Annotated in this window: 93 protein-coding genes and 12 pseudogenes (1 of these 105 running past the window's edge); 49 read left to right on the forward strand and 56 right to left on the reverse strand. The window is 67.8% G+C overall.

Translation table 11 applies throughout. The features are described 5' to 3' along the window. The first annotated feature begins 381 nt into the window (after positions 1 to 381). From IO36_RS47035 to IO36_RS29000, 7 genes and pseudogenes are all read left to right on the forward strand, one after another. Complete coding sequence (locus tag IO36_RS47035; RefSeq protein WP_158997543.1) at positions 382 to 642, forward strand: hypothetical protein; 261 nt, start codon at positions 382 to 384, stop codon at positions 640 to 642. Between the two features lie 569 nt (positions 643 to 1211). Next, positions 1212 to 2124: pseudogene (locus tag IO36_RS48415) on the forward strand (ISL3 family transposase); the annotation flags it as partial. Between the two features lie 69 nt (positions 2125 to 2193). Further along, complete coding sequence (locus IO36_RS47040; protein WP_158997545.1) at positions 2194 to 3138, forward strand: hypothetical protein; 945 nt, start codon at positions 2194 to 2196, stop codon at positions 3136 to 3138. Between the two features lie 795 nt (positions 3139 to 3933). Beyond that, positions 3934 to 4173 (forward strand): hypothetical protein, encoded by a 240-nt coding sequence (locus IO36_RS28985; protein WP_037624058.1) that lies wholly within the window; start codon positions 3934 to 3936, stop codon positions 4171 to 4173. Further along, positions 4173 to 4550: a hypothetical protein gene (locus tag IO36_RS28990; RefSeq protein ID WP_037624059.1), complete on the forward strand. Its 378-nt coding sequence runs from the start codon at positions 4173 to 4175 to the stop codon at positions 4548 to 4550. Before IO36_RS28985 ends, IO36_RS28990 begins: the two co-directional genes overlap by 1 nt. Positions 4551 to 5242: 692 nt before the next feature. After that, on the forward strand, positions 5243 to 5827 hold the full coding sequence (locus tag IO36_RS28995; protein ID WP_037624152.1) for a sigma-70 family RNA polymerase sigma factor: 585 nt from the start codon (positions 5243 to 5245) through the stop codon (positions 5825 to 5827). After that, a complete protein-coding gene (locus IO36_RS29000; protein WP_037624060.1) occupies positions 5824 to 6573 on the forward strand; it encodes an anti-sigma factor in 750 nt (249 codons plus the stop codon). Before IO36_RS28995 ends, IO36_RS29000 begins: the two co-directional genes overlap by 4 nt. An 859-nt stretch (positions 6574 to 7432) precedes the next feature. Here IO36_RS29000 and IO36_RS29010 read toward each other — a convergent pair. From IO36_RS29010 to IO36_RS29030, 5 genes are all read right to left on the reverse strand, one after another. Beyond that, positions 7433 to 8749, reverse strand: coding sequence for an SAM-dependent methyltransferase (locus tag IO36_RS29010; RefSeq protein ID WP_037624061.1), 1317 nt, complete (start codon positions 8747 to 8749; stop codon positions 7433 to 7435). Then, positions 8746 to 10029, reverse strand: coding sequence for a class I SAM-dependent methyltransferase (locus IO36_RS29015; protein WP_037624062.1), 1284 nt, complete (start codon positions 10027 to 10029; stop codon positions 8746 to 8748). Before IO36_RS29015 ends, IO36_RS29010 begins: the two co-directional genes overlap by 4 nt. A gap of 410 nt (positions 10030 to 10439) precedes the next feature. Beyond that, positions 10440 to 11003 carry a fasciclin domain-containing protein gene (locus IO36_RS29020; protein ID WP_037624063.1) on the reverse strand — a complete coding sequence of 188 codons (564 nt, stop codon included), beginning with the start codon at positions 11001 to 11003 and terminating at the stop codon, positions 10440 to 10442. Positions 11004 to 11107: 104 nt separating this feature from the next. Continuing rightward, positions 11108 to 12739 (reverse strand): sulfite oxidase, encoded by a 1632-nt coding sequence (locus IO36_RS29025; protein ID WP_037624064.1) that lies wholly within the window; start codon positions 12737 to 12739, stop codon positions 11108 to 11110. Positions 12740 to 12957: 218 nt separating this feature from the next. Next, positions 12958 to 13236 carry a chaplin gene (locus IO36_RS29030; protein ID WP_209441287.1) on the reverse strand — a complete coding sequence of 93 codons (279 nt, stop codon included), beginning with the start codon at positions 13234 to 13236 and terminating at the stop codon, positions 12958 to 12960. Between the two features lie 440 nt (positions 13237 to 13676). Between IO36_RS29030 and IO36_RS29035 the strand changes: the two genes are divergently transcribed. The 4 genes from IO36_RS29035 to IO36_RS29050 all read left to right on the forward strand — a co-directional run bounded on the left by IO36_RS29035 (position 13677) and on the right by IO36_RS29050 (position 19715). Next, complete coding sequence (locus IO36_RS29035) at positions 13677 to 14372, forward strand: alpha/beta fold hydrolase (protein ID WP_037624154.1); 696 nt, start codon at positions 13677 to 13679, stop codon at positions 14370 to 14372. A gap of 756 nt (positions 14373 to 15128) precedes the next feature. After that, complete coding sequence (locus tag IO36_RS29040) at positions 15129 to 16691, forward strand: DUF4331 domain-containing protein (RefSeq protein WP_037624066.1); 1563 nt, start codon at positions 15129 to 15131, stop codon at positions 16689 to 16691. Between the two features lie 79 nt (positions 16692 to 16770). After that, the gene (locus tag IO36_RS29045; protein ID WP_037624067.1) at positions 16771 to 18090 is read left to right on the forward strand and encodes a tetratricopeptide repeat protein; all 1320 of its coding nucleotides are present in this window, start codon (positions 16771 to 16773) and stop codon (positions 18088 to 18090) included. Beyond that, positions 18087 to 19715, forward strand: coding sequence for a nickel/cobalt transporter (locus IO36_RS29050; protein ID WP_078943498.1), 1629 nt, complete (start codon positions 18087 to 18089; stop codon positions 19713 to 19715). The genes IO36_RS29045 and IO36_RS29050 overlap by 4 nt, the downstream gene beginning before the upstream one ends. A gap of 778 nt (positions 19716 to 20493) precedes the next feature. Here the strand turns inward: IO36_RS29050 and IO36_RS48420 are convergent. Next, positions 20494 to 20705, reverse strand: a pseudogene (locus IO36_RS48420) (IS5/IS1182 family transposase); the annotation flags it as partial. Positions 20706 to 20747: 42 nt separating this feature from the next. Here IO36_RS48420 and IO36_RS49410 point away from each other — a divergent pair. Next, on the forward strand, positions 20748 to 20972 hold the full coding sequence (locus IO36_RS49410) for a putative quinol monooxygenase (protein ID WP_051901030.1): 225 nt from the start codon (positions 20748 to 20750) through the stop codon (positions 20970 to 20972). On the opposite strand, the gene IO36_RS44960 is transcribed toward IO36_RS49410, so the two are convergent. Continuing rightward, on the reverse strand, positions 20945 to 21409 hold the full coding sequence (locus IO36_RS44960; protein ID WP_245173524.1) for an ATP-binding protein: 465 nt from the start codon (positions 21407 to 21409) through the stop codon (positions 20945 to 20947). The genes IO36_RS49410 and IO36_RS44960 overlap by 28 nt on opposite strands. Before the next feature lie 263 nt (positions 21410 to 21672). On the opposite strand from IO36_RS44960, the gene IO36_RS29060 reads away from it, so the two are divergent. Further along, positions 21673 to 22026, forward strand: coding sequence for a hypothetical protein (locus IO36_RS29060; protein ID WP_037624068.1), 354 nt, complete (start codon positions 21673 to 21675; stop codon positions 22024 to 22026). A gap of 22 nt (positions 22027 to 22048) precedes the next feature. Here IO36_RS29060 and IO36_RS48425 read toward each other — a convergent pair. Beyond that, a pseudogene (locus IO36_RS48425) lies at positions 22049 to 22507 on the reverse strand (helix-turn-helix domain-containing protein); the annotation flags it as partial. Positions 22508 to 22649: 142 nt separating this feature from the next. Between IO36_RS48425 and IO36_RS29070 the strand changes: the two are divergent. Next, entirely contained in the window at positions 22650 to 23333 is a 684-nt protein-coding gene (locus IO36_RS29070; RefSeq protein WP_037624070.1) for a hypothetical protein, read from the forward strand. 253 nt (positions 23334 to 23586) lie between these two features. On the opposite strand, the gene IO36_RS29075 is transcribed toward IO36_RS29070, so the two are convergent. Continuing rightward, entirely contained in the window at positions 23587 to 23985 is a 399-nt protein-coding gene (locus IO36_RS29075) for a PIN domain-containing protein (protein WP_037624071.1), read from the reverse strand. Further along, the gene (locus IO36_RS29080) at positions 23985 to 24260 is read right to left on the reverse strand and encodes a hypothetical protein (RefSeq protein WP_037624073.1); all 276 of its coding nucleotides are present in this window, start codon (positions 24258 to 24260) and stop codon (positions 23985 to 23987) included. Before IO36_RS29080 ends, IO36_RS29075 begins: the two co-directional genes overlap by 1 nt. Positions 24261 to 24374: 114 nt before the next feature. Here IO36_RS29080 and IO36_RS47045 point away from each other — a divergent pair, with 114 nt between their 5' ends. From IO36_RS47045 to IO36_RS49425, 4 genes and pseudogenes are all read left to right on the forward strand, one after another. Then, positions 24375 to 24674 carry a hypothetical protein gene (locus IO36_RS47045; RefSeq protein ID WP_037624157.1) on the forward strand — a complete coding sequence of 100 codons (300 nt, stop codon included), beginning with the start codon at positions 24375 to 24377 and terminating at the stop codon, positions 24672 to 24674. A 463-nt stretch (positions 24675 to 25137) separates the two neighbouring features. Continuing rightward, on the forward strand, positions 25138 to 25563 hold the full coding sequence (locus tag IO36_RS49415; protein WP_425535556.1) for a MerR family transcriptional regulator: 426 nt from the start codon (positions 25138 to 25140) through the stop codon (positions 25561 to 25563). 42 nt (positions 25564 to 25605) lie between these two features. Then, a pseudogene (locus IO36_RS49420) lies at positions 25606 to 25797 on the forward strand (DDE-type integrase/transposase/recombinase); the annotation flags it as partial. Positions 25798 to 26036: 239 nt separating this feature from the next. Then, positions 26037 to 26234: pseudogene (locus IO36_RS49425) on the forward strand (Mu transposase domain-containing protein); the annotation flags it as partial. Between the two features lie 103 nt (positions 26235 to 26337). Here IO36_RS49425 and IO36_RS29095 read toward each other — a convergent pair. Together IO36_RS29095 and IO36_RS29100 are read right to left on the reverse strand one after the other, a co-directional pair. After that, a pseudogene (locus IO36_RS29095) lies at positions 26338 to 26634 on the reverse strand (transposase); the annotation flags it as partial. A 136-nt stretch (positions 26635 to 26770) separates the two neighbouring features. Beyond that, positions 26771 to 27121, reverse strand: coding sequence for a hypothetical protein (locus IO36_RS29100; RefSeq protein WP_037624075.1), 351 nt, complete (start codon positions 27119 to 27121; stop codon positions 26771 to 26773). 851 nt (positions 27122 to 27972) lie between these two features. Between IO36_RS29100 and IO36_RS29105 the strand changes: the two genes are divergently transcribed. Both IO36_RS29105 and IO36_RS43885 read left to right on the forward strand, forming a co-directional pair. Further along, positions 27973 to 28311, forward strand: coding sequence for a MerR family transcriptional regulator (locus IO36_RS29105; protein WP_037624077.1), 339 nt, complete (start codon positions 27973 to 27975; stop codon positions 28309 to 28311). A 207-nt stretch (positions 28312 to 28518) separates the two neighbouring features. After that, on the forward strand, positions 28519 to 29124 hold the full coding sequence (locus tag IO36_RS43885) for a MarR family winged helix-turn-helix transcriptional regulator (protein ID WP_063764912.1): 606 nt from the start codon (positions 28519 to 28521) through the stop codon (positions 29122 to 29124). A gap of 211 nt (positions 29125 to 29335) precedes the next feature. Here the strand turns inward: IO36_RS43885 and IO36_RS29115 are convergent, their stop codons facing one another. After that, positions 29336 to 29965, reverse strand: coding sequence for a hypothetical protein (locus IO36_RS29115; RefSeq protein ID WP_037624078.1), 630 nt, complete (start codon positions 29963 to 29965; stop codon positions 29336 to 29338). A 128-nt stretch (positions 29966 to 30093) separates the two neighbouring features. Between IO36_RS29115 and IO36_RS29120 the strand changes: the two genes are divergently transcribed. The 3 genes from IO36_RS29120 (at position 30094) to IO36_RS29130 (ending at position 31521) form a co-directional block, all read left to right on the forward strand. Continuing rightward, on the forward strand, positions 30094 to 30525 hold the full coding sequence (locus IO36_RS29120; protein WP_037624079.1) for an Hsp20/alpha crystallin family protein: 432 nt from the start codon (positions 30094 to 30096) through the stop codon (positions 30523 to 30525). Between the two features lie 97 nt (positions 30526 to 30622). Beyond that, complete coding sequence (locus tag IO36_RS29125; RefSeq protein ID WP_037624080.1) at positions 30623 to 31018, forward strand: DUF2267 domain-containing protein; 396 nt, start codon at positions 30623 to 30625, stop codon at positions 31016 to 31018. Between the two features lie 59 nt (positions 31019 to 31077). Further along, positions 31078 to 31521, forward strand: coding sequence for a DUF2267 domain-containing protein (locus IO36_RS29130; RefSeq protein WP_037624081.1), 444 nt, complete (start codon positions 31078 to 31080; stop codon positions 31519 to 31521). Between the two features lie 260 nt (positions 31522 to 31781). Here the strand turns inward: IO36_RS29130 and IO36_RS47050 are convergent, their stop codons facing one another. Continuing rightward, on the reverse strand, positions 31782 to 32105 hold the full coding sequence (locus IO36_RS47050) for a hypothetical protein (RefSeq protein ID WP_158997547.1): 324 nt from the start codon (positions 32103 to 32105) through the stop codon (positions 31782 to 31784). Between the two features lie 596 nt (positions 32106 to 32701). Here IO36_RS47050 and IO36_RS29140 point away from each other — a divergent pair. The 3 genes from IO36_RS29140 to IO36_RS29150 all read left to right on the forward strand — a co-directional run bounded on the left by IO36_RS29140 (position 32702) and on the right by IO36_RS29150 (position 37338). Beyond that, on the forward strand, positions 32702 to 35560 hold the full coding sequence (locus IO36_RS29140) for an AfsR/SARP family transcriptional regulator (RefSeq protein WP_037624082.1): 2859 nt from the start codon (positions 32702 to 32704) through the stop codon (positions 35558 to 35560). Between the two features lie 282 nt (positions 35561 to 35842). Beyond that, complete coding sequence (locus tag IO36_RS29145) at positions 35843 to 36274, forward strand: peptidoglycan-binding domain-containing protein (protein ID WP_158997549.1); 432 nt, start codon at positions 35843 to 35845, stop codon at positions 36272 to 36274. A 584-nt stretch (positions 36275 to 36858) separates the two neighbouring features. Then, the gene (locus IO36_RS29150; protein ID WP_037624084.1) at positions 36859 to 37338 is read left to right on the forward strand and encodes a hypothetical protein; all 480 of its coding nucleotides are present in this window, start codon (positions 36859 to 36861) and stop codon (positions 37336 to 37338) included. A 157-nt stretch (positions 37339 to 37495) separates the two neighbouring features. Here IO36_RS29150 and IO36_RS29155 read toward each other — a convergent pair. Together IO36_RS29155 and IO36_RS29160 are read right to left on the reverse strand one after the other, a co-directional pair. After that, positions 37496 to 38872 (reverse strand): annotated as a pseudogene (locus IO36_RS29155) (IS1380 family transposase). Between the two features lie 60 nt (positions 38873 to 38932). Continuing rightward, positions 38933 to 39181, reverse strand: coding sequence for a hypothetical protein (locus IO36_RS29160; RefSeq protein ID WP_037624085.1), 249 nt, complete (start codon positions 39179 to 39181; stop codon positions 38933 to 38935). A 101-nt stretch (positions 39182 to 39282) separates the two neighbouring features. Here IO36_RS29160 and IO36_RS49430 point away from each other — a divergent pair. Continuing rightward, positions 39283 to 39396 (forward strand): annotated as a pseudogene (locus IO36_RS49430) (citrate/2-methylcitrate synthase); the annotation flags it as partial. On the opposite strand, the pseudogene IO36_RS29165 reads toward IO36_RS49430, so the two are convergent. From IO36_RS29165 to lgt, 11 genes and pseudogenes are all read right to left on the reverse strand, one after another. Then, positions 39396 to 39569: pseudogene (locus tag IO36_RS29165) on the reverse strand (SAM-dependent methyltransferase); the annotation flags it as partial. The pseudogenes IO36_RS49430 and IO36_RS29165 overlap by 1 nt on opposite strands. Positions 39570 to 39611: 42 nt before the next feature. Beyond that, positions 39612 to 39852: pseudogene (locus tag IO36_RS44970) on the reverse strand (transposase); the annotation flags it as partial. A 229-nt stretch (positions 39853 to 40081) separates the two neighbouring features. Beyond that, a complete protein-coding gene (locus tag IO36_RS29170) occupies positions 40082 to 40666 on the reverse strand; it encodes a rhodanese-like domain-containing protein (RefSeq protein WP_051901032.1) in 585 nt (194 codons plus the stop codon). Positions 40667 to 40843: 177 nt separating this feature from the next. Continuing rightward, on the reverse strand, positions 40844 to 42232 hold the full coding sequence (locus IO36_RS29175) for an MBL fold metallo-hydrolase (RefSeq protein WP_037624088.1): 1389 nt from the start codon (positions 42230 to 42232) through the stop codon (positions 40844 to 40846). 99 nt (positions 42233 to 42331) lie between these two features. Further along, on the reverse strand, positions 42332 to 42658 hold the full coding sequence (locus tag IO36_RS29180) for a rhodanese-like domain-containing protein (protein ID WP_037624089.1): 327 nt from the start codon (positions 42656 to 42658) through the stop codon (positions 42332 to 42334). An 864-nt stretch (positions 42659 to 43522) separates the two neighbouring features. Next, complete coding sequence (locus tag IO36_RS29185; RefSeq protein WP_037624091.1) at positions 43523 to 44098, reverse strand: rhodanese-like domain-containing protein; 576 nt, start codon at positions 44096 to 44098, stop codon at positions 43523 to 43525. A gap of 100 nt (positions 44099 to 44198) precedes the next feature. After that, a complete protein-coding gene (locus IO36_RS29190) occupies positions 44199 to 44942 on the reverse strand; it encodes a sulfite exporter TauE/SafE family protein (RefSeq protein WP_037624092.1) in 744 nt (247 codons plus the stop codon). Then, the gene (locus IO36_RS29195; RefSeq protein WP_037624093.1) at positions 44939 to 45304 is read right to left on the reverse strand and encodes a rhodanese-like domain-containing protein; all 366 of its coding nucleotides are present in this window, start codon (positions 45302 to 45304) and stop codon (positions 44939 to 44941) included. Before IO36_RS29195 ends, IO36_RS29190 begins: the two co-directional genes overlap by 4 nt. A 101-nt stretch (positions 45305 to 45405) precedes the next feature. Continuing rightward, positions 45406 to 46764 carry an MBL fold metallo-hydrolase gene (locus IO36_RS29200; protein ID WP_037624094.1) on the reverse strand — a complete coding sequence of 453 codons (1359 nt, stop codon included), beginning with the start codon at positions 46762 to 46764 and terminating at the stop codon, positions 45406 to 45408. A gap of 537 nt (positions 46765 to 47301) precedes the next feature. Then, the gene (locus IO36_RS47055) at positions 47302 to 47496 is read right to left on the reverse strand and encodes a hypothetical protein (RefSeq protein ID WP_158997551.1); all 195 of its coding nucleotides are present in this window, start codon (positions 47494 to 47496) and stop codon (positions 47302 to 47304) included. Positions 47497 to 47516: 20 nt separating this feature from the next. Continuing rightward, positions 47517 to 48407, reverse strand: a complete 891-nt coding sequence (gene lgt / locus IO36_RS29205) for a prolipoprotein diacylglyceryl transferase (protein ID WP_037624095.1) — start codon at positions 48405 to 48407, stop codon at positions 47517 to 47519. A gap of 169 nt (positions 48408 to 48576) precedes the next feature. Here lgt and IO36_RS29210 point away from each other — a divergent pair, with 169 nt between their 5' ends. After that, on the forward strand, positions 48577 to 49083 hold the full coding sequence (locus IO36_RS29210; RefSeq protein WP_037624096.1) for a MarR family winged helix-turn-helix transcriptional regulator: 507 nt from the start codon (positions 48577 to 48579) through the stop codon (positions 49081 to 49083). Between the two features lie 334 nt (positions 49084 to 49417). On the opposite strand, the gene IO36_RS29215 is transcribed toward IO36_RS29210, so the two are convergent. The 5 genes from IO36_RS29215 to IO36_RS47760 all read right to left on the reverse strand — a co-directional run bounded on the left by IO36_RS29215 (position 49418) and on the right by IO36_RS47760 (position 52923). Next, positions 49418 to 49822, reverse strand: coding sequence for a DUF302 domain-containing protein (locus tag IO36_RS29215; protein ID WP_037624097.1), 405 nt, complete (start codon positions 49820 to 49822; stop codon positions 49418 to 49420). A gap of 242 nt (positions 49823 to 50064) precedes the next feature. After that, entirely contained in the window at positions 50065 to 50352 is a 288-nt protein-coding gene (locus IO36_RS29220) for a metal-sensitive transcriptional regulator (protein ID WP_037624098.1), read from the reverse strand. Between the two features lie 326 nt (positions 50353 to 50678). Beyond that, positions 50679 to 51050 carry a thioredoxin family protein gene (locus tag IO36_RS29225; RefSeq protein WP_037624100.1) on the reverse strand — a complete coding sequence of 124 codons (372 nt, stop codon included), beginning with the start codon at positions 51048 to 51050 and terminating at the stop codon, positions 50679 to 50681. Positions 51051 to 51367: 317 nt separating this feature from the next. Next, positions 51368 to 52678 carry an MFS transporter gene (locus IO36_RS29230; RefSeq protein ID WP_051901033.1) on the reverse strand — a complete coding sequence of 437 codons (1311 nt, stop codon included), beginning with the start codon at positions 52676 to 52678 and terminating at the stop codon, positions 51368 to 51370. Next, positions 52675 to 52923: a hypothetical protein gene (locus tag IO36_RS47760; protein ID WP_037624101.1), complete on the reverse strand. Its 249-nt coding sequence runs from the start codon at positions 52921 to 52923 to the stop codon at positions 52675 to 52677. Before IO36_RS47760 ends, IO36_RS29230 begins: the two co-directional genes overlap by 4 nt. A gap of 47 nt (positions 52924 to 52970) precedes the next feature. Here IO36_RS47760 and IO36_RS29240 point away from each other — a divergent pair, with 47 nt between their 5' ends. Continuing rightward, positions 52971 to 53636 carry an ArsR/SmtB family transcription factor gene (locus IO36_RS29240; protein ID WP_037624102.1) on the forward strand — a complete coding sequence of 222 codons (666 nt, stop codon included), beginning with the start codon at positions 52971 to 52973 and terminating at the stop codon, positions 53634 to 53636. Positions 53637 to 53982: 346 nt separating this feature from the next. Here the strand turns inward: IO36_RS29240 and IO36_RS29245 are convergent, their stop codons facing one another. Next, positions 53983 to 55677 carry an aminotransferase class V-fold PLP-dependent enzyme gene (locus tag IO36_RS29245; RefSeq protein ID WP_037624104.1) on the reverse strand — a complete coding sequence of 565 codons (1695 nt, stop codon included), beginning with the start codon at positions 55675 to 55677 and terminating at the stop codon, positions 53983 to 53985. Further along, the gene (locus IO36_RS29250; protein ID WP_051901049.1) at positions 55674 to 56126 is read right to left on the reverse strand and encodes an OsmC family protein; all 453 of its coding nucleotides are present in this window, start codon (positions 56124 to 56126) and stop codon (positions 55674 to 55676) included. The genes IO36_RS29245 and IO36_RS29250 overlap by 4 nt, the downstream gene beginning before the upstream one ends. 274 nt (positions 56127 to 56400) lie before the next feature. On the opposite strand from IO36_RS29250, the gene sqr reads away from it, so the two are divergent. From sqr to IO36_RS29265, 3 genes are read left to right on the forward strand one after another with little or no spacing between them, the layout of a single operon-like run. Further along, positions 56401 to 57642 carry a type III sulfide quinone reductase, selenoprotein subtype gene (gene sqr / locus IO36_RS29255; protein WP_037624105.1) on the forward strand — a complete coding sequence of 414 codons (1242 nt, stop codon included), beginning with the start codon at positions 56401 to 56403 and terminating at the stop codon, positions 57640 to 57642. Between the two features lie 34 nt (positions 57643 to 57676). Continuing rightward, positions 57677 to 57994 (forward strand): TusE/DsrC/DsvC family sulfur relay protein, encoded by a 318-nt coding sequence (locus tag IO36_RS29260; RefSeq protein WP_037624106.1) that lies wholly within the window; start codon positions 57677 to 57679, stop codon positions 57992 to 57994. A 40-nt stretch (positions 57995 to 58034) separates the two neighbouring features. Beyond that, the gene (locus IO36_RS29265) at positions 58035 to 58508 is read left to right on the forward strand and encodes a DsrE/DsrF/DrsH-like family protein (protein WP_037624107.1); all 474 of its coding nucleotides are present in this window, start codon (positions 58035 to 58037) and stop codon (positions 58506 to 58508) included. A gap of 98 nt (positions 58509 to 58606) precedes the next feature. Here the strand turns inward: IO36_RS29265 and IO36_RS29270 are convergent, their stop codons facing one another. Next, the gene (locus tag IO36_RS29270) at positions 58607 to 58840 is read right to left on the reverse strand and encodes a hypothetical protein (protein WP_037624108.1); all 234 of its coding nucleotides are present in this window, start codon (positions 58838 to 58840) and stop codon (positions 58607 to 58609) included. 58 nt (positions 58841 to 58898) lie between these two features. Beyond that, the gene (locus tag IO36_RS29275) at positions 58899 to 60128 is read right to left on the reverse strand and encodes an NAD(P)/FAD-dependent oxidoreductase (RefSeq protein ID WP_078943502.1); all 1230 of its coding nucleotides are present in this window, start codon (positions 60126 to 60128) and stop codon (positions 58899 to 58901) included. 1212 nt (positions 60129 to 61340) lie between these two features. Between IO36_RS29275 and IO36_RS29280 the strand changes: the two genes are divergently transcribed. Next, on the forward strand, positions 61341 to 62207 hold the full coding sequence (locus IO36_RS29280) for a potassium channel family protein (RefSeq protein WP_037624167.1): 867 nt from the start codon (positions 61341 to 61343) through the stop codon (positions 62205 to 62207). Between the two features lie 945 nt (positions 62208 to 63152). Then, positions 63153 to 64187 (forward strand): hypothetical protein, encoded by a 1035-nt coding sequence (locus tag IO36_RS29285; RefSeq protein ID WP_158997553.1) that lies wholly within the window; start codon positions 63153 to 63155, stop codon positions 64185 to 64187. A gap of 523 nt (positions 64188 to 64710) precedes the next feature. Here IO36_RS29285 and IO36_RS29290 read toward each other — a convergent pair. From IO36_RS29290 to IO36_RS29305, 4 genes are all read right to left on the reverse strand, one after another. Then, the gene (locus tag IO36_RS29290) at positions 64711 to 68718 is read right to left on the reverse strand and encodes a tetratricopeptide repeat protein (RefSeq protein ID WP_158997555.1); all 4008 of its coding nucleotides are present in this window, start codon (positions 68716 to 68718) and stop codon (positions 64711 to 64713) included. A gap of 5 nt (positions 68719 to 68723) precedes the next feature. Further along, positions 68724 to 69638 carry a hypothetical protein gene (locus IO36_RS47060; RefSeq protein ID WP_158997557.1) on the reverse strand — a complete coding sequence of 305 codons (915 nt, stop codon included), beginning with the start codon at positions 69636 to 69638 and terminating at the stop codon, positions 68724 to 68726. Between the two features lie 98 nt (positions 69639 to 69736). Further along, positions 69737 to 70684 (reverse strand): AAA family ATPase, encoded by a 948-nt coding sequence (locus IO36_RS29300; RefSeq protein ID WP_245173525.1) that lies wholly within the window; start codon positions 70682 to 70684, stop codon positions 69737 to 69739. A gap of 129 nt (positions 70685 to 70813) precedes the next feature. Next, positions 70814 to 72136: a toll/interleukin-1 receptor domain-containing protein gene (locus IO36_RS29305; protein WP_158997559.1), complete on the reverse strand. Its 1323-nt coding sequence runs from the start codon at positions 72134 to 72136 to the stop codon at positions 70814 to 70816. A gap of 177 nt (positions 72137 to 72313) precedes the next feature. Between IO36_RS29305 and IO36_RS29310 the strand changes: the two are divergent. Continuing rightward, positions 72314 to 72565, forward strand: a pseudogene (locus IO36_RS29310) (carbonic anhydrase); the annotation flags it as partial. Positions 72566 to 73332: 767 nt separating this feature from the next. Here IO36_RS29310 and IO36_RS29320 read toward each other — a convergent pair. The 5 genes from IO36_RS29320 to IO36_RS29335 form a co-directional block, all read right to left on the reverse strand. Continuing rightward, positions 73333 to 73698, reverse strand: coding sequence for a hypothetical protein (locus IO36_RS29320; protein ID WP_037624114.1), 366 nt, complete (start codon positions 73696 to 73698; stop codon positions 73333 to 73335). Positions 73699 to 73707: 9 nt separating this feature from the next. Then, complete coding sequence (locus IO36_RS44980; protein WP_209441284.1) at positions 73708 to 74202, reverse strand: hypothetical protein; 495 nt, start codon at positions 74200 to 74202, stop codon at positions 73708 to 73710. A 579-nt stretch (positions 74203 to 74781) separates the two neighbouring features. Beyond that, positions 74782 to 75819 (reverse strand): DUF2637 domain-containing protein, encoded by a 1038-nt coding sequence (locus IO36_RS48445; RefSeq protein WP_051901036.1) that lies wholly within the window; start codon positions 75817 to 75819, stop codon positions 74782 to 74784. 84 nt (positions 75820 to 75903) lie between these two features. After that, a complete protein-coding gene (locus tag IO36_RS29330; RefSeq protein WP_037624115.1) occupies positions 75904 to 76632 on the reverse strand; it encodes an AfsR/SARP family transcriptional regulator in 729 nt (242 codons plus the stop codon). Between the two features lie 259 nt (positions 76633 to 76891). Further along, the gene (locus tag IO36_RS29335; protein ID WP_051901037.1) at positions 76892 to 77977 is read right to left on the reverse strand and encodes a pentapeptide repeat-containing protein; all 1086 of its coding nucleotides are present in this window, start codon (positions 77975 to 77977) and stop codon (positions 76892 to 76894) included. Between the two features lie 279 nt (positions 77978 to 78256). Between IO36_RS29335 and IO36_RS29340 the strand changes: the two genes are divergently transcribed. Beyond that, positions 78257 to 79129, forward strand: coding sequence for an ATP-dependent DNA ligase (locus tag IO36_RS29340; protein WP_051901050.1), 873 nt, complete (start codon positions 78257 to 78259; stop codon positions 79127 to 79129). Positions 79130 to 79251: 122 nt separating this feature from the next. Here the strand turns inward: IO36_RS29340 and IO36_RS29345 are convergent, their stop codons facing one another. The 5 genes from IO36_RS29345 to IO36_RS43400 form a co-directional block, all read right to left on the reverse strand. After that, positions 79252 to 80064, reverse strand: a complete 813-nt coding sequence (locus tag IO36_RS29345; protein ID WP_037624116.1) for a phosphotransferase family protein — start codon at positions 80062 to 80064, stop codon at positions 79252 to 79254. Positions 80065 to 80126: 62 nt separating this feature from the next. Further along, the gene (locus tag IO36_RS47495; protein WP_167347427.1) at positions 80127 to 80270 is read right to left on the reverse strand and encodes a hypothetical protein; all 144 of its coding nucleotides are present in this window, start codon (positions 80268 to 80270) and stop codon (positions 80127 to 80129) included. Beyond that, a complete protein-coding gene (locus IO36_RS29350) occupies positions 80267 to 81370 on the reverse strand; it encodes a radical SAM protein (protein ID WP_037624117.1) in 1104 nt (367 codons plus the stop codon). The genes IO36_RS47495 and IO36_RS29350 overlap by 4 nt, the downstream gene beginning before the upstream one ends. Positions 81371 to 81492: 122 nt before the next feature. Then, positions 81493 to 82077: a hypothetical protein gene (locus IO36_RS29355; protein ID WP_051901038.1), complete on the reverse strand. Its 585-nt coding sequence runs from the start codon at positions 82075 to 82077 to the stop codon at positions 81493 to 81495. Then, positions 82074 to 82619, reverse strand: coding sequence for an ATP-binding protein (locus IO36_RS43400; RefSeq protein ID WP_051901039.1), 546 nt, complete (start codon positions 82617 to 82619; stop codon positions 82074 to 82076). Before IO36_RS43400 ends, IO36_RS29355 begins: the two co-directional genes overlap by 4 nt. 216 nt (positions 82620 to 82835) lie before the next feature. Between IO36_RS43400 and IO36_RS29365 the strand changes: the two genes are divergently transcribed. The 3 genes from IO36_RS29365 (at position 82836) to IO36_RS29375 (ending at position 87320) form a co-directional block, all read left to right on the forward strand. Then, positions 82836 to 84185 carry an NsdA family TPR-like regulatory protein gene (locus IO36_RS29365; protein WP_037624118.1) on the forward strand — a complete coding sequence of 450 codons (1350 nt, stop codon included), beginning with the start codon at positions 82836 to 82838 and terminating at the stop codon, positions 84183 to 84185. A 365-nt stretch (positions 84186 to 84550) separates the two neighbouring features. After that, the gene (locus IO36_RS29370; protein WP_078943511.1) at positions 84551 to 85174 is read left to right on the forward strand and encodes a 2'-5' RNA ligase family protein; all 624 of its coding nucleotides are present in this window, start codon (positions 84551 to 84553) and stop codon (positions 85172 to 85174) included. Between the two features lie 769 nt (positions 85175 to 85943). Continuing rightward, the gene (locus IO36_RS29375; protein ID WP_051901040.1) at positions 85944 to 87320 is read left to right on the forward strand and encodes a replication-relaxation family protein; all 1377 of its coding nucleotides are present in this window, start codon (positions 85944 to 85946) and stop codon (positions 87318 to 87320) included. 1172 nt (positions 87321 to 88492) lie between these two features. Here the strand turns inward: IO36_RS29375 and IO36_RS29380 are convergent. Beyond that, complete coding sequence (locus tag IO36_RS29380; protein ID WP_051901041.1) at positions 88493 to 88708, reverse strand: hypothetical protein; 216 nt, start codon at positions 88706 to 88708, stop codon at positions 88493 to 88495. Between the two features lie 1096 nt (positions 88709 to 89804). Here IO36_RS29380 and IO36_RS29385 point away from each other — a divergent pair. Then, positions 89805 to 91652 (forward strand): polymorphic toxin-type HINT domain-containing protein, encoded by a 1848-nt coding sequence (locus IO36_RS29385; RefSeq protein WP_051901042.1) that lies wholly within the window; start codon positions 89805 to 89807, stop codon positions 91650 to 91652. Next, positions 91649 to 92062: a DUF4279 domain-containing protein gene (locus IO36_RS29390; protein ID WP_037624120.1), complete on the forward strand. Its 414-nt coding sequence runs from the start codon at positions 91649 to 91651 to the stop codon at positions 92060 to 92062. Before IO36_RS29385 ends, IO36_RS29390 begins: the two co-directional genes overlap by 4 nt. 697 nt (positions 92063 to 92759) lie before the next feature. Here the strand turns inward: IO36_RS29390 and IO36_RS47065 are convergent. Both IO36_RS47065 and IO36_RS47070 read right to left on the reverse strand, forming a co-directional pair. Next, positions 92760 to 93026, reverse strand: a complete 267-nt coding sequence (locus IO36_RS47065; RefSeq protein ID WP_158997561.1) for a hypothetical protein — start codon at positions 93024 to 93026, stop codon at positions 92760 to 92762. A 197-nt stretch (positions 93027 to 93223) separates the two neighbouring features. Further along, positions 93224 to 93667 (reverse strand): hypothetical protein, encoded by a 444-nt coding sequence (locus tag IO36_RS47070; protein WP_158997563.1) that lies wholly within the window; start codon positions 93665 to 93667, stop codon positions 93224 to 93226. Positions 93668 to 93848: 181 nt separating this feature from the next. Between IO36_RS47070 and IO36_RS47075 the strand changes: the two genes are divergently transcribed. The 4 genes from IO36_RS47075 to IO36_RS29405 all read left to right on the forward strand — a co-directional run bounded on the left by IO36_RS47075 (position 93849) and on the right by IO36_RS29405 (position 95962). Then, positions 93849 to 94001 (forward strand): hypothetical protein, encoded by a 153-nt coding sequence (locus tag IO36_RS47075; RefSeq protein WP_158997565.1) that lies wholly within the window; start codon positions 93849 to 93851, stop codon positions 93999 to 94001. Between the two features lie 191 nt (positions 94002 to 94192). Continuing rightward, positions 94193 to 94594 (forward strand): SMI1/KNR4 family protein, encoded by a 402-nt coding sequence (locus IO36_RS29395; RefSeq protein WP_037624121.1) that lies wholly within the window; start codon positions 94193 to 94195, stop codon positions 94592 to 94594. 172 nt (positions 94595 to 94766) lie between these two features. After that, positions 94767 to 95378 carry a hypothetical protein gene (locus tag IO36_RS29400; RefSeq protein ID WP_209441285.1) on the forward strand — a complete coding sequence of 204 codons (612 nt, stop codon included), beginning with the start codon at positions 94767 to 94769 and terminating at the stop codon, positions 95376 to 95378. A gap of 305 nt (positions 95379 to 95683) precedes the next feature. Further along, positions 95684 to 95962, forward strand: coding sequence for a hypothetical protein (locus IO36_RS29405; RefSeq protein ID WP_037624123.1), 279 nt, complete (start codon positions 95684 to 95686; stop codon positions 95960 to 95962). A 304-nt stretch (positions 95963 to 96266) separates the two neighbouring features. Here the strand turns inward: IO36_RS29405 and IO36_RS29410 are convergent, their stop codons facing one another. Continuing rightward, positions 96267 to 97199 (reverse strand): hypothetical protein, encoded by a 933-nt coding sequence (locus IO36_RS29410; RefSeq protein ID WP_245173526.1) that lies wholly within the window; start codon positions 97197 to 97199, stop codon positions 96267 to 96269. 2162 nt (positions 97200 to 99361) lie between these two features. Between IO36_RS29410 and IO36_RS29420 the strand changes: the two genes are divergently transcribed. The 3 genes and pseudogenes from IO36_RS29420 to IO36_RS29430 all read left to right on the forward strand — a co-directional run bounded on the left by IO36_RS29420 (position 99362) and on the right by IO36_RS29430 (position 109670). Beyond that, positions 99362 to 102079 (forward strand): laminin G domain-containing protein, encoded by a 2718-nt coding sequence (locus IO36_RS29420; protein ID WP_245173532.1) that lies wholly within the window; start codon positions 99362 to 99364, stop codon positions 102077 to 102079. 98 nt (positions 102080 to 102177) lie between these two features. Beyond that, positions 102178 to 108718: pseudogene (locus IO36_RS49030) on the forward strand (RHS repeat-associated core domain-containing protein). A 571-nt stretch (positions 108719 to 109289) separates the two neighbouring features. Beyond that, positions 109290 to 109670, forward strand: coding sequence for an Imm32 family immunity protein (locus IO36_RS29430; RefSeq protein WP_037624127.1), 381 nt, complete (start codon positions 109290 to 109292; stop codon positions 109668 to 109670). Here the strand turns inward: IO36_RS29430 and IO36_RS29435 are convergent. Next, entirely contained in the window at positions 109660 to 110592 is a 933-nt protein-coding gene (locus IO36_RS29435) for an IS5 family transposase (protein WP_245173534.1), read from the reverse strand. The genes IO36_RS29430 and IO36_RS29435 overlap by 11 nt on opposite strands. An 844-nt stretch (positions 110593 to 111436) precedes the next feature. On the opposite strand from IO36_RS29435, the gene IO36_RS29445 reads away from it, so the two are divergent. After that, the gene (locus IO36_RS29445; RefSeq protein ID WP_037624129.1) at positions 111437 to 114121 is read left to right on the forward strand and encodes a tetratricopeptide repeat protein; all 2685 of its coding nucleotides are present in this window, start codon (positions 111437 to 111439) and stop codon (positions 114119 to 114121) included. Positions 114122 to 114672: 551 nt separating this feature from the next. Here IO36_RS29445 and IO36_RS43405 read toward each other — a convergent pair. Then, positions 114673 to 115343 carry the 3' portion of a helix-turn-helix domain-containing protein gene (locus tag IO36_RS43405; protein ID WP_051901043.1) on the reverse strand. Its footprint extends 181 nt past the window's final position, so only the last 671 of its 852 coding nucleotides appear in the window; its start codon lies beyond the right edge, outside the window; it ends in the stop codon at positions 114673 to 114675.

A 115343-nucleotide genomic window follows, 5' to 3' on the forward strand; every position in this document is an offset into this window, starting at 1 on the left:
ACCCGCTACGAGAAGACAGCGACCATCTACCTGGCCGGACTCCACGTCGCCGGCATCTTCCTCTGGTCCGCACGATGATCCAAACGAAACCGCCTAGGCGTCGAGGCGCGGCTCATTCGCCGGGCGAACCGGCTGTCCGAGGCCGCCGAACGGGCGGCTGAGGACTACCAACAGGCTGTCGTGGCGGTACGAGAAGCGGGCCGCCACGGTGTCTTGTCTCAGGCTTCCGACGCTGGCCCCGACGCCCGGCTGGTCACGGCGCTTTGGCTACTGCGGGAGGCGGGGCCGCAAGCGCGCGAGACAGCGGCCCTTGGCCGGAAGCTCACGAGTCAGCTTCACGGGCTGTTGGACGACGCGGCGCCGGCTGCTGGAGTGCGAAGCATGCTGCAGGCCGGCCCGAGGGCCCGGGGGCACGCCGCCCAGGCAGTTGCAGAGCTGCGGCTCCTGCTGACCGACGCCGAGCGGAACGGCCTGTCCGAGCGTTTCGCACAGACCTCGGTCGACCTGCTTCGTGGGCAGGACGGAGACCTGGCTGCCCTCGCGGCCGCCACGGACTTCGCACAGGACCCCTCCACCTACAGACATCTCTTGGTGCAGTTGACGCTGCCCGAACCTGCGCCCAGGTCGCGGTGGAAGTCGTAGAAGCTGGGCGTGGTTGATCGTCGCCGGGGCGTAGCCGGCTTTGAGGTACCGCTTGCCGGTGCGCGGGTTGACCGAGCCGGCTGCGGCGCATCGGGCCGGGTGCGGCGGCGCCGCGGATTCGGCGCGGTACGAAGCCATCCCACTATCACCGCCACCTCGCCTTCCGCCGCCTTGTCCCAGGACACGTTGAGCAGCCACAGGAACCGGAACCACCTCAGGAGGTCATTGGCATAACTGCGTTTCGTTGATGGGCTGTTGTCGTTCAGAGTGAGATCCTCAGGTACGGCGTCACGGACTCGACAGGCTTCCTGTCAGGGCCGAGCAGGACGTACGGCGGATGCTGGGTCTCCAGCTGAACGACCGAACCGACGCGAGGCAGGACGGCCCGCCCCTCCAAAGCTCATTGCGTTCTCCACCTGCTCCCCGCCCGCGAGGAAAGCTCGTTCGGTGAGACTGCCAAATGAGTGGGTCTGTCCCGTAGTCGGTGGTGACGCCGGGTAGCAGTCCATGATCATGATCTCGGGTCGGATATCAACTCCCTGGTGGGAACAGTGTTTTAGGGGCTCTCGCTGTTGGTCGTCGAGGATGTGGCGGACGGCGGCGACTCGGTCGTGGTCACAGTCCGCACCCAGGAGCCGCGGTGGAGTGCCCGGCGTCGAAGGCGCACGGGTACCACGTGAGGATGGTGAGGGACCTGCCGTCGACGGGCGGTCGTAGTTGTGCATCTGCAGGTCCGGCGGCTGTTCCGTCCCGTTCTTGGCTGTCGGCGGCAGACCTTCCGCGCAAAGATCCCCGCACCTGCTGGCTATTCCGGCCTCCCGCAGCACCGCGCTGCGTTGTCCGAAGTGCTTGCCGCTGCCCGAGCGGGCCGTGCCTAGCGTGAGCGGTGTGGACGATTTCGCCCTGCGGCGACACCACTCCCTGACCGTGAGGTGGCCACCCTTGAGTCCTGGCTGCGGACACACCCAGGTGCCGAGATTGTCTGCCGGAATGGCTCGGCCGGCTACGCCGAGGTATCTGCCGTGCTCTGCCCGACGCGGTGCAGGTCGGTGATCGCTGGCACCTCTGGCGAAACCTCTGCGGCAAAGTCCTGGTCGAGGATCCGCGTGCACGTCGGCTGCTGGGCCACCATCAAACCGCCCCACTCCGGCGGTGTTCGCGAGCAGACCACCCGCGAACGCTGGAACAAGATCCACGGCCTCCGCGGCCAGGGCGTCGGCCCGCTCGACTGCGCCCGTCGCCCGAGTCTGGCACTGAACGCCGTCAAAAGGGACGCCCGTACACCCGAACCCCGGGCCCTGCGCAACGCTCCCGCCTACCGCCCTACCCCCGCCGCCCCCTGCCGAGATCACCTGCGCGAGCGGCGCAAGGCCGACCCGGCAGCGCCAGTCACCCACCTCCTGCAAGAGATAGGAGAGTTGGGCTACAGCGACAGCGCCAACCTAGCTGCTCCGCTACCTCAGCCAGGGCCGCGCCGAGGGCGGTACGACAGGGACGAAGGATGCCAGGGTTGGAGGGGGCTTGTCGGTGTGCTGTGACAGCATCCTGGTTGTGGTTGATCACATCGACGACGTGGAGTGGTCCGCGCTGTTCCATGCCGAGGGCCTCGCCGACGACACACCGCGGCATCTGACAGCGCTCCTCGGCGATGATGCGTGGGCTTTCGTCGACTGGTACTCGCATCTGTGGTCGACGACGCTTCGTCGGGAGGGCAGGGCCTGGCCGGTGACGGCGCCGACTGCGCTGATCGTCGTCGAACTCCTGGATGATCCGTTGTTGGCACCCAAGGACCCTTCTCTGGCGGATGCGATGCTCGTCTACGTGTACGCGGTCGGTGTCGCAGCCGACCTTGGAGACCGGGCCCCGGACATCCGTGCGCTGGTCGAGAAGCGGACGCCGGAGCTGCGGTCCTGGACCGACGCCTACCTGGCGGCCGATACCGACGTGCGGGTCCGGATGTGGCAGGACGGCACGGGCCTGGGGGCACTCGTCCTTGATCAGGCGGCGCTCGCCTGCTTCGACCTGGTGCCCACGCTCTTGCAGCGGACGGTGCCGTACCTCGCCTCGCAGAGGGCCCGGCGCAGGACGTGCGCGGCCGCAGCAGTCGGGTCGCTGGCCCGTCATCCGTCGGCGTTGGCGCAGCGTCCGGTTCTGCTGGAGCAGTTGATGGCGGTGGCCGACGCCGCCCAGTCCGCACACGACCTGGCAACGATCCTGATCGCGATCGGCCATCTCGGCGGCGACACGCGCCCCTGGCTCACGGACCCGAACGCGGGCGTGCGCGGCTGTGCGGCCCTGGCGCCCGACCTCGCCGGCGATGACACGGCGGAACGCGTGCTGCTGGAGCTGGCACGATCGCCGCGCGAGTTCGGCGAGTCCTTTGGTGACATGGCTCCACCGCTGCAGTTCCAGTTCAAGCCGTACCAGGACCTTCTGGCTTCCGGATTCCGGCCGGTTGGCAGCCCGGGGAGGTCTACCCCGGGTGCCCAGTGCTGACTTCCCAGGACGGAGGAGAGATCGGCGACCGGGGGTCAACACGACGCGCGCATCGGGCAATAGGTCGTGACCGAGGGGGACCTGGGAGAAGGAGGGTGTGGCTCGGCCCTGCCAGAGCGCGGACACGGGCCGGGCCACTGCTGAGAGCCCTAGACCGGGCAGCGGCATCCAGAACCCTCAACGTTCGCGCATCAGGTCCACTCCCACGTACGCCACCTCTGGTCTAACGACTTCCTGCCAGCCTGGACACGGTGTTCCACCTGTGGAGATCACCCCAGGAGAGCCGCTGCCAGGAGAAGAGCGGCGAATGCCGCCAGCCCCTCAGCGTTGCGTACCGGCTGTGGACGGGCCAAGGTACCCGGCCGGGTTCGCCAGCGACGAGCTTTGGGGGCGTCCTCCGGGACCGTCTTGCCTACAGCTCGAACCGGGGTGCGGGAGACTGTTGAGTTGCATCTCAAGGCCGTGGGCGCGGCGGCCCTTGTCGTGGAAGCGGATCTGGCCGAGTGCAGCCGCGGTGACCTGGCGCAGGTTGTCCTCGTTAGTGCCGTCCCGCTGGGCCAGCCGCCGTGGTGGGTGGGCAAGGGGCGAATGCGGGCCTGGCCGGTGCAGCCAGCGGCTGTTCAGTTGAACCAGCCCTGGGTATCGATCACGACGCCGTTCAAAGGGACGGCAGCATGCTCGGCCGGGGGCCCTGACCTGCGGCTGCCACCGGGCGGGCGTCTCGCGGTGCGGCCGTCGGCAAGCTGGATCGCAGCTTCTTGCCTCACCTGTGGTAACGGCTGTTACCATGCGGGTATGGCGAAGACACAGCTCGGCGCACGCGTGGACGAGGACGTGGCGGAACTCGCGCGGAAGCGAGCCGCCGACCTGGGCCTGAGCATCGGCGACTATCTCGCCCGTCTGGTGCAGGACGACACCAGCGGCCTGCGCGCCCGCGCGGTGGACGCGGCCGCCCGGTTCCTGGCCGAGCACCAGAGCGTCTTCGACGACGCGGAAGACGCCCAGCAGCCCCCGCGGGGAGCGCACGCGGCCTGATGAACGTGCACATCGACGTCCCCTGGATCCTGCAGGTCGCCGAAGCCGCCGGAGCCGACGACCCGGCCCCCGACGACTACGGCGTCCCCGTCTGCGCGGTCGCCCGCCACCGTGCCGACGTGTTCGAACAGCCCGTCTACGACGGCCCCTACGCCAAAGCCGCCGCCCTCGTCCACACCCTGGGCCGCTGCCGCTGGCTGGAACGCTCCAACATGGCCGTCGCCGCCGCCACCGGCGTCATGTACCTCGAAGCCGCCGGCATCCCCGTCAAACCCGCCCACCAGGACGCCATCGCCCTCAAAGACCTCCTCCTGGACCCCACCTGCACCGCCGCAAAGATCGCCGCACTGCTACGCACCTGGCCCACCACCACCTGACCCCACCCCCCCCGGTCCACCCCGCGGCCGAGAGCGCGCACGCGTGGCTCGCCGGATACCGGAGCGCCGGTGTGTAGTTGGTCGTGCGCCCTGTTGTCTCCCTGCGGCCCTTGCAAGGTGGCGAGGAATCGGTGCGCCGCTGCGCGCAGTGCGAAAGGCTGCTGCCCCGGGATGCGGGGCCGAACAGGCGGTACTGCGACACGACGTTGCCGCAGCCCCACTGGCGGCGCGTGCAGCGCGACGAGGCGATCTAGCAGCCAGCCGTCTACGACGGCCTACAGGTGATCCGTGAGGAGTATCTGTGGGCGCAGGGACTGTGCCCGGTGTGCGGGGTATCCGTCTCGCTGCGCAAGCGGACCGACTCCGTGACTGCTCCTCGAAGTGCCACACCCGGGCCTGGCGGCTGCGCCGGGAAGCTGTCAGTGCGACTGGTGACGGATCTGAACGGCCGTTGCCACAAGCGTCACCCGGTCCCTGACACGTCGGCATGGGACGCCCATACCAGCGCTGTTCGCCGTTCCGCCGATGCCGCAGCCAGCGGTAGCGGAGCCCCGGGCGCTGGTTGCGTACATCCCTCGTATCAGGGGAAATGTCGTATCCTGCACTCCTTTTGTATATGACCAATCCGCAGCACGCGTAGCCCCGGATTACGCAGGGATGATCCGGCCTGTCACGCACACGGGAGACGCATGGTGAAGGAACCAGTACACATCGGCACGCGGCAGCCTGTGAAACCTGACCTGCAGAGTCTGCTGCATGAGGTGGCGCTGGGCGATCAGGAGGCATTCGCCTCCGTCTACGACGCTGTGGCCGGTTCCGTTCTCGGTGTCGCCCGGTCCGTTCTGCGTGATCAGGCTCAGTCGGAGGAGGTGGCGCAGGAGGTGCTGGTGGAGGTGTGGCGTACGGCTCCGCGCTACCGGCCCGAGCGGGGCACGGCCATCAACTGGATCCTCACCCTCGCCCACCGGCGCGCGGTGGACCGGGTCCGCTCGGTGGAGGCGGCGGCGGCCCGTGACACCAAGGCCGCGCTGCTCGAGCATCAGCCGGCCTACGACGAGGTGACCGAGCAGGTCGAAACGCGGCTGGAGCAGGAGCAGGTGAGGCGCTGTCTGCGCACGCTGACCGAACTGCAGCGCCAGTCGGTCACTCTTGCCTACTACCGCGGCCTGACCTACCGGGAGGTCGCCGAGGCGCTGGCACTGCCGCTCGGGACGGTCAAGACGAGGCTGCGCGACGGGCTCATCCGGCTCCGTGACTGCCTGGGGGTGACCGCATGACCACGACCGATCTGCACGCTCTGACCGGCGCCTATGCGCTGCACGCGCTGGACGGCGAGGAACGTGTCGGCTTCGAGCGGCATCTGGCCTCGTGTGATCCATGCGGTCAGGAGGTCGCAGAGTTCGCGGCCACTGCCGGGCGGCTGGCCCTGGCCACCACGGTGCGCGCACGCCCCGTCATGCGTGAGCAGGTCCTGCAGCGGATCACGACCGTGCGGCAGGTGCCTTCCAGTGCCGCGCCGCTGGAGCGGGTGCGTAGAGGTGCGTTGCGGGAAGGGGGCCTGGCCCGGTGGGCGCTGGCCGCCAGCGTGGCCGCCGCGGCCGCGTTCGGAGGAGCGGCCGCATGGCAGTACGAGCGCGCCCAGGCCGCGCAGCACCAGGCCGCGCAGGCTCAGCGGCATGCCGCGGATCTGGCGGGCGTACTAGCCGCGCCCGATGCCAAGTCGCGTTCGGCGAAGGTGGCCGGCGGTGCGGGCACGCTGGTGGTGTCCGCCAGCCGGGGCCGGGCCGTGTTCGTCACCTCGGGGATGGCTGCTCCTCCGCGGGGCAAGGTGTATCAGCTGTGGTTTGCCGACGGCGGGAAGATGCGCTCGGCCGGTCTGATGGACCCCGACCGCGGCAGCCAGGCGGTGCTGATGCAGGGTGCGGTCGACGGCGCCTCCGGAGTCGGCATCACCGTGGAGCCGGCCGGAGGATCGAAGCAGCCGACCTCGACACCGGTCGCACTGCTGGGCGTGCCGACCTGACGGCGCTTGGGGAGCCCGTCCGCCGGACGGGCTCCCCAAGCGGTTATGTCAGGGTTTGGTGCGATGGCGGGGGAGTAGGCGACGGCGGACCACGTATGCGTCCCGGCCGGGACGATTGGCCATGTGCTTCTTCGGCAGCCGTTTTCCGCCTCCGCGCTGATCAGCAGTCCCTCATCACCAGCGGTCAGACAACGGACACCGCGGCAGCCTGCCTTCCGCCGTCGCAGCTGACAAGGAACAACCCCGCCAGAGAGGTCCCCGAAGCAGTCCGGTCCGGACCTCGGCTCAAGCACCACGGACCCTGCGCTTTGGCGGGTCCGCCTTGAAACGGGAGAGGCTAGGCATTGCCGACGGTCTGGAAGAACAAGCCGACAGCTCAGACGGCCGTGTCGGCCCAGGCCAGGGCGGACAGCCCGTTGGGCGTGTGACGGACCGCCCTACACCGACCTGGGACATCAGCCACACCTGCGCTTCATGCGGCAGGTAGATCAGCCGCGGGGCGTGCAGATTTTCGGTTGTTTACGCGCGGCCGGCAGCGCCTCTCACCGCGGGTCCTTGCCGTGGCTGCTGCCCGGCGTGCGGTGCACCGCACGCCTCAGCCTCCACACCACGGCGAGACCGGAGACCAGCAGGCGCCAGGCCGGATCACCTTGGCCCTCCGAGAGGGCCAAGGTCACCACGGCCGCCGCGGCGAAAGCCGGATTCCCCAGGCGCTATCGACACAGGGTGCAGGCCCGTTCGGGGCAAACAGGGGTGATTCGGCCCGGCGCCTGCTCTCGGGTCCAGGTGCCGAGCATGACCGCCAAGGCCGTTGCGCCGCCCACTCCAGGTTGGCAGCGAACGCATCCACCGAAGAAGCTCACAGCTCCGCCAGCTGCCGGTACCAGCCGGCCGCTTCGGCCCCGGTCAGGCCACTGTCCCCCGTGGCCACCGGGCGTACGGCGAGGAACTGGTCCACCCCCATGCGCCGCTCCTCGAAAGCCAGGGCCCCGCCGACCAGGTACAGCCGCCACACCCGGGCCGTCTCCTCGCCCACCAGCCGCACGAAGTCCGGCCAGCGCTCTTCCAGCGTTTGGTGCCAGGCGTTGATGGTGCGCACGTAGTGTTCGCGCAGCGATTCCACCGAGCGGACCTCGAGGCCGGCTGCTTCGAGTAGCCCGACCGTTTCGCCCATCGGCCGCATGTGCATGTCCGGGGCGATGTACGCCTCGATGAACGCGCCGCCGCCGGGCGCGGTCGTACCGCGGGACATCTGCTGGACCAGCACGCGTCCCTGGGGGCGGACCAGCCGGTGCAGGGCGGCGGCGAAGGCCGGGTATTCGTCGTCTCCGACGTGCTCGCCCATCTCGATGGTGGCGACGGCGTCGTAGGCGGAGCCGGTGATGTCCCGGTAGTCCTGGCACACCACCTCCACCCGGTCCGTCAGCCCTCGCTCGCGTACCTGTTCGCGCACATAGGCAGCCTGCTCACGGGCCAGGGTGACGGCGGTCACCTGCACCCTGTGCTGCTGGGCTGCATACAGGGTCAGTGACCCCCAGCCGCAGCCGATGTCCAGCAGCCGGGCTCCGGGCACCAGAGCGAGCTTGCGGCAGATCAGCTCCAGCTTCGCGCGTTGCGCCTCGGCCGGGGCGGCTTCGGTCTTATCGTCCGGCCAGTAGCCGCAGGAGTAGGCCATGGTCTCGTCGAGCAGCAGACGGTAGAAGTCGTTGGACAGGTCGTAGTGGTGGCTGATCGCGGCCCGGTCGCGGGCCTTGCTGTGCAGGCTGCCGCGCAACCGTGCCTGAGTGACGGGAGCGGGCACGGGCGGGCCGACCACGCCGAGCCGCAGCACCTCAGCGATCGCTCGGGTCCAGTCGGCAGGCGAGAGCTTCGGGGCGTGCAGGCCCCGCTCCCTGACAGCGGCCCACATGGCGCGCAGCCCGTGCGCCAGGTCGCCCTCCACGTCGAGTTCGCCGGTGACGTATGCCTGTGCCAGGCCGAGTTCGCCGGGCTGCCACAGCAGCCGGCGCAGCGCGCGCTTGGAGCGCACGACAACCACGGGGGCGTCGGCAGGGCCGGTCTCGCTGCCGTCCCAGGTACGCAGCCGCACCGGCAGCGGACCGCCGAGTGCTCCTTCCAGGAGGACGGCGAGCCGCTGCGCGGCCCCGGAACGGACTGCAGTGCGGGCGGTCGTCATCGGGCCGGGTCCTCCTTGGTGAGCAGGTATTGCTGGACGTCGAGGTAGCCGGATCGAAAGCCGGCCTCGGAGTAGGCAAGGTAGAAGGTCCACAGACGGCGGAAGGTCTCATCGAAACCAAGAGCGTCGACCTCGTCTGCGCGGTCGGTGAACCGCTCGCGCCACAGGCGCAGCGTCTCGGCGTAGTGCGCGCCAAAGGCGTCCCGGGCGGTGACCTCCAGCCCAGTGTGGTCGCGGACCGTTTCCTCGATGGCCGTGGTGGAGGGGATGAGGCCGCCGGGGAAGATGTACTTCTGGATCCAGGTGTGGGTGTCACGGCTGGCCAGCATCCGCTCGTGGGGCATGGTGATGGCCTGTAGCGCGACCCGGCCGCCCGGCGCCAGACGCTCGTCGAGGGTGTGGAAGTAGGCGGGCCAGAACTCGGCGCCGACGGCTTCGATCATCTCCACGCTGACGATCGCGTCGTACCTTCCGCGGATCTCGCGGTAATCGCGCAGGTCGACTGCTACGCGGTCGGCGTACCCGGCCTCGCGTACCCGGTCCAGGGCCAGAGCGCGTTGCTGCCGCGACAGGGTGAGCGATGTGACGTGCGCGCCGCGGGCGGCGGCCCGCAGGGCGAGCTCGCCCCAGCCTGTGCCGATCTCCAGCAGGCGGGTGCCCTCACGGACTCCAGCCAGATCGAGCAAGAGGTCGATCTTGCGGTGCTGGGCGGCCGACAGCAAGGGCCAATCGGCAGGGAAACCCCGGAAGATGGCCGAGGAGTAGGTGAGCGTCTCATCGAGAAACAGCGCGAACAGGTCGTTGGACAGGTCGTAGTGACGGCTGATGTTGGCACGCGACCCGTCCGGAGTGTTGCGCTGCGCTTCCGGTTGCCGCTGCGCCCATACCTTGCGCAACCGCTGCAGCGGAGTGGGAATCAGGTCGGCGGCATGCGCGGCGAGCACGGTGAGTACGCCGACCAGGTCCGGTGCGTCCCATTCGCCGGCCATATATGACTCACCGAAACCGATGAGCCCGCGTGTGCCGATGCGGGCGTGGAACGCCTTTGGATTGCGCACCTCTATGAGCGGGCCGCCCAGGCCGAGAGTGGCGCCATCGGTGAACCGCACGCGCAGAGGCAATCGTCGCAGGGCCGCTTTCACTACGGCCTGGGTAACGACTCGAGCCGGCCAGGGCGCCGTGGGTACGGCGGCGACATCGGGCCAACGCTCGGCGTCGATGGGCAGGGTTCGGTGGCCGCGGGTGCGATGGCAGCCGGGGCGGGGTTCGACTGTGGTCACGATGCTTTCTCCTGTGCGCGTCTGCAGCGGGCAGGTCTCGCTGAAACGGGCGGATGCCGTGGAAGGGGATGACGGCCTACACCGTTGGGGTCGACCAGGGGTGACGTAGGGCCAGGCACGGCAGGACGGGCTCCGTAGCATGGCGACGCTTACCGTGGACCGAGGCTGTGAAGGGTGGGCTGCTCCAGCTCTGTCGACAGTCGCAGTCGCTCGTCGTCGGCCGGGTGGAAAGGTGAGGCCAAGGGCTGGGCGGCAGACCGTGAGGTCTGCCGCCCAGCCCTTGGATGAGGGGCATCCGCCAGGCCCTGCCGGTGGGTGGTTGGCGGATGCCCCGGATGAGGACGGGCGCCGCCCGACTCGCTCCGCTCAAGGCGGCCGGACGGGGCGTGCGTCCTCGGTCTGCGGGGGTGTCAGCTCTTGGGCATCAGGACGGTGTCGATGATGTAGACGTTGGCGTTGGCTGTCTTCACGTTGCCGCAGACGACCTTGGCGGAGTCGTTGACCGTGTACGACTCGCCCGAGCCGGAGGTCGTGAGCTTCGACTTCTCCAGGGTGGTGAAGGAGCCGTTCTCCAGGTCCTTCGGGGTGAGCTTCTGGCCGACGACGTGGTAGGTGAGGATCTTCTTGTTGAGGGTGTCGACCAGGCCCGCCTTCTTCACCGCCGTCACCAGTGTGGACAGTGCGGGGTTGTTGGAGGCGGCGGTGGCGACCGGGTCCTTGGCCATGCCGTCGAAGGAGCCGGCACCGTCCTTCGGCACGGAGGAACAGGCAGGACCGAACGGCTGGTCCATGGTGCTCGAGGAGGCCGTCGAGCCGCCCATGTCGTCGCTGCTCTTCGTGGCCGGAGCCGACGCCTTGTTCGATGCATCGGACTTGCCTGAGTCATTGCTGTCGCTGGAACAGGCACTCAGGGCCAGGGGGAGCACGGCGGCCGCGGCGAAGAGACCGGCGGTGCGGCGGATACGGGTGTTCATCATGTTCTCCTATTTGAACGGTGCAGCAGGGTGCTGCGTATGGGGGTTAGGGGAGGGGTGGCTTGAGAGGGGGGCGCGAGACCCCCATGGAGCGCGGCCGGCGCTCACTCGACGGTGACGACGACGGAATGCCATCCGCTGGCGCCGTCGGGGATCGTGCGGGTGCGCTTGTCGGTCTGCACGGCGCCGGTGCGGTCGGTGGCGCGGACTGTGAGGGTGTGGCCGCCCGTGGTGGCCCGCCAGGGAAGCGACCACTGGCGCCAGGTGTCGCGGGTGTCCTCGGCAGCCAGATCGGCTTCCTGCCAGGGGCCGTCGTCGATGCGGACCTCGACCTTGTCGATGCCCCGGTGCTGGGCCCAGGCAACTCCCGCGATCATCACCGTGCCGGCCTTGGGCCGGGCGAACGGCTTGGGAGTGTCGATCCGCGACTCGGTCTTGATCGGGGCCCGGCGGGCCCAGCCACGCTTGACCCAGTAGGGATCGTAGGAGTCGAAGGTCGTGAGCTCGATGTCCTTGATCCACTTGCAGGCCGAGACGAAGCCGTACAAGCCCGGGACGACCATCCGGACCGGAAAGCCGTGCTCGAAGGGCAGTGGCAGGCCGTTCATGCCGAGGGCGAGCATGGCATCGCGGCCGTCCATGACGTCCTCGACCGGGCTGCCGATCGTCATGCCGTCCACCGACCGGGACACCAGTTGGTCCGCCGGCCCGCCACGGGAGGGAGGCTTGATGCCGCACTCGGCGAGCAGGTCGGCCAGCCGTACGCCGATCCAGCGGGCGTTACCCACATACGGGCCACCAACCTCGTTGGAGACACAGGTCAACGTGATGTCCCGCTCGATCAGCTCCCTGCGCAGCAGGTCGTCGAAGGAATAGGTACGAGGACTCCGTACGCCTTTGCCGTGGATCCGCAGCCGCCAGGAATTCGCGTCCACCTTCGGCACCACCAACGCGGTGTCCACCCGGTAGAAATCGGCGTTGGGGGTGAGGAAAGAACTGATCCCCGGGATGTGGAGCCCGGCCCTCATGGGAATTGGCTGCGCCGGTGACTGGGGAGAAGGCAGCACAAGCTTGTTACGGGAGGTGACCGCGCCCTGGCCGCGCGAGGCGTTCAATGACCGGCCGACCGCGCCGGCCGCGACAGAAGCCGCTGCGGCGGAGCCGGCCGCCAGGACGAATCCCCGCCGGTCCCATCCCTCGGAGACAGGCGGACCACCTGCCCCCTCTTCGCTCAAGGAGCCGGACTCGCCCGCCTTCGATCGGGCCGGCGCAGTGAGGCGCCCCACCAGGACGTAAAGAAGCAGGGCTGCGGCAACGGCTCCTACGACGGAGGGAAGCGCGTCGGTGAGGCTGCTGGAGTCGGGCCGACTGACAGCAGCCGCCGCCCCGATACCCCCGAACAGCAGGACCCCGGCTGCTCCAACCCGCCGAAACCGCACCGCCAGTCCACCCAGAGCCAGAGCCAGCACGGCCAGCACGGCCAGGATGCCGAGCTGCAGCACGAGCTTGTCATTGGTGCCGAAGTGACGGATCGCCCAGTCCTTGACCGCAGCGGGTGTCGCGTCGATGGCCGCCCCGCCCACCGCGATGACCGGACTGGACTGGGGCCGTACCGCCGCGGCAACCAGTTCGGCCACCGCCAGCGACGCGAAGCCGGCCAGCGCCCCGCTCAGCGCACCCAGCGCCACGCGGGGCCAACCCGGCCGAACTCGCTGATCCTTCTCTTCATCCCTCACGAGGGGGAATCCGGTTCTGCCCGCAGGGTGGATTGGTCCCAGACCTGATCAGGTGAAAAAAGATCCCGGACCAATCCGCCCGGCATTCCGCTCCGTATCAACCAGTTAAGCGTCGACAGACATCGCCGGACCTGAGGGGCGTGCGTCGACTTGCTCACGGCTTCTGTGCTGGAGCCCGGGCACCCCTCGGTGCACTCGCTGTGCTGGTGGCTGCCCCATCACATGCCGGTGTGCCAGCCGGTGTTGACGCAGGCGTTGCCGAAGGCAGGGTTCAGCAAGCCGATCACGTTGACGGTGTTGCCACAGGCATTGACCGGGATGTTGATCGGGATCTGCACCACGTTGCCCGACAGCACGCCCGGAGAGCCGACCGCAGCCCCCTGCGCGCCGCTGTCGGCCGCAGCGGCCGCAGCGGCCGCAGCGGCCGCGAGCACCATCGCGCCCGCGACACCCACCAGACCCGCACTCCGCATCACCCGAGACCGCAGACAGATCATGTTCACGCACCTTCCTCCTCCTTGCGGCGGCAGTCGCCGCCGGTCGGCCGCGTGCCGCGACCAGGCACTGGTAATGCGCTGCCACCCTGCGCGCGGACTGCTCACGGCGGTGTGAATCACCCGATCGCACTACGGCACGGATTCCGCGGCGAAGCCCTCCTGCCTTCGTCCTCATCACCGCCAGGCCGTCGTGTCGAACTACCCCCGTCTAGCGTTCGCCGGGAATGACGTCCCTCCGGGGTGACCGCACGTGCAAGGCCGCACAGCCGCGCGGCAGTGGCCACTGATGCACCCACGCTCATCACGTCGCGGAAATCGGGCACGCGGCGCACCCGGTCTCCAGCGCTGACAGGCACCAAGCCTTTCCGCCTGCGGCTGCGGATTCTTTGCGCGATATGTCACTGCGCAACGGCTCCTGGGAGGAAGGCATCGTGTCGACCATGCAAGATCACGAAGGCAAGTCAGCCACATCGGCACTATGGCTGCGCCACCTCCCACAGCGGCCCCGCGCCGCGATCATCACCCTGCACGGAGGACGAGCGGACAGCTACCGGACCTCACAGCCCTGGCACCTGGCCGCACTGAGAATGCGTCCCGTGCTCCGCGCCGCGGCAACCGCCGTTCCCCTCGACGAAACCGTTCTGGCCCACGTGCGCTACCGACACCGCGGCTGGAACCAGGACGATCCTCTGAAGGACACCTACCGGGCCCTCAGCGAACTCCAGCAGACCGCGGGACCAGTACCGACCATCCTCATCGGGCACTCCATGGGAGGCAGGGCAGCCCTGCGGGCCGCCGACCACCCGCAGGTGCACGGCGTCCTCGCACTCGCACCATGGCTGCCGCCAGGCGAACCGGCCAGCCAGCTGAGCGGAAAACGCGCCGTCGTCGTGCACGGCGACCGCGACCGGCTTACCAGCCCCCACAACTCTGCCGTCCACATCGAGCGGGCCCGAGCGGTCGGAGCCCGCGCCGGCATCATCCTCATCCACAATGGTGATCACGCCATGCTCCGCCGCTCCATTCTCTGGCACCGCACCGTCACCACCCTGGTCGCAGACCTGCTGCACCCCGACGAGCGGCCGCTCGGTCTGACCCGTATCAGCTGGACAGCCGACGCCCCCCTCGTGCTGTAGAGGTAGAAGCTCTGGGTCGTGAAGCAACCACAGGCTTTCGGGACACTCCTGTGCGCCGAGGGATCCCCCCCGGGCACTGTTGCCACTCAGCGGAGCATGGGACTTCACCGGGAGTCATCCGCGGCCAGGGCGGCATCGAATCCCTGATGAAGGCGCGTTTCTGCCCATCGTTCAAGGAGCCGGTGTCCGCCGCCGACGCGTCCCGTCCGCACGATCTGCAGGTGTTTCACCCCGGCTTCGGCCCAATGCCCCACCGGACGCACCGAGCTCCGCTCGAAGCCGATCGCGCATGTGCAGATGCTGGGGACCGCTCAGGATTGGCGGTGCGGAATGCGAAAGGTACGGGCTGTCTGCCCACCTAGTTGCAGTTCGCGAAGTAACTGCACACAGGTTGCAGTAGTGATCTGCTTACTCGGATGGGCTAAAGGGCGCGAGCGTGTCGGCATAGGAAAATTACGCCCCTCTGATGCGCCATCACGGCTCCCACCTGTGATTTCGCTGTGTCGGGAGCTTTTGTGACGCCCCCTCAGGCTTGACCGCGTACACCATCGGTTCGCCCGGCGTGCTTTCCTGCGGCTTGCGCAGTTGATGCGTGGTGGTGTGTCCCTGGCCGGCAGTCCCCGTTGCCTTTCCTGCCGTCCTGGACAGTGCGATTTCTCTCGCCGCGGTGCCGACCGTCAATGCCACCCACCCCTCAAGTCTCCGTCCGTGCCGCCCGCAGGGCATCGGCCGGAACCCGCATCCGAAAGGAAATCAGTGAAGGCAACGACATCCGGGCCGCGTTCGCGACGTGTCCTGGACCACTCCCTGCTCGTGCTCGGCACCGGCGCCCTGGCGACCGCGGTGAGCATCCTGAGCCTGGCACCCGGCGTCAGCCAGGCGTCCAGCCACCGCGAGGCGCCGCTCATCGCCGGCGACCCCCGCGCGGACAACACCGACGTCTACGCGTTCACCAGCCGTGACAAGTCCGACAGCGTCACCTTCGTCGCGAACTGGATCCCGTTCGAGGAGCCCAACGGCGGCCCGAACTTCTACGCCTTCGCGGACGACGCCCGCTACAACATCAAGATCGACAACGACGGTGACGGCAAGGCCGACCTCACCTACACCTGGCACTTCCGCAACAAGGTCAGAGACGCCGCCAACCAGTTCCTCTACAACACCGGCCAGGTCACGTCGCTGACCGACCCGGACCTGAACTTCCGCCAGGTCTACGACCTGGTCCTCACCAAAAACGGCCAGAGCAGGACCATCAAGTCCAACGTGCCGGTGGCGCCGTCGCGGGTGGGTCCCGCCTCCATGCCGAACTACGGCGCGCTGCGCGACCAGGCCGTCAGCCCGCTTGCCGGTGGCGGCAAGACGTTCGCCGGTCAGGCGGATGACCCGTTCTTCGCGGATCTGCGGGTCTTCGACCTGCTCTACGGCGGCAACCTGTCCGAGCGGGGCCAGGACACCCTGGCCGGGTACAACGTGAACTCCGTTGCCCTGCAGATCCCCAAAAGGGAGCTCGCCCTGCGGGGCAACAGCTCCCGCAATCCGGTCATCGGTGTCTGGTCCACGACCGACCGCAAGGGTGTCCAGATCTCCGACTCCCGCACCCGTCACGACAAGTGGCGCCAGGTCTCCCGCCTGGGCAACCCGCTGGTCAACGAGGTCGTCGTCCCGCTCAAGTACAAGGACGCCTTCAACACCCTCAACCCGGACCAGGACCGCACCGTCAAGCCGGTGGTGGACAAGGTCTACGACCCGACCCTGCCCAGGCTGATCCAGAAGGTCTACGGGATCCCCGCACCCGCCACGCCGCGCAACGACCTCGCCGAGATCTACCTGACCGGCATCTGCAAGGCCTGCGGCCCCATCAAGGCCGACCTCAACGCCCACCGGCTGAACAAGGATGCAAGCCTTGGGCGGATCGTCCCCGCCGAGGAACTGCGCCTGAACATGGCCGTTCCTCCCACGGCCAACCCCCAGCGATACGGGGTCCTCGCGGGTGACCTGGCCGGCTTCCCCAACGGGCGTCGCCTCACCGACGACGTCATCGACATCTCGCTCCAGGCCGTCGAGGGTGCTGCCCAGACCGGCAAGCTCGTCCCCGCGCTGGCCGACGGGGACAAGGTCAACGCCAACGAAGTACCCTTCGGCACGTCGTTCCCCTACCTGGCCCTGCCGCACACCAAGTCCGTGAACAGCGGCCCCGGTGGCAGCGAGACGCGCCAGTCGTCGCTGAGGACCCCGAGCGCGGCCGGTGCCGGAGTCTTGGGCTCGCTCATGCTCGGCGTCGGCGGCTGGCGACTGCGCCGCCGCACCAGGACCAGCTGACATCTGAAGCTGGCGAGGCACCTTGCCGGTGCCCAGCCCCCTGCGGGCGGGGCACCGGCTCCTCAGCAGGGAGCACCCCATGGACAAAAAGGCCTCATCGCGCTCCGGCCACCGCGTTCGTAATACCGTCATCACGCTGACCCTCGGCGCGGCCCTGTTCACGGCCGGCGCCATCGGGCTGGCCCCGAACGGAAACACCAGCGGAGCGCCCGCCCGGCCCTCGGCACCGGCCAGAGGCTCACTCGACGCCCTGCAGTTCCGCGTGAAACAGATGCCGAAGGACGCGGGCGCGTGGGCCGCGCTGGGCATGGCCTATGTCCAGCAAGCCCGCAGCACCGCAGACCCGGCGACCTACCAACGGGCCGAGCAGGCCCTTCGGCGATCACTCGCCGTACAACACGACGACAACACCAACGCGCAGATCGGTATGGGCGCCCTCGCCGCAGCCCGCCACGACTTCCCCACCGCGCTCGACTGGGCCCGGCAGGCCATCAGGTCAGACCCGTACAGCTCCGTCGCCTACGGAGTTCTCGCCGACGCCTACACCCAGTTGGGCCACTACCCCGCCTCCTACCGGGCCGTGCAGCGCATGAATGACCTGCGTCCCGACGCGCCCGCCCTCGCCCGCGCCTCTTACACCTTCGAGCTGCGCGGTGACACCAAGCAGGCGGCGACTCTCATGCACAGATCGCTGGACGCCGCGTCGACCACCGGTGAACGCTCTTTCGCCCACACCATCTTGTCCACGCTCGCACTCCAGACGGGCGACACCCGCCTGGCTCTGCGGGAAGCGGCGACGGGACTGCGCAGCGCCCCACACGACTCAGCCCTCCTCGAAGCCCGCGCACGAGCCCAGGCCGCTTCGGGCAACACACGACAGGCCATTGCGGACTATGAGGCCGCCATCGACATCGCGCCGCTTCCCCACTATCTCCTCGGACTCGGCGAACTTCAGCAGTCACTGGGCCACAAGCAACAGGCCGAGGCTCAGTACGCCGTCCTACGAGGCCAGGAGACCATCCGCCGGGCCGGCTCCACCCCGGCCGACACAGACGCGATCCTCTTCGAAGCCGACCACGGCAGCCCCGCACGCGCCGTCGCGATGGCCCAGGAAGCCCTGAAAACAAGGCCGTTCATCGCGGTCCACGATGCCTATGCCTGGGCTTTGCACCAAGCCGGCCGCAACCGTGAGGCACTGGGCCAGGCCGACCAGGCCCTCGCGCTCGGCACACGCAGCGCGCTCTACCGGTACCACCGCGGAGTCATCCAGCACGCCCTCGGTAACAACACCGCAGCTCGCTCGGACCTCGAAACGGCGCTGCGTACCGAGCCGCACTTCCATCCTCAGCACGCGGCCACGGCACGTGCCCTGCTCAAGCGGATCGACACAACCTCATGAGTCACGCACTTCGACGCGCCACCCTCGCCGCAGCTCTCATCGCCCTGGCCACCGCGGGCGGACTATCGCCCGCAGCCGCCGCGCCGGCACACCCCTTGGGTAACTTCACTGTCAACTACCACACCGGCCTGGGCCTCCACCCCGACCGCCTCGACGCCACCGTAGTCATCGACCGCGCGGAGATCTCGACCCTCCAAGAACGCACCGTCGTCGACGCCGACCACAACGGCGCCATTTCCTCCGCCGAGGCCCGCACGTATGCCAAGGCCAGCTGCTCCACCCTCGGCCGCGAACTCCACGCGACCGTCCAAGACACCTCCCTCACCTGGGCAGCGGTCTCCTCAGGGCTGACATACGAACGCGGTCAGGCCGGTCTCAAGACCAGCCGCCTCACCTGCGCCTACACGACGGCCGTCGATCTCTCTCGCCCAGCCGACCTGGACATCCGCACCACCTACGACACCCAGCGCATCGGCTGGCGCGAGATGACCGTCCAGGGCCACGGCGTCCGCACCACCGGAACCGATCTGCCCGCCGTCTCCCCCACCGACGAACTACGCCACTACCCCCGCGACCCGGCGGCCAGCCCGCTCGACCAACGCACTGCCCGGATTCACACCACACCCGGCGCAGACACGACGCCAAAGCCCAACAACGCCTCCGTTCCGGGAGCCGACTGGTTCAACCACCTCATCGCGACGACCTCATCCGTCTTCAACTCCCTGGTCGGCAGCCGCGAACTCACCGTCCCCATCGGGCTCCTGGCCATTGTGCTGGCCCTGATCCTCGGCGCGTCGCACGCCGTGCTTCCAGGGCACGGCAAGACGATCATGGCGTCGTACCTCGCCGGCCGACGCGGAACCCGACGAGACGCGATCACCGTCGGTGCCACCGTCACCTTGACCCACACCGCGGGCGTCCTCGTCCTCGGCCTCGCCCTCCCCGCAGCCACACACCTTGCCGGTGAGACCGTGCTGACATGGCTCGGAGAGGCAAGCGGTCTGATCGTCACCAGTATCGGACTGTGGCTCCTCAGCACGGCCCTGCGCAATAGGCCCCTTCACGGTCACCATCACCACCATCACGGCGACGGGCACAGCCACCACCACAGCCGCCACGGCCATCACCCTCACAACGATCACGCACCGCACCAACACACACCACACCCCCACGGTCACCATGCCCAGCATCCAGAGCACCTCGATCCGCAGCCGATGAGCGTCGGCGTGGCCACACTCCAGGCGCCGCGGGACAGCACGGCCGCCGGCCCGGATCACCACCACGACGTCCGCTCTCACCGTGCCGGCCTGATCGGCATGGGCATCGCTGGTGGCCTTGTCCCCAGCCCGTCCGCCCTTGTCGTCCTCCTCGGCGCTGTCGCCCTGGGCCGGACAGCCTTTGGTGTCCTCCTCGTTGCTGCCTACGGTCTCGGCATGGCCGCCACCCTCACCGTCGTCGGTCTCCTCCTCGTGCGGCTGCGCGAACGTCTCGAAAGCCGTCTGGAGTCTGCCTCCGACCGCCGACACCGCATCGTCCGCATTTTCACCAGAATCGGCCCCGCAGCGACCGCTCTGCTGGTCGTGGTCGTTGGACTCGGCCTCACCTTGCGTGCAGCCGCTGCCTGAGCTGCTCGACAGCCGTGGAGCCGATGCTCCTCACACGTGCGGTGCCACCGCGCTTGGAGACCACTGCGGCGCAGCGGCTGGATCGATCGACGAGAGCCCCGGATAGGCCAAGCGCTCTCCGGGCCTCCCAGCGCGCACGGATGCCGAGCAGGCTCTACGCAACTCTCAGGGTTGGATCAACTCGCTGGTAGCTATGCATGGCCTTGGGGGCCAAGCGGAGTACGAGAGCATTCCTGGCGTGTGCGGCGCGTCCCAGTCGCCCGGTTTCCTGTTCAGCTCGTCGGCTCTCCGGAACATCGTTCCGAGAGCTATTTGCGGTCCGTGGCCGACTGCACGGATACCGAAGCAGGCGACACGCAGGGAGAGTGGCTCGGCATGAGACCGGTCCTCACGCCTGAAGCACCCACTGGAACCCAAGCGCCGACCGCATGTGCGGGCTGTAGTTCGGCGCACCGGATCGCCCAATCGGGGGAAGAGCAGCATTCAAGCCAAGCCTTCCGCTCATCAGCACCGGATCTAGATGTGAGGGCACTGCCGGACAACAGCCACCTGTCCGGCAGACCAGCGGAAGGCCCTCGAAGTCGGTCCACATCCGCTAACGGGGCGGCGTGGACCGGGCGGTCTCTTAAGCCAGCAGATGCAACCAGTCGGCAAGGGGCCCAACGGTGGGTGGCGGTCGGCACCGCCACCCACCGTGCTCACAGCCCCGGCCGGGCGAAATCCTGCCGCTGGGCAATCATGGCGGGAACGGGCGGGCCGTCCGGTGTGGCGCGGCGCCCCGCGGCTCTAGGCCGCGCCACTGTTTGAGGCGGTTGGTGCACCGCTCGACGGTGTTGCGTTGCTTGTAGGCATCGGCATCGAACCCGAGCGGACGACCGCCTTGGCGGCCCTGCCCCAGACGATGGCCGATCTGGTCCGACGGCTGCGGGATGAGTACGCACGGTCCGCCAGGACCATGGCGGGGCGGGTTCGAGGCCAGCCGGCCACCAGTTCTGCATCACGACCCAGGCCTGACCAATGATCGGCCGACCGATGACCACGACAGCGCACCCCGGCAAGGGAGCCGAACTCGCCACCGTCATGCTGAGCATCGCGCAGCGGCTGCGCAGATCCCCCGGATGCGAGATCTACCTGATCAGCCAGGACGCGAGCGACTCGGATACGGTCCGCGTCACAGAAGTCTGGAGGGGCGAAGCCAGCGCACAGGCCGCTCTCGCTACCCCGCCGCCTCAACCAGGCGGGGCTGCCTTGCCGTAATCGCGGGGAAAGGTTCCAGGGTTGAGGCAGGCGCGGCTGGCGTGTGCTGCGGGCTGGTTGAGCGATGTGACGTCCAGTGCTGCGTGCACGGTCTTGCCGCCAAGTTCCGGAACAACTTTGATTCTTCCGCCGAGGCCTTGGATGAGGGCGATTCCGTAGCCGCCGTGCTCGCCTCTGGTGGTGGGTGTATCCGGCAGCATTTCGCTGTGGTCGGCGACAGCGATGTCGAGCTCATTCCCCCGAAGGGTGAGGATAAGGGTGCAGGGCTGACGGGTGTGTCGGACGGCATTGGTGACGAGTTCGGAGACGATGAGCACCGCATCGCGCCTGCGGGATGGGACATCGGCTTCATCGGCCAGCCACTGAGCGGCGATATGCCGAGCGATGTGCGGTGCGTACGGTCCGTAGGGCAGAGCGACGGCCAGCTGGCGCTCCACACACCGATCACCCGTCGGAGGGGTCGTGTGGGTGAGCGTCGATGTAGTGACGGTCATGGCCAGTGCCTGCTCTCGAAGGGGTGTGTGGTTGCTCTATCAGTGATCCGGACCTGAAGCCGCCGTGGATTGCATGAAAGCACCCGTTGACCATAAAAATAATATTCTTCTCATGTCGCGCCATACGGGACGGCTGTTGCTTCGAATGCCTTGTGACAGACACGAGGCGGCAGATCGTCGCCTTCCTTTTCGGAGGAGGAGTCTCGATGCGAGCACTCTCTCGCGTTCAGCGTCTGATGGCCGGTGCCGCGGCGACCGGCCTGCTGGCAGGCGGTGCGGCCCTGGGTACGGCGGGTGCGGCGTCGGCGTCGGCGCCGACATCCGCGCCGGCCACTGTGGCCGGCCAGCACGACCATGGCGGGCACCACTGGAACAAGGGCCACTGGGAGAAGAAGTGGGTCAAGGGCCACTGGGAGAAGAAGTGGGACTACCGGTCATGGCACGACGGCTACCGTGACCACTGGGGCCACTGGCACCACGGGTACTGGGAGAACCACTACAAGTGGGTCTACGTTCCCGGCCATTGGGTCTGGTTCTGGAGTGACGGCCACTGGGACTGACTCACCCCAGCCCGCTCCCCTCTCGCCCGCCGGAGGCAGCTGCCGGCGGGCGAGTCGTGTTCAGGCGCGCGGCCGTTCTTTGCCGAGTGTGGGGACGGCATGACCCGATGACATCCGTCAGCGTCCGAAGCCGAAGGCCGGGACGGTCGGGAACCGCGCACCCCCGCTCCGCCAGGAGCGTGCGCACCTCTCCGATCGCCCGGGTGACGGCGGACCGGTCGACACCGAACAGCAGGCCCAGACCGAGTGCGGCAGGTCGTGCCGCAGAGGGATCAGCGTGGCCACCAGCCGGTCGACGAACACCCGCTGATGGTTGGCGCCGGCACCCGCGGCCCGCTTCCTGGCCCCGCCCCGCGCGGCATGACGACGGCCCTCGACCCCGGCCCGCCCACGGCTCGGCCAACTCCTTTACCAGGCAGCCAAGATGAGACCGAGAGAGCCCCGTGAACAGCCGATGCGCCCGCACCGCCCGATTGACCATGATCGCCACAGCGGGATCATGCCATCCACCTGGCACGACGCCTCACCCGCTATCAGCCGAAGACCGACCAGCATCGACGACTCGGCACGCTGGAAATGCGGGTAGTAGGCTCTCTGGCTTGTCGACACCTGGGGAGGGGTCCTTGCACGACTACCGGAACAGGCAGTACGAGCACTGGCCGCGCTTCGAAGACATCACTGAGACGTACTACAGGTCCGGCCGGTTCTTTTACGGCGAGGACGAGGGCGGGCGGCTGCGGGTAGGGCGGGTCGTCGCCTTCTACCGGGCGCTAAACGGGGTCATCACCCCTGCTATCGAGCCGGTCGTACGGTTTTTCGATCATCAGTGGGAGGAAGGCCCGCCCGAGTATGTACCTCTGGGGAGCCGGACTGAGAGGTATTGGATGGGCCGCACGGTCCAGGACGTGGAAGAGGCATGGCGGCAAGCCTCGTCCACGGGATCTTGGCCGCAGCCGCACGGCCGGCAATGGATTCACAGCGCTGATCCGTTTCACGTCGACCCAGCGCATTACCTGCTGTACTACGCCGCCCTGGGTGAGGAGGGGGAGACGTACCTCGGCCGGGTCGTGGGGTGGGACCCTCCCCAGTTCGCTGACGAACTCCCCACGCCGGTAGTCCGCCTCTATCGAGAGGGCGACGATCTCGACGAGGAGGGCAAGTACGTGGGGTCGGACCTGCCGGACATCTACCAGGTGACGGGCTCCCTCGAATCGGCCCGGGAAGGCATCGCAGAGAAAATCACCCAGAGGGCAGCGGAACCAGAAGACCTTCCTGACGATCCCTGGACGCGTGCCGCCGAAGGGTGACCTGAAGCGCTGGATATAGGCGGCCGCGGAACTGCTCAGGTCGCTGACGCGGGCTTGGACTATCTTCCGGAGGACACCTCGGCTGGCTGCCGGGCACATCAGAACAGACACGTAATCGTGCTGCTCGAGGGGCCGCTTCCGGCGAAGCAGCGCCAGGCCTTCACGGGTGCGGCGGGCCAGCCCCCTGAGGCAAAGCCACGGTCGTGTCGGCGCTGCATCTGGTGTGGCTGGCTCTGCTGCCGACGGCCAACGGTTACTGGCCGGGATGGACGGCTTGGACGCCGGTTCCCGCGTACGCCTTGGGCGTCAGAGTGAGCAGGAACCGCCCGGCGGGGTGGGCGGGGGAGGGGCGGGCGGCGTGGATGGCGTGGACGGCGGCCCAGGAGTGCCCGAAGCGCAGCAGTTCGGTCGCGGTGACTGCGGCGTCGGTGTCGAACGCCTCGATCCGGATGAAGCGCAGCCCCTTGATGTAGCCGAGCAGCCCGGGACGTTCGGTGTCGCCGGCTGTCAGGGAGAGCGCCGGCGCGCACAGGTCACCGAGTCCGCCGGAGGCCTGGACGTAGAACGCGGCCACCGCCTCGTTGAATGGATCCTTCGGGTCGTACAAGGCACCCGCGGTCGTGTGGTCCAGGACGACCGCGATCGCCGCCACTACGCGGCCGCCTGCGGGCTGTGCGCAGTCCCGCCCAGGCGCTCCAGCAGAGCCTTGGCCTTCGCCTCGGCCTCCGGGCTCGGCGCGCTGCCGAGGGCGGAAGCGAGCTCGGCGCGGGCCAGTTCGGCCCGCTCGGCGTACTCGGCCTGTGTGGGCGTGCCCTGTGCGAGGTCCTCGACCAGGCTGCGGATGGTGGTGCCGTGCTCGGTCGCCAGCTGGGCGAGCCGGTCGCGCGCCGCCGTGCTCACTTTGATGCTTGTCTCGTCTGCTGCCATACCTCACTCTAGCCCATCCCTCTACCGTGGGTAGAGGAGGTGCTGAGAAGCGAGTGCTTTCGCGTGCTTGGCCGGATCGAGGACTGGTGATCGGTGCGCGCTACCCTCTCGGCCATGTCAGAGACCAGGCGAAGACTGGGGCGGGCCTTTTGGGCCGTGGACCGCCTGCTTGGCGGTGAGCGCCCACCAACACGCACGCAGAAGTTCGCGGCCCGGCATCCGCTCGTCCTGTCGCTTCTGACGGGAGCAGTGTGGGCTGTCTACTTCCTGGTGCTTCCGGACGTGCAGCCGTCCGACTACGTGATCGCGCCGTTCGGCAGCCTTCTGCTCGGCGGGATCTTCGGGTTCACGGCGCTGTATGAGAGGCGTCGGCAGCGTCGTTTGCGACGGCTGGGGCTGTGGAACGGCTCGTGAGAGCAGTACCAGACGGTCCCGCAACCTGGCGCGATCTGCCGCCCCACACGGTGCCGCTGGGCTACGCCGTCTGGTGGTTCGTGGATTTCAGCACGTCAGACGGGCGCGGAGCTGGGAACTGAATTCACGCTGTGAGCAAAACCATCTCTTCCGGAGCGATTCACCCTGGCGCAGTGGCTGACGGACTGGCTGGACGGGAACCGGGCCTTCCCCGAGCCGCCCCCTTTGACAGATTGTCGCGACTGCCGGAACCAAAGCTTGTTCCGCAACCCTCCTGTGGGGGCGTCAGGCTTTTACCGCGGTCCCGTGCGGTGGTGTCGGCGTACACGTGAACGTGCCCAGTCACGTACGGATGAACGTGCCCATTTCGTGACGTACCGGAGCTTGATCGTGGGCAGTCTGCTGCCGGCCTGTGAAGGGTGGCGGAGGGCGGCTGACCGTGGTCTTGGACCCGCAACGATGGATGGAGCTTCGACGCTTCCGCGGGCTGCTCGAGTCCGGGGCGATGAGCCTGTCGGAGATCGCGAAGGAGACCGGGCTCAACCGCCGCACGGTCCGCAAGTACCTGTCCTCTGAAGGCCCGGTTGCCCCGCCTCGTCGGGTTGCGCCCGGACATGGCCGTCGGCGGAAGGTGGATGAGATCGCGCCCCTGATCGACGCGATGCTGCGGTCGGAGATTCTGATCAAAGGTGCCGTGGTTCACGAGCGGCTGGTGGCCGAGTACGGCTTCACCGGCACCTACCAGCGGATCAAGCTCTACATGCAGGAGGCCCGGCCTCGGATCGCGGAGGAACTGGGAATCAGCCCGGGCGAGCTGGCTGGCCTGCACCGCAGATTCGAGGTCGTGCCTGGAGCGCAGGCCCAAGTCGACTGGGGCGACGAAGGGTAGACCCTCGCCCACGTCGGCATCCCGAAGGTCTACTCGTTCCACATGACCTTGTCCTACTCGCGAGATCCGTTCTGCTGCTTTACCACCAGCCAGGACCTGGCCACCTTCTTCGACTGCCACCGGCAGGCGTTCGCCCACTTCGGCGGGGTGCCAATGTCGATCGTCTACGACCGCACCACGACCGTCGTCCGACGTCACGTCGCACCGGGCGAGGCCGTTCCCCTGCACCCGGAAGCGGTCGGGTTCGCCGGGCACTACGACTTCGACATCGATGTGCTGGCGGCCTACCGCCCCACCGGGAAAGGCCGCGTCGAGCGGCAGGTCCTGATCGTCCGCGACCACGTCCTGGCCGGACGGTTCTCCTCCTCCATCGAGGAGCTGGACTCCGCTTTCAACGCCTGGGTTCCGTTGCGCCGAGCGAAGTCCCACGTACCCACGGCGAAGTCATCGGGCACCGCGCGATCCGCGACCACATGGCCCTCAGGCCCCTGCCGGCGACACCCTATGTGGTCACCCAGAGACACCTTCGCTACGTCGGCAAGGACTGCCTGGTCGCCTTCGACGCGAACCTCTACTCGGTGCCGGCCCGCAAGGTCCGCGCACGTCAGCTGGTGGAAGTCAGGGCAACAAAGTCCCAGATCACTCTGCATTCCACCGTTCCCGACGCCAACGGCGACACCCTGCTGGCCATTCACCGCAGGGCTGTCGGCCGAGGAGTCTGTGTCGTCGACGAGAAGCACTGGGACGGTCTTCCCGACGGCAGGAACCGGCGATCGGCAGCGGCGAGGCGAGTGCGCGCAGCACCATCTCCTTGGCCAGCTCTGGTTTGGTGGCGAAGGTCCGTTCATCGGGAATCTTTGCGGCGCGGCAGCGTTCGCGGTCGTCCGTCCAGGACTTGGGCAGATACAGCTCGCGGTCCACCAGGGCGCGTGCCCGGGTGGTGGCGTAGGCGGCGAAGACGCCGATCTGGCAGTCCTCGGTGCGTCCGGCGGTGCCGGAGTACTGGCGCTGCACGCCTGCGGAGGTGGTGTCTTTCTTGACGAAGCCGGTGTCGTCCAGGATGAGCACCCCGCACCTTGGGCTTCGGGCCGTCGCCCTCCCGCCATGGCCGTACCTTCACCGGCTTTGAACTGCGACTTGCCCGGACGACGTCCTGGGCTTGGGCGTGCGTGGGGCGGCTGGCCAGCAGGCGGAAGGCGGTCGGCGGTTAGCTGGAGGTGTCGGCCATCTGTTGTTCGTGGTGGTGTTTGAGTGCGGTACGCGCTGCCAGGACGTCGGCTGAGGTGAATTGGCTCCAGTAGGTGTGCGTGACGATCGTCTGGGCGAGTTCGAGCTCTCGCCCCCGGAGCCGGGCGATCTCCCTCGCATCCTGGGGATCCCAGCCGGGGGAGGCGGGGCGGGAGGTGGGTCGCCAGGCGTTTTCGTGCGTCTTCCACCCGTCCAGTGGCTCGGCCGACCACGGCACCCGCTGGTAGAGGTTTTGCAGTTCAGTGCGGACCTGACGGAGTTCGTCCTGGGCGTCAATCAGGTCCTGGGGGAAGTCGTACGAAGCTGCCACGAGCCAAAGGTACTGCCGCTCGAACCGCGCTCTGGACCGAGTCGGCCGACCCCCCGGACAGGCCTTCGCCGTCCCGCCCGGTACCGACTTGTTGCTCGCGGGCGACACGAAAATCTATGTTGGCCGGAGTAGACATTGGTTGATCGTCTAGCTATGGTTTCTCTCGTAACCGAGGTCGGCAAGGCCTGGCAGACACGAACTGCCAGGGAGCAGTACTGGTAGTTGCAGTTGGCGAAACGGTGCGGTGGTGGAGTTCCGAAGCCAGGGTTGTCGCAGGTCGGCGACGGGGCTGACGACCGGACCGGGCGGCCCGCAGTGATCAGGGGCTGCCGTGAGCAGGACCGCAGTTGAAGTTGCAGTACCTGAAGGTGCAGTTCGCGGTATCCAGCAGTGCAGGTGTGTCAGTTGTACCTCGGTGAAGGCGTCGGCTGCGGGCGCGCGCACCGGGAGGTCCGGCAGTGGGGTTCCAAGCCCAGAGCAGATGCAGGACGGGCGACGGGGCTGGCTGCCGGAGAGTGACGCTTCCTCAGGTCACGACGGAACACGCAGTAGAGCAGTGCCAGCATTACGCAGTCCCCCTTTGGTAATTGTTGGTCAAGAGGGAAAGAACGGAGGAGCGTAGCGCCATCAGGATCGCCCGGGCGTAATGGCTGAGCCCGGGTACCGCAGGACATCGATAGTGAGGTGGTCTCCGGTCGAGCAACCGCGATCCCCGCGCACCCGACAGCACCACGGTCGGACCCGCGGAAACAAGAGGCCGGCGCAGAGCCGGCAGATGGTGTAGCAGTTCCTTCGGGGCCCTGGCACACATGGTGCCAGGGCCCCTCGACGCGTTCCATGAGAGAGGTGCAATGACGGCAGAGGACTCATACGGCCGACTCGACGACGATGACTACCCCGCCTACACGATGGGCCGGGCCGCCGAGATACTCGGCACCACCCAGGGCTTCCTCCGCGCGATCGGCGAAGCCCGCCTGATCACGCCGCTGCGCTCCGTGGGCGGCCATCGCCGCTACTCCCGCTACCAGCTACGCATCGCGGCCCGTGCGCGTGAGCTCGTGGACCAGGGGATGCCGATCGAGGCCGCGTGCCGCATCGTCATCCTCGAGGACCAGCTCGAAGAAGCTCAGCAGCTGAACGCTGCATACCGCCGCAAGGGCGAAGCGGCAGACCCGACGGCCGCGGGGTAAAGGCGCCTCGACCTGACCCCCGTTCCCGAGCCCGTTCATGTCCCAGCCCGATGAGCGGGGTACGGACCGAGCCGAATCAACAGTCACGAGAGAAGGCCGAATTTTGCCGACCACGTGCCCCGAGCTTCACCGGGGTGAGATCGAGCGCGGCCATGCGGCACCGCGCGTGGTGACCCGCTTCAGGCGCCGGGCCCCGATGGGAAACGTATGACGGAGTGGACATACCCCGGCCTCGGCTCGCTCCTTACCGTCACCCGCCAAGTCGGCCGCGCGGCTGAACTCCTCGACGTGTTGTGGGAGCAGGACCGCCATGTCGGCCCGTCTCCGTACCTCTCTGTCGCGCAGTTGCGCGTGATGTACCTCGTCGACCGCGACCAGGGGATCCGCATGCGAGCCCTCACCCGGCTCCTGTCCGCATCGCCGCCCTCGGTCTCCCGCTTGGTCGACCGCCTCCAGGCCCTGGGCTTCGTCGACCGCAGGCCCTGCCACGACTCCCGCCGTGAAGTCATGCTCCACGTGACCTCTGCGGGCCGTGACTATCTGGCCCACATCCGCGAGCGGCGCGACCAGGCTCTCCTCCAGGCCATTGAGGCCATGCCCGGCTCCCAGCGTGCCGCACTCACCGAAGGACTTGCCGGACTTCAGCAAGCACTGACCAGCCACCCCCTGCTCCGCCTCGTCGCCGAAGACACCACGCCCGTGCCCACGCCGACGCGGCAGGATCCAGCGCTGTCCAGCCGGCACTCCGATGCACCACAACCCTCGGGAGTTGTCTCAGAGGGGCGAGGAGCCGCAGGCCACCTGGGCGAGTAGGGAAGCGGAATGAGGAGTCGCGGAGCACCGCAGCCGCGTAGCGGCCGTTCGCGGCGAGCCGGTCCGCGAGCCGCTCCCGCCCGCCGCGGTGTCCGCGCTCCCGACTTCCTGCACTGGGCTTGAGGCGGACATCTGCCCGGCGACGGTCAGTGCGGCCGGTCCGCAACCTGAAGACCACAGGCCCGGCATCGCCGCCGACGGCCAGCGTTGGTCAGGGGGTAGTGAGGGTGTCGAGCCGGACGGCGAGGTCGGGGTGTGCGGCGGCCAGATGGGGGCGGGTGGCGGTCAGTGGGGCGATGAGGTCGGCGGGGTCGTCGTGGGCGAGGGCCGCGTGGAGTTCGCTGAGCGGGCGCCGGGCCGCGGCGGGCAGGTCGGTGAGCGCGGTGATCTGGCCGGCGAGGCGTCGCAGGTCGGCGGCTTTGTGGCGGGCCCAGTTGGCGGTGGCGCGGTCGGCGGCACGGGCCTGGCGGGTGGCGGTGACGCGCTGTTCGCCGGTGGTCCCGGCGGGGCCGGGGCGGCCGCGCAGGTAGCGGCGTTCGGCAGCCTGGCGGCTGGCGACGCCGAGGGGCGGGGCGAGGTCGGCCCAGCTGGCGCCCGCGTCGCGGGCGGTTTCGATCAGGCCGGTCTCCCATCCGGCGAGCTGCTCGCGGACCTGCCGCAACAGCATCAGTGAGGCCAGCGCCTGTTCCGGGCCGGGCCCGGCACCGGAAGTGGTCGGGGTCTGCTGTCGGGCTTCGCGCAGGGCATCGTCTATGGCGGTGAGGGCCGCCGCGGCGGCGAGGAACGACGCCGGATTGTGGGCGTCGTTGCCTGTTGCGGGCGGCTGGTCGGCCGGGGTCACGGACACCTCCCTGGGGTTGTGATCGGGCTGACGACATCATGTTTGTCATCCATTGGATGACATGTTACAACGGTGTCAGTGAGGCGCATTGGCAGTAACTGCCTGAACCTGCTGGAGGTGTTTTCACGATGTTGATGCGCACTGATCCCTTCCGTGAGCTGGACCGGCTGACGCAGCAGCTGATGGGCCCGGGGACCTGGTCGAAGCCGTCGGCGATGCCGATGGACGCCTACCGAGAGGGTGACCAGTTCGTGGTGGCCTTCGACATTCCCGGCGTCAGCGCGGACGCGATCGATATCGACGTCGAACGCAACATGCTCACCGTGAAGGCCGAGCGCCGGCCGGTGGCGAAGGCCGACGACGTGCAGATGGAGCTGTCCGAGCGGCCGCTGGGCGTCTTCTCCCGCCAGATCGTGCTCGCCGACACCCTCGACACCGAGCACATCGAGGCCGACTACGACGCGGGCGTGCTCACCCTGCGCATCCCGATCGCCGAGCGCGCCAAGCCCCGCAAGATCTCCATCGGCGTCGGGTCCGGCCACAAGGAGATCTCCGGCTGACACCGGCCCGACCGGTGCGGAGGACGGGCATCTGATCCCCCTCACCCCGCCCTCCGCACCCCTGGCGGTTTGAAGACCAAGAAGGGGTGGCGTCGAGATGACACTGCGACGCGAAGCGTTCCTCGATCACGTCAAGGAACGAGGCGAGTACGGCACTGTGGAGGAAGCCGAGCGAGCGGCCCGGGTGGTACTCGCCCTGCTCGGCGCACACCTGGTCGGCGAGGTCCGGGCTCTGCTCGCGGCACGCCTGCCGGACGAATTCGCCCTGGTCCTGCTCAACCCGCTGCAGAGCGCCGAGCCGCTGTCGCCGGAGCGGTTCGTGCGGGCGACCGCGGCCTGGATCGATGGCGCCACCGAGCAGACCGCGACCTGGGACGTCAGCGCCGTGCTGTCCACGACCGCGGACGCGGCCGGCGACGACCTGCTGGGGCAGATCCTGCTTCAGCTCCCCGCCGGCTACGACCTTCTCTTTGGCCGCCTCCAACCCACCTGATCACCGGTGCCGCCCATCGGCACCCACCCGACCCCGGCTTGAGAAAGGCATCCACCGCAGTGATCACCGACGTACGTGTACCGCTTGAGGACCGGCAGCAGTACTCGACGGCGTATGAGCAGATGCTGGAGAAGGTCCGCTACGAAGGCGCCTACCCCGACCGCGAGCGAGCCGACGAAGCCGTCCGCCTGGTCCTGGCAGGGCTGGGACGCCAGCTGACCGGCGAGGAACGCGTCGAGCTGGCCGCCTGTCTGCCGCTGGAGGCCGCCCGCGTCCTGACCACGCAGATCCCCGCCCTCCAGCCGCTGGAAGGCTGGGACTTCGTCAAGGACCTCGCCGCCCGCTCCGGCGCATCCCTGGCCACCACCCGCTGGGACACCGGATCCGTCTTCGCCGCCGTCACCGCCCACGCCGGCCGCGACCTGATCACCCGCATCCTCCACCGGCTCCCCACCGGCTGGGCCCTGCTGTTCGGCCAAGCCGAACTCAAACCGACCGCCTGAAACGAACACCCGGCGCCCAGGGCCACAACAGGGTCTACCCGGACCCTCCTGCCCGGCTCACCAGGCGAAGTCCCTCGATCCGTGCGGTCGGGGGACTCCCGCCCTGGCCGCTCGCCCTCCCGCCCGTCGGCCACTCCTGGTCCGGGCCCTCGACGCCTGTCGCGATCGCGTCTTTTGCGCTGTCTTCCGGGCCGCTGAGAAGCTGTTTCACAAACCTGTTTTAGCTGGTCACAGTGTTGTCGAGCTCCGCCTGCTGAGGGCTATCCGATCTTCTTCCAGGGCTTGCAGTCCGTGGTCTGGAAGGCTTTGTCACTTGCTGCGACCTTGACGATTGCCGGACCTTGGACGTTGCCGTTGGCGATGATGGCGTTGAGTTCGCCGGTTGTGTCGCTCAAGCGCGCCCAGTAGCAGCCGTACTGGTTCTTTCCCTCGGTGCGGTAGGTGCCGGCCTTAATGTCGTTGCCCACGAGGAAAGTTCCGTCGCCGGGAATCTCTCCCTTGGGTTTGCTCTCGTTGTGCGGTGCCGCAGTGGCGCTGGGGGTAGCGGCAGCCAGCTCTCGGCCTCGGGTTGCGGTGGCGGTCACGGTCACGGTTGCGGAGGCGATTTCTTGCCGCCTCCTGACCCGCTGACGCCGATCAGGATGCCCACCAGCAGGTCGCCGAGAGCGAAGGCGGTGTGAGTGAGCCAGCGGCGGCGGGACGAGACACGGGCAGCAGGGGACGGCGCGCGATCCGACGTCGGGCCTGGTGGTGGGCCTACGGGTCTGTTTCCGCTCATGTCCACAGAGTGCGCCAGCCTTGTGCGGGGTGCACGACAGCGGTGTCAGAGGAAGGAAGCACCGCACCCGGGCCTGGCGGCTAATAGCCACCGCAGTGACCGTTTTGCCCGAGGAGTCGACAAGCGCGATCGCGTCCCGCTTGAACTCCTCCGTGTACCGCTTCGTGTACTTGCTTCCCACCTGGTGCTACTTCCTCTGAAACCTCAGGTCCCAGTCTCCAGGTGTCCACGATCCAGGGGAAGCTTCACAGCGGCGAGATCCCCCTGGTGACCGGCAGGCAGCGAGTCAGCCTCCACCAGGCACTGGGCGGCCGGATCCACCGTGGATCATTGCCTGTGCCGCGGATCATCGCGGGTGGGGGGGGTGGCGTGCTGCTGCCGGGAACATGCTGAGGAGCGGTAGTGGCGACGAAGTTCGGGGTACTGGGCGAACTGACCCTTCATCTGGAGGGACAACCGCTCACGATCCAGGGGAAGAAGGCCGGAGCGCTGCTGGCTGTGCTGCTCCTTCGTCGTGACCTCCCCTTGACGGCAGATCAGTTGATCGATGTGTTGTGGGGGCGAACTCCGCCCCGGACGGCCAACGCTTCGCTGCACAACCACCTCGCCCGGCTGCGTGCGCTGCTCGGTCCGCAGCGGGAGCGGCTGGTCCACCGTCATGGCGGGTACCGGCTGGAGCTTCGTGCCGGCGAGCTCGACGCCGAGGTCTTCACGGTCCGGCTCGCTCAGGCGCGGGACGCCCATGCGGACGGCCGCTGGGAGGCCGTGCACGCCGCAACCACCGCCGCCCTTGGTCTGTGGCGGGGCCGGCCTCTACCCGAGTTCCCACAACTCCACGATAGTGCGGCCGTCACGCACCTGGCCGAACTCCACCTGAACGCGGTGGAACTGCATGTGGAGGCACGTATCCACCTCGGACGTCATCACGACATCGTCGGGGATCTCACGCAACACACTACGGATCACCCGTTGCGGGAGTCGTTCCACCGGCAACTTATGACGGTGTTGCACCGTGAGGACCGGGCCGCCGAAGCCATCGCCGTCTACCACGACCTGCGCCGGCGGCTCGCCGACGAACTCGGCATCGACCCTTCCCCCGCCATCCAGAAGTGCTTCCAGGAGATCCTCGACTCTCCCCGCCCCGGCTCTCCTGCCGCGACCGTCACCACCCAGACGCCCCGGACAAAAGCGCAGCAGCCGGTGGCGGCGCCGGAGCCCGCGGAATCACCCAGGCCGACATCGGCGGCGCCGTTCCAAACGCCCCGCGACATCGGTGACTTCACCGGGAGAAGAGACGAACTGGCTACTCTGCTCGCCGCGTTGCGCGAGCAGGCGACGGCACTGCCCACCGTCGCGCTCGTCTCCGGGATGGGCGGTGTCGGAAAGACGACCCTCGTGCTGCGCGCGGCGCATCTGTGCCACGAGGACTTCCCTGACGGGCAGTTGTACGCGGACCTTCGCGGCTTCGGGACCGGAACACCACGCGCCGCCCACGACCTGCTGGCCCGCTTCCTCGCCGACCTCGGAGTGTCGCCACGGCTGATCCCCGACGACACCGACGACCGGGCCTCCCTCTACCGGACAACGCTCGCCGGGCGGCGCGTGCTGCTGCTCCTCGACAACGCCCGCCACGTGGAGCAGGTCCTCCCTCTTCTGCCGGGCGCCGGTCCCAGTGCGGTCGTCGTGACCAGCAGGCACGTCCTTGCCGGGCTCCCGGGGACTTCACGCATCACCCTCGCACCGCTCGACAGAGCGGATCAGGAGACCCTGCTGGCGTCCATCTGCGGCACCGAACTGGTAGCTGCGGACCTGTCGGCGACAGAGCGTGTGCTTGACGCCTGTGCCGGACTCCCGCTCGCCCTGCGCATCGTGGGGGTCCGTCTCGCCCAGCACGGCGGCCGCTCGATGGCGGGAACCGCCGACCGGCTCGCGCGCACGGGACAGCGTCTGAACGCGTTCACTGTCGACCACCTGGACATCCGCAATGTCTTCATGCTGAGTTATCGGGCTTTGCCTGGATCGGACGGGCAGGGGCATCGTGATGCTGCCAGGGCCTTTCGTCGTCTGGGATTGTGGCCCTCACACCCCTTCTCGGTCGAGGCCGCCTCCGCCCTGCTGAACCAGCCGCTCGAGCACACCATGGATCTGCTCGACCTGCTGGTAAGCGCGCATCTACTCCAGAACCCCTCCCCGGGCGTCTTCCGGTTCCACGACCTGCTCGGTGAGTTCGCCGCCGAACGCGCCCGCGCGGAGGAGTCCCCCGCGGACGCCGAGGCCGCCCTGCTTCGCCTGCTTAACTGGTACCGCGACGCGACCGAGTATGCGGAACGGGCCAGCGGCATCGGCCGCGCCAGGCTGACCGTCGACACCACCTCGGCCCTGCCCGTGTTGCTGCCGGAGTTCACGGACGGCCAGCAGGCACTCCAGTGGGTGTCCAATGAGCTGCCCGCTGTGACAGCCGCCGTTCAGCTCGCCGCGAGCAGCTCACGGCCCGAACTCGCCTGGCACACCGCGGCCGCCCTCTTCGCATGGATCCAGGGGAACTGGTGGTCCAAGGAGTGGGAGGAGCCCGTCGCCACGGCACTAACCGCCGCGGAGCGCGAGTCCGATCTGAGCGGCCAGGCCGAAATGCACAACCTGTTGGGCATGGCGCACGGTTCGGCGCACCGCAACGACATCAGCCTTCACCACCTGCGCGCGGCGCTCGCGTTCTACGAGCAAACAGGAGCGACCGAACGTCAGGTCGCGGTCCTCGCCAACATCTCCAACGCGTGTTCTCAGGCGGGCCGGCTGGACGAGGCCCGGACTGCGATCGAGGGAGCCATCCGCCTCGCGGACGAGTCCGGGCTGCCCAGCGCGCGGTTCGATCACACACTGGGTACGGTCCTCCTCAAGTTGGGTGACACCGATGGCGCGGCTGTGGTCTACCGGCGCGCGCTGGACTTCTGGCGCAAGGAAGGACGGGTGTTCTTCATCCACATCTGCCTGGTCACTCTAGGTGACACGTTGCGTGCTCTCGGTGAGCGCGAGGAATCCCTCGCCTTGCTCGAAGAAGGGCTTCGAATAGCCCGGAAGGAGAATCATGAATTCTCCACCGCCGACACGTTGGAGGCGCTCGGGCGCGCGCACTTCCACTTCGGTGACCGTCAACAGGCGCGCCTGCACTGGCGGGAGGCCCTGTCCATCGCGGAACGACACCACCTGCAAAGGGTCGTCATCGACTGCCGCAAGGGACTGGAGTCGCTGGAAGGCGGCCGCTGACCCGCCTCGCCCCGCCGGTCGCGGCCGGTCGTCCGTACCAGGTGCCATCCGATGCCCGGGGTACCACCGCATCGGCCAACGGCCCGCCTTGGGATCGTCCTGCCTGCGTTGGCGGCTCGTTGTTCAAACATTGGCCCCACCTGTTGTGATCAGTCCAGGCCTCCCCGGCAGGGACACGCTGACCGGGGCGTACATCTGTCGCTTCGCGACGATGTCGTAGGTCTCGTATGCCGGGCCGCTGAAACCACGGCCCGTAGCCGGCACATTCGGGGAGAGAGACGCGTGAGCGTAAAGAGCAGGATCGCCCAGAGCATGGCGGCCGTCGTCTGCACGGCCCTGGTGGGCCTCGGCGGCACCGCCCAGGCCAGTACAGGCGCACCGACCATCGGCGATGGTTACGCCAACAACACCCACGCCGTGTGGTGCGTCCAGGAGAGCCTGAACTACTTTCAGACGCACTGGAACCAGCAGTACAAGTGGGGTCCGACCATTCCGACGGTGGCTCAGGATGGCGTGTGGGGCGCGAAGACCAAGCAGGCCGTGATGTATTTCCAGCAGGCCATGAACCACGCCGGCCCCAACCTCGATGTCGACGGCTACGTCGGCCAGCAGACCGGTAATTCCATCGTGGCATTCGGTGACCCCTACTACACCGGAGGCGCCACGAACAGCGACGCCTACTGCTTCCAGTACCTGCCCACCCTGTACAACTGAAGATGACGGTCCTCCGGTCCGGCCGCGAGGACCACCTCAGTTATGGGACAACCGCCTCGATTCCCGGCCGAAGAATCCCAGGAGAGTTCTCCCGCTCGCCTTTCTGCCCGACTCCGGATCGTATGCAGCTGTTGCGCCGCGCCCGCCATGCCGGCGCACTGTAGTAGAAGTCGGCGGTGCCAAATTCGTTGTCTCGCCGCCCCCGAATGCTTTGCGTAGCTGTGGTTCAGCGCCGCGACGCAGGTTGGCCATGCGAAAGTGCCCACAGAAATAGAAGCCCGGGGCGGTGATCAACGGCATATGCCGTTACGGACTATGGGTATGTGCTGCTGGATGTTGGCGGCACAGGCGAACATTGTTCCTGCGCAATCTGGGCACCCAACGCGCTCATGGCTGACGAGCCGGAATCCTCAAAGATCGCCCGGTGGGGGCGCGACCTGCATTCTCTATTGGCACGAAGCGCTCAGATGCCTCGATGAAGGCGACACAACGTCCGGTCAGCGGACGAAGTCCCGCTATCCCCGCTCACGTACTACGTCACGCGCCTGCGAGACGCGCGATCGGTTATCCAGAAGGAGACCCGCATGAATAAGAAGCCTGGGCTCATCACGGCCTTGTTGACCACCATGACTGTAGCGGCCACACTGATGACTGCCACCGGTTCGGCGAATGCCAATAGCGGCGACTTGGTCACGTGGAAGAACCACAAAACCAACTACTTCCTGACCTTCGAGAAGGGGGGCATCGTGAAGGGCAACTACGGCACCGGTTCTAACAACCACTGGCAGGAGATCAAGAACAGCGACGGTAGTTGGAACCTCATCACTGACGATGGGTACCGATACTGTCTGACCGGCTACTACCGGCAGGTCTACACCGAGCCTTGCGACGGGGCCCCTAACGGGACGAACACGTGGGAACGCTGGTACGAGATCCCGACTCAGACCGGCTGGGCACTGAAGAACCGTCAGACCGGCTATATTCTGGACGACGACGGCAATGGCAACATCTACGCTAACTCTAACGACGTCGGCAACTCGGATCCGAATCAGCGCTGGTACTAGCCTCGATCTTGCATGAGGGTCCGCCGACGGAGTCGGTGGCCCCTTTCGCTTTCTGTGGCTGATGGCAGGCTGGCGGCCCGGCTGTCGCGTCGGGTGGGCGCCGGGTTCCACTTCCCGGGGCGGGTGATGTTGTCTTCGGGAGGGTTGACGTTGCTGGTCAGCCGGGGTTTGGCAGGAGTGCGAGCCGTTCGAGTGCAGCGGTGATCTCGCTGGTCCAGGGCCAGTGCTGGCTGAGGCGAAGAATCTTGCGCCGACCGGTGGTGACGAGGTGGGCGGCCGTGGAGAACAGGCGGAATCGCAGGCGGCGGGGTTCCCAGAGCCGGGCCTTGCCGGTGAGAGCGAGCATGGGCATCCAGGCCAGCAGTTCGAGGGCGATCTGGACGATCTCGAGCCAGACCTTGTTCTGCGCGGTGTGGTGCAGGGGCAGGTTGCGCAGGCCGGTGGCCCGGGCGGCCCGGATCCGGTCCTCGGCTCGGGCCCGCAGCCGGTGACGGAGTTCGAGTTCGGCGATCGGCCGGTGGGGGGTGTTGGTCGCGAAGCACGTGATCCACATGCCGTCCGCGTCTGTGATCCTCAACTGGGCACCAGGATGGGGCCGTTCCTTTCGGACGATCAGGCACATGCCCTTGGGCTAGCCGTCCAGGAGCTTGCCCGTGAGCTCAGCGACCCAGGCCCCGTCAGGGGCCTCGCCATCGGTCTCGACGGCCGGGGTCCAGGCCGAGGCGGGGACCTTCAGCACGTGTTCGTGGATCGCTTCGGTGACCGTCATGCCGACCGAGTAGGACAGCCATCGTCCTCGCTTCGCGAGCCAGGGCACGAAGTCGTGAGTGCCGCCCGCGGAGTCCGTGCGGATGAGGGGCTGACGCCCTCGCCGGTAGTGCTTGGGCATTTGGGCCAGGGCGAGTTGGGTGGTGGTGATGTGGTCGGCTGCCGTGTTGGAGCCCGCGTTTCCCGGTCTCAGGAGGGCGGCGACGGGCTCACCGGTTCCGCTCGGGCCGTGGTCGCGGAAGGCAGTCAGCGGGTGATGGCCGTAGGTCTTCTTCCAGGTCGCGGCCGTGTCTTCCTTGTCGGAGTGGGCGATCACGAGGACGCCGTCGAGATCGATGGCGACCTGGCCGTCGGTGTCTGGGGCGTTCTCGCCGGCCAACGACCAGGCATGGGTCCGGGCTTCGGACCGTGCGGACCCGATGGCCTGCAGAGATTTCTCGCCGGAGGCGGCGAGGGCGTCGATCAGGCGGGAGATGGTCGGGTCGGAGGCGACCGGGCCGAAGACGGCCGGTTCACATCGCTGCATCGCGACGTCCGCGAGGCAGTCCCCACCGAGTGCGACCGCGAGGGCGACGTCAAGGAGGGCCTTGCCTGGATCGTGGACGGCCCGCGGTTTGCGCCACGGAGCCAGGGCCTGGGACATGGCCTGGTCAAGTCCGGTCTTGCGGACCGTTTCGACGAGCAGGACCGACCCGGCCTGCGAGACGACCTGGCGGCCGTCGTCCCGGACACGGACACGGGGATAGGACCCGATAGACTGCTTCACCTGGGAAGTGCCTCCGGCGGTGGCAGGAACAAGGACCTCGACAATCCTCATTCTTGCTGGTCAGGGGCACTTTCTGCTTTCCTGACCGCCTGTCGGGCAGCCCACCTCGTGAAAGCGCGAGGCTAGGGCTGTCACGATGCGGAACGTACCGTCTGGCGTACGCAGGCTGTCACCCACCCGCAAGGCGGAGACCGGCGTCCAACCGCGGGCCTTGGCGAAGAAGCGGTGGCCTCTCGTACTGGAGATCACCCCGTCGGCCAACGTGATGTCCACCAGCTGTCGGGTGTCGTGCCGCATGGTGTCGGTCACTGGCCCCGAGCAGACGGCCGACCGGTCCGCGGATCCGTGGCACGGACCAGGTCCCTGACGCGGACGTCTGCGATCGATCTGCGCGTCCCGTCGGCCATCAGGACCTGAGTGCCGCCCGGGAGCTGCACACCAATGTGGAGTTTTACGCGGGAGTGGTCATGGAACTCTGCGGGCTGCCCCGCGAGATGTTCACCCCGACCTTGGAGCGCCAACGGTATTCGTCGTCTCCGACGTGCTCGCCCATCTCGATCGTGGCGACAGCGTCGTAGGCGGAGCCGGTGATGTCCCGGTAGTCCTGGCACACCACCTCCACCCGGTGCATCAGCCCTCGCTCGCGCACCTGTTCGCGCACATACGCGGCCTGCTCCCGGGCCAGGGTGCCGGCGGTTGTACTTCACCTCCTCCACGGCCTCGTTATGGCCGCGCATTGAACGATGCACGTTGGGACGACAGTGCGGGGCCAGACCGCCTCGACCGCATCCGGCAGGCCCTTCAGCCCGTCGCAGAAAGAGCATCAGGACATCTTCAACTCCGCGATTCTTCAGCTCGGTGAAGACCTGCAGTCAGTGCTTGGCGCCCTCACCACCGTCACCGGCCCAGATCCCGAGAACGTCCCGGGTGCCCTCGACCGTGACGGCCATCGCCACCTGGATCGGCGGGTTGGCAACCTTGTTGTGTACCGCCTTGGCCACTCGGCACCGCACGGCCACCCTGCGTCGACGTGACGTCCGAGGGCCGTCGGCGCGCAGGATCGGATTTTCCGGGTCGGCAGGCAGTGTCGTCCGGATGGGGCGTGGAGAGCCGGGAAGGTCTGGAGTGCGGTGAAAGGAAGGACGTTTCCGCGCTGGGCTCAAATATCAGGCTGGGACGGCAGCGGGTTCTGCTCCAAGACGAGCGTGATCACGAGCGTTCCCTCAGAGAGGCGAGGACGGTGCGGATGTCGGTGCGAGGGCCGCGGTTGTAGGGCAGTTTGGACAGCAGCATGCCCATGGCGCAGGTGTTGCTGAGCGCGGCGAACGTCAGCCCGGCGCCGATGGCGGTGCCGATCAGGTGCGCTCCCGGCACGAACACGCCGACGAGGCCGGTGACCATTACGACGGATCCCGCGATCAGGCGGACCTGGCGTTCGAGGTCCCACCGTGCTTCGCCTCGGTTGACGGGCGCGCCGGTGGCTTCCCAGGCCATCATGCCGCCGTCCAGCACGCGCAGGTTGGGCAGACCGGCCTCGGCGAGGGCCTGCTCGGCCTGGGCGGCGCGGGCGCCGGAACGGCAGACCAGGACCACGCCCTCGTCGAGGTGGGCGAGGAGTTCGCCACGGTGCTCGCGGAGGGTGTCCAGCGGGACGTTGTAGGAGCCGGGGATGTGGACCGTCCGGAACTCGCCCGGGGTGCGCACGTCCAGCACACGCGGTCCGCGTCCGTCCTTGATCAGCTGCTGAAGGGCGGCGGGGGTGAGACCGGCGGCACGGGAGACGTCGATGGTCATGAAAACTCCGTCGTGGTGAGGTGACCCGCATGGAGGTGCGGGAGGGGTATGTGCGGGTACAGGTGGGGGCTTGCGCACGCGCGCGGAGCCGGTCAGGGCTTGAGGGCTCCGCGCGGGTGCGCCGGCGGCTCTCGCGGCTGGGCGGTGGGCCGGCCGCTTTGGGGACGGGCTGCCGGATCAGACCGCGGCGGGGGTGTTGAGCAGGGCCCAGGCGGCGTAGCCGCCGAGGATGTCGGAGACGTCGGTGAATCCGTGGTGGCGCAGCAGGCTCGCGGCGATCGAGGAGCGGTGGCCGCCCGCGCAGTGCAGGACCAGGGGCTTCTCGCGCGGGATCTCGTCCAGGCGGCGGGGCAGTTCGCCGAGCGCGATGTGAAGGGCTTCGTCGATGAAGCCGTGCTCGCCGCGTTCACCGCAGTTGCGGACGTCGACGACGACCGGCGGGTTGTCGCTCTCCAGGGCTGTACGGACCTGGGCGGCGGTGAGGCGGCTGGCGGGGGTGACCTCCTCGGCCAGTGCGGTCAGCGCGTCGTCCGGGGAGCGCAGGTAGCCGGCCACGCGGTCGAAGCCGATCCGGGCCAGACGGGTGACGATCTCCTCCTCGCGGTTCTGCGGGGCGATGACCAGCAGGTCGGCGTCGGCGGGCAGGACGGTTCCGGCCTGTTCGGCGAACCGGCCGTCGGCAGGCACGTTCACCGACCCACGCAGGTGCCCAGCGGCGAACTCCTGTGGATCGCGGGCGTCGACGACGACGGCGCCGGAGGTGCGGAGGCCGGCGAAGCCCTCGACGGTCAGCGGCCGGGGGGCGGTGGCCGGGTCGAACAGCGGGCGCTCACTGCGGTTGAGAATCGCGTCGTAGACGAAGTAGCCGGGGGCGGCGGTCTGGCCGGCGGTCACGATGGCCACGAACTCGCCCTCACTCATCGGTGCGCACGCGTAGTTGGTGGCGCGCTGCTCGCCGATGGTGGACTGCTTCTCGGTCGAGAGGTTCTTGCCGCAGGCGGACCCGGCGCCGTGCGCGGGGAAGACCCGTACCTCGTCCGGCAGGCCCATCAGTTTGTTCTGGACGCTGTCGTACAGCATGGCGCCGAGTTCGTCGGCGGTGACGCCGATGGAGGCGAGCAGGTCGGGGCGGCCCACGTCGCCGATGAAGAGCGCGTCGCCGGTGAGCACACCGTACGGGACGGTCTGCTCGCTGTGCTCGTAGATCAGCACGCTGATCGACTCCGGGGTGTGCCCCGGAGTCTCCATGATCTGCAGGGTGACGTCACCGAGGCTGATCGTCTCGCCGTCGGCCAGCTTGCGGATCGGATACTCCGTCTCGGCGTGCCGGCCGTAGCCGATCCATGCGCCGGTACGGGCTGCCATCTCCAGGTGTCCGGCGACGAAGTCCGCGTGGAAGTGCGTGTTGATGACACCGACCACGGTGAAACCTCGGGCCTCGGCGTCCGCCAGGTACTCCGAGACATCCCGGCGCGGGTCGACGACCACGGCCTGGCCGGTGGCCTCGTCGGCGATCATGTACGACGCCTGCGACAGGCAGTCGAGGTAGTACTGGGCGAAGAACATGGGAACCTCCGTAAGTGAGACTCAGATACCCGAGGGGGTATATGAGAGGCCGAAAGGTGGCCTGCTCCCCGAAGGGGCAGGCGTGCAAGCGGGGGAAGGTCAGGCCGTCCCCGGGGTGGACCCCGTCGCGAGCGGGCGGCCGGCGCCGGCCCACCCCCGGGTCCCGCCGGCGACGGAAAGGGTGTCCATCCCGGCGGCGGCGAGCCGGTCCGCGGCCCACTGGCTGCGGTTGCCGCTCGCGCCGATCACGTACACCTGACGCCCCCTGGGCAGGTGGGGCGGTGCGGCGGCCGGTGCGGACAGTGGAGCAAGCTGCGCGCCGGGCGCATGTCCCGCCTGATACTCCTCCGGCTCCCGCACGTCAAGGATGACGGCGCCGGCCCTCCAGGCGGCGGTGAAGGACTCCAGGTCGACTTCGCGAGCCATGAGTGCATTCACCTCCAGATACCCCCCTGGGTATTACCTGAACGACGGTAAAGGACTCCCGTCCACCCTGTCAAATACCCCTGGGGGTATCGATTCCGCGATCATGCGACTGCCGTGCGGCCACACGTCGCCAGGCGACATCGTCGGACCCGGCACGCCTCCGACGGTGACGACAGGAGAGGCGATACGCCCTCCCGTGAGACTTGAGGCCCCTCTCGTCGGCGCTTCAGAGGAATCTCAGATCTTTCGTGACTACGTCAGTAAGCCGTTCAGCCCGGAGGAGGCCAGCGCTCGGGTGCGCAGGCCGTTGTGCCGAGCTGGCGTGGCGCAGCAGTCGGTGGAGGGCCCAGGCTGCGGTGGTCGAGCTGAAAGGACTTCTCACCGGACGTTGCGACGAACAGTTCGCCGAGGCAGGCACGCGGTTTCCGGTGAGCCTTCGGCGTGACGGCAGGCTGCCCGGCGGAACGAGGGCGACGAGCGTGGCGACGCGCCGCCAGGCCACGGGCACCACCCAATGACAGAGGAAGGACAGAAGGTCGTGGGCCGACTCACTTCGGGTAGCGGCCGCCGTGTATGCCGCGGACCGGTTCCTGCGCCGCGAATGCCGTCAGCGAGGTCGCTGACTGGATCGTCGGCCTTCGGCTCCTCGAACGCCGGTGTATGCCGTGGCGCATGGGCATGGCGAAGCCGGCGTACGGGCCTTCGCTTGGGGTTGCTGAACTTATGCCGGGTGAAGGCCGGTTGAGAGGCTCTCGCTTCCCGTGCCCGGTGGCCGCGATCACCGTGATGGCCGCCTGGTCTGGGCGGCTGCGGTCCGTACCGGGTCGGCACGGCCCCATTCGGGAGTGTCGCAGCCTGGGTGCGTCAGCTGTTGCGCAGGCGGGCCAGCGTCGCGTCGAGGTCGGCCTTGCGGGGCCGGTTGTGGGGAAGCTTGGCGAGCATGGCGGCCATTTTGCAGGTGTTGGTCGCGGCGGAGAAGACCAGGCCGCTGGCGATGCCGGCTGACAGGAGCCGGAAGGCCGGGTGGACGAACTCGCCCAGGGCCAGGCCGAGCAGAACCATCGAGCCGGCGGTGAGGCGGACCTGGCGCTCCATGCCCCAGGTCGCCTTTTGGGTGCCCTCGGGTCGGTGCAGGTCGTGTCCCTGGGCGGTCCAGGCGCCGGTGCCGCCGGTGAGGGTGGCGGTGTGGATGCCGTTCTCCGCGAGGATCCGGCAGGCGTTCTCGGAGCGGGCGCCGGAGGCGCAGACGACGAGGACGTCACCGGTCTGGGCGGCGGTGCGGAGATCGGGCAGTGCTCGGTCGAGCTGGTCCAGGGGGATGTTCAGGGCGCCGGAGATGTGGCCGCCGGCGTACTCGCCGGGGGTGCGGACGTCGATGACGGTGAGTTCGTGCAGGCGGGCGTGGGTCTGGTGGGGGTCGAGGGCGGTGGGGGTGGTCATGGTTGTTGTCATCCTTGTGCATCGGGGTGTCTCGGACGGAGGAGCTCGCGTGCCGATGGGGTGTGGGTGAGGACGTGGAGCTTGGTCACCCGGTGGGGAGTCAGACGAGGACGTCGACCAGCATGAAGACGGCGACCGCGAGAAGTACGTAGGCGAAGACCCGCTGAAGTGTCTGGCCCTTGAGCCTTTTCGAGAGGCGCTTGCCGTCCCAGGCGCCCAGGATCGCTGCGGCGGTGAACGGTGCGATGACGGCCCACTCCAGCTGCGTGCCGGAGCCGGCCCGTGCGGTGAGGGCTGCCATCGAGTTGATCGTGATGACCAGGAGGCTGGTGCCGACCGCCCGGCGCATGGTCAGTCCGAGCACGCCGACCAGGGCCGGTACTGCGAGGAAGCCGCCGCCCACGCCCAGGAATCCGGTGACCGCGCCGAGTCCGGCGCCGGCTGCCCCGGCCTTGCGGGGGTTGACCGGGCCGGGCGGTTCGGTATGTGCCGGGCGCAGCATGCGCAGGGCGGCGAGTGCCGCGATGACGGCGAAGGCGATGGTCAGCACGGCGTTGGGCAGGTGGCTGGCGACGGCTCCGGCGATCATCGCGGGCACGATGCCCGCGGCGGCGAAGAGCAGCCCGGTGCGCCAGGCCACGTTGCCGTCCCGGGCGTGGCCGGCCAGTGCCGTGACGGAGGTGAGGGTGACGATGATGAGGCTGGCCGTCGTCGCCTGCGCCGGGGTGAAGTGGAGCAGGTAGATCAGGGCGGGGACGGCAAGGACGCTGCCGCCTCCGCCGAGGCCGCCCAGGGCCAGGCCGATGACGCCACCGGCGACGAGTGCGAGGATCAGGGCGGTCATGCTATCGAGCCGTCGTTCCCGTGCCTGTCGACGACGGGGTGTCCGGCGGCAGCCCACGCCTGCATACCGCCCTTGACGTCGACGGCGTCGGAGCCGCGCTCTGTCAGCAGTTCTGCTGCCTGCTGCGAGCGGCGCCCGCTGCGGCAGATCACCACCAGCGGCCTTGCCTGGACCCTGCTCGGCAGGGCCGCCCCCGCGGCCAGCCGGGACAGCGGCGCGTGGATGGCGCCGGGTGCGTGTCCGGCGTTCCACTCGGTCTGCTCGCGCACGTCCAGCAGGACGGCCGGGGCGTCCGCGCCCTGGGTGCGGCGGTGGGCCTCGTCCACGGTGACGCGGTTCGCGCCGCGACGGAAAAGGAACATCTCACAACCTCTCGAAAAGTTCTCGGGTACGGGCCGCCTCGTCGAGCCGGCCGCGGGCGGCCGACGCGTTGGCAGGGCCGTTTCGTGCCAGGGGGCTACGGTCAGCTGGTGACGACGGTGAGTCCGGCGGCCTCGGCGGTGTCGAAGTCGTCGTCGACCGCCACCACGGCGCGGCCGGACGCGTCCAGCAGGGAGGCGGCGATACCGGCGCGCATGCCGCCGGCGCAGTGCACCCAGACGGTGCCGGCCGGCACCTTGCCGAGCCTCTTGTGCAGCTGGTGGATTGGAATGTGTACGGAGTTCTTGATGTGTCCGGCGGCCCGTTCGGAGTCGCGCCGCACGTCCAGGACGACGATGCCGTCCGTGCCCCGCCCGGCCAGACCGGCGAAGGTGGAGCGCGGGAAGGATGCGAGCGTGTCGCCCTGGGCCGTCCACTCCTGGGGCGTGCCGGTGGCGGCGGCCGCGGGGCGGTCGATGCCGACCCGGACCAGTTCCCGCTGCGCGGCGGCCAGTTGTTCCGCAGACTCGGCCAGGAGCGTTACCGGCTTGCCCCACGGGATCATCCAGGCCAGATACGTGGCGATCTTGCCGTCCGCCTCGAAGTTGAACGACCCGGCGACGTGGCCCTCGGCGAACGCGACCCGGTTGCGCAGGTCGACGACCCATTCACCGGCCGCGAGGCGCGCGGCGATCTCGTCGGCGTCCGCGAGGGCCGGGGGAGTCAGGTCCACGGGTGCGGGACCGGCGGCGTTGGCCGGCCCCATGCGCGTGTAGTAGGCGGGGATGGCGTCGAGGTCCGCGAGGAGCTGCGCGACGAAGGAGTCCACGTCCGTCGTCAGGGCCGCGTTGACCGCCTTCTCCTTGCCGATCGTGGTGGCGTCTCCCTCGGCCTGCGCGGAGGAGCAGAAGCTGCCGAAGCCGTGCGTGGGCAGCACAGGGGTCTCGTCGGGTAGTTCGGCCGCCAGGCGGTGCGCGGAGGCGTGCTGGGCGCGGGCCAGGTCTTCGGTCAGACGCGGCTCGACGAGGTCGGGACGGCCCACCGTGCCGATGAGCAGGGAGCCGCCGGTGAAGGCGGCCACCGGCTGCCCCTGGTCCAGCAGCACGTAGGAGGTGTGGTGCGGGGTGTGTCCCGGGGTGGCGACCGCCCGCAGCTCTAGCTCGGCGTCGACGGTGACGGTGTCTCTGTCGGTTACCGGGACGCGGGTGAACGACACGTGCGCGCCGACGGGCACCAGGTAGGAGGCGCCCGTGATCCGGGCCAGCTCCAGGCCGCCGGTGACGTAGTCGTTGTGGATGTGCGTCTCCACCACGTGAGAGATCCGTACCCCCCGGCGCGCGGCGGCCGCCAGAACCTGGTCGATGTCGCGCGGCGGGTCCACCGCCACGGCTGCCCGTGCGCCGCCGGCCAGGTAGCTGCGGTTGCCCAGGCCCTCGAGCTCGATGGTGTCGATGAAGAACACGGAGACGCTTCCTTCCCGTCGAATGTACCCCCCGGGGTATATGCATCCTAACAGTGGTACCCCGGGGGGTATTCCGGTCGGGGTTTCGACCTCAGTCCGGCCATCGGTTGCAGGCCGCTGCCTGCGTGGTTCGAATTGCGGTTCCAGCCGTGCCCTCTGCCGGCTTCTTGAGACCGGGACCGGCTGCCGTCGCGCTCCCTGGCCGACCGCAGGCCCTCCGCAGCAGGCGGACAGATGTGCCATCCCGGTCACGCCGCTGTTCGCGGCCCCCCGGCGATTGCCTTGTCGGTACCGGTGGCGACCTTGGCCGGCCCGGGGCCGGGACGCCTCCGACCCGGCCGGCAACACCACCCTCACGGGACGAACGTCGCCTGCGGTTCCCGGTGACAGGCCGCAGCCTGGCGACATGACCTGCGAGGCCCAGGCGCTGCAGTGGCTCTGGTGACCTCCGGTCCGCATCTGGGGGCGGGATGCCATGTCGCTGCATCTCGGCCGGCCGACAGCCGCGCCCGGAATACGGCCCATGGCGATGCTGGGTCAGGGCTTGGCTGACCGTCCGGGCATGCCGGAACAGTGCAGAACAGGCGGGGTATCGGCGAGCAGCGCCTGAATGAAGAAGCCGACGGCCAGGCTGCCAACCGCCGCGACCGCCCCAGCAACGAACTGGGAACCGTGCGGGCAGCGGGCCGAGTTGCCGGTTTCGAGAAGAGTTGTCGGCTCAAGCTTGGACACGGCGGTGTCCGGAGCCGCGGTCAGACCCCCGCGCGGCCGGAAACGCCGGTCGCGACCGGCGGCACGGCTTCGTCGCCACCCTTTGCGCCGGGGTACGGAGCGTTGTCGCTCGCACGCGGGCTGCGGGTGGCGATCAGGTACACCAGCGCCCCGGCGAACAGCACGAGGGATACGTAGTCGTTCAGGCGCAGACCCAGGAACTGGTTGGCATGGTCGATGCGCAGTGCCTCGATCCAGGCCCTGCCGGCGGTGTAGGCCAGTACATAGCAGGCGAAAAGCCGCCCCCTGCGGAGCCGACGGTGGTATCGGCCGTCCAGCCAGAGCAGGAGTGCCACGATGCCGAGGTCCCACAGCGACTCGTACAGGAAGGTCGGGTGATAGAGCGCGACCGAGGCGCTGTCGGCGGGGCGGTGTGCCGAGTCGATGTACAGCGCCCAGGGCAGGTCGGTGGGACGGCCGAAGAGTTCCTGGTTGAAGTAGTTGCCCCAGCGGCCGATCGCCTGCGCCAGCACCAGTCCTGGCGCGGCAGCATCCGCGAAGTCGGACAGCCTGATACCCCGGCGTCGGCAGCCGAGAAAGGCGCCGACTGCGCCGAGCGCCACCGCACCGGGAATGCCCAGACCGCCGTCCCAGATATACAGGGCGTGCAGCGGCTGCCGGCCCGCGGCGAAGTACAGCTCCGGATCGGTGACGACGTGATACAGGCGGCCGCCGAGTATGCCGAACGGCACGGCCCAGATCGCGATGTCGGCGATGTCCTCCCGGCGCCCGCCCCTCGCTGCCCAGCGGCGTCCGGTCAGCCACACGGCGGTGAAGATGCCGGCCAGGATGCACAGCGCGTAGGCGCGAAGCGGCAACGGCCCGAGGTGCCACACCCCCTGCGAGGGGCTCGGCAGGTACGCCAGGTTCATCGACTCGACCGTTCTTCACGTGCACGGGGACCGGCCGGTGGGCCGCGACAGCCCGCCCGACAATACATCGGACACCGAACTATCCGGAATCGGCTGCGGCCTTGCCGCTGCTCTTCCCCTTCGACGCACGAGCGGCGGTACCCGCGTGGGCCCCGGCTACCCTTGCCGCATGTCCGCGCAGCCCCACTCCGAGGCCTCCCTGCCCCGGCCCACCGGTGGCGTACCAGATGCCCGCCCGCTCACCGAGGCTGTCACCCGCCTGCGCCGCGCACTGCGCGTCTCCATCCGCACCGACTACCCGTGGGAAACCCTTCCCATGGCCCAGGTCGAACTGCTGCAGGTGCTCGGCGAGCACTCACCTGCCCGGATCAGCGACCTCGCCGGGCGCCGGCGGCTGGCGCCCAGCACGGTCAGCGGCCTGATCGGGCAGATGATCACGGCGGGGCTGGTGACCCGTGATGTCGATCCCGCCGACCGCCGCGCGTCCGTCGTCGCGCTCACCACCGCCGGACGCGACCGGCTCGCCGCCTGGACCACCGCCCACGAACACCGCATGGACGCGGCACTCGCCGCCCTCGACGACGCCGACCGGGCGGCGATCGCAAACGCGCTGCCGGCTCTCTTCCAATTGGCCGAGCGCCTGAGTGAGCCGGCGGACGCTGCGACTGAACGGTGATCAAGACGAGGAATTCTGCGGCCTTCCGCCTCTGAGGAGAGTCGCCCCCGTCGTGTACCGGCCGCCGGCACCCAGGGCCGAGCACTGAAGCGTGATCCGGGCGGTGAGGGGCGCTTCTGAGGCTGCCGGGCACCGCCGCCGCGTCGGCGTCTTCTTCAGCCGGTGTTTCCCCGGCCGTCGTGCCCAACACACCCGGTGCTGCTCGCAGGCGTCGCGCGGCACCAGGTCACCGGCGATGTGAAGGGGGCCGGGACCCGAAGTGCGTCAGGTCCGTCGCCGGTTCGCCGGTAGCCAAACCGGCGTCGGACCGAGGGGGCTCCTGGGCCCGGGGATCTCAGCTGCCGGTATCGGCTGCAGAGAGTGAGGCGAGGGCGGCATCGAGGCGACGGGCGGCCTCCTCGGCGACGGGGCGCAGAGCCTCGAGTTCGCTGAGGGTGACCATGGTGTTCGGGTCGATGGCCTGGACGGCCGTGCGGTCGCCGTCCCTGCGGACGACCACGTTGCACGGGAGCAGCAGACCGATCGAACGGTCGGCCTCCAGGGCACGATGTGCGAGGGGTGGGTTGCAGGCACCGAGGATGACGTAGTCCTCCATGCCCTGGTCGAGCTTCGCCTTGAGGGTCGCGGTGACGTCGATCTCGGTGAGGATTCCGAACCCCTGTTCCGCGAGGGCGTCGCGGGTGCGGGCGACAGTGGTGGCGAAGTCGGTGTCGAGGTGCACTGTGCGGTCGTAGCGCATGGCGTCGGTCCTCCTCTTCGGCCGCTCGCAGGGCGCGGGACGAACAGCCCTTCATCAGCGGTGCTGGCCCGGTGTTTTCAGATCTTTCCCACCCCTGTGGAGATCTCCTGGGGTACCTGGATCGGCGTCACGGCCGTATGTCCACAGGCGTGCTTCAGCTGATCTTCCCGCTGAGGCTGTTGACCGTCGCCGGGTGCATGCTGAGCGACGCTGTTCTGTGACGGCCGCAGCGGCATGAGCCCTTAAGCCAGTGACAGGAACAGTTTCTCCAGCCGGGCACGCATGACGTCCGTGTTCTCACCGTTGTGCCGACCGGAGTCGAGGTCTGCCACACACTGCTGCAGGCCGGTAGCGATGATCGCGAATCCCGCCCGGTCCAGCGCGCGCGAGGCGGCGGCGAGCTGTGTGACGACGTCCTCGCAGTCGCGCCCCTCTTCGATCATCCGGATCACACCGGAGATCTGCCCCTGCGCGCGGCGCAGCCGGTTCAGTACCGCCTTCAGGTCCGCACCCGCGAGTTCTAGTTCCACGATCACTCCTCGAAAAATACCCCTAGGGGTATTGTACGTCCCGTTTCGAGACGGCGTCGACCATTAAGAATCACACGTGCTTCGGCTGGCTCTGTCGCCTGTCGCCTGCCGCCCTGCCTGGCGGGCACGCACCCGCTCCGCGAACTCGGCGTCATGGACGCAGGCACTCCTGCCGCGCCCGGTCCGAGTCGCGACAGACTTGTCAGTTCGCCGCGTTCTCGTCACCGGCGAGACCCGTGTCTGGGGTGCCGCGGTTCGCCGCTCTGCGCACCGGCTGAACTCCACGCTTCGGGAGCCCCGCGGAGGTGGCGAGGGTGTCCCGGGCCTCAGTTCGCTATCGCCGAGTCCGAGGCCTGTCGGCGGCGCACGTCCTGCATGTCCACGGTCCGAATCCCGCCGATGAGCTCCTCGAGTGCCTGCGGCGGTAGCGCGCCCGGCTGGGAGTACAGCACGGTCCGCTCGCGGACGGCCATCAGCGTGGGGATGGAAGTGATCTGGAAAGCCTCTGCCAGTTCGGGCTGCGCCTCGGTGTCGATCTTGCCGAACACGATGTCCGGGTGGCGCTCGGCCGCCTTCTCGTAGATGGGGCCGAACCTCCGGCACGGGCCGCACCATGCCGCCCAGAAGTCGATCAACACGATCTCTGAACCGGTGACGGTCTCCTCGAAGTTGTCCTTGGTCAGTTCAACGGTGGCCATGGGACCCGATCTCCTCTCATATACCCGGTGGGGTATTTGACTCAACAGGTGCTCGTACGGGTTTGTTCCAGTCAGGCTCCAGGGAGGATCGGACCGTATGCTTCCGGCGAGAAGCCCCCTTGTTCACGTGGGGGAGGAGTCACCATGCAGCCCACGGCGCCGCCGCCGAGCAGCAAGATCTAGATCTCGGCGTCAATTCTCCCGGTACGGCTGTTCCGACCCAGGGGGTTCCGTCGTGGCCATGCAAGGCTCGGCGCTCAGCGCCGACGGCGGACCGGCGCAGGGTCCGGCTCGCCGTCGACTGCCTGTTCTCCGGGTTATCCGGTGCGGGTGCGGGTGCGGGTGCGGGTGCGGGTGCGGGTGTGGGTCTCGTCCATGCGTACCGCGATGACAAGTCCGGCGGCGGCGGTGAGGGCGGCGCCGGCCCAGATGGCAAGGGTGAGGCTGAAGGCATCGGCGAGGACGCCGGCCAGGACGGCGCCGACGGCGAAGCCGCCGTCGCGCCAGAGCCGGTAGACGCCTACCGCGCGGGCCCGCCAGGCGGGGTGGGCGACGTCGCCGACGACGGCCAGCAGGGTCGGGTAGACCATCGCGGTGCCGGCGCCGAGCAGGACCTGGGCGACGGCCCAGACCGGGAACGCGGTGCCGACGGCGACCAGGCCGATGGCGGCAGCCTGCAGCAACATCCCGGCGGTGATGAGGTGCTTGCGGCCGATCCGGTCGGACCACCAGCCGGTGAGGATCTGGCCCAGGCCCCACACGGCGGGGTAGAGGGCGGCGAGGAGGCCGATCTGTGCGATAGACAAGCCGTGGGCGACGTACAGGAGCGGGAAGATTCCCCAGGCGAGAGAGTCGTTGAGGTTGTTGACCATGCCCGCCCAGCTGGCGGAGGACAGCGACTTGTCCTGGAGGCTGGTGAGCCGCGCGATCTGTCCCGTGGTCAGTTTGCCGTGGTGGTCGGGGTTTGCTGGTACAGGATGGCGAGCTGCCTCGGCGCGGGCGTGCTCGCGGGTCTCCTTCACTGTGAGCACGGACAGGCCCAGTCCGAGGGCGGCGTAGGCGATGCCGAGGGAGAACGGCTGGGGCCGCAGGCCCCAGTGAGCGGCGATGGCGCCGGTGGCCATGGCGGTGGCGGCCAGCGCCCCGTAGCCGGCGGCCTCGTTGAGGCCCATCGCGAGGCCGCGCCGGTCGGGGCCGACCAGGTCGATCTTCATGATGACGGTGGTGGACCACGTCAGGCCCTGGTTGACGCCGAGCAGGACGTTGGCGAAGACGACCCAGCCCCAGGACGGCGCCCAGATCAGCAGCAGCGGTACCGGCAGCGCGATCAGCCAGCCCGCGACCAGGACCGGTTTGCGGCCGTAGCGGTCGGACCACGTTCCGGCGAAGAAGTTCGTGACGGCCTTGGTCGCGCCGAACGCCACGATGTATGTCAGGGCAGCGCTGTACGCGGACAGGTGGAAGGTTTGGTCGGCGAGCAGGGGCAGCACCGTGCGCTCCTGGCCGAGCATGCCGCCGACCAGGGCGTTGATCGCGACGAGCAGGGTGAACTGGGCGAGGTTGGCGCGCAGTCCGAGGCCTATGCCGCCCGGGGCTGCCGGGGTGGTGGCAGGAGCTGGCCTGGTCATGTGCCGTTCTCCAGGCTCGGGTCGGCGGCCTTCGTCCGGTCGTCGGTGCCACCGGTCGAAACTCGCCGGTCCGCCGCTCTGCGCAGCGCAAGCAGGTCCCGAGAGGTGTCCACGGCCAGGGCGCGGTCGTCGTCGAGGTCGGCCAGGTAGATGCTGTTGCCCAGCTCGTCGTCAACCAGGGGTATCAGGTGCTCGTCGGTGAAACCCACGTCGTCCTCCAGGCGGACAGGGATCGAGGTGGCCATCCCACCCGGCTGCTCATACAATATTCCATGGATTTATGGAGGATGTCTTGGGAGACCCCACCCGCAAGGCAGAGTTGTTCGACGCCCTGGCCCAGACCGGCAAGGCGCTGTCCAACGGCAAGCGCTTGGAGCTGCTCGACCTGCTCGCTCAGGGCGAGCGCAGTGTCGATGCCTTGGCCAGGGCGGCCGGGCTCGGCCTGACCACGGCCTCCGCCCACCTGCAGGCGCTGAAACAGGCCGGGCTGGTCACGACCCGCCGCAGCGGGGTGCGCATCCACTACCGCCTGGCCGGGGAGGATGTCGCCGCCCTGTACGCGCTGCTGCAGCAGGTCGCCCGTACCCACCGGGCCGCCACCGAGCAGGCCCGCACCGCCTACCTCGGCCCCGAGGACACGGAACAGCTGACCCGAGAGGAGCTGCTGGAGCGTGTCCAGGCCGGCACCGCCACCCTCATTGATGTCCGTCCCGCCGAGGAGTACGCCGCCGGCCATATCCCCGGCGCCCTTTCCGTTCCGCTGGACGAGCTGGAAGCCCGGCTCGCCGAGCTGCCCGACGGCGTGGAGGTCGTCGCCTACTGCCGCGGCGCCAACTGCGTGCTCTCTCACGAAGCCGCCCGCCTGCTCGGCAGCCGCGGCCACCGTGCCCTCCGGCTTGCTGACGGCATGCTCGAATGGCGCCTGGCCGCCCTGCCCGTCGAGGGTGGCGCCGCATGAACGAGACCAGGAGGCCTTGGTAATGCGGCGACGAACGCGACTGCCGACGCCGACAGCCCCGGCCGGATCGTCCTACAGGAACGTGCCGAGCATCCGCACGATCTCCCACCGCAGCACGCAGCACGCAGCCCGGCCAGGCCGTGTCACGCTGCTCGGCGAGCCGAGCTCTCGAGTCCGGGCGTCCGGACGAAGAACTGCTCCAGCTCGCCCTGCGTGGGCCCAGCGGCGAAACGACCGAAGCAGGAAGCCCGGCCATCAGGCGGGAAACCAACCGGCATGAGCCAGAGCACAGGCGCGTCGGGCAGACCGAGTCACTGGTCCCGGCATCGAGATCATCCGTCTACCGTCAATCCGCTCCGGTCCTCGCGGGGGCCAGGCAGACGGGTGGCAGCGGGAACCAGCGCATGCGCTCGAAGTCGGCCGGCAGTCCGGTGGGGCCGTCGTCCAGGTGGTCGGAGCGAGAGGCAAGCACCTCGCGGGCGCGGCCCAGCTGACCGGGCAGTGCCTCCTCGCCCATCCGGTTGCGGGGGACGGTCCGGGGGCTGATGCCCTCATCTGCGCTGAAGGCCAGGTCGGTCAGCCGTAGCGGGGGATCGGCGCTACCGGTGTGGTGGTGCCACTGTCCGTTGTGCGGGTCGAAGCGGTAGTCGGGCAGGAGCCGATGGCCGTGGGTGGCGATCAGGTCGACGGCGTCGATGAGGTAGTCGCGGACGGTGTCGCTGATGAAGTAGTTGAAGTTGAGGCGGGTCCAGCCGGGTTTGATGCCGTCACAGCCGTGGACGACCTCGTCGAGCAGGGCGTCGGAGGTGGCCGCGTCGATGGCCAGCAGACGGTGGCCGTACGGGCCGGCGCAGGAGCAGCCGCCGCGAGCCTGGATGCCGAACAGGTCGTTGAGCAGGGCGACGACGTAGTTGTGGTGAAGGTAGGAGCGATCGGCGTGGCGGACGCGAAAGGAGATGATGGACAGGCGTCGGGCGTGGTGGTTGCCGAGGATCTCGATGTGCGGATGGGTGTCCCAGCGGGCCAGCGCCTGCCGCCAGTGGCGCTCTTCGGCGGCCTGGATCGTGTCGGTGCCGACTGCTTGTTTGAGGGCGAAGACCAGTCCGGCGCGAATGGATTCGACGATCGCCGGGGTGCCGCCTTCCTCGCGGGCGACGGGGTCGTCGAGGTAGCGGTGGCCGAGAGGGCCGACGAAGGCGACGGTGCCGCCGCCGGGCGCGGTGGGTACCGGGTTGCGGACCAGTTCACGGCGTACGACGAGGAGGCCCGGGGTCTGAGGGCCGCCGACGAACTTGTGCGGCGACAGGAAGACCGCGTCCTTGTGGTCACCCGCGCCGGGGGCGCTTTCCGCGACCCGGATCGGAATGTACGGGGCGGCGGCCGCGTAGTCCCAGAAGGAGAGGGCGCCGTGCGCGTGCAGCAGACGGGCGATGCGGTCGGTGTCGGTGAGGATGCCGGTGACGTTGGAGGCGGCGGAGAAGCTGCCGATGAGCCGCGGCCGGTCGGCGTAGCGGACCAGTTGTGCCTCCAGCTCGCCGAGATCGACGTGACCGTCCGCGTCCTCGTCGATGACCACGACGTCGGCGACCGACTCCCGCCAGGGCAGTTCGTTCGAGTGGTGCTCGTAGGGGCCTACGAACACGACCGGCCGTAGGGCCTGGGGGAGTGGGGCGGGCCGATGCAGTCTCAGGATGCCGACCAGCTTGTTGACCGCCGCGGTGGCTCCCGAGCCGCAGAAGATCACGAGGTCGTCTTCGGTGCCACCGACCGCGTCATGGACGATGCGCCGGGCGTCCTCGCGCAGCCGGGTCGTCTGCAGCCCGGTGCTCGAACTCTCCGTGTGCGTGTTGCCGTAGAGGGGGAGCACCTGCTCGTGCACGAAGTCTTCGATGAAGTCCAGGGAGCGTCCGGAGGCGGTGTAGTCGGCGTAGACGAGGCGACGCGGCCCGTAGGGGCCCGCCAGTACTTCGTCATCGCCGATCAGGCCGCGGCGGATGCGGTCCACGAACGGTGTCACAGGTGCGGCGATCGGCGTGCTCATGACGCCAGCTTGATGTTGATCTCGGGTGGCTGGTGCAGGGTGTTGTGGACTGTGCAGCGCGAGGCGACGGCGAGCAGGGCCGCGCGGTGCTGCTCGGTCAGCCCGGGCGGCGGAATGATCGTGACGTGGACGGAGGCCACCCGGGCCGGGCGGTCGGTGGCCATCGTGAATTCCGTACGGACACGCAGTCCGGCCTGCTCCAGGCTGTGGCGGTGGAGGAATCGGCCCGCGTAGAAGGCGACGCAGGTGGCCAGGGAGGCAGCGAACAACTCGGTCGGGGTGGGCGCGAGGTCCGAGCCGCCGGCCTCGAGAGGCTGGTCGACCTGGAAGTGGTGACCGCGGATGTCCACGGCGTAGATGTCGCGGTCGACGTGAGTGACCTCGAAGCTGTGTGCCTCCGCCTGCGGCGGTTGGCTTGTGGTGATGGCCTGGGGTGCGGTGCCGGTCATGGCCGGGCCCCTTCTCTTCGACGTCGGCTGGTGCCAGTTCCAGTCGACCGCGAACCGCACGGCTGATCGAGAGGCCGACGGGGTGAGAGAGGGCCCGTTCGGCCCTCGCGCCGGCCGCCCCAGAATTATACCCTGGAGGGTATTTTTTCGGGGCATGTGTGGCAGGCGTGCGGCGTGCGGGGCGGAGAGGTGGAGCGAAGATATACCCGGGTGGGTACCGGTGTGGGACCAGTGGCCCATGTCCGGGCCTCATCTCCCCTACGACAGTGGGGACATGGGCACACACATCGTGATACTCGGAGGCGGCACCGCGGGCACGCTGGCCGCCAACCGGCTGCGCCGCATGTACGACGAGCACGCATGCCGGATCACCGTCGTGGACCAGGACGACGACCACGTCTACCAGCCCGGCCTGCTGTTCGTCCCGTTCGGCATGGCTGAGCCGCACCACCTCGTCCGGTCCCGCCCGCGGCAGCTGAGCGCTGCCGTCGACTACAAGCAGGCGACGATCGAGCGGGTCGACCCGGACGCGCGGACGGTGCACCTCGGTGGCGGCGTCCGGCTGACCTACGACGTTCTCGTGGTCGCCACAGGAGCCACGCTCCTTCCGGAGGAGACCGAGGGGCTGACCGGGCACGGCTGGGGCGAGAAGGTCTTCACCTTCTACGACCTGCCCGGCGCCGTCGCACTGCACCACGTCCTTGAGCGCTTCGAGCGCGGGCGCCTGGTGGTGAACGTGGCCGATCTGCCGGTCAAATGCCCCGTGGCGCCGATGGAGTTCGCCTTTCTGGCCGACTGGTACTTCCGGCGGCGCGGCATCCGTGACCGGGTCGAACTGACCTACGCCACCCCGCTGGACGGTGCCTTCACCAAGCCGGTCGCCGCGAAGGCGCTCGGCGGGCTGCTGGAGCAGAAGGGCATCGAACTGGTCACCGAGTTCACGCTGGGAGAGGTCGACGGCGCAGGTGGCCGGCTGGTTTCGTACGACGAGCGCGAAGTGCCGTTCGACCTGGCAGTGGTCGTGCCGCTGCACGGCGGCGCTTCGTACGTCGGCTGCTCCCCGGGCCTCGGCGACGAGCTGGGCTTCATCCCCGTAGACCAGCACACCCTCCAACACCCCGACCACCCAGAGGTGTTCGCGATAGGCGACGCGGCCGGACTGCCGGCGTCCAAGGCCGGCTCGGTGGCGCACTTCGCCGGGGAGACGCTCACCCTCAACATCGGCCGCTTCCTCGTCGGACAGTCGCTGGACGCCGCCTTCGACGGACACACCAACTGTTTCGTCGAGACCGGCTTCCACAAGGCGCTGCTGATCGACTTCAACTACGACACCGAACCGCTGCCAGGTCACTTCCCGGCCGAGGTCGGCCTGCCGCTGCTGAAGGAGTCGCGCGCCAACCACCTCGGCAAGCTCGCCTTCGAATGGCTGTACTGGCACAGCCTCCTGCCCGGCCGGGAACTGCCCGGCATCGACTCGGCGATGCCCGAGCGCGGCAAGCACCGCGTCGACGCCTGAACGCCTGAACGTCTGAATGAAGGAGAACGCAGCCATGCCCACCGCCACCTACGGCGAGACGGCCGTCCCCGTTGACGACGAGGGCTTCTTCACCGACCCCGCGCAGTGGACCGAACCCGTGGCCGAGCAGATCGCCCACGAGTCCGGCATCGAGACGCTGACCGACCGGCACTGGACGGTCATCCGCTTCATGCGCGCCCAGTACGCGGAAAAGGGCACCAGCCCCACCGTGCGCGTCCTCGGCAAGACGTCCGGCGTGAGCGTCAAGGAGCTCTACCAGCTCTTCCCCAAGGGCCCGGCGAAGACCGCCGCGAAGATCGCCGGCATCCCCAAGCCGCGCGGCTGCATCTGACATCCCAGCCATCGTCCCCGCCACCGAGGAGCATGCTGTCATGGCCGACACCGCCACGCTCGAGAAGGTCTCGATCATCGTCTCCAAGGGATCCCTGGAAGGGATCTACCCGGCCCTGATCATGGCCAACGGCGCCCGCGCCGAAGGCATCGAGGCCGACCTGTTCTTCACCTTCTTCGGCCTCGACGCCATCACGAAGAAGCGCTGGGAGCACATCAAGCTGGCCACCGTCGGCAACCCGGGCCTGCACCTGCCCACCCTGCTGGGCGGCATGCCGGGGGTGCCCGACCTGATCACCCGGTACATGGAACGCAAGATGGACAAGCTCGACATCCCGCCGATCCCCGAGTTCATCGAGATGATCTCCGACACCGGCGCGGGCGTCTACGCCTACAAGGCGTCGGTGGACCTCTTCGAACTCGGCAAGGACGACCTCGTCGAGCAGGTCCAGGGCATCATCACGGTCGGCGAGTTCTACGAGCGCGCGGCCGGCGGCCAGATCATCTACACCTGAGACGACCGGCACCCTGCCCGGCCTGCAGGACGGAGCACGGCACGTACTGGCGGTGGTCCCCCGACGACGAGCCGTTCGGGCCGGGCGACCTCCTGGCCCTACTGTCCGACGGCGTCGCCCTGCCCGCCGGTGTCAGTTCCGGGCTTGAAGACCGTGACCGCCAGGCTCGTGCAGGCGTTGGCGCTCGCGGCGACGGCGACGGTGGAGTCGAGCGCCTGCGTCCAGGTTTCCGGCGGAAGCGCCACGTTGCAGGTGCTGCCGGTGGGGTTGTCGACGGCAGTGCCGTCGGTCGTGGGCGCGGCGGGGCTCGAGCTGAAGCGGTCGATCACCACCGGGCCGTCAACGGTCTGGGCGACCGGCCCGCGTCGGGGGAGGTCCCGGGCCGGCCAGTCACAGGCGGCCGGTGAGCATGCCGTGCCAGTACGCCGGCGGCAGGCCGTACCGCTTGAACACCCACATCGTGCGCCGCTCCTTGAAGGGGTCGATCAGCGGGAACGTGGGGGTGGGGTTCAGGTCGTAGTCGAACTCGGCGAGCAGCATCCGGTCGCGGGCGGTCACCAGCGGACAGGATGTGTAGCCGTCGTACCGGTGCGACGGGGCCCGGCCGTTCATCACGTCGAGCAGGTTGCCTGCCACGACAGGGGCCTGCTTGCGTACGGCCGCGCCGGTCTTCGAGGTGGGCAGGTTCGCTACGTCCCCAAGAGCGAAGACGTTCTCGTAGAGGGGGTGTTGGAGCGTGTGCTTGTCCGCGGTGACGAACCCCTGGGGGCTTGCCGGGTCGGCCAGCGGGCCCTTTTTGATCCACTCGGGCGCGCTCTGCGGCGGTACGGCGTGCAGCAGGTCGTAGCCGATGGTTTCCTTCGTGCCGTTCGCGTGGTCCGTGATGGTGACCTCGCGGCTGCCGCCGTCGAGGGCGGTCATCTCCGAGCGAAGCCGCACCTCGATCCCGTACCGGGCGGCCACTTTCTCCAGTACCTGCGACCAGGCGGGCACCTTGAACATCACCGGGTCCGGGATGACGAGGATGATGCGGATGCGGTCAAGCACTTTCTGCTTGCGCCAGTAGCCCGCGGCCAGGTAGGCGATCTTCTGCGGGGCGCCGCCGCACTTCAGCGGGCTCGCCGGGTGCGTGAAGACCGCCGTGCCGGAGCGCATCCGCCTGATCAGCTCCCAGGTGCGCGGGGCGTACTCGGGCGCGTAATTGCTGCTCACCCTGTCGTGGCCGACGGCTTCGGCGAGGCCCGGCACACTACCCCAGTCCAGCTGGAGTCCCGGTGCCAGCACCAGGTACTCGTAGGTGAGTTCGGCGCCGCCGGACAGGGGCACGGTGCGGGCGGTGGGGTCGACGGCCAGGGCGCGCCGACGGATCCAGCGCACACCGTCGGGGATGACGGATCCTTCGGGGCGGCTGGTTTCGCGCAGGGGGGCCTGACCGCCGCCGACGAGGGTCCACAGCGGCTGGTACCAGTGGGTGTCGGACGGTTCGATCAGGGTGATGTCGGTGACGCCGGCTCGGCGCAGGCGGGCGGCGACGCTGATGCCCGCGCTGCCGCCGCCGATGATGGCGACGCGGTGACGGCCGGAGATCGGCTCGCCGACGGGTGAGGGGGTGGCGCTCAAGGCGGAGCTCCTTCTCTTGCGGAGAGGGGTGTCGGGTGTCGGTGTGAAATCAGGCCGCGTGCGATGGGGCCTGTCGTGACCGGGCGCCCGCCAAGTACCCAGGCGGGGGTTCTGTCGGTCACGGAATGGGCGTCGATGCTGCGGGAGTTCATCCAGCCGGCGGCGGTCCTGCTGCGGTTGCCGCTCGCGCAGATCGCGTACACCGGTCGGCCGGCAGTCAGTCCACCGCACCGGGCAGGTGCGGTGCGCAGCGGCATCTGTCGGCGCCCGATGCGTGTCCGGACGCGTACTGCTCTGCCTCCCCTGCGCTGACCACTGACCGTCATCGCCCGGGGGCCGCAGCGAACGTCTCCTGCGTCACTTCCTGAGTCATTTCATTGCCTCCTCGAATACCCCCGGGGGTTTCGTGCTGTCGAGCGTACGGCGGCTTCGAGAGAGGCGTCATATACCCCTAGGGGTATATGCCTGGGAGGTAATATCCGGCGCTGCGCGCGCCCGCAGGGCCCGGAGTGCTGCGCGACCTCAGCATCGAGAACGTACGGGCCTGTCTGCTACCCCTGGACAAGACGGGTGCGGTCAGAGAGCTGGAGAGCGCGGGTGCAGCGTGCTGGTGTCGTGGACGGTGTCAATGACGCACCAGCACTGTTCGTCGTGCACACCGGCCTCGCCATGGGTCAAGGCCGCCGCTATCGACCCACGCCGCCCAGCCGCCACGCTGAAGGCCGAGCTGAATTCCGCCGCCCAGTACAGGAGGCAAATTGCCTCGACGCGGGCGAGCGGGCCAACGTCATCGTCGTACAGCCCTCCCCGGACGGGCCGCAGGCGGGCGACCGGTCTGCTGACTCGAAGCGGAACAACTCGGACGCGAATCTGGGGCAGCAACGACTGGCAGCATCAGGGACTCGGCCGCGAAGCCCTGCGCTTCCCTGCCAACTTCTCCATACAGCCCACCGATGGACCACGCAGCGCAGAGCCGGCAAGGGTGGGCCTTCTCTTCGATGCGATTGCCCGCAGGAGTCGCACCGTTTGCTTCCCTCGTTTATGCCCACGTGAGGCCGTGCCGGCGGGCCGGCGCCTTCATACGGGGGACGACGGGTATACCGGCGACCGGGTCGTTCACCCGCCCGGACGACAGACCGGGCGCGGCACGTGATCCTGTCCGCGCAGGGAGGGCTCCATGCTGGTCCGATGCGGATGAGCACGGGAGGTTCCATGGAATGGCTGGTCACGCTGGTCGGTGCGGCCGTGGTCTTGATCATCCTGCGGGATGTGTTCCATACCTTGTGGCATCCCACCCGGCATGGAGGCCTGAGCAGGGTCGTCATGTCGCTGTTGTGGCGGCTGTCGACCCGGGGCCGCAGGAGCAGCAGGACTGCCGGGCTGGCCGGGCCCGTCGGCATGGTGACGGTGCTGGCCACGTGGGCCGGCGCCGTGGCCGTGGGCTGGGCCCTGGTGTACTGGCCGCACATGCCGGAAGCGTTCTCCTTCTCCGGCACGTTGAAGCCGTCCGAGCACTCAGGACCGGTGGACGCCCTCTATCTCTCACTGGTGACTGTCGCCACGCTCGGCCTCGGCGACATCGCACCCTCCGCCGACTGGCTGCGCATCGTCGCACCGCTGGAGGCGCTGGTCGGCTTCACGTTGTTGACCGCCACTGTCTCCTGGATTCTCGGCATCTATCCGGCTCTGGCCCGGCGGCGGGCGCTGGCACTGCGCATCTCCCAGCTGCGCCGCGCCGATCCGGTGGAAGGACACCCTGCCTCCGGCGTGGGGGCCGCCCCCCTTGGTCAACTTGCTGCCGATATCGCGCGTACCTGCGTGGACTTCCTCCAGTATCCCGAGTCCTACTACTTTCACGACGGACCCGGCGACATCTCGCTGGCCCTCGCTCTCGGTCACGCCGCCGACCTTGCCGAGCTGACAAAGCGAGCAGAGTGCCCGGACGCCCGGAGCGCCGCGGCCGTGCTCGACATCGCCCTCGACGACCTCGCCGCTGTGCTCGACGACCGCTTCCTGCACACCGGAGGCCCGCGGCAGCGCGTCCTGGCCGCTTACGCCCGCGACCACGGCAAGCCCTGAACGGCCGGCCTTGTTCCAAGGCCAGAACGGTCCGTGAAGGCTGCCCAATCTGCCGGTCAGACACAGGTTCTCGGTGTAGTCGACGGGGCAGGCGATCACGGAAACCGCGTCGCCGTCGAGGGCGCGGCGCAACACGGGCAGCAGCTGGCGAAGATGAAGTTCCAGTACTGCGCATTGCTCGTCAGCGGCCCAAACAGCGTGCTCGCCTCCGAACAGCGGCGCCAGCGCCTTGTCGGACCCTTCGAACAGCAGCACCCGGGCCCCCGCCGACCGCTCCAACACCCAGGGCAGTGATGGTCTGCCAGCCAGCGGACCATGTAGCCCAGACCGCAACCGACGCCGACCAGACGGTACGGACCGGCCTGCCCTGTGCTCTGTCGAATTGCGGTGAAGAGCGGCCGAGCAGATGAACCAGCAGTTCGCCGATCCGCAGCTCCTGCCAGCTTCCAGCACGGCCGCTGCCTGATCTGCGAAGACGCCCTAACCCCAAGCGTTGCCACCGCAGTCGACGGATGTTTCTTCTACTTCCTTATATGCCGCTTCGTGGGCGTCGGCGCTTGACACGGGGTGGACCTGGACGCCCTGTGGAACCTGTCCCCGCACACGCCACCTGCAACGGAGCCAAAGCGACCGGTTGCCGAGGCAGACGGAACTCGCTGACCGGGCTGTCCGGTACGAAGCCATCATGAACTCGCCCCATCCGCTGACGCCATGTCCGTGATCGGGTCGGCAGTCTGCCATGGACCACTTCGGTTATGCGGCCGTTCGGTGCTTCGGGGTGAAGCATGGCTCTGCCTGCCTGTCTGCCGTCGGTGGGATGGGTGCATTCTCCCGCGGCGAGTCGGGTGACTGTGACTAAATTGGCGCATGTCTTCGTCGTTGCGGCAACGCCCTCTTATCGCGGTCGTTGGAAGTGTGGACGGTACGCGAGAGTTCGCCCCGCCCTTGCAGAACGTGGAGCAAGGTCCGGAGGCCTGCCGTCAGTTGGGGCGCGCGCTGGCGCAGGCGCAGTGCGACCTGGCGGTCTTCTCCAGCAAGGACAAGTACATCGAGGCCGAGGTTGTTCGTGGTTATGCAGAGGCGTGTGAGGACGGCCAGGGTCGTGTGGTCGGCTACCCTCCGCGGCATCGCAGCATGGATTTCGGTCTTCCGGAGGGCAGTGCCGTCACCGTGGAGGTGGTGAGGGATACCAGCGGTGAGTGGGAGGTTTCCTATTACCGGACGTTGATGTCGTGCGACGGCGTGCTGATGGTGGGTGGGGGACAGTCCACACGAGTGGCTGGCGTTGTTGCTTTGGCGCAGCGAATACCTGTGGTGCCGGTAGCCGCCTTTGGCGGTGGTGCAGGACAGGTATGGATCAATCTCGACAAGGTGCGCAACGATACCGATGACGCTGATATTGCGCTGCTGGGCGCGGACTGGTCATCGGATTCCGCCCGGAAGCTTGTGACCTGCTTGCTAAGGCAGCGTGATCGACGGGTGCGGCACGAGCGCACCATGGCGCGAAGTCGGAATCTGCAAGCATGGTCGGGAGCGTTGGGCTGGGTTGTGGCGGTGGCGTGCATGGCTGTCGCAGTGCTCGGTCTCGTGACCGCGGCGCCAGCTCGTGCTGCGACTTCGATGGACCTGGCGGTGCTGGTAGGAGCCCCGCTCTTTGCCTCGGTGGCAGGTGCCGTCATCCGCAATTCGTTCGAAACCGAGTCTCAATGGCCGCGCGCCTGCATTCGAGGGCTCGGTGCCGGTCTGGTCACGGTTCTTCTTTACGTTGCTTCGCAGTTGTTGAGCGTGCCTACGCTGTTGGACCGGCTGGATGTGCGGCGGCTGCTGTTCATGACGATTCCGTTGGGCTTCACTGCCGGCTTCACCTTCGATCTTGTTTTTGAGCGGTTGAGGAGTGGGGCGGCGGCAGGGGCTCCACCCGGATCGGATCTGCTGTCGAGCGCTGCTCCATCCGGGGGGCAGGTGGATCCGTCAGAGTGACGACACCGTCGCAGAGCGCTTCCATGCTCGTTATGGCGGGTACTTAGCAGGCAGGATCGTCGCCTGGGGCAGAGCTTGTTCGTCTCGGCCGACGGAAGGGGGGACTGTGGACGTGGTGCCGGTTTCGGCAGCCTTGCTGGTGGAGGCGGCGTTAGACGCTGCTGGCTCTGGTGCATCCGGGTGGGTGCGACTCAGATCGATTCTGGATCGCTGGCGTGGGGGCAGTGGCGTCCTGGACGCAGATGTACTGGAGGAGCTGGCGAAGGCCCCGTTCAACGTGTCGACTGCGCAGGCTCTCTCCGCGCAGCTGGCTGAGCGGGCTGCCGCAAGTGCTGCATTTCGTGAAGAGTTGACGTCCTGGGCTCAGAGTGTGTGGCAAGCTCTCGGCGAGGTGTCGGCAGATGAGGGGCCCGATGGTGCTGCCATCGCTGCGGCCATTGCGCAGAGACATCCAGCCGAGCCACGGTTCGCTGTGTTCGGCATGGGGGACACCGTGGCAGGGGACGCTTCGGCGGGTGCTCTCTCAGACTTTTGACGGCTGGCCCAGCAGTTCTACCGCGGACAAGGCGCGGTATGCCTCATCGACAAGTCCGGCTGCCTCGAGCCGGTGGCTGACGCGCAGGATTTCCGTGATGAGGGTGTGTGTTTCGTCGCGTAGTGCGTTTTCCCGTTGTGCTTGCTCGGCCAGTCCGGCGTTGCTCTGTCCTTCGCGGGGCAGTGCAGTGGGGTAGGCCTGTTCTGCCGTGAGTTGGCTGTAGAGATCGGCGCATCGAATCAGGGCAGAGGAGGCTTCCAGAAGGTTGTCCTCCTTGATGCAGGCTTGGGCTAGTGAGCGGAGGGCGCGTGCCTGTCCGTGTTGAACACCCAGGATTTCCAGGTGAGCACTTGCGCTGCGTAGAGCGGGGATTGACTCAGCTGGGCGGCCGGTTTGCAGGAGGAGTACTCCGATGGCGCGTAGGGCCTGCGCGGCCCATTCCTCGTTGTTGTTGCTCTGGTGCAGCGTGCGGGCTGTTTTGAACCAGTCCAGGGCTTGGCTGTGTCTGTCGAGGACGCGGAAGGTCTCCGCCAGGGCCTGACAGGCTTCTGCCTCGGACTCGGGGTCGTTCAACTGCTGGAAGAGTGTGATCGCTGTTTTCAGATGAGGAATAGCCAGGTGCGCCTTCTCGGCCTGCAGGTAGAGGGAAGCGAGGTCCTGGTGGAGAAGGGCTTGAACGGAGAGGTCTCCGGTCGCCAGATACGCCTCGAGGGCTGTGGTGAAGCTGGCTGCCGCGCGGTCGAGGTGCCCCGTTGCTTTCAGGGCATTTCCCAGACTGCGGAACAAAGGTCCCTTCTCCTCCAGGGGTAGTGGGTGTTGTTGAGCAAGATCTTCGGCTGCCTGCAGGGTGGCGATGGCCTCATCGTGGTTTGCTGCCTGTAGCAGGGCGGTGCTGAGGTTGCAGAGCAGCAGCACCGTGGCTGCCGGGTTCTCGCTGCGATTTTGTGAGATTGCTTCGGAGAGTAGGTCGATGGCTTCCTGCGTTTGGTGCGCACTGATCAAGATGGCGCCCATGTTGACGACGATCTGCACGTTCTGCATGCCAGCCACGGAACGAGAGAGATCGGTGACAAACGCCAGAATCTCTCGTGCGCGTACAAGGTCACCGTTGGCGGCGAAACTGACGGCGATGTTGCTCAGGGCGGCCGCTCGCAGAGTGAGATGGCCGTTGTCGTTGGCCCAGCGTTCGACCTGATTCATCAGTTCCAGGAGGATGGCGTGTTGCTTTTCCTGGAATATGAAGCGGGCGGCGCTCATAGCGATTTTGGTGCCCGTCAGCGGGTCTTCGTTGGCGAAACACCAGCGGGCCACAGCGGCGACGTTGCTCAGTTCGACGCGCATCCATTCCAGGGCGGATGTACGTCCTGGACGAGGGGCTGGTTGCTGGGACCACAGAGCGCGCTCGGCGTTTGCGGCGCGCGTGCGGTAGTACGCCACGATTCGCGCGCGGGTGTCTCTGATCTCCCTGGTGGAGAGGTGGTCTCCTATGACTGCTTGACCGTAGATCTGCAGCAGGGACGGAATTTGCCAGCGCTCGGCGGTAGCGGTCGGTGCGATGAGGTGACGCTGGGCCAGTTCGTCCAGCAGGGTGATTGAGGCGGAGCCCCAATTGAGTGCTGCTTTGACCGTGGCCGTTGCAAATTCTGATCCGGGTAGCAGGGCCAGGGAGCAGAGGGCCTTCTGCTGTGCCGGCGAGGCGCCGTGGAAGGTGACGTCGAGTGCGTGGCGCACGGGCAGTTCGCCGTGGTGTTCCAGTCCGAGCGCGGATTCGAACTCCAGGAGCTTCAGCAGTTGGCGCATCGTGCGACGCGGGTCAGCCGTCAGCCAAGTGGCCGCGGTGGCCAGTGCCAGCGGGAAACCGCCGCACAGTTTGGCTACGTCTGCGGTGGCTTCGTGGTCGCGGTCGGCGCGGGTGTCATTGCGGTCATGCTGCAGCAGCAAGGCTTCCAGGAGCTGTGTTGCCTCGGGCTGGGGGAGGGAGCCGACGTCGATGATGTCGAGGCCGGTGTCGCCAGGGGCGTGCTGGCTGGTTGCGATCAGTGCGTATCCGGCGGGCATGGCGGATGTGACTTGCGCGATGTCGGCGGGCCTCGCATTGTGGAGCAGGATCAGCACGCGGCGTGCGGGGCCGCCTATCAGCTTGAGCTGTGCCGTGGACCAGGTCTGCGCATGTGCTGGGGTCGCCGGATCGTTCAGCCCGAGCTGGCGGGCGATGGCCATCCATAGCGAGGGCTTGTCCGTGAGGGTAACGATGAGCAGGCCGCCGGGAAACCAGTCACGGGCGCATGCGTCCTGAGCGGCTCGTGCAGCTAGTACCGACTTGCCGATGCCGGCCGCTCCGGTGAGGACTACGACGGCTCGCGACTCGGTGCTGGGGTCCAGAGCGTGGAGGAGCCGCTGGAGTTCCTGTTGGCGACCGACCACAACTGGCGGGAGACCCTCGGATTCTGGGGTCGTTCTGGGGTAGGCACGGGGACGTGGTGCCCCTGGCCAGCCTTGACTCCTGTTGAGGTCGACAGTGCTGGCCTTGTGGAGCAGTGATGTTGCCGCAGGCCCCATACGGCTCAGCAGCTGGGTGCCGTCCCGGATTGTCCCCAGTACTGCGACCGGGTACCGGCTCGGATCGTCCAGCAACTCCAGAAGGGCTTCGGCAAGTTCTTCGCCGCCCGGAGCCGCGAGGCTCTCATCCAGATCGTCCAGCCACACCACTGTTTGTGACCCGACGCCGTCGTCGGCCAGGGCCTTCAGCACGCATTCATTGCGGTCGATCAATGCGGGTGCCCAAGCCCACCATTCTGCAAGCTCGTGCCGCATGGCCTCCCACAGTGTGCGGGTACGCCCGCTGTGGGGTTTGCCGCGCACCAGGATGATTTTGCTCTGCCAGGGGACGCCTCCGATGCGTTGACGCAACTCGCTGTCAATGCGGCGTGCTTGATAGGGGGCAAGCAGCGTTCTGACCGAAGCCGCCCGTCGTTCGTTGAGGTCAGCGATCGGGATGCCGAAGTACCGTGCGTCTGCATCTGTGAGTTCCTCGATGCGTTGCCCCAAGAGGCGACTGGAAGCAAGGCGGCCTGCCGTCGGCGGTCGGGTGACGACTTCGGCTTCGCCCGGCGCACCCACACGATAGATCTGGCCGCGCGCGGTGCGTACGAACATCGGCACGGTGTGAGCGGGACAGGCAGTGAAGCCGCCGCGGGGAACTCTGACCTCTTGGGCCTCGCCCCAGGCGTCGTGGCGGGACGACACATGCAGGATGCGTGGTTGCGTGTCGGGAACGAGGATGCCCTCGGACGGCCAACGGAAGTCTCCGAAGCCCAATTTGCTGCCGTCATGGCGGACTGGCAGCACGACGTCGGGAACATCGTCCGAAACGGGGGTGCCGAGCGGACCGCTCATGAACCGGCGTGTGCCGGGGCCGCCGAGCAACTCGACGAGATCCAGTCCGGTGGCCGTCTGCCTCACCGACTCGGGGAATCGGGACCATGCCTGGGTGAACCATCGCTGCAACGCAGCACGTCGCAGCGGCTCGTCGACGGCAGTCCGCAGAAAGGATTGCAGGAGCGTGTCGACGTCGGCCTGGGACTCATCGGTGATTCCTGCATCATGCAGCAACGCGGCCCAGGTGACTTGTTCCTCATGAGCCAGGACGGGGGAGTGGCCGATATGGGCCTCATGAATGGTGCGGCCAGCCAGCCGGATCGGATCCTCCGGCCGGCTCGTCCTCAGTTCCTCGACCAGCATGCTGCGTGCCTCAAGCATCACCGGTGGGCGCAGGACCATGTACTGACCGCCGCGATGTGCTGCCCATGGCCCGTACCAAAGACCGGTCTCGGCCCCGACGTTCAACGTAGGGCGCACTGTGATTCGGATGCTGCGGATGAGCTCTGGCTCGATGCGCACCGCGCTCGCCAGCGCGATTGCCAGGCTCTGTGCATCGCCCGGGAGGTCACTGAGAGATGGCTGGGCGAGGGCGGGAGCATTCCAAGAAGCCGGCACGCCCCTCATCGCAGCCTCGCGTGAGCCGTTGATGCGGTCGTGGAGCGGTCCCAGCTGAGCAGCGGCATCAAGAGGCGCATCCAGGCTGGTTGCTGGCGTGCTGACAGGGGAGCCAGGCCGACCGGCAGGCAGTCGGCCCTGTGCCACAGTGCTGCCGCACGTTGCCATACCTTACGGTTTTCCGCTTGCTCGGCGCGGGGGACTGTATTTTGGCCGAAGTCGCTAATGATGAGAACGCGCGTCCCAGACGGAGGAGCGGTGTATGGCTTCCAGCTCCACCCGGCCGACCGTCCACTGCGCAGAGGATTTTGTGCGAAGTAGCGGACGTCGCAGGCGTGTGCGCCGGCGATCGCTGTAATCCGGTCGAGCAGTTGTTGCTGGTCCCGGGCGAACAGTCTGGTTCCCTCGTTGATGTCCACCAGCACCTGGACGCCGAAGCGCAGAGTCCGCACGGGCAGGCGGGGGAGCTCGGCCACGTGGCGGCCGTGGGCCATCGCCGTCAGGACCCTCTGCACGTCGATCGGGCCTTCGTGGACCACCCGGGACAGAAGCAGCCGCAAGATGGCGGATTCGGAGCGGGGCGGAAACAGAGGCAGGTAGGGATGGGGCGGCGTCGGCCCTCTGTTGGGAGTGGGCTCCGTCGCCACGGGCGGCTGTGTCCACTGGCGGCTTACGGCGAGCTCGGTTCCCATCGGAAACAGCAAGGGGATGGGGCGCGGTGCCTCGAGCGGCGTCCCGGCCTGGCGCAGGCCGCCAGACGACGTCGATGGCGACGGCGTTTTGGCCCGCCGCGGAGACAAGGAGGCGTGCGCAGAAGGTTTGGAAGGTTCCTGCGTTGTCTGCACGGCCTTCGGATGCAAGCCGAGCATGGCGGCCGCCGCGTGGAACGTTGCCTCGTCGGAGACGTCAACGGCAGCCATCACACGGGCCATATCGCCGATCCAGGCTTGGGATCTCGGTGCTTGCTCCACCCTGCCTGCGGGCGGCAGACCAACGTGCCTGCTCTTTCCGGGCATTCTCAGCCCCTCATCTGCTGGGGTTTGAGTAGGGTCAGACCGCGCAGCTTCTCCCAACGGCCGTCGCCGACTTCAATCTCCAGTGCACGGCATGCCCACAACGCATCGAGATACTCTGCGGTACTGGGCGGACGGATTCCGTCCCTGGTCGCCACACGCCGGACAGCGAGCAGTTCATCCGCCAGAGCCGCTGCCAGCCTCGCGTCCTGGGGGTCGACCTTGCGCAATCGGGATTTGAGATGGGCTTTGGCGATGTCCACCAGTTCCCCCGGGGTCCCGGGCTCCGGGGCGCTGGCGATGACGCAGCGTCGAAGGAATGCCTGAGGCAGCTCGCGCTCCTCGTTTGTCGTAATGATCACCAGGTGGCGGGAGAACGGTTTACCTGACTGCGGTCGGGCCGAAGCCGGCTCCACAGCGACGCGGCGTCCGGTTTCCGCCACCGTGAAACCGTTTGAAGCCAGCGGTACCAACAGCCCGTTGGGAACGTCGGGATCCGCCTTGTCGATCTCGTCGATCAGGACGACTGCGTGGTCGGCACGGCGGTTGCGATTCCATCGCTCCTTGTGTGGTCCCGAGGCCGTGTCATCTCCAAGGTCGCGCTCGTGTCTGGCCTTGCGAGTCTTTTCTGCCACGACAGCAGCCGATTTGGGCGCGAACGCCCACCACAGCGGACCGGGCTCGATGTAGGCGTCCTCATCGAGCGCGTCTCCGTTGACATCGTCGAACCTAGCTCGTTGTGCGTCGGCCAGACGGCGAACCCCGTCGAATGACCACAGCAGGTCCGTCGCGCGGGTCTGAGAAGTCACCACGTATTCGTAGTAACGCCAGCGGAGTTTCCGGGCGATGTACGGGGCCAAGGAGGACTTGCCCGACCCCGGGTTCCCCCTCAGCAGCAGTGGGCGGCCGGTGGCCTTGGCCACCTCAACGGCCAACTCCAGATCCTGCGGCATGACGTAGACCAATCCGTCACGGCGGTCCGGCATGTCCTTCAGCCCGGCTGTGCCAGCGCCTGCTTGCCGTTTACCCCTAACGGCCATGACCTGGTGTCCTTTCGGTAGTGCAGGCATTGCGAGATGAGGTCAACCACACTGCTCGAGCAGTTCGTCCATGGCCATGTAGAGCTGGTAGGCCCGGCGCTGCTCGGCGTCCGTGGGACTGGGGTGCACCACTACGGCATCCGTCAGACCACATCCCTCGAGTTCCTTCGGCTCAGGTACGTCTTCCGGGGCGAGCACGACCACATTGAGGACCTTCAGCCCCTCGAATTCTTCAGCCAGTGACCGCACCACTTCGATGATCGTCTCCAGCTCGTAGTCCTTGAGATTCACCACCAGATACGGAAGAACCCCCGGAATCGCTTCAACGTCCGAGAGCGTGTTCCAGGGCGGTACCCTGAACAGGTCGTGCAGCTGCTCCATACATGCGGCTCTCAGACGGCTCGCGGGCGACTCTTCCGACCACGGCAGGTCCGATTCCTCAGCCAAGGTGCTGACGCGCCAGCTCATGGGTTTTCTGCAGAGGGCGCGTTCCACGTGGTGCTCGGCCATCCAGGGCAGGCGAGCCGGAAAGATGATCACTCTGGTGTCGTTGGGGGCGTCGTCGTCCTGGGCCGGGAGAAAGCACTCCGCGGCCTCCTGATCAGCCCAGCCCGGAAGCAACTCCTGCACCAGGCCCGCCAAGGATCCATCAAGGACTGGGCGTAATTCCGCAACTGCCTGTGCGAGACGCCCGCCCTCCTTGGCAGCGGCGAGGAGACGGAATGCCAGAAGGATGTCCGATCCGATCCTCGCCTTGAGCTGCTGCAGATCACCATCCTGCAGCCCGAGACGCTCAGCTGCAGTCAGTACCCGCTTGGGGCTGCTGCGAGCCGCCTTGTCCAGGTAGTCGGCAATCCTCCCCGCCCACTCGAACACCCTCTCGTCGCGTGCAGCTTCACCGAAATTTGCGAACTCCGCCAGCATCCAGTCGACGAACACCGTCACCGAACAGTCCAGGCTCGGTGGCGGATTGTAGGGGGCGACCCGGTCCTGGATGCAGGCCTGCAGCCGAAACAAAGGTCCGAAGCCCACTTTGCGAGCCTGCTTGGGATCCAGACCGCCCATCAGCCCGGGCAGCACGTGCGGCAAGTCCTTCATCACGTGACGCGATACCAGCACCTCGGTCTCGCGCCGCACCCATTCGGGAGCCTCAAGCGTCTTGGGACCCAGCAACACAACTGCGGCGTCGCAAGCGAAGAGTTCCATGTAGAGCTCTTCCGCCCACACGTCCCCTACGCGCAGGCTTTCGACGTCGAAGAACACCTCGTAGCCGCGTCGTTTCAGCTCGGGCACCAATAAGCTCACGGCATCCTCGACGCACTGGTCCTTGCCCTGGTCCTTGCCAGATCCATGGCTGATGAACACACGTAACGCCATGGTGCCCCCGCCCCCATGCCTCAATGCCAGACGATCCGTCCAGGCTCCCCAGAACAGCGAGTGTGACGCACAGTCACGTTTCGTGCAGCCGATTCGGCGAGATCAGTCCCACCGAGACCAGATCTTCATCTGCCGCGCCCTACCAGCCGAGGCGCAGCCTGAGCGCCGCTGGTCGTCGTCCTCGGCCACGACTCGTGCGGGGCGGTCGCCGCGGCCCGCTCCGCCCTGGAGAACGGGCAGACGCCGGGCGGCTTCGTCCGGGACGTTGTCGAACGGGTGACCCCGAGCGTGCTGGCAGCTCGCGCCGCCGGACGCGACACGGCCGAAGAGATCCTGGCCGAGCACATCGAGAACACCGTGGACCTGCTGCTCGAACGCTCGCGCGTCCTGGCCGACGCGGTGGCTGCCGGCCGCCTCTTCCGAGGCAGCGCCGCCAAATACGACAAGACCGCCACCTCCTCCGAGGCGGCGGTCAGTCTCGCGTCATTCCTGCTGTGGGCAAGGCCCGTTTGCCGGTGGACCCTAGTTCCATCCGCCGAACAGTCCGCCGCTGAGCTGTGCGGAGCAGATGTTGTATCCGCCGCGGGCGTGGCCCGTCTTCGTTTTGCCGTCGACGTCATCGGCAGGCCGTGGCCGTCCAGGTTGTCGGTGTCGCTGCCGTAGGTTATGTCCACGCCTGCCGGCGCCGATCCCCACACCTTGAAGACAACCTTGTCCTTCGGTGCTGCCGACTCCGTCTTCTTCGGCTTGGCTTTCGCGGGCGCGGCCTTCGCGGTCTTCGTCACGGTGACGGTCGGGGCGGGCGCGGCTTTGGCCTTGGCCGCTGCGGTGGCGGTGACGGTTACACGGGGAGCGGGCTTCGCACTGGCAGCTGTCTTCTGGTCATCGCCTGAGGATCCGATCCCTACGCCGATGAACAGGATGAGTATTGCGGCGGGGATGGCAATCCGCTTGCGCGCCCACTTCGGGGCCTGCGGCGGTGTCGGCAACTGCCCGAAAGGCGCTTGTCCCGGGTAGGGCGGCTGAGCAGGCGGTGACTGGTTGCACCTTCCACTCACCGGACCCCGGCAGGCGGCCTCCCCCGATTCCGTTTCCTGAGATCCTCGCCACGCGAACTCGGTTGCGAGTCCGCTTGCGCCGCCGAGGTCCCCGGCGGCGCAAGCCGGCTGATCGACGGCGACCGCTTACGAGAGTCGCTTGCCGATGGCTGCGGTGGCGATCTCGTGGTCCTTGCAGCGCCACCACTCGTCGATGTTCGCCGAGATGATCAGCGCCGCGGTTCGGAGATCCGCCTCCTGCGCGCCTTCGTCCAAGAGGTTGCTGGCGTCCTCGTCGAAGTCCAGGCTCAGCAGCCAGCGCTGTGGCTCGTTGTTCGGCTGAGCCACCGATACCTCGACTTCGAGGAAGGTTCGTTCGGTCTCAACCGCCCCTGCGGCGAGCCTGCGCTGCGTCAACTGCAAGTGCTCGACACGGATCGGGACGGCGTACGTCGGCTCGTACTCGCGAAGCAGATCACCCAGCCGGGCCAGCGTGTCAGGCGTGAGGATCATGGAGCTCCATCAGCAGGCAGGACGGCGCGGTCCGGCGGACGATGCGCGGCTGGAGCCGGGTGCGTCATCCATAGAGTAGGCCGTGATGATGCCCTGCGGGTTGATTCTGGGCGTGCGTCCGTAGGCGTTCGGGTTGTCCAGTACTCCGAAGTACTTGCTGCACGGAGGCATGGCTTCCATGTAGTAGTGCCATCGGCCTCCGGGGATCGGCACCGCAGTGCCGCGCCAGATGGCGTGACTGATTTTCCTGTCGAAGTCGGCGCTCCAGCGGCCGCGATACACCAGGTGGCGGTACCCCCAGGTGTTCGAGCCGCATCGAAGTGGGATGACGAGTGGACCCTGGTAGTAGTTCTTCACGATGTGTGCTGCCGACTGCCCGGCGCACGGGTTCGCCGCCGGTGCGGCATGCGCACTCCCGACGACAGACGAACTGGCCGCGGCCAGCACCGCCGCAACAGCAGCGGTTCGCTGAGCAAGTCCCATACGGATCTTTCCCCCGTTCACGTGTGACGCTCCGGAGATACCCGGACTGGTCAGGTTCTGGTACCGGAGCTCAGGCACCGACAACGCTCTCGCACGCATGTGCTAACGGGCAAGTGAATTAAGTGTCGTTATGAGCCAAGTTCATGAAATAAACGGAGAGTTGGAGAATCTGTGGCCAATCATTCCCATTCCGCTCTTTCCTGGTCGTCGAGCCCGCAGGGGGGCGACGGGACAGGTGCCTCGCCGTCGCTGGCGCACGAGGAAGAGCAGGACGACCCTTGGCTGTGTTCGCGGGTTTCGGCTCTGGCACAGCGTGTGTCGGGCGCCAGCAGTGGGGGTGCACTCGTACCAAGGTCGTGTTGTGGGGCAGCTGCGACAGGTACGCCTTGCCGCCCGGCCAGACCATGGGCTCGGAGGTTTGGGGAGGACACGAATCAGGGTCGCAGTACGCGTGAGAGCTTCTGTTGCTCTCCCGCTAGCAGCCGTCCAGGGTGAGCATGTCCGCTGCGGTCTGTTGGTGGGAGCAAGCCAGCAATGGCCTGGACGGCGTTGCTCATCGAGAGAGACCTCTCATCAGATCGGGGATGCCATGTCCGGCTCTCAGGGAGAGCGTTTCTGCTGAAGTCTTCTGATGGCTTGCCAGCGGCGTTCGTAGTCGTGTGAGTGGTTGAGGATCTCGTTGGCTGTGATGGCCCGGTTGTACTGGGCGGTGATTCCTTGCCGAGCGCAGGTCTGAGCCACGGTGTGTGCTGAAGGAACGGTGCTCTCGAGCCGGCAGTCTGCCCAGATCTCGTAGATGCGAAAGTGCAGGAAGTACCGGCGCAGTGTGGAGGGGCTGACTGGGCTGCCGCCGCGGCCTGTTGTGCCCTTTCCGGCGAGGTGTGCGGAGAGCTCGTTGCCGGAGGGTTGTTCGCCGTACACGTCCTGGTAGTCCCTCCAGGCGAGGTAGTACCGGTCGACCACAGTGAGACCACTGGCGCTTCTCGCCTCTGGCTCCTGCTGCTCTTCGACATCCGCGTTCACTTGCGTTTTGCGCGTTTCCTTGGCGGGGTGCGCTCTTACATCTGAGGGCGGCGCCGGGGCACGGCCGTGGTCCAAGCCGTCTTTGGGCTGGCTGGGGTCGGCCGACGGTTCGTCGGCGGCTGACTCTCCATCGCCGAAGCTGTCGTGCTGTTCGCTTGCCCCAGCCCGTACGTCCTGCGCAGCACGGAGCTCACCCGCTACGGTGATAGCGCTGTCGCGCTCGAGGACGTACTGAGGTAAGGCGACCGTGCTCGGGAACCAGTCGTCCGTGAACTCATCGATGCCGGCCGCGGCGAGGCCAGCGGGGGCCGTCTGTGCGAGGGGTACGCCGTAGCGGGCCAGACGCAGCGGCATCAGCGACTCGACCGGCGCCTTGCGGCGCCAGGCGCGGCCGAAGCGGGAATGCAGCCGGGCCTGATAGACGAGACGTTCCTGCTCCAGCTTGATGACGTGCTCGTAGGAGCGCAGCTCCCACAGCTTCATCCGGCGCCACAGCAGGAAGGTGGGAACGGGGGAGAGCAGCCAGCGGGTGAGGCGGACGCCTTCCATGTGCTTGTCGGCCGTGATGTCGGCTATTCGGCCGATCGCGTGCCGGGCCGCCTCCACCGCCACCACGCAGGAGTTTGTGCGGGCGGCCGAGCCTGACTGGGGAGATCGTTTCCGTGCTCCTGCGCTGCCGGTCCTTCCCGGCGGCCGCGGTCATAAGGCCTGCTCCTCTTTGCTTCTGCGGTGCAGGAGCTCGTTGATGAGCTGCTCCGTTTCGGTCTCCAGGCAGCAGTCGAGGGGCGCGTTGACCTGTTGGATGCGGGCGATGGCGGTGTGCAGGCCGCCCCGGTTCCCGGCCGCCGATTCGAGGACCATCAGGCCCCGGTAGAGCAGTTCTGCCGTCTCGTCGACATCGAGCCCCGCCGCGATGGCTTTCCGCGCGCCACCGAGATTGCGATGCGGGCCTTTCGCGGTGCGCAGAGTTGCCACGGTGTGGGCGACGTCGACGATCCGAGTGATCATCTCCTGCTGGTACGGCTGCGCCCATGCCGGTGCCCGTGTACCGAAGGGCCGGCCGCGCACGATGGACAAGGCCTTCTCCAGATCGGGCAGTCCGTCTGGGCCGTGGGGGAGTGCGCGTTCGGCGAGCTGGGGGAAGCGTGTCCAGTCGCAGCGCACACCGTCGGCCAGTCGGTAGGGGGTGTCTGCGTTGTGGCGGCGCGGCACGTACGGGTCGCCGTTCGGGTCGTTGCCCAGCGCACGCCGTAGTCCCTGGAGGCGGGCGTTGAGGGTGGCGGGCGACCAGGGGCTGATCGGGTCCATGTCGGCGCACAGGACGTCGACTGTGCGGGCGGGGCGGAAGTAGAGCAGGGCCGCGAGCTGGGCGGAGCGCGGTCCGTGGCCGGTGTGGGCGACCCCGTCCACTTCCACCGACCCCAGCACCCGGATCTCCGGCCCGCGAGGGATTTGCGCGCTCTCTCCTTCGTCCGTGCCCGCGGCCGACGTCGGGGCGTGGGGTTGTGTCCCAGCCGCCTCGGTGTCTCGCTCGCTCCCGTCCGCTCCGTCGTCCCCCCTGCCGGGCTGCGACGCCGGCGGGAGCGAATTCGACGGGGCAGCCGACCGAGTGGTCGGCGCCACCGTCCCGAAAACGACCGTTTTTGGGACGGCTTCGCGTGCACACGCGAAAGCCATACGCCGTGTGTCACGCACTCACGGATGCTTTGACTGATACGTAGAAGTCGGCGGGCATCTCGGTGGTCTCGTCAGTTATCGCCAAACTGGCCTGCCGCAGAGCAAGACCATTTGTTCCGGACAGGTCGACGTTCGTGAGCGTCGCCCTAAACAGGTTGGCGTTCGTGAGCGTCGCCCCGGACAGGTTGGCGTTCGTGAGCGTCGCCCCGGACAGGTCGGCGTCCGTGAGCGTCGCCACGGCCAGGTTGGCATCCGTGAGCGTCGCCCCGGACAGGTTGGCGTTCGTGAGCGCCGCCCCGGCCAGCTTGGCGTCCATGAGCGTCGCCCCGGCCAGGTAGGCGTTCGTGAGCGTCGCCCCAAACAGGTCGGCGTTCGTGAGCGTCGCCCTGAACAGGCTGGCCTTCGTGAGCGTCGCCCTAAACAGGTTGGCGTTCGTGAGCGTCGCCCCGGCCAGGTTGGCGTCCGTGAGCATCGCCCCGGCCAGGTTGGCGTTCGTGAGCGTCGCCCCGGACAAGTCGGCGTCCGTGAGGTCGGCTTGGCCGAGTCGAGCGCCAGCGAGGTGGAGCTCGCGGAGGTCGAGCTGTTCGCGGGGGTCGACGTGGGTGCGTGATTCGGCAAGGGTGAGAGCGGTGAGGGCGGCCTGTACATCGGCAGCCGGCTTCCTGGGCAGCGGATGTTCTTCGCCGGCGGCTTTGGGGGCGCGGTGGCGGATGAAGTGGCCGAGGACGCGGGCGGCGTCGGTGGCGGCCTGTTCGGGGGCGTCTTGCACGATCTGTTCGAGGGCGAGGATGCCGCCGATGCGTACGTAGATCTCGTTTGAGCCGAGCCGTTCGAGGGCTTTGGTGAAACGGTCGGTGATCTGGCCTCGTCGGGTGAGGCGGTAGGTGCGGGCGGTGTAGAGCAGGGCGATGCCGGCGCCGAGAGCGGCGGTGAAGGCGACGACTGCGGTGCGCAGGCCGGTCACGAGGGCCGCTGATCCCTTTTTTAGCTCGGCCTCGTCGATGTGGTCGGCGTCGATGACGTAGGGGCCCTGCCAGATCAGCCAGGGCAGCACCACGAACAACACGAGCACTCCGGCTGCAATCAGAGCGGTCATGGCCCGCCGCTGGTTGCGTACCTTCCGCCGGACGCGTTCACGGCGCTGCTCTAGATCGGATGTGGCCCACCGACGGGCTCGTTGTCTGCGTAGCCGCACGGCGCGTGGTGTTCTCATGCCCTATACAGGCTGGTCTGGTGGTGTTTGGTTGCAGCTCTCTCGAGTCGAGTTGTGGCCGCGGATCGTTCCCCGCCCGCATCCGTTTCCGGGGTCCCTTCGCGTGCACACGCGAAAGGATCACCCCGTGCGATGCGAGCGCTCGGGCCGCACTCTTGGATCATGGAAGAGCCCGTGCGCGTAGCCCTGGCGGAGGCGGTGGCCGTCCTGCCCGTTGGTGAGGGCTGGTGGTATGAGCCCAAATTCGACGGGCACCGGGCGGTACTGCTGCGGGATGCCGACACGGTCCGGCTGCAATCGCGCTCCGGGCGGATTGTGACGTCGTGGTGGATGGACATTGCCGTACCGGCCATGGCGCTGCCGGCGGGCACCGTGCTGGATGGCGAGCTGGTCATTTGGCGGGATGGGCGCCTGGATTTCGGGGCGGTGCAGTCGCGGGCGGCCTCTGCGCCGGCTCGGGCTCGGGCGCTGGCCGAGGACTTCCCCGCGTCGTACGCGGTCTGGGACTGCCTGCACCATCCGGTTCACGGGGACGTCCGCGGGCGGCCATGGACGGACCGGCGCGCTCTCCTCCTGGACGTGCTCGCCGATATCCCTCCGCCGATTCAGGCGGTCCCGGCCTCCGACGACGTGGCCACGGCTCGGGACTGGTACGAGTCTCTGCGTCCGCTGAATATCGAGGGGGTCGTGTGCAAGCGCGGATCGTCCCCGTACCGGCCAGGGCGGGTGTGGGTGAAGGTGAGGCACTCAGAGCCGGTTGACGCCATGGTCGTGGGCTTCACGGGGCCTCGCTCACGGCCACGGGCGCTCGTCGTCCAACTGCCTGACGGACGCCGGGCTTTGTCCCAGCGGTTGACGGCTCCGCTAGCGGCACATGCAGCAGCGCTGCTGCCAGACCCCGGACCGGACCGGTTCGGGTCGACGCGGGACGGCGAGCGCTACGCCGAAAGCGGTCCAGGGCTCGTTGCGGAGGTGCTGGCGGGCAGTACGCGGCACCGCGTGGTGACCGTCACGCGCATCCTCGCGGCAGAGTGAGTGGGTCCTCGAAACCCGAAGCAGCCGCGCCCGCGCTCGCCCGGCGCAGGGCTGCCCATGCAGCGGGAAGCCCCGCTCGTCCGCCTCGGGGGGGTGCGGACGAGCGGGGCCCGTGTCTGACGTTAGTCCTGGCTCTGCCGGTGTGTGTTCCAGGCCCGCGCGGCGGTCTTCATCGTCTGCGACCAGTTGTCGGGGCTCTGCTTGGCGATGGAGTCCCACAGGCGTTCTTGGACGCGGGCGAGGGTGTCGAGCCCGGCCGGTGGGGCGGTCTTCCACGCGGGGTGCGTGGCGGCGACGCTTTCGGCCTGCTCGGCTGTGTGGCCGTCGGCGATCAGCCACAGCAGCCACAGCGCGGGGTCGATCCATGCCGCTCCGGTCGATGCCCACGCCCAGTCGACGAGCACGGCGCCGGCCTTCGTGATGATGACGTTGTGCGGGTTCCAGTCGGTGTGGAGAAGGCTGTCCCCCTCGAACCACTTCAGCTCGGCGGGGCTTTCGACGTACGTCCTGTACCGGTCCGCCATGGTCTTCAGCTCGACGCCGGGGGCTCGCAGCCGGGCGAGCTGCCCCATGGTCGCGGAGATCTGGGACAGGTCGGAGGCGCCGGGCGTGTAGTCGGCGTGGTCTCCCTCGACGTACTCGAAGCCGAGAAGGCTCCACCCGTCGGCTTCCTCGTACCAGTGCAGCGCGGGGGTGAGGTCGCGGACGTGCGGGTTGATCTTCGCCTCGCGTGCCTGTGTCCAGACGCGGGGGTGATCGAGGGGGAGGCCCTTGACGAACAGGGTGTGCGGGGAGCGGCGGCCGGTTCGGACACAGGCGGCAATGGAGCTGTTGTAGCCGCCGTGAACGGTGCCCAAGTCGGTGATCGGGCCGCTGTTCTTCTCGATCAGTGCTTGCACTGCGTCCGGCAGCTCGGTGATACGCGGGGTGGGCATGGAATCTCCAGAGGTGCGGGGAGTTGGGGCCGCGCGGGGAGGCGCGGCCCCAACTGGTGGCGCTACTTGTACGGGTTGTCGTCGTTGCAGCCGGACTCCACGCTTGCGGTGAGCGCGGACACGTCGTCGACCAGGACGATCCCCGCCGGGTCGGCGGGTGCCTCGGCCGCGGGCGGGGGCGTGATCTCGACCATGACAGCAGTCATGACGACCTCTCTCCGTGTTGGCAGTAGTTCTTGAGTGGCGCCTTCGCGGCCTGGAAGACCTGTGCCATCGGTCGGCACACCCGGCAGGTGGCGGAGAGCTTGCAGCCGCTGCATCCGCCGGTGCGAAGCATGAGGGACTCGGCGATCTGGCCGAGTCGGGCAAGGCCTGGCACGCCTTCGGCGGTCAGGTCGATGTTCGGTTCCCGGCCGACCTTGCAGATCGAGGCCCGGCCGAACGGGTCGGCGTGGAAGAACGTCACGCCGGCCGGGCAGCCGGTGAACGGCTTCCGGTCGGTGAGGTATTCGGGGGACTGGGACGGCAGAGTTTCTGCGGTGCCGTGGATGGTGGGGGAGATGTTGGCGTACTCGCGGAACGGCATCCCGAGCTCGGCGGCCCAAGCGCGCATGGCCTCGGCCTCATGCGCGTTGGTGCGCACGATGATCAGGCTCAGGTCGATGCGCAGGCCCGCGGCGAGTGCCTTGTGTACGCCTTCGCGGAACCGGTCGAAGCCGCCGCGGCGGCGGGTCACCGCGTCGTACGTGCTGGCCGTCGCGCCGTACAGGCTCAGTGTCAGCTTGGTGGGCGGGTAGGCGCGGAGCACGTCCAAGACCCTGTCCCGGCGCAGCTGTGACCCGTTGGACAGGACTTCGAGCTGCATCCCCATCTCGTTGGCGAGCCGGTACGACGCGGGGAAGTCGGGATCGATCAATGGCTCCCCGCCGGTGATCTGGAGCCAGATCACCCCGGCGTCCCGCATGACCTCCAGGAGCCTGCGTTTGCCGGCCATGTCCAGGCCCTCAAAGCGCTTCTCGCCGAGGTAGCACATCTCGCAGTCGTAGTCGCAACCGAGATTGATCTCCCACGTGGCGCGGCTGAACTCGTACGGCCCCGCCTCGCGCATCAGCAGCACATCCGTGAGGGCCTGGCCGCAGACGTCCATCTGCCACTGTGCAGCGACGGCGTCGCCAAGCCACCCGGGGACGGTGCTCCGCGTGCGCAGCTCTTCGAATCGGGCATGGGGGAGCTGCACGGCTTTCGGGCTTCCCCGCCGCAGTACCAAGCGGTGGTCTCCGAACGGTGTGGCAATGAGCTCGGGCATGACGTTTCCCCTCACGGTTGGGGTCCCTGCTGCCGGGGGGAGCCAGGTCAGTTGCCCGGCGGCAGGGAGCAGGCCGCGTGCGGCGGCGGGACTGGGGCGTATGCCGCCACCGCGCGCGGGGATCAGGAGTCGGTACTGAAGAACCCTTGGAGGAGTGCCTCCTCGGGGACCGGGCCCGGCTGGAAGCGGTGGAGGAGATCGGCCAGGGGCCAGTGCGGAACGAGACGGTCACCGCGGCACGGACGGAGCCAGTACGGGCCCGCTGGAGCCGTCTGCCGCACGGCGGGCAGGGTGAGCTCGTAGGGGGCGCCCCGGCACACGCCGTGGGCGCTGTCCCAGACGGCGTGCGTGCCCGGAGGGACGAGCCATATGAACCAGTCCCGCTCCGGGTCCGCGATCACGGGTCCGCAGGCGGGAGCGTCCGAGCGGGCGCCGCGCGGTCGCTGGACTTCGTCCATGAGGTCCACGACCGCGTAGGCCTCGGGGCCGGCGGCCGTCACGACGGCGTCGAAGAACTGGCCGCCCAACGGCAGGCGACTCGGCCGACCCTGCTGGACGTCCATCAGGTTCCGCACCCGTGCGGCGAGGGTGCCCATGTCCGGCGCAACCTCTTCGGGCGCGACGGCCAGGTCCCGCGCCGCAAAGTCGACGCGTTCCGGAAGTCCGCGCAACCGCGCCGCGCGCTGGGGGAGGGGCGTGTGCGTCATGCCGAGCCGTCCCACGTCGCAGGGAGGATGACTTGCACGGTCTTGCCGACGTCCGCGCCGTCGTCGTCCCGCTTCACGTCCCACGAGACGGTTCCGCGGTAGTGGGCCGCCCACGCCAGCCCCGTGGGGGCGGGCCTGGTCTCGTGGCTCTGGTTCGCGACCTGCTCGAAGTCCGGGAAGTCGGGGCGCGCGTCGTCGACCTCGATGAGCAGTTCGCTGGTGCCGGGATGAGCGATCAGCCGGACGACGATCTTCCCGTCGTGGAAGGGCTGTCCGTGCCGGGCGGCGTTGTCGGCCAAGTGCCCGATGACGCGGGCGGCGGCGTCGACGTTGCCGGGCCACCCGCAGACGGCGAGGCGGGGCCGGGATCGCAGCCGGGCGTTCGCCCCCGCTCCGCGATCGGCGATCAGACGGGTGGACCACCGGAACGGGCCCGGTTCTGCGGGCAACGGCAGGAGCGCGGTCGCCGTGCCGGCCGGACTCAGCGCGGTGACGCTTGATCCTTCTGCGGTGGCGGCGTGACGCTTCTCTGGGGGGTTCACGGGTGGCTCCTTGTCTGGCTGTGGTGCTCCGTGCATCCGTCTCCCAGCCCGGAGACACCTTCTGTAGCTGGTGCTGCTCTAGTCACCGCTGCTCCAAGGGCTGAGAACGATCGCTTCTTGTAAGAGGTAATCGCGTGGTCACGCTCTGCGGGTACCGTTGATGACTGGTGGGACCGTGAACACCGTGAACGCCATGAGCTGTCGGGAGTTGAGTACATGGCCACGAGGAATCGCACACCCAACCCCGCCCTTGCCGGGCTGCTTGACCAGGCACGATGGACGCGCACACAGCTCGCTCAGCAGGTCAACAGGCTTGGCCCACAGGCCGGGTTGGAACTGACGTACGACCGGACGGCGGTAGCGCACTGGATCGCTGGCACGCCGCCGAAACCCGAGGTCAGGCCGCTGATCCTGGAAGCGCTGTCCGCGCGCTTAGGCAGACCGGTCACGCACGCGGAAGCTGGCCTGCAACCCGCTCTGCCCGTCGGTGACTCTCTCTCAGTCGACACTGTGGAGGAGCTGATCGACCTCGGAAGGGCGGACATGGACCCATCTCGTCGAAGCCTCCTGGCTGCGACTCTCTTCACCGCAGCACTCTCGGTCCCCGCCTTTCAGCAGGATGCACGGGCGGCCGACGAGCCGATAACACCGGGCAAGGCCACCACCCGCATCGGAGCGTCACAGGTCGCCTCCGTCCGGTCCATGACGGAGCGCATCGCGGACATCCTCGACGAGTTCGGGGCCGGGCACGCGCGCCCGATGGCCGCCGCGTTCCTGGTCAACACCGTCGGGCCGTGGCTACGAGCGCAGGCCTCCGAGCCGGTGAAACAGGACATGCTCGCCGCCGCATCAGACCTGACGTACCTCACCGGCTGGATGGCCATGTACGAGAAGGCCCACGGCCTTGGCCAGACGTACTACGTGAACGCGCTCAGGCTCGCCAACGAGGCGGAAGACCACGTCACCTACTGCCGGACCCTGCGCGGCATGTCGCTCCAGGCATCGAGCCTGGGGCACGGGCGTATGTCCCTTGAGCTCGCGGACTCGGCCGCAGAAGCAGCGCCCTCGGCCGGCCCCCGTCTCGTGGCCTTCCTGCGCGGGCAACAGGCGCATGCGGCCTCGATGGTGGGCGACCGGCGGCAGGCTCACACCCGGCTCCGGGAAGCCGAGACGGCCCTGTCGAAGGCGGACAACCGGCGGGACGCGATCGGCGGATACGACCAGACCGCCTACCTCTTCCACGTGTCGCACGTGCTCATGGAAGAGGGAGACCTGGAGGGCAGCATCGCAGCGATGCGGCAGTCCATCCGGGTGCAGCCCGCTGAAGAGCGCCAAGGCCGCGTCCACGCCTACGCCGTGCTCGCACAGCGTCAGCTCCGCATCGGGCACGTCGATGCGTCGTGCGAGTCATGGGGGCGGTTCCTGGACGAGTACGAGCATGTTTCTTCCGTGCGCGGTGACGACCACTTCGGAACGATGCGCAGGGAGCTCGCCCCGCACGCCGCTTCCCGCTCGGTCAAGGAGCTGGGCGCGCGTGTTCGCGAGGTAGCCGCGGCTAAGGCCTGAAACGATAGGTGCTTCCGGGGGAGCTGTCGGAACCCCCCCCGGAAGCAGCCGTCGCGATAGGGCCATCCTGCCGCAGACGTGTAGGACAGGCCGAGATCGGTATGCGCGTCGATGATGCGGGATCATCCTCTCTGTCATGTGCACGTTGAAGTGTGGCGTCATGGCTGTGGTCCGCTGTGGAGGGACCGTCCGCCCCGACGATTCCATCCAGATCGGCCCCCGCCGCCGCCTCACCGTCAGCTGGAATGGGACTAGGTTCTTGTTCCGTGGTCAGCGACGTGCCCAAGATGGCGGCAAGGCGGAGTGCAGCCTGGTAGCGTCTCGCGCTTCGCCAGGGAGCGGTGCTGCCTGATTGGATCTCGGCGATGACATCGGACACCGAGGCAATGCGGAACCACTGGTGGTGGCGGCCCGGTTGGAGCGTGGGCCGCCGTTTCTACACGTGGCACCTCACCTTCGAGGGGCAGGACGATGTGCACCGGCTGGCCGCCGAGTACCGGGCCGCTCTCGCTCCGCTCGGCGAATGCGTCACCCTGATCCCCGATCAGTGGCTCCACCTCACCATGCAGGGCATCGGCTTCGTGGGGGAGACGAGCGAGAAGGACGTCGACAAGATCGTGGCCGCCGCTGGGGAGCGCCTCGCCGAAGTGCCGGCCTTCGATACCGAGATCGGCCCTGCCGTCATTGACCCGGAAGCCATCCTGTTGCACGTTCACCCGGATACGCCAGTGCGACGGGTACGCGACAGCATCCGCGCGGCCATCGGCGACGTCCTCGATGAGGTACCGGAGAAGGCCGAAGGGTTCACACCTCACGTATCCGTGGCCTACAGCGCCAGCGATGGTTCGACCACAGCGGTTACAACTGCCTTGGCAGGCCTTGATCACACGTCCGCCCGTGTACGAATCACCAGTGCCCAACTGATCGTGCTGCACCGCGACCGGCAGATGTATGAGTGGGAGACGTACGCCACGGTTCCGCTGGGCTGATCCAAGGCGGCATTGAGGCACAAGGCACACTGCGGTGCCGCCAATACCTGAGCAGACCGCGCATCAAAAGCCACGCTCAGGAGCGTTGACCGAATGGAGGGCCGGTCCTTGGGTCTCGCACCGGTGGGGGTCGTGGTGGGGCCACGGCCGGGCCCGCTCCAGAGCAAGATCTTTTTGGCGCCCGGAGCTCCACGCGTCTGTCGCGCTGGCCTGCGCTGGTGGGGGCTGTGGTCGGGTCCGGAGAGGTACCGGTAGAGGCTCGTTACCGGAAATTGATGTGGCTGGTCGGGTTGCTTTGGTCGGCCCCGCCACTCCTACGGTGAAAGCAGTACGAGTCTGTCCCGACTACCTGGCGGCATAGGCTCGTGCATGTCGTACGGAGGCAGTTTTGACGCCACGGCGCCGGCTTTACGGGCTGGCCTGTAACCCGCCCTCGTGCGGGCCAGCAAACTGAGCAACCTGGGACCCAGGACGGCGGGTGTACGAGGGGTTGCGCAGTCGGTCTCGGAGCGTTGCCCGTCACCGACTGCGCAACGTCCATCTCCACGTCCCGCATTGGGCAGTCGATGCCGCACCGACTGCGCACTGGTCGCTCGCAGTGGTGCGAACACTGCGCAACACGGCCACCCATTGCCGCGCCGGCGCACGTGGCCTGAGCCCAACAGGTGCGGTGCTCTCCGGGCTGCCTAGAGCACCGCGATCCCGAACTTGTGCAGGTCAAAGCCATGATGCGCAGCTGTTGCGCAGGCCGGGCGGTGAGGGGGGTTCGGTGGGGGGCTCGAAGACGTATCCGTACGGGTCGACGAACGCGGTGCGCGCGCAGGTGCTGGCGGCGCTGGGGGTGTTGAAGTTGGCGACGGCGGGTCAGATGCACCGGCTGATGGCGCCCGGCCACAAGGACAACAAAGCCTTCCGCAACGCCGCTCTGGACCTGGCCCGGCACGGCCTGACGGTCTCCGAGGGCAGCAGCCGGGACGGGCACAAGATCTGGTCGCTGACCCCGCTCGGCCTCGACGCGGCCGCCGAAGTCCTGGGACGGCCCGTGGGGGAGATGCGCGGCACCGCGCGGGGAGCTGCCCGTTCGGGCGCCCCGCACGCGATGGCGGTGAACGAGACAGTCATCGCCATGACCCGTACGCCCGCCGCGACGACCCGCCCGATACCCCGCCGGCAGCAGACAGAGGAGCCGTCGACGGCCCCGGCCGCCGTCGCGCCGACGCCGGACGCCGAGCCTGATCCCGTCGCGTCGGGGCTGGGGTGGATCGGCTCCTGGACGACCGAAGTCCCTCTCAGCGCCTCCAGCAGCAAGACGAACCGGGCCGGTGTGCGGGTGGACGCGGTGCTGCAGGCGCCGGAGGCGGAGTTGCCGGTGCTGTTCGTGGAGGTCGACAACTGCACTGAGTCGGCCGACGTCCTGGCGGCGAAGTTCGAGAAGTACGTGCGCTACTTCCGCGCGCGGATGAAGAGCTCACTGGGCACCGAGATGCCGGCCTGGCGTGCTCACTACCGGCCCTCGGGACGTGACGGGCACCCGCCGGTGCTGATCGTGTTCAACCCCGGCACACGGATCGGCCCACAGGCTTTGAAGAACCGCATGAACACCGTCATGCATTTGACCCGCACCGTGTGGTCCGGCGCCTGGCATGCATATCCCGACTACGGCGCCCAGGACGGCTACTACGACTACGACGACGCGATCCCCATCCTCTTCACCACTCTCGACCGACTGCGGGACGGAGGGCCGCGCGGGGTGGTGTGGTGGCGGTGCGGCCACGGCCGCTGGGAAACCCTGACCGGTGCCCTCGCCAACCCCAACGACCGCGCGGCATGGTCGGCTCGTACCGAAGAACGCCGCGCCTTGCGCCGGCAGGCTGATCAGGAGCGCGAATGGGGGCAGGAGCAGGCGGCCGCATCCGCACGACGGAACGCGCGACAGGCTCCGGAGCTGTGGCCCGGCGAGCCTGCTCCATCACCTGCCTCAGTGGTACCGGCCTGCGAGCGGTGCGGAGAGCCCCTTACCGGCCGCGGCGAGGACGCTCCCGCTGGGTCTGAGGACGGGCGGCACTGTCCGTCGTGCCGCAGCGATGTCTACCAGTACCCGACTTTGCGGCAGGCGCTCTTCGGGCGCCGACCACGCGGTACGTAGCCATACCCCCTCCAGAGCGCGGCCGGAGCCGGACTACGGCTGGCACTCTAGACCGGGCAGCGACGTCGAATGCTCAGCCCTCGCGCCCCGGTTCACAGGCAGGGACGCGAGCGACGCCCTGTTCCACGACGCCTGAGATGACCGGACACCCGGTGTGCAGGTCCCGTGTCTGTTGTGAATGGTTACGATGAGCTGCTAGCCAGTTCGGGCTCGGGGTGGCGCTCTCTGCTGCGACCAGCCAGCGGCGCGATCCTTGCGTGTGGTCAGAAAGCCGGTGCACCGCTGCGCAATGCAGGGAACTGTGGCCCCAGGATGCGGGGCCGAACGGGCGGACTCGGTGTACTGCTTGCCGAAGTGCCGCACCCAGGCGTGGCGGCTACGACGAGAAGCCGCTGAGGCGCCGGGTGACCGTTGCGAACGGCCGTTGCCGTAAGCATTACCGTGTGACGGCTGTCCATCGTGATCGCAGGCGCACTGGCGCATCCTGCGCGGCCCGAGCAGCTCCCGCGCGCGGATGGTTCGCAGGAAATGACGGTGCCAGCTTGGGTCGGCGACCAGACTTGAAGTGGTGGTGCCGTTCTCATGCCCACAGCCGGTGTCTCGCCCGCAAGTTCCGGGCCTGGGGCAGCGATTCGGACGGACCCCTGTGGCCCGGCACTTCACCCAACTTGCTGAGCCACATGCTGGGCCGATGCGCGCGGCGCCGATTCCCCTACCGGTACCCCTACCGATCCCCCTACCAACTTCCCTACCGGCACCTTCACCTGCCCATCCCGATTCACGCAGGTCGCACCCCTTGACCAGCCCCAACCAGCCGTCCCGACAACCCTCTTACCGCTCCTCCGTCCTGTTCTGCCCCCTAGAAGGCGGGGGCAGAACAGGACGGAGGAGCGGTAAGAGGGTTCGGGCATCGTCAGGTGGGCGTCGCACGTCGGGCGGCGGCCCTCCGCGCTCGCGCCGACCGAGCCGGCGCCCCGGCGAGGTGGTGAGGCGAGGAGCGGCCGGACACTGCACGGGCCCCTGGGGGATTTGCTCTGACATCTCCCGGTGTTCGCGCTGTCCCAACGACTGATGCGTCTCGACGTCACGAGGTCGGGCAGCGAAGCCGAAGCCGTCTGTTCTTTGGCAGCGCTGCCCACCCACGCCACCTGCCGACCTTCACGGGTGCGGCCTCAGTGGGGTTCCTCCATCGAGTCCTCGTGACCGTCGGGAAGGACGCTGAGCCGCCCCCAGGGGCCGTGCTTGCCCGCACAGGTCCCAGCCGAGGCGGACCAGATCGCCATCCCGCACAGCCTGGCATAGCAGTCCTGGAATGGCGGGAGAGCGGCGGACAGCTCGATGCCGAACTTCGCTTCCGCGGCCTCGACGCGTGCCCCTGCTTCCTGCACGCCAGGGTCGGACTACATAGCAAGCGGAAGTTGGGCAGGGAATGGGTCATCCACCCGGGCGGCGGCTGCGGTCCTGCTCGCTTCGTCTGCCGTCGGGAATGTCCGGGCACGGGGTCGTGTTGTGGGGGGTGTGGTTGTGAAGGGGACAGTGTCCCCGGGCCTCACCTATAGCCCATGAGGACGATCGTCCGGCTGAAGCCTCATGGTGCCTTTCGCCGCGTAGGCGACCGCCCTTCACCGCCACACGCACGTCGACGGCCCGCCCGGTACTACGGGGCGGGCCGTTTGCGTCTTTCGCCGTCTGCGCCGCCTCGGCGGAACACCCTCGTGTCGGCGGGGTAGACGGCGGCAGCAGCTGCGCTCCCTCTTGGGCTTCGGAACACCCCCGCTTCGGCGGGGAAGACACACAGCCCGCACAGCCAGTCCGCGACCGGGACGGAACCCCCCCCACGTCGGCGGGTAAGACGTGACCCAGGCCCGGAACCCTGGTCCCGGTCAACGGAACACCCCGGCGGCGGCGGGGAAGACACGTTCTTCGGCAGGGGACCGGCCTTGGGCAGCGGAGCGCCCCCGCGTCGGCGGGGAGGACCGCGGGCGTGCTGCGGGGTCGTCGACCTTCAGCGGAACACCCCCGAGTCGGCGGGGAGGACTTCGGCCTTAACACGGGCCCGCGGAGACTGATCGGAACACCCCCGCGTCCGCGGGGGTGTTCCGATCGCCAAGGACTTCGGCGTCCAGTACCTCGGGTCCTCCCCGCCGATGCGGGGGTGGTCCGACGACGAGGACTGGGCCTAGGAACGGCCGTCAGAGTGTTGGGCCGACGCGACAAGGGGAGTGGTGTCAGCCTGATCGAGAACCTGTGCCAAGGCCAGTGTCGGCGGCCAGGTGGTGCGGGAGATCGTCAAGAACCTGCTCGGACGCGGCACGCCGACCCGCGAGGAGTTGAGTTGATCATGACCGTCGGTAACGCTTTACCCTGATTGCGACCACGCGTTCGAAACGCACGCAAATGCGAGGCGGCCCGACCAGCCGCCCCGGGGGAAACGCGGACTCCTGCCGTTGAACGGCGACTTGGGGTCCGTGCTCTGAGGAAAACATGCACCTGCACGTAAAACAGAAGATCGTCACACTCGCGACCGCCCTGTGCCTGACCCTGGGCGCGGGCACCGCCTCGGCGGCCGGGACGCCGTCGAAGCCAGCGGCGGAGCCCACCCTGCTGGAGATCGCGGCCAAGGTGGCGCAGTACTCCGACTGCGGCTCCCAGCCTCTGCTGGAACGGCCCTCCTGCCTCAAGGAGTTCGCCCTCAAATCCGCCAAGCTCGGCCTCGGCGTGGGCGTCTTCCTCTACGTCACCCGTGACGCGATGAAGGACGAGGGCAGCTCGTTCAAGGAACTGGAGACGGCGCTGACCGAGCTGCACAAGCTCAAGCCCTACCTCCTGCTCGACCCGGACAAAGAAGCCGACCCGGCCAAGAAGAAGCAGATCTACGAGCAGACACTCAAGGCCTTCAAGGCCGCCAAACCGCATGTGGACAAGCTGCGCACCGACCTCGTCAGAGCTTCCCGCCTTCTCGACGCCCACACCGAGTCGGTTGAGGCCCTGGCCGTCCTCGCTGTCGCGGTCGGCGACTACTACCCCGATCCGAAGCCCGTCGATGACCGGCCAGCGAAGGACACCTGGGACATCGCGGGCTTCTTCAAGGACATCGGCAAGAGCCTGGACCAGATCAACGCCGGCTTCGACAAGATGAACGGCGCCCTCGATGACATGAACAAGGCCACCACCGAGGTCAACCGAGGCCTGGATCAGGCCAACAAGGGCATCGAGAAGGCCAACCGGGGGATGGACAAGCTCAACGAGGGAGTCAAGGAAGCCAACAAGGGGCTGGACGAGACCAAGAAGGCCGTCGAGGGCATCGACAAGGCCGCCTCCAAGCTCCACGAGATCCCGGACTTCGACTTCGACTTCTCCCAGCTCGCCGAGAGGATCGGGTCGAAGAACACGACCGCCGAGGAACGGGCCGCCCAGGAGCGCCGGATGTCCGTGCTGCTCAACCTGATGCCCGGGATCGGGGACGCCAAGGGCGTCATCGAAGCCATCACCGGCAACGACCTGGCCACCGGTGAGAAGGTGAGTGGCACCGACCGCGTGCTGGGCTCGCTCGCGCTCATGCGCTGGCTCAAGTACGGGGGCAAGCTGCTCCCGGAAGACATCAAGGCCGCTCGCAAGGGCGACAAGATGCCGAAGTGCAACAGCTTCCCGGCAGGCACGCGGGTCCTCATGGGCGACGGCACTACGGTGCCCATCGAGCAGATCACCGTCGGCGACAGTGTCCTGGCCACCGACCCGGAGGCGGGGATCACCGGCTCGCGGCCGGTCGAGGACACCATCTACACGCCCGACGACGAGGACTTCACCAGTGTCACTCTGGCCGGCGACGGGGGAGCGGAGCCGGCCACGCTCACCGCGACCGACCACCACCCCTTCTGGGTCGAGAACCGGGGGCAGTGGTCGGACGCCCGCGAGCTCAACTCCGGTGATGCGCTGCGCACCCCGGACGGCACCGCGGTGCGCATCGACAAGGTCGCGCACTGGAAGGAGCCGCAGGGCGCCTACAACCTGAGCGTCAACGACCTGCACACCTACTACGTGCTGGCCGGATCCACACCCGTACTCGTCCACAACGCGTCCTGTGGTTTCATCAAGGGAGAGATCCCCGACGCGGCGGCCATCGAACGAGGCTCTCTGGTCAAGATCAAAGAGAAGCAGCTTGAGAAGGCGCTCAAGACCGTCGGAGAGGACCCCCACGGCTTCAAGGCCGACTGGGTGGGGAAGAACAACGTGTCGCGGTTCGACGCGATGCGCGACGGCGAGGGCAGGGTCGTCCTCGTGAGCAAGGACGGGAAGATCTTGGTTCCGACGAATTACAGGTACCGGCCGTGAGCGCGTTCCGGATGTACCTAAGGGTGGTCAGCGAATCCCTGCAGCCGCAGGAGATCTCCGCACGGCTGGGGCGCGAAGCGGACGAAGCGACCGCGATCGGCAGCCGCAGGCGCCCCCAGTCCCCACCCCGCAAGCACGCGACCTGGATTCGCCACGTCCGGGCCCCGGGCGAGTCCCCGCGACCGGAGGCCCTCGAACCGGTGGTCCTGGCCTGGGGACCGGAGTTCGCCGCGGCGCTGGGGCGCTTGGCCGACTCGAAGGACGCCTATGTCTCCCTCGTGGTGGTCCAAGAGATCACCGACCCGGAGGACCCGCAGCAGAAGGGCATTTTCCTGCGCGCGGACCTGTTGGCCTGGCTGGCCCGGGCCGGAGCGTCGCTGGACATCGACCAGTACGTGTATCTCGACTGAGCCGACCGCCGGGGCAGAATCCGGCCCCGGCTACACCAATGCCGGTAGCCGATGACCTGGCCCAGGACAGTGTCTCCGGGCCTCACCTATAGCCCATGAGGATGATCGTCCGGCTGAAGCCTCATGGAGCCTTTCGCCGCGTAGGCGACCGCCCTTCACCGCCACACGCACGTCGACGGCCCGGCCCGTGATTCCACGGGGCGGGCCGTTTGCGTCTTCCGCCGGCTGCGCGACAGCATCGAGCCGCCTCGCAGCCCACGGCCTGTGCCGGGCGGTCGATCCCGGGCGCCCATCGGTACCGGGGTTCAGCGTCTGCCGGGGCGGTGCTTGGCCATGAGCAGGGTCAGTGGTCCCGCGGGCAGGAGGAATCGCTCTTGATTGCACGCCCCGTGATGGAAGGTCCGTGGCCTTCCCTGGGGAAGGGAGCCGTGCCGTTTTCGACGACGAGCGGCCCACGTCGGGAAGGGGGTGTGGCCCGGCCCCGCCAGAGCGCGGACAAGGAACGGGCCATGGCTGAGAACCCTAGACCGGGCAGCGGCATCCAGAGCTCTCAGGCGTTCGCGCATCAGGTCCACTCCCACGTACGCGACCCTGGTCCAACGATCTGAGGCCCGTCCGGATACGGCGCAGCGCGCGATGACGGGGGTCTCTGGGGCCACGTCGGGGCAGCAGTGGTCGACGCTGTTCCAGTCCGTCGTCAGGCAAGGCCGTCGGCCTCCCGCCCGAGCCTAAGGCCGCGCAACGCCAGGCTTTCCTCAGGGGCCTGAACGCCATCGACACCGACATCGTCCACGGCAAGGACGACAAGGCGGTACATCGCGGCATCGACACGTGCGGCATCCTCAAGAGGTTCCCGGGCGACAAGGCCAAGCAGATCGATCAGACCAACCAGCGCTGGAGCAGCCCCACCCACCCGGAGGGGCATGGCCTGACCAAGGCCGCAAAGATCCTCGACGTGGCGCACCAGAACATCTGCCCCGACTTCTGATCAACCCGCTCATCGGCCCGGCCGTGCACAGCACGGCCGGGCCCGCGGGCACGACTCGGTCACGAGTACGGCTGCCCGGTGTGTGGCGAAGCTCCAGAGGCTCTGCCGGCTGTGGCGGGCTGGGGTGCGTAGAAGGCGTCGTCGGCCTCGTGTTCATTTGTACCGCTGGGAACCTACTGGGGGTCGGTGCTGCCGGGTTCGGGGAACATCGAGGGCTTCGTGAGCGGCGAGCCTTTCAGGCACGGAGTGTTCGCGAGCACGTCCGTCTCGCCGAAGCCCTTCACGTAGGAGACAAAGATGGTGAATTTCCCGAACTTGCCCGGGGACGTGTATCGCCCCCTTTTGCCCTGAGCGCGCCATCCGCCCATGGTCCAACCCTGTTTCTGGAGGTCGGCTCGGACTTGCGGGCCAACGTCCGCAGATCCCGCCCCCTGAAGGAGCGACATGATGACCGTGTGTCTGGCGGTGCCCGGATCCTGGCAGTTGGGAGCGGTCTTCACGGCGGGATGTACGGCGCCGATCGGGGGCGGTCCCGACTTCCGTGCAGCCGCGGTCACCTTGAGCAGCAGTTCGTGGAGGCGCTCATCGGCTTGGTTGAGCGTGGTGGCCGTAGTCAATGACTGCGTGGTGGCCGTAGTCGGTGACTGCGTGGTTGCGGAAGTCAAGGGCTGTGTGGTGGACGTGGGGGAGGCCTGTGAGTCCGAGCAGGCTGTGACCAGCGCGAGAGTTCCCAGAGCGGCACATATGGATACTCGACGTCGACGCACGGTTTCCCCTAGAAGATCGCAAAGAGAGCCGATGGTATCTCCAGAGGTCCGGCCGGGCCATGGGGGCTTCCTGCGGCCGTCCGAGGCCGACCATCGCTACGCGAACACGGCCGTTACCCAGTTCCTCCCGTCGGCTTACGCCGCGGACGTGCGGCACTCGGTCATCGACCAGGTCACCCACTGAAGCTCCGTGCTGGTGCACCAGCACCTTCACCGAGGACCAGCACCGGCCCCTGGCCCACTACTGCCACCGCATGCTGCGCCGACTGCAGGAGCACTGCACCGCGCGGGCCCGAGCCCACTGACCGGGTGGGCGGTTTGCAGCTCACGGCGGTCACCATCACCGGGCATGACCAGCCTTGATAGAACGGCTTCATGAGTGCGAACGACGACCAGATCGCGCAGGCCGAGCGCCGCTTCGGAGCCCGGCTTCCCGAGGACTACCGGCGCTTCCTGGCCGCGGAAGGGAGCCTCGCCCGGTTCGTTCCTCCTGCGGACGACTTCCTGATGATCAATCCTGTTGAGGAGCTGATCGCAGTCAATGAGGCCGACGACTTCCAGGAACGCTTCCCCGGGAGCGTCGTCATCGGAGGAGACGGAAGCCGCGAGCTGCTTGCCTACGACTTTCGGCAAGAGCCCCCGCCCCTCGTCCTGCTCGACGTCTCCGCTCAGGACTGGTCGTCCGCCGTCCACCAGGCACCCTCGTTCTCTGCCCTGCTCGAGCAGTTTCCCGAAACCGGATGGAAATGGGACGATTCCGAACCCCCTCCCTCCTGACGGGCGTAACGGGTGCCTGATCCGTCTGGGCTGGCGAAGTGCGCCGCTGCGACGCAGGCCGTAATTGACGACCGTTTTGGTGACGATATGCCTGTGACCTGCAGGTCAGCCGTATCCGTATCGAGATCCGCCTCCGCCTGACCCGTACCGCCTGGGTGCCTAAGATCCACTGATGCACCGATCCCCCTCCGAGCTCATTGCGCAGTGCCGGGAAAACTTCGGCTCCGGGCCGCGGTCGTTCTCCTGGCGAGAGCGGCGGACGTATCTGCGCATACCTCGTCGGATATGGATGTCCGGCGATCCCCTGCTCGAGATTCTCAAACGGCAGGACTTTCTCCTGGAGCAAGGCGTCGTGGTCTGGGCGTCCTTGGTGCAGGCCAACAATCTTCTGTACGAACCGGGCCGTACCGATCACCCGGCCGTCGTGCTCTACTGCGCGGACCAGGAGTTCGACGACCATCCCGAAGACCTGCGCTACGTGGCACGCACTCTGTTCTCCGTCAAGGGCAAGCTTTTGCCGGAGCCGCTGCTGCAGCCCTTCGCCAACATGCTCTGCAGGGAACTGTCCCGCGAGATGCGGATGCCGGTCCCACCAAGCCTGACCGGCAGCCCCGCCGTGTACTGCACGAATGTGATGGTTGCCCGGCGGCACTTGCCGGCAGGAACACTCGACCACGCACTCTTCCCGTTGATCATCCATCCCACCTGCGACGAAACGATGATCCTGCCCAGCCGCTTCTGGCCGGACGACTTGCGTAACGCCTGGGAGAGCGTGCCGGCCTGAGTCCGCACACCGTGCACGACGACGAGGCCGTTGCGGCCCGGTTCACCTGTTCGCATCCGCTGGCTTACACCCTGCGTTCCAGCACGGGCCGCGGACGCCGGCCCGGTGGGGGAGGGCGGTAGCCGGTGGTGGAAGCGAGGTGCTCGCAGACTCCGCCGAATTCGGGCAGCGCGACTACCCATTCCTTCTCCAGGACCGGGAAGAACTATTTGGCCTGGGGGGACTGGTGGGTGGTCTGCCAGGTGTAGCCGGGACTGCTGACGAGGGCCCGGTGGCGGGCTCCGACACCCTGCGGAGGCGTTCGCATGACCTTGACCTCGGCCCACAGCACAGATGGCGTTCTCCTCGAAGGCCGGGCGCAGAGGCTGATCACGTCGGCCGCGTCCGTCGGCGAGCGGGCCGCCGGGCAGGCTCTGGTCGAGGAAGAGACGATCCTCGCCTGCGAGAGTGTGCAGCGGGGGCTCGGTCTCAGCGTCTCGCTGGCCGCGGTGTCCGGCCTCGACGAACGGCGCCTGGCGGTCATGCTCCGCGCCATTGCGCGCCTCGCAGGGAATGACACCCTCGCGGTGGGCACCCGCATCTGACTCTCGCCCCCCGCCCCGTGGCCACCAGCGAAGAGGTACCCGCTCCCTGAGCCAAGGGCGGGCCGGTGTCGGCTGTCCGTCCGTCCTCGGCACCCCAGGCGACATGAGGGCGGCGGGCTCGGCTCGAACTGACGAACCCACCGCGCACCGCCTCTGTAGCCCGCCAATCTGGGTGTCTGGCCATTCCGGTGATCGCGTACTCGCCCGACGAGGAGGGCGGCCGCCGCGTCGGCGTAGACGGGGTGATGCCCGGCCTGGCCTATTCAGTTCGCGACGTTGCCGCGCTGGCCCAGACCGCGGGCCCTCAGGACTTCGACGAGATGGCCCATGGGTCGTCGCAGTGCTCAGGATCGGTCTGGTCGGGGTGGAGCATCTTTCGTACGCAGCGGTGCAGTCCCGTTTCGCCGGATCCGCTGGCAGCGGTCATCCAGGGCAGGGCGTCCATGGTGTGGGCGCGTTCGTCGGTGGCGAGGTCGTCGACGGCGGCGCGCAGGTCGTCGGGGACGGGTTCGTCGGTGAGGCAGAGCCAGCCGATCGCGGCGGCCAGCTGGACTTCGGGCGGCTGTGACCGGTGCTGCCATCGTTCGCGTATCCAGGCGATGGTCGGTGCGTGGGGGTGGGTTCGGGTGGCTTCGGCGGTGGCGAGGACCAGGGCGGCGCAGACGATCGGGTCCTGCTCGGCGGCGAGCCGGGCTCGGAAGGAGGAGCGGACCGTCCCGTGGGGGTCTGTGGCGGTGGCCAGTGTGTAGGCGGCGTGGATGCGTGTGGACGGGTCGGGGTCGCTGAGGAGGGGCTGGAGGAGGGCGATGTCGGCGGTGATCGCGGTCCGGGCGGCGGCGACCGACCAGCCGACGGGGTAGCCGGTCACCTCGACGCCGTAGTCGTCGTACTGATCGCTGTCCTGGGTGTCGGTGCGGTGGAGCAGCAGTTCGTCGCGGGAGGCCACGCCGAAGTAGCGGGCGCGGGCCGGGGCGGAGGCCTCTGCGAGCGCGCCGGCACGGTAGGGGTGGCCGGTATCGGCGGCGATGCGGATCAGGAACGGCACAGCCAGAGCGGCCGCGGCCCGCATGTCGTTGGCGCACATACCAACCACAACGAGCCTTCCGGTGCGAGCGGACGAGTCGTTCACGTGCATCAGGTGAACGGCTTCCCTGACACGATCTCCGCCCGGGAAGTGCTCCCAGGGGACTTGGTCGAGCAGGAAGCCGTCCTTGACCTGGGGCCGGAGGGCGGCCACCGCCGCCCGAACGTCATATGGTCCGCCCGCGAACGAGGACAGTTCCGCCCCGTCCGTCAATGCCCGGCACACCGCAAACGCCGGATCAGTCCGCCATCCGCCCACGTCATCCCCTATTGTCGAGCCGGTCGGAGCCGATCATGCCACCATCAGGTCCGCCTGTTCGAAGGCGCCCAGGGCCGTCTCCCGCTGTCCGTCGACGGCGCTTCGGCCCTCTTCCAGGTGATCAACCAGAAGGTCGGCCCCGAAGCTTTTCGGCTTCCGCCGGGAGCGCAGCAGGCGAGGGCCGACGGACCTTGGTGCGGCAGGGAGCCTTACCGAAGAACGAGGCGAGAACTGCTCGTACGAGTCCTCGCCGCGGTCGTTCATCCACCGGGGAGTTTGCTGCCGTCCCTCAACGTCAGGCGCGCGAGGAGTATTGCCTCGTTTAGTACACACACGGCGTAGGCCGCCACCCTCAACTCCTGCTTCATGCGACGACGTTAGAAGCAACGGTAGCCACCGCTGTGCGCCGGCTCCCGCCGATCTCGGTGAGGTCCGCGAAGGGTTGCCGCGGGGCGTTGGAGGCGGCTTCTTGCCGTCAGCGGGCTTGCGTTTTTTCGGTTCGTTCAGCAAGGAGTTCAAAGACACAGTCGTACGGGCGTCCGCATGCGATTTGCAGTTACGCCAGGTGATCACGATGCTGCAGGGGTTTCTCCACCGTGGCTGGTTCCCATCGTGTCTGTGGGTACGTGAGGGCGAGGCTAGTCCCTTTGCCTGTGGTCTATCTGATGCCGCGGGAAGGGCAGATTCTTCGGGTGACTCCGTGCAAGTGCGTGGCTTGAATCCTTCGGCGGTGTCTTTCTAGTGAACACGGGGGGTATTGACAGTCTTGGTCTTGATGGGGTGTCGCGCATCGGATGATGGCGGACATTTGTGCTGGTCATAGGGCTGTGCGGGACCGGTTTTGTGGTTCAACTCTCCTTGACGGGGCAATGTGAGTCGTCATTAACTCTGGCTTCCTGTGCACAATCTGTGATGCTGGGGTGAGAACTGTGGTGCTGCGGCGGGGGAGTTGTCGTGTGCGTGCTCGAAGAAGGGCCGTACGCGGTGTAGTTGGGGGCGTGTCTGCGGCTGCGGTGCTGCTGTCTGTGCTGCCGGGGGTGACGGTAGTTGCGGCTGGTGATGCCCGAGCCGCCTCGCGGGCGTCGGTGGTGTCGGAGGAGTCCGCATCCCAGCGGGCTGCGGCGACCGGTGAGCCGGTAGAGGTCACTGCGGCACGGTCCGAATACACGACCACGGTCGCCAACCCTGATGGCACGTTCACGCTGACCCAGACGACCGAACCCCAGCGGGCTCGAGGCACGGACGGCGCCTGGCGGGACATCGACGTCACGCTGGAGAAGCGATCGGACGGCACGATCGGCCCGAAGTCGTCCGTCGTGGATATGTCGTTCTCCGGCGGGGGAAGCGGCTCGAGTCTGCTGCGGCTTGACCACGAAGGCCAGGAGCTTAAGCTCGGCTGGCCTTCCTCGCTGCCTACCCCGACTCTGGACGGGGCGACGGCAACCTACTCCGATGTGCCGGTTACCGGCGCGGACTTGCAGCTCACCGCGACGGCAGAGGGCTATCGAGAGGTCGTGGTGGTCAATACGGCCGAAGCGGCGTCCAGCCCCGAGCTGGAGAAGATCAAACTCACCGCCACGGGCGACGGCCTGAGCGTCATTCCCGGCGAGGGAGGCGGCGTGCGAGCCGTGGACGCGGACGGCAACGCCGTCTTCCGCGGTCCAGCCGGCCAGATGTGGGACTCCGCCGGAACCGACAATGCCGGCCCGCACACCCAGCTTCGCGCGAGCTCAGCCGCACAGCAGACCCAAACGCAGCAGGAAAACCCGGGTAACGATCCTGGTCCCGCACAGCCTGACGACGGCGATGCCACCGCAGAACTCCCCGTCACCGTGAGCGGCGGCTCTCTATCGGTGCGCCCGGACCTGGACCTGCTCCGCGGACAGAACACCATTTACCCGGTGTACATCGATCCGCCTGTGGGCCTGGGCGTCTCGGAATGGACCAAGCTGTCCTCGGACGGCGACAAGTTCTGGAAGTTCAGCGAGCCCAAAGGCGTGGGCCGGTGCGGGATCGCAGACGGATACGGCTGCGCCGCCAGTGCCTACACCGACCGCATGTACTTCGAGTTCGGCCCCGGCGCCTTGGCCGGCAAGCACGTGCTGGATGCGACATTCCGCGCCTATGAGACATGGTCGTTCAACTGCTCCCCGTACTGGGTTGATTTGGAGCGGACGGACAACATCAGCGAAGGCACCAGATGGCCGGGCCCCAAGTCTCTGGACCAGATGGGTGACAGGTACGTCTCCGCAGGCCGCGGGGACCTGTGCTCTCCCGAGCAGCCCAAGTCGTGGATCGAGTTCAACGACAACCCGCAAGAGCCGGACGAGAACCTCACCTCGACCGTGAGGGCCTTCGCGGACGGCAAGTTCCCCCGCCTGACGCTCATGCTGCGAGCCAAGGACGAGACCGAGCCGCGGGCCTGGAAGCGTTTCGACAACAACGCGGAGCTGAAGGTCTGGTACGTGCACACGCCCGGCGTCCCGACATCGGTCGGTGCCATCCCGGGCACGGGCACAACCGCCGCCTGCAAGACCTCGGCATCCGACCCGCTGACGGCGACCATGGACACACCGACCGTCCAGGCTCGAGTGCAGACCAAGGTCGAACCGCGCCAGGGCGAGGAAGAAGGTTCCCTGCAAGCCGAGTTCGTCATGCAGCGATCCAGCACCGACACCCCCTCCGGCAGTTGGTCGCAGGTGTGGAGTGACTACAAGCCGGACTCCGGATGGGTGCCCGACGGCACGCTGGAGAAGGCCACAACGAGCAAGCGCGCGGATGGGGGCCTGTACCGCTTCCGTGCCCGAACGCAGTCGCACTGGAGCTACGACGGGACACCCGGAGACCTGTTCTCGCCCTACTCGGCATGGTGCTACCTCAGGATTGACTCAACGGCCCCGAAAGAACCGTCCATCACATCGGCCGGCCCCTACACGGCGTGCCTCACCGATGACTGCGCCCCCCATGGCGGCCCGGGTATCGCCGGCACGTTCACCTTCAGCCCCAACGCGGCAGACAAGGACGTGAAGGCATACCGCTGGCGGTTCATGACCAGCGATGCCGCCGCGACCAAGACGGTGAACGCGTCGACGACCAATGCCCCAGTGACCCGCACGGACATCAAGCCGAGCCTGTCAGGCCTGCAGACACTGTCCGTCGAGGCCAGCGACCTGAAAACCGACAAGAGCGGAAACGTGCGCTGGGGTCCGCCCGCCTACTTCTACACGAAGGTGGACCTAGCACCCGGCGCCAGCGGCCGCTGGCACTTTGGGGAACTCAAGCCCGGATCCGGCACCATGACGGCGACCGACACCGCAACTGTCGGCAGCCGACACAACGCAACCCTGGTCGGCGAGGCGGGAACCGGCGGCTCCACCCGCGCACGCCGCGGGGCCGGGGACTACTCCCTGCGTCTGAACGACGACACCGCAGTCCCGGCGGAGCAGACCGGCCATGCGGCGACGGCCTCGCCCGCGGTGAACACTCAGAGCGCGTTCACCGTGTCCGCCTGGGTGTACCTCACCGATGCCTCCGTCAACCGGGTGGTGCTCTCGGAGCCAGGCTCCAACACCAGCGCCTTCGCCCTGTACTACTCAGCAACCTACAAGAAGTGGGTCTTCAACCGCGCCGACAAGGACAGGTCGAGCCCGGTCTTCATCCGCTCCCTTGCTGACGCCTCTAATCCGCCGCTGAAGGTGTGGACCCACCTGACCGGGGTTTTCGCCACCAACAAGGACAGCACCACAAGCGACGACACGATCCAGCTGTTCGTCAACGGACAGCCCCAGGGCGATCCCGTGGTCCTTGCCGACGACGCCGCCTCCTACGAGCCCTGGGCCGCAACCGGCGGACTGCAGTTCGGCCGCTCGGTGTCCGCAGGAACAGGAGCGGATCACTTCTTCGGCCTCCTGGACGAGGCGGCCGTCTTCCAGGACGCCCGTCAGCCCGACCAGGTCCGGCAGGAGTTCCGTCTCGAGCAGGACGGCGTGCCGGCCAACGAACTCGTCGCGCACTGGGATGCCACCATTTCACCTCCGTCCGGAAGCCAGATGATCGAGAGCCCGGAGGATCCGGACAACCCGGCCAGTACATCCTTCCCCTACCAGCGCGGCGGCCTGACACTGCATGCGGGAGCCGCACTGACGGGCGAGGATGCCACCGCCCTGGTCATGAACGGCACCTCCGGGTACGCCTCCGCCACTGGTCCGGTGGTCGACGAGACCGGCTCGTTCACGGTCTCCGCACGCGTGCGGCTGAACAAGACCTTGCTCGAGTCCAAGCCGGACGGCTACCGCGGACTGGTCGCGGCCCAGGCCACACCGGCAGGCAAGGAATCCTCCTGGGCGCTGTGGATCGAGAAGATCGCAAGCGGCATCTATCAATGGAAGTTCGGGCGGACCGCTGTCGACTCCACCGGCAAGGTCGTAGCAACCGCGCTCGCACCGGCCGAGGAACCCGTCGGTGACAAGGAACTCAACACGTGGGTCGATGTCACAGGTGTCTTCGACGCTGCCGCTGATTTCGTCGGCAAGAGCGACGGAGCCCAGCATTTCGGAGTCGCCAAGCTCTATGTCGGACCCTTCGCCCAGGTCGGCGAGGAAGATGCCGGACTTGCCGCAGCGCAGCAAGGCAACGGCACGCTCTCGGCAGGCAGCGGCCAAGCGGCCGGCGCGACGGGCAACTACCTGCCCGGCGACCTCGCGAAGCTGCGCCTGTGGACCGGCGCGATGACAGGGGACCAGGTGAACAACCAGATCGCCCAGCCGTCGACATAGACGCTGCCGGCACCCCCTTCCATCGAACACTCTTCCCCCAGCAGACCTTTGACAGCGTGCGGCCGCTCTCTGAGCGGCCGCACGCGAGGAGACCCGTCATGAACCAGTTGGCTTCCGGCACGACCGGCAGAGGCCGCACCCAGGCCAGACCCTGGATCCGACGCTTTGCAGCAGCAGCGGGATTCGCCCTGGTCCCCGGACTGCTGACCCCCGTGGCATTCGCTGCCGGAACCGACCCTCTGGGCGCGCCTCACCTGAACAAGCCCGTCCCCGCCAAGGTCTTCCCGCTCAAGTCCCACACGGACAGCAAGAACGCTGCACTCGTAGCGAAGTCGGATGCGGCCGACCGCGCAGCATCCCGGCGTGCCCGCGCCGACCAACGACGCACCGTCACCTGGCCCAGCGCCGGCACCGCCACGCTGAAACTGACCAAAGCCGACATGGTGCAGGCCCATCCGGGAGCCCTTCCGGTGACGCTCAGCGCACCGAAGACAGACCAGGCTGCGTCCCCGTCCGCCAAAACCCTCAGCGTCAAAGTCCTGGACCAGGCAGCAACCAAACGGCTCGGAATCAAGGGCGTCGTCTTGGCCGTAACCGGCCCCGCTCAAGGGGGCAAGGCCCGCCTTGGCATCGACTACGCAGCCTTCGCCACCGCCTACGGCGGTGACTGGGCTGGCCGCCTGCAGATACACAGCTACCCTGCCTGCGTACTGACGGCACCGGACAAGCAGACCTGCCGCACATCCCACCAGCTCACTTCGGTCAACGACCGTGCACACGAGCGCCTTTCGTCCACCCTCGCCTTCACCCCGTCATCCAGCGCGCCTCAGACCACCGTGCTTGCCGTGGCCGCCGGCACTCAGTCCGGCGCCGGCGACTACAAAGCCACCCCACTGGCCGCCTCCTCCACCTGGGATGCCGGCGGCTCCTCGGGAGCCTTCACCTGGTCCTACCCGCTGCGCACACCCCCGGCAGCCGCCGGGCCGACACCCAGCCTGGACATCTCCTACAACTCCGGCAGCGTGGACGGGCGGACCGCCTCGACGAACAACCAGGGCAGCCAGGTCGGCGAAGGCTTCGACCTCACCTCCTCCTACATCGAACGCAAATACGGCTCGTGTGACGACGACGGACAGAGCGATAAGTTCGACCTGTGCTGGAAGTACGAGAACGCCTCCCTGGTCCTCAACGGCAAGGCGACCGAACTCGTCAAGGACGACACCAGCGGCAAGTGGCGTCTGAAGGACGACGACGCCTCCACCGTCACCCACTCCACAGGCGCCGACAACGGCGATGACGGCGACGACATCGCAGGCGGACAGGGAGACGGCAAGGGCGAGTTCTGGACCGTCACCACCGGCGACGGCACCAAGTACGTCTTCGGCCAGAACAAACTCACCGGCGCGGGCACCGACGACCGCACCAACTCCGTATGGACCGTCCCCGTCTTCGGCGACGACGCCGGCGAGCCCGGATACAGCAGCGGAACATCCTTCTCCGGCCGGGCCAAGACCCAAGCCTGGCGCTGGAACCTCGACTACGTCGAGGACACCCACGCCAACGCCATGACCTACTGGTACACCGCCGAACACAACAACTACGACAAGCTCGGCGACGACACCACCGGCACCGACTACACCCGCGGCGGCTACCTCAAGGAGATCCGCTACGGCCAGCGCGCCACCACACTCTTCTCCGGCTCACCCGCCGCCTCCGACAAGGTCGTCTTCTCCTACGAAGAGCGCTGCGACCCCTCCATCAGCACCTGCGACACGCTGACCAAGGACAACCGCGACAGCTGGCCCGACGTCCCCTTCGACGCCCTGTGCAAGGACGGCGACAAGTGCACCGGCAACGTCGCCCCCACCTTCTTCACCCGCAAACGCCTGACCGGCATCACCACCTACGCCTGGAACGCCGCAGCCACCACACCCGCCTTCGAGTCGGTGGACACCTGGGCACTCAAGCAGCACTACCTCGACCCGGGCGACACCGGCGACTCCACGGACCAGTCGCTCTGGCTCGACGAGATCAAGCACACCGGCAAGCACGGCACCGAACTCTCCCTCGACCCGGTCAAGTTCACCCACCTCTTCCTGCCCAACCGCGTCGACGGCGCCTCGGACAACATCCTCTCGCTCGACAAACCACGCCTGCAGACCGTGACCTCCGAGGCCGGAGCACAAACAGCCGTCACCTACGCCGAGGCCGACTGCGTCGCAGGGCAGACCATGCCCAAGGTCGACGAGAACACCAAGCGCTGCTACCCCGTCTACTGGTCACCCAACGGCGGCAAGACACCAACCCTCGATTGGTTCCAGAAATACCCGGTCACAGCCGTCAGCACCTCCGATCCTTTCGGCGGCTCGGAGTCGGTCCAGCACACCTACCAGTACTCCGGCGGCGGAGCCTGGCACTACAACGACGACCCGATGACACCGGCCAAGGAACGCACCTGGTCCATCTGGCGCGGCTTCAGCAAGGTCACCCACCTCACCGGTGACAGCGACAGCGACCGCATGAAAACCGTCACCGTCTACATGCGAGGCATGAACGGCGACCGCGTTCTCGGAACAGACGGCAAGACCCCCGACGCCGACGCCCGCAAGAGCGCCGACATCACCGGCATCAAAGCCGCGAAGATCACCGACTCCGAGCAGTACGCAGGCTTCACCAGGGAAACCGTCACCTACAACGGCGCCGACGAAGTCTCCGGCACGATCAACGACCCCTGGTCGCAAAAGACAGCCACCCAGCACAAGTCGTACGCGGACACCGAGGCCTACTACGTCCGCACCCAAGCACGTCACGCACGCACCAACGTGACCAGCGGCATCGCCCCCCACGACCGCGTCCGCACCACCATCACGACCTACGACGACTACGGCATGGCCTCCAAGGTCGAAGACCGCGGCGACGACGACGTCGACGGTGATGAGACCTGCACACGCAACACCTACGCCCGCAACGACGCCATCGGCATCAACACCCTCATCTCCCGCGTCCGGGTGGTCGCCAAGCCCTGCGCCACACTCAACGCGGACCTCGACCTGCCGGCAGACGCTACACGCCCCGGCGACGTCATCTCGGACACGGCCACGACGTTCGACTCCAAGACGTACACGAGCACCCAGACCCCCACCAAGGGCGAGGCGCAGTGGACAGGACGGGCCAAGGGCTACGCCGCCGACGGAACACCGAGCTGGCAGAAGATCGGCACCGTCGACTACGACACCCTGGGCCGCCCAAAGCTGGTCAAAAACGCCAACGACCTGGCCGTCTCCTCGACACACACCCGTCGCTGCGGGCCCGCTGACCGCCAGCGACGTCACCGACGCCGCGACATACAAGACCACGTCCGCGATCGACTTCGCCACCGGCTCGGTCCTCAAGGTCACCGACCCCAACAACAAGATCACCGAAAGCCAGTACGACAGCCTCGGACGGGTGACCAAGGTCTGGCTGCCCAACCGCTCCCGCGCGCTGCAGAAGACCCCGAACTACGTCTACGACTACCACGTCACCAATACGGCGATGTCCTGGGTCTCCACCGCATCCCTCAACGGCGAGGCGTCCGGCTACAACACCACCTACCAGTTCTACGACTCGCTCCTGCGCAGCCGCCAGGTACAAACTCCCACCCCCGTCGGCGGCCGCCTGGTATCCCTGACCCTGTACGACGACCGCGGCCTGGCCGTCAGCGCACAGGGCGACATCTGGGACAACACCTCCGCTCCGTCCAACCAACCGGTACAGACCGCGGGCGGAGCAGCCCCAGCCCAGAGCGACACCACCTACGACGGCGCCTCGCGAGCCATCAAGACGGTGACGAAGAACTTCAACGTCCCCCGCTGGACCATCGACACCACCTACACCGGCGACACCGTCTCGACCAGCGCACCCGACGGAGGCCACGCCACCACCGTGGTCACCAACGCCCTCGGCCAGACCACCGAGCGCCGCGAATACGCAGGCCCCAAGCCCACCGGCACCGACTACACCACCACCGGATACCTGTACACGCACGCAGGCCAGCAGGAGACCATCACCGGCCCGGACAAGACCACCTGGTCCTACACCTACGACCTCTTCGGCCGCCAGGTCACCACCAGCGACCCGGACAAGGGCACCAGCGCCACCGAGTACAACAACCTCGACCAGGTCGTCAGCACCACCCCCAACAAGGACGCCAGCAAGAAGCTGCTCTACGCCTACGACGACCTCGGCCGCAAAACCGGCATGTGGCAGACCGACAAGACGGATGCCAACAAGCTCGCAGCCTGGGGCTTCGACGCCGTCGCCAAGGGACAGCCCGACACGGCAACCCGCTACGACGGGGGCACAACTGGCAAGGCCTACACCCAGAAGGTCACCACCTACGACAGCCTCTACCGGGCCACCGAAAGCCAGCTGATCCTCCCCGCCACCGACCCCCTCGTCACCGCCGGCGTCCCCGCCACGCTCTCCTTCACCACCGGCTACAAAGCAGACGGCACGGTCAGCCAGACCTCCCAGCCGGCTGTCGGAGGCCTCCCCTCCGAAACCGTCTCCTACACGTACAACGCCACCGGGCAGCAGACATCCTCCGTCGGCACCACCGGCTACCTCCAGCACGCCGGATTCTCACCCCAAGGCGACCTGACCCGGCTCGAACTGGGCATGGACGGAGCCGACTCCGCCAAGAAGGCCTACCTCAACTGGGAATACCAGCCCGGGACCCGCCGCCTGACACGCTCCTTCGTCACCGACGACGTCCACGGCTACATGCCGCAGGACACCCGCTACACCCAAGACGACGCCGGCAACGTCACCTCCATCTTTGACGCCTCCACCCAGGGCGGCACCACCAAGACCGACAACCAGTGCTTCACCTACGACAGCAACAGCCGCATAACTGAGGCCTGGACCCCCAAAACCGCCGACTGTGCCGCCACGGGCCGCACCACCACCAACATCGACGGCGCAGCGCCCTACTGGACCTCATACACCTACACCACCGCCGGCCAGCGCAAAACCGAAACCAAGCACACCACCACCGGCGACAGCACCACCACCTATCAGTACGACGCCACCACCGACACCAAACCCCACACCCTGGACAACACCTCAGGAGCCACGACCGGCACCTACACCTACGACGCGCAGGGCAACACCACGGCACGCCCCGGCCCCAGCGCACAGCAGGCCCTGCTCTGGAACGCCGAAGGCAAACTGACCAAGACCACTGAGAAGAGCAAGGAGACCAGCTACCTCTACGACGCAGGCGGCGAACTCCTCATCCGCCGCGCCAAGGCAGACGGCGACACCGTCCTCTACCTCGGCGGCACCGAGGTACGGCTGACAGTCGCCGGCACCACCAAGACGCTCACCGGCACGCGCTACTACACCGCCAACGGCCAGACGATCGCCGTCCGCACCGCCAAGTCCGGCACCTCCGGCACAAAGCTCAGCTTCCTCGCCACCGACCCCCACGGCACCGCAAGCCTCGCCTTCGATGCCACCACTTACGCCATCACCAAGCGCTACACGACACCGTTCGGCGCACCCCGCGGAGCGAAGGCCACCACCTGGCCCGACGACAAGGCCTTCCTCGGGAAACCCGCGGACGAAGCGACGAGCCTCACCCACATCGGAGCACGCGAATACGACCCGGCCATCGGCCAGTTCATCAGCGTCGACCCACTCCTCAGCCTCGACCAACACCAGTCACTCAACGGCTACAGCTACGCCAATAACAGCCCCATCACCAACAGTGACCCCACCGGGCTCGTCACCGAGCCGACCGAACCCGGTGGCGGCGGAAGCGTCGACGACAGGCAGTGCCCGCCATTCTGCAGCGCGGACGGCCAACCGCACGGCCCCAGCGTCAGCAACGGATCCAGCAACAGGAAGTCTGACGGCACGGCCGGCGGAGGAAGCGTCTGCCCTTGCGGAACATCGCACACTGGCAGTGCAGGGGCCACCAGCAGTGGTGATGACACCTTCTGGGGAAACGAAAGCCAGGTGATTTTTGGCTGGGGACATGGAATTGCGCAGGTAAGCGAATGGGGGATGAAGGTCGGGTACCCTCTCTGTTGGGTTGGGTGGGAAGACTGCGAAGTCACTGATTCCTACGATGCCTGGGCAGCCTCTCACGGGGCAGCACCACACGATCCTCTGTACGGACGGGCTGAGTCTGAGGTCTACGACAACCTCCTCGCTGCCGTCGGCGGCAGAGGTCAGGTATCGGGAAAAATGCGACCGGGTGGCAACCTTAAGGGTGTCAACCCGTCAGGATCGCGAACCAATTGTGCCAAGTGCGCAGTGGCCACCGATGAACGGCTCCAAGGACTCAGTTCGGTGGCGAAAGAGGGGGGCATCACTGACGCGCGCGCCCTCGAAAAGCGCTACGGATCGACCTTCAAGGCGACGAGTGGCTTTGATGGAATATCCGGTGAACTGCTGCGAAAGGGAGATGGGGCACGAGGTATCGTTTACGGATTCGACACCGACGGTGCCGGAAACATCCCGTACCCGGGACACTTCTTCAATGCTGTGAACGATGGTGGAAACATCAAGTTCCTCGATGGCCAGATGGGCGGGTACGCCGTGGACGAATGGGAGTACTACGACTTCATGTATACGGGAGGGGGAAAGTAGAGTGCAGCAGCAAGAGGCCGCGAGCATCGCTGAGGGGTTTGGTAGGTCTATGATTCCCGAGTGGGATGAATGGGGATGTCGCATCGTACCCGCCGATCGGTTGCACTTGACTGGCCATCATGTCTTTGTGTATCCGCCAAGCGAAGAAAGCGGCGCGCGGCTGGGCGGGAACTGGCCCATCGTTGTCAACGATGCAACCGGTGAATGTCGATTCGTGCGAGGGATTGATGAGTATCGAAAGCTGAAACCAGCTCGTCCCTCGTAGATCCCAGTAGAAGTGCCAAGGCTGACCTTTTATCGGCCTCCACAAGGAGGCTCGCTGGCGCCTTGTCGGTAGATTTTAAGATCTCAGTGTTCCTGACCAGGTAAATGCATGACCTGCTCGGATCCTGAGTCTTTTGAAGACCCTGTCCCGTTCTGAGGGGCAGGGTCTCTGCCGGAGTAATTGCCAAGACCTCTCTGAGACCGCGTTTGAGATCTGCCGTGGAGCTGGAGGACCGACTGAGGTTGAAGGAGCGGCAAGGCGATCCGTTTTGCTGATCAGTAGGATCGGCAGGTCGGAGGGGATGTGATGTTGCAGGTTCTGTACAGCGGGGAGACCAGAGAGCTTGAGCTCTCTGGGACGCGTCGAGAGCTCCTGGCGCTCGGGCAGCTGCTGCGGGGGAAGGCTGGAAGCTGTGATCTCTCGGAGAACCGGCACCCCTTTCCCTATGAGAGGTCGCTGTCCGAGATCGCGTTCCGGGAGGATCCGGGGCGGGACACCGCTTCGATCGTCGCGGAGGGTCAGATCCTGAGGATCCAGGGGGGACGGGGAGCTCTCGACCTCCTGGCCGACAACATCGAGGACTTCGCTTCCGAGGCGGATGCAAGCGATCATTGCCACGTCGACTCCCCGACATACGACTCCATCGCGCCAGAGTCGGACCCTCTGGTGATCGCATTCATGAGGTGAGCGGAGAGCCTTCGGCCGTAAGGCGGTTGAGCCCGCAGGCCTCGGCGCGAGAGAGCGGTCGTGGGCCTGGTCGGGTTGCCGGTCGGCCTCGGGTGAGGCGGCGGACCATGATGCCGATCATCGCCCAGCGGATCATCGCCTCCGAGTGGGCGGGGCTGGTCTCGTAGTCCCTGGCGAGGCGCCGGTGGGTGGTGAGCCAGGAGAAGGTTCGCTCCACCGCCCACCGCTTGGGCTGGACCTGGAAGCCGCGCTGGCCAGGGTCTTTGCGGACGATCTCCAGCTCGCGGCCGAGGATCTGGGCGGCCCAGCCGACCAGGCGGCCGGCGAAGCCCTGGTCGGCCCAGACCTTCCGGACTCCGGGGTGGTCGAGCCTGGTCCACAGCAGCGGCCGCTTCGCGCCGTCGCGGTCCTGGATGCTCGCCGCGACGACGTGGACGGCCAGGAGCAGGCCGAGGGTGTCGGTGACGATGAACCTCTTGCGGCCTTTCACCTTCTTACCCGCGTCGAAGCCCCTGGTGGCGGCGGGGACGGTATCAGCAGTGCGGACGGACTGCGAGTCGATCAGCCCGGCGCTCGGCTCCGTGTCGCGGCCGTCGGCTTGACGGACCTTGCCGCGCAGGGCGTCATGGATGCGCTCGACGGTGCCGTCGTCGTGCCACCACGTGAAGTACCAGTACACCGTTGGCCAGGGCGGGAAGTCCTTCGGCAACTGCCGCCAGGCACACCCGGTCCGCACCACGTAGAAGATCGCGTCGACGATCCGCCGCCGCGGATGCTTCTCCCGCCGACCACCTTTCGGACCCACCCGAGCCGGAGGGAGTAGCGGCTCCACCAGCGCCCATTGATCATCTGTCAGGTCCGACGGATACCCACCCCCAGCACCGCTCACGAGAGGCTCAACGAGCACTTCAGTCCGGGGGATACCGCAGATCTCAAACGCGGTCTGAGCGGGGCTGCGCGCCCTTGGGGCGCCCAGCCGGATGGGCGGCTGAGGGGCGGGCGGAGTGGATGGTGTTCCTCGTCTGGCGGGACTTTCCGCGATGTGGAGCCTGTCAGGAGAGCACCTGGGCGAGGACGCCGGTGAGGGCGATGGCCAGTGAAGTGTGAGGACGGCGGCGAAGGTGGCCGCGGCGCGCATCAGGGCGGCGGGATAGGTGGCGCCGTCCAGGCGGGTGAGTACGCCGGCTGCCGTGGCCGCGAGGAGTGCGAGTACGACAACCAGACCGGTGCTGAGCAGGACTGTGGCGAGGTGGTTCACGGCGATCTCCCCGAGGAGGGCGGATGCTGACCCGCCCCAATTTCACGGAACAGGTGTCCGCCCGGGTCCAGCTGGACAAAGATGGACTTCTTTGGACGTGCGGGACTCAGGGGGGTATGTGGAGGGGGACGCCGATGGGCGTAAGGCAGCGGCACTGGCCGAGTTGCGTGCCCGCCTGAAGGACGCCGTGGCTCTCTCGGGGCTGAGCAAGGAGCAGCTCGTCGGCCGCGTAGCCACCAGTAAGTGGCCAGTAGGCCGCAGTACCCTCTTCGAGGCCCTTCGGCCCGGCGCTCCCGTGCCGAAGGAGAGGACGGTCCGCGCGTTCGCGGCCGGGCTGGCATTGTCGGAGGAGCAGACACAGGAACTGCTGGACTTGCGACGCACTGCGGCCAGCAAGCCTGTTCCAGCACCGGAAACGACCTCAGGGCCAGGCCGAGAGTTAGGCAGGCCGGTCGACGGTACTGGGGCGGTAGCTGGCGTCGGCCACGGCCCGACAATCCCCCATGTCATGCAGCTCCCGCCGACGGCGATCCGCTGGGCTGCCGAAACCGAGGCCCGTGGCGAGTTCGACCTGCGCTCTCCGAAGGAGACCTTCACCGGCCGGGCGAAGGAGCTGGCCGCGATCCGGACCGAGCTGCTCCGGCTCGCCGACGGCGTCGGCATCCCGGTTGTGGTGGTGCATGGCTTGGGCGGCGTCGGCAAGACCGAGCTGGCCCGGAAGTATGCCCAGACCCATCGGCATTCCTACGACCTGGTCTGGTGGATCGATGCAGCCGCCCCCGGGGCCGTCGATGCCGCGCTCGCCGAGATCGCGGTCCGGCTGAGTCCGTTCTGGGGCGGCACCGTGCCGTCCGAGCGCGCGCTCATCGCCTGGGCCCTGTCCTGGCTCCAGCAGCACGACAACTGGCTGCTGGTCCACGACAACGTCGAGGACCCGAACCTGCTCTGGCAGCGCCTGGGCAGCCTCGGGCGCGGGCACCATCTGATCACCAGCCGCCACGCCACGGGATGGAACCGCCGGGTGACGCTGATCGGCCTGGACGTTCTGCCGCGCGAAGACTCCGTCGCGCTGCTCAACGCCTGGGGGTCCTTCAGCTCCCTCGAGGAGGAGTGGCATGCAGGTCAGCTGGCGAAGGAACTGGGCGACTTGCCACTGGCGCTGGAACAGGCTGCCGCCTACATGGCTCAGACGGTGACCAGCATTCAAAGCTACCGCGACAGCCTCGCCGAGCAGTTGGACGAAGCTGCCCAGGACCACTCCGGCGAGGAGCGGACGGTGGCCCGGGTCTGGAAGCTCACCCTCACCGCGCTGGAAGAGACCGTCCCGCTGGCCGTCGACCTGCTCCACGTCCTGGCCTGGCTCGATCCCGACAACTGCCCCCGGTCCCTGCTGGCCTCGCTCGCCCCCGGCAAGCTCCCGGTTCCCAGTGCCCTGGGGTGGCTGAACGCCTTCAGCATGGTCACCCTCACCGACAAGACGGTCTCCGTCCACCGCCTGGTGCAGGCCGTGCTGCGCGACAAGGCGATCCGGCACGCCAGCCTCGATACGGCCGAGGGCAGCGTCCCTCCGCCGCCACGCGGCCGACCGAAGGCCGAGGGCCTCCTGCTCGAAGCCGTGTATCCGGACGGGGCCGAAGCCTCCCCAGGTGAAGCCCCGGACGAGGCACTGCTCGCCCGACTCGCTCTGCTCGCACCGCATGTGATCGCTCTCTCCGGCACCGACCCCGGGGACTACCGCCCGGGCCTGGCCCGGCTCTTCCGCGAGACCTCGGCGCACCTGCACCGGCAGGGCCAGATAGTCCGATCCCTGCCGGTGCGCCGGGCGTACGCGCGGCAGGTGGTGGCGGGTTTCGGCCCCGACGACGAGACCGCCCTGATCGGCTGCAACGCACACGCCTCCGCTCTAGCGGCGGCCGGCGACCTCGGCCAAGCGGTCGAGGTCTTGGAAGAGCTTCGCGAGCGGAGCATCCGGGCGCTTGGCCCGGGCGACCTCACCACCCTGAACATCCGGGCCGACCTTGCCTCCGCCTACCACGACAGCGGCCGATTCGATTCCGCCATCGAGGAGTTCATCGATGCCGCCGCTGTCGCCGCCGAGCACCTTGGCCCGGAGCACGCCCGGACCCTGAGCCTACGCAACGGCCTTGCCCTGGCGTACGAGGACGAGGGCCGTCCCAAGCAGGCGATCAAGATTTACGAGGACCTGCTCCGGAACCCGGAGCGCCTGGTCCGCCGGGAGCACGACTCGACCCCGCCGATGCCCACCGCGGCCGCGGTGCGGAACAACCTTGCCGGGGCGTACGAGAGCGTCGGCCGGTACGAGGAATCGGTCGCGCTCTACCGTGAGGTACTTGCCGAGCTGACCGACGCCCTTGGGTGTGAGCACCCGACCACCGTGGACTGCCTCGGCAACCTGGGCTTTGCCCTGGAGTCGGCCGGTCGGTTCGACGAAGCGTGCGACATCTATCGGGATGTGCTGGAGCGGCGGGTGGCGATCCTGGGCGAGGACCACCCAGACACCCTGCTGAGCCAGAGCAACCTTGCGAACCTGCACCTGACGAACGGTGAGATCGACACCGCGCTAAATCTGTGTAGCAAGACGCTGGTCCAACGCGAGCAGATCCTGGGCCGGATTCACGTCGACACCCTGGTGAGCCGGAACATGATGGCCGGGGCCTACGAGTCCGCCGGGGAGCTGGAGCAGGCAGCCGAGCTGTACGAGACCACCCTCGAACAGCGCCGTGAGGTCCTCGGGAGCGGGCACCCCGCGACCCTGCTCACCCTGGCCAACCTGGCGTTCTGCCACCTCCAGCAGGGCAACGCCGCGGTAGCCGTCCCGCTGCTCGATGAGGCGTGGACCTGCCAGGAGCAGCTCTCCGGGCCGGACAGTCCCGATACCTTGCGCCACCTCCACAACCTCGCCTCCGCCTGCAGGGAGGCCGGAGACCTCGACCGGGCCCGGAAGCTGTTCACCACCGCACTGGACCTGCGCACCCAGGTGCTGGGCCCGAAGCACTTCGAAACCCTCAAAACGCTCAGCGGCCTGGCCCGGCTGAACCAGGCCGAAGGAGACCTGGAACACGCCATCCCCCAGTACGAGGAAGCGATCGACGGTCTCACCGAGGTACTCGGCCCCGACCACCCCACCACCCGAACCGTCTCCGGCTACCTCGCTGAAGCCCGCACCCCCTGACCGCCTCGAACCGGGCCAGCTCACCGCCGACCGGCTGCGCTGCCAACTGGTGCAGGTGCCACAGCCAGGCATCCTCCTGATCCCAGCCTGCTCCCACCACCGGGCCACCACCGAGTGCGCCAGAAAGAGCACCTGCTGACGAGGACCGGCCCAGCTACGGGACCGGTCCTCTTGGCGCACCACCGGCGCCGCTACCTGCAGTCCTGGGCCCCGACCGCTACACCACCTGTGAGGCGGTCCAGCACCTTGAGTGCCTCACAGGCGCCGTGCCCGAAGAAGCGCCCGAGCCGGTCTGGACCATCATCGGTCGGCATATCGCCCCGACGGCAGCTGACAGCCCGGCCCGGACGTCCCGGCCAGGCCTGCCGACCGGGCCGGGATCCAGGTAGCGCGTTCACCAGCTGAATGCGCTGCGGCAGACGCGTCGCGGCTGGGAACCGGTCAAAGAGGCGGATCCGGGCCCCCTCAGGGCCGCCCATGAGAGCCACAGCGCTGAACTTCCAGAAAGTTAGCCGGTGGCGAGTGGGGACGCCGGGGGATGGAGGCCAGCCTCAGCCGGCACCGACCGCGGCAGGGCTGATGGTGCGCATCCTCCGACGACGCCCGTGCACGGCCGCCATCGGCCGCACCGGCACAGTCCACTTGCCAACCAGGGCCTTCATCTCGCGTTGCGCCTGCATCTGCAGCTCCTGCACCTCCGGGATCTCCGCCTCCCGCGAGCGCCTCAGCAGCTTGCAGTACTCCTCTCGCAGCACCTTGCGGTACTTCTCGTTGACCACAGGGGCCATCCACTCGTTCAGACGTGCGAACTCCTCGTCTGTTCGCGGGAAGCCGCAGACCCGCACCCAGGCCCTGAGCCACTTCCCGAGTTGCAGACCGGTGATCCCGCACGCCTCAAGGAAGGCGACGTACTGTCGCAGGTCGCGCGGAAGGGTCCGCGCCGTGACGATCATGTGCGCCGTGCTGCGCGACACCCACCGCTTCGTCTCCTGCTCGATACGGCGGAACGGCGGCCGTCCGGCATAGGCCCACTGATCGCGCAGAGCGCCGCTCAGATCCCACGCGCCACGGGCGAACTCCGGCTTCGCCAAGACAGTCGAGCCCCGGTCCTTGTGCCTGTGCTCGTCGACTGCCTGCTGCGCCTCGGCGTGCAGCTGCGCTACCCGGCTCAGGTCAATGTCCTCGACTCGGGCGCAGCAGACCGAAGCGTAGGCGAACGCCA

The organism is Streptomyces aureus, assembly GCF_000725495.1.
Taxonomy (GTDB): Bacteria; Actinomycetota; Actinomycetes; order Streptomycetales; family Streptomycetaceae; genus Streptomyces; species Streptomyces aureus_B.

Excerpts from the sequence above, each read along its gene's own strand:
- IO36_RS29185 (WP_037624091.1), bottom strand. The coding sequence starts at position 44,098 with ATGACCACCCCCACCGCCCTCGACCCCCACCAGACCCACGCCCGCCTG.
- IO36_RS29050 (WP_078943498.1), top strand. The coding sequence starts at position 18,087 with ATGAGTCACGCACTTCGACGCGCCACCCTCGCCGCAGCTCTCATCGCC.
- IO36_RS29000 (WP_037624060.1), top strand. The coding sequence starts at position 5,824 with ATGACCACGACCGATCTGCACGCTCTGACCGGCGCCTATGCGCTGCAC.
- IO36_RS47035 (WP_158997543.1), top strand. The coding sequence starts at position 382 with ATGCTGCAGGCCGGCCCGAGGGCCCGGGGGCACGCCGCCCAGGCAGTT.
- IO36_RS49410 (WP_051901030.1), top strand. The coding sequence starts at position 20,748 with ATGACCACGACAGCGCACCCCGGCAAGGGAGCCGAACTCGCCACCGTC.
- IO36_RS43885 (WP_063764912.1), top strand. The coding sequence starts at position 28,519 with ATGACGGAGTGGACATACCCCGGCCTCGGCTCGCTCCTTACCGTCACC.
- IO36_RS29030 (WP_209441287.1), bottom strand. The coding sequence starts at position 13,236 with ATGATCTGTCTGCGGTCTCGGGTGATGCGGAGTGCGGGTCTGGTGGGT.
- IO36_RS29395 (WP_037624121.1), top strand. The coding sequence starts at position 94,193 with ATGAGTGCGAACGACGACCAGATCGCGCAGGCCGAGCGCCGCTTCGGA.
- IO36_RS47495 (WP_167347427.1), bottom strand. The coding sequence starts at position 80,270 with ATGACTGCTGTCATGGTCGAGATCACGCCCCCGCCCGCGGCCGAGGCA.
- IO36_RS29080 (WP_037624073.1), bottom strand. The coding sequence starts at position 24,260 with ATGGCAGCAGACGAGACAAGCATCAAAGTGAGCACGGCGGCGCGCGAC.
- IO36_RS47045 (WP_037624157.1), top strand. The coding sequence starts at position 24,375 with ATGTCAGAGACCAGGCGAAGACTGGGGCGGGCCTTTTGGGCCGTGGAC.
- IO36_RS29060 (WP_037624068.1), top strand. The coding sequence starts at position 21,673 with ATGCGAGCACTCTCTCGCGTTCAGCGTCTGATGGCCGGTGCCGCGGCG.
- IO36_RS29120 (WP_037624079.1), top strand. The coding sequence starts at position 30,094 with ATGTTGATGCGCACTGATCCCTTCCGTGAGCTGGACCGGCTGACGCAG.
- IO36_RS29420 (WP_245173532.1), top strand. The coding sequence starts at position 99,362 with ATGTACTTCGAGTTCGGCCCCGGCGCCTTGGCCGGCAAGCACGTGCTG.
- IO36_RS29020 (WP_037624063.1), bottom strand. The coding sequence starts at position 11,003 with ATGAACACCCGTATCCGCCGCACCGCCGGTCTCTTCGCCGCGGCCGCC.
- IO36_RS29190 (WP_037624092.1), bottom strand. The coding sequence starts at position 44,942 with ATGACCGCCCTGATCCTCGCACTCGTCGCCGGTGGCGTCATCGGCCTG.
- IO36_RS29300 (WP_245173525.1), bottom strand. The coding sequence starts at position 70,684 with ATGCCGCAGGATCTGGAGTTGGCCGTTGAGGTGGCCAAGGCCACCGGC.
- lgt (WP_037624095.1), bottom strand. The coding sequence starts at position 48,407 with ATGAACCTGGCGTACCTGCCGAGCCCCTCGCAGGGGGTGTGGCACCTC.
- IO36_RS29210 (WP_037624096.1), top strand. The coding sequence starts at position 48,577 with ATGTCCGCGCAGCCCCACTCCGAGGCCTCCCTGCCCCGGCCCACCGGT.
- IO36_RS28985 (WP_037624058.1), top strand. The coding sequence starts at position 3,934 with ATGGCGAAGACACAGCTCGGCGCACGCGTGGACGAGGACGTGGCGGAA.
- IO36_RS29405 (WP_037624123.1), top strand. The coding sequence starts at position 95,684 with ATGACCTTGACCTCGGCCCACAGCACAGATGGCGTTCTCCTCGAAGGC.
- IO36_RS29150 (WP_037624084.1), top strand. The coding sequence starts at position 36,859 with ATGAATAAGAAGCCTGGGCTCATCACGGCCTTGTTGACCACCATGACT.
- IO36_RS29365 (WP_037624118.1), top strand. The coding sequence starts at position 82,836 with ATGGCCACGAGGAATCGCACACCCAACCCCGCCCTTGCCGGGCTGCTT.
- IO36_RS29400 (WP_209441285.1), top strand. The coding sequence starts at position 94,767 with ATGCACCGATCCCCCTCCGAGCTCATTGCGCAGTGCCGGGAAAACTTC.
- IO36_RS29010 (WP_037624061.1), bottom strand. The coding sequence starts at position 8,749 with ATGACGACCGCCCGCACTGCAGTCCGTTCCGGGGCCGCGCAGCGGCTC.
- IO36_RS47760 (WP_037624101.1), bottom strand. The coding sequence starts at position 52,923 with ATGGCCACCTCGATCCCTGTCCGCCTGGAGGACGACGTGGGTTTCACC.
- IO36_RS29045 (WP_037624067.1), top strand. The coding sequence starts at position 16,771 with ATGGACAAAAAGGCCTCATCGCGCTCCGGCCACCGCGTTCGTAATACC.
- IO36_RS29215 (WP_037624097.1), bottom strand. The coding sequence starts at position 49,822 with ATGCGCTACGACCGCACAGTGCACCTCGACACCGACTTCGCCACCACT.
- IO36_RS29370 (WP_078943511.1), top strand. The coding sequence starts at position 84,551 with ATGACATCGGACACCGAGGCAATGCGGAACCACTGGTGGTGGCGGCCC.
- IO36_RS29175 (WP_037624088.1), bottom strand. The coding sequence starts at position 42,232 with ATGTTCTTCGCCCAGTACTACCTCGACTGCCTGTCGCAGGCGTCGTAC.
- IO36_RS29180 (WP_037624089.1), bottom strand. The coding sequence starts at position 42,658 with ATGGCTCGCGAAGTCGACCTGGAGTCCTTCACCGCCGCCTGGAGGGCC.
- IO36_RS29280 (WP_037624167.1), top strand. The coding sequence starts at position 61,341 with ATGGAATGGCTGGTCACGCTGGTCGGTGCGGCCGTGGTCTTGATCATC.
- IO36_RS29355 (WP_051901038.1), bottom strand. The coding sequence starts at position 82,077 with ATGACGCACACGCCCCTCCCCCAGCGCGCGGCGCGGTTGCGCGGACTT.
- IO36_RS29245 (WP_037624104.1), bottom strand. The coding sequence starts at position 55,677 with ATGAGCACGCCGATCGCCGCACCTGTGACACCGTTCGTGGACCGCATC.
- IO36_RS29335 (WP_051901037.1), bottom strand. The coding sequence starts at position 77,977 with ATGACCGCTCTGATTGCAGCCGGAGTGCTCGTGTTGTTCGTGGTGCTG.
- IO36_RS29345 (WP_037624116.1), bottom strand. The coding sequence starts at position 80,064 with ATGCCCACCCCGCGTATCACCGAGCTGCCGGACGCAGTGCAAGCACTG.
- IO36_RS28990 (WP_037624059.1), top strand. The coding sequence starts at position 4,173 with ATGAACGTGCACATCGACGTCCCCTGGATCCTGCAGGTCGCCGAAGCC.
- IO36_RS29035 (WP_037624154.1), top strand. The coding sequence starts at position 13,677 with ATGCAAGATCACGAAGGCAAGTCAGCCACATCGGCACTATGGCTGCGC.
- IO36_RS47060 (WP_158997557.1), bottom strand. The coding sequence starts at position 69,638 with ATGGCTGCCGTTGACGTCTCCGACGAGGCAACGTTCCACGCGGCGGCC.
- IO36_RS29225 (WP_037624100.1), bottom strand. The coding sequence starts at position 51,050 with ATGGCCACCGTTGAACTGACCAAGGACAACTTCGAGGAGACCGTCACC.
- IO36_RS29265 (WP_037624107.1), top strand. The coding sequence starts at position 58,035 with ATGGCCGACACCGCCACGCTCGAGAAGGTCTCGATCATCGTCTCCAAG.
- IO36_RS29125 (WP_037624080.1), top strand. The coding sequence starts at position 30,623 with ATGACACTGCGACGCGAAGCGTTCCTCGATCACGTCAAGGAACGAGGC.
- IO36_RS29260 (WP_037624106.1), top strand. The coding sequence starts at position 57,677 with ATGCCCACCGCCACCTACGGCGAGACGGCCGTCCCCGTTGACGACGAG.
- IO36_RS29170 (WP_051901032.1), bottom strand. The coding sequence starts at position 40,666 with ATGACCATCGACGTCTCCCGTGCCGCCGGTCTCACCCCCGCCGCCCTT.
- IO36_RS29340 (WP_051901050.1), top strand. The coding sequence starts at position 78,257 with ATGGAAGAGCCCGTGCGCGTAGCCCTGGCGGAGGCGGTGGCCGTCCTG.
- IO36_RS29445 (WP_037624129.1), top strand. The coding sequence starts at position 111,437 with ATGCAGCTCCCGCCGACGGCGATCCGCTGGGCTGCCGAAACCGAGGCC.
- IO36_RS29350 (WP_037624117.1), bottom strand. The coding sequence starts at position 81,370 with ATGCCCGAGCTCATTGCCACACCGTTCGGAGACCACCGCTTGGTACTG.
- IO36_RS47075 (WP_158997565.1), top strand. The coding sequence starts at position 93,849 with ATGGTATCTCCAGAGGTCCGGCCGGGCCATGGGGGCTTCCTGCGGCCG.
- IO36_RS29430 (WP_037624127.1), top strand. The coding sequence starts at position 109,290 with ATGTTGCAGGTTCTGTACAGCGGGGAGACCAGAGAGCTTGAGCTCTCT.
- IO36_RS49415 (WP_425535556.1), top strand. The coding sequence starts at position 25,138 with ATGGAGCTTCGACGCTTCCGCGGGCTGCTCGAGTCCGGGGCGATGAGC.
- IO36_RS29250 (WP_051901049.1), bottom strand. The coding sequence starts at position 56,126 with ATGACCGGCACCGCACCCCAGGCCATCACCACAAGCCAACCGCCGCAG.
- IO36_RS29230 (WP_051901033.1), bottom strand. The coding sequence starts at position 52,678 with ATGACCAGGCCAGCTCCTGCCACCACCCCGGCAGCCCCGGGCGGCATA.
- IO36_RS29320 (WP_037624114.1), bottom strand. The coding sequence starts at position 73,698 with ATGATCCTCACGCCTGACACGCTGGCCCGGCTGGGTGATCTGCTTCGC.
- sqr (WP_037624105.1), top strand. The coding sequence starts at position 56,401 with ATGGGCACACACATCGTGATACTCGGAGGCGGCACCGCGGGCACGCTG.
- IO36_RS29105 (WP_037624077.1), top strand. The coding sequence starts at position 27,973 with ATGACGGCAGAGGACTCATACGGCCGACTCGACGACGATGACTACCCC.
- IO36_RS29385 (WP_051901042.1), top strand. The coding sequence starts at position 89,805 with ATGCACCTGCACGTAAAACAGAAGATCGTCACACTCGCGACCGCCCTG.
- IO36_RS29195 (WP_037624093.1), bottom strand. The coding sequence starts at position 45,304 with ATGTTCCTTTTCCGTCGCGGCGCGAACCGCGTCACCGTGGACGAGGCC.